77 protein-coding genes and 1 pseudogene are annotated in these 85,489 nt (G+C 58.7%); 35 read left to right on the top strand and 43 right to left on the bottom strand.

Annotation, left to right across the window (positions count from 1 at the left end; all coding sequences use genetic code 11):
* Positions 1 to 312: 312 nt before the first annotated feature.
* Together CE491_RS09220 and CE491_RS09215 are read left to right on the top strand one after the other, a co-directional pair.
* Positions 313 to 537, top strand: a complete 225-nt coding sequence (locus tag CE491_RS09220; protein WP_110948045.1) for a hypothetical protein — start codon at positions 313 to 315, stop codon at positions 535 to 537.
* 360 nt (positions 538 to 897) lie between these two features.
* Positions 898 to 1,533 (top strand): DcrB/PsbP domain-containing protein, encoded by a 636-nt coding sequence (locus tag CE491_RS09215; protein ID WP_110948044.1) that lies wholly within the window; start codon positions 898 to 900, stop codon positions 1,531 to 1,533.
* A gap of 305 nt (positions 1,534 to 1,838) precedes the next feature.
* Here CE491_RS09215 and CE491_RS09210 read toward each other — a convergent pair whose 3' ends face one another.
* On the bottom strand, positions 1,839 to 2,474 hold the full coding sequence (locus tag CE491_RS09210; protein WP_110948043.1) for a LysE family translocator: 636 nt from the start codon (positions 2,472 to 2,474) through the stop codon (positions 1,839 to 1,841).
* A gap of 275 nt (positions 2,475 to 2,749) precedes the next feature.
* Between CE491_RS09210 and CE491_RS09205 the strand changes: the two genes are divergently transcribed.
* Positions 2,750 to 3,829, top strand: coding sequence for a diguanylate cyclase (locus CE491_RS09205; RefSeq protein WP_110948042.1), 1,080 nt, complete (start codon positions 2,750 to 2,752; stop codon positions 3,827 to 3,829).
* Positions 3,830 to 4,309: 480 nt separating this feature from the next.
* Here CE491_RS09205 and CE491_RS09200 read toward each other — a convergent pair whose 3' ends face one another.
* The 4 genes from CE491_RS09200 to CE491_RS09185 form a co-directional block, all read right to left on the bottom strand.
* On the bottom strand, positions 4,310 to 5,029 hold the full coding sequence (locus CE491_RS09200; RefSeq protein WP_110948041.1) for a hypothetical protein: 720 nt from the start codon (positions 5,027 to 5,029) through the stop codon (positions 4,310 to 4,312).
* Positions 5,030 to 5,570: 541 nt separating this feature from the next.
* Complete coding sequence (locus tag CE491_RS09195) at positions 5,571 to 5,978, bottom strand: helix-turn-helix domain-containing protein (RefSeq protein ID WP_407681337.1); 408 nt, start codon at positions 5,976 to 5,978, stop codon at positions 5,571 to 5,573.
* 365 nt (positions 5,979 to 6,343) lie between these two features.
* On the bottom strand, positions 6,344 to 7,663 hold the full coding sequence (locus tag CE491_RS09190; RefSeq protein WP_110948040.1) for an MFS transporter: 1,320 nt from the start codon (positions 7,661 to 7,663) through the stop codon (positions 6,344 to 6,346).
* 110 nt (positions 7,664 to 7,773) lie between these two features.
* Positions 7,774 to 8,544: a helix-turn-helix transcriptional regulator gene (locus CE491_RS09185; protein ID WP_110948039.1), complete on the bottom strand. Its 771-nt coding sequence runs from the start codon at positions 8,542 to 8,544 to the stop codon at positions 7,774 to 7,776.
* 594 nt (positions 8,545 to 9,138) lie between these two features.
* On the opposite strand from CE491_RS09185, the gene CE491_RS09180 reads away from it, so the two are divergent.
* On the top strand, positions 9,139 to 11,307 hold the full coding sequence (locus CE491_RS09180; protein WP_110948038.1) for a methyl-accepting chemotaxis protein: 2,169 nt from the start codon (positions 9,139 to 9,141) through the stop codon (positions 11,305 to 11,307).
* Positions 11,308 to 11,425: 118 nt separating this feature from the next.
* On the opposite strand, the gene CE491_RS09175 is transcribed toward CE491_RS09180, so the two are convergent.
* A complete protein-coding gene (locus CE491_RS09175) occupies positions 11,426 to 13,597 on the bottom strand; it encodes a TonB-dependent siderophore receptor (RefSeq protein ID WP_110948037.1) in 2,172 nt (723 codons plus the stop codon).
* Positions 13,598 to 13,770: 173 nt separating this feature from the next.
* Here CE491_RS09175 and CE491_RS09170 point away from each other — a divergent pair, with 173 nt between their 5' ends.
* The gene (locus tag CE491_RS09170) at positions 13,771 to 14,409 is read left to right on the top strand and encodes a LysE family translocator (protein ID WP_110948036.1); all 639 of its coding nucleotides are present in this window, start codon (positions 13,771 to 13,773) and stop codon (positions 14,407 to 14,409) included.
* Positions 14,410 to 15,002: 593 nt separating this feature from the next.
* Here the strand turns inward: CE491_RS09170 and CE491_RS09165 are convergent.
* Entirely contained in the window at positions 15,003 to 15,929 is a 927-nt protein-coding gene (locus CE491_RS09165) for a LysR substrate-binding domain-containing protein (protein WP_110948035.1), read from the bottom strand.
* Positions 15,930 to 16,044: 115 nt separating this feature from the next.
* On the opposite strand from CE491_RS09165, the gene CE491_RS09160 reads away from it, so the two are divergent.
* The gene (locus CE491_RS09160) at positions 16,045 to 16,503 is read left to right on the top strand and encodes a PACE efflux transporter (protein WP_110948034.1); all 459 of its coding nucleotides are present in this window, start codon (positions 16,045 to 16,047) and stop codon (positions 16,501 to 16,503) included.
* A 132-nt stretch (positions 16,504 to 16,635) separates the two neighbouring features.
* Here the strand turns inward: CE491_RS09160 and CE491_RS09155 are convergent, their stop codons facing one another.
* Both CE491_RS09155 and CE491_RS09150 read right to left on the bottom strand, forming a co-directional pair.
* Positions 16,636 to 17,781, bottom strand: coding sequence for a PQQ-dependent sugar dehydrogenase (locus CE491_RS09155; RefSeq protein WP_110948052.1), 1,146 nt, complete (start codon positions 17,779 to 17,781; stop codon positions 16,636 to 16,638).
* A gap of 112 nt (positions 17,782 to 17,893) precedes the next feature.
* A complete protein-coding gene (locus CE491_RS09150) occupies positions 17,894 to 18,235 on the bottom strand; it encodes a hypothetical protein (RefSeq protein ID WP_110948033.1) in 342 nt (113 codons plus the stop codon).
* 388 nt (positions 18,236 to 18,623) lie between these two features.
* Here CE491_RS09150 and CE491_RS09145 point away from each other — a divergent pair, with 388 nt between their 5' ends.
* From CE491_RS09145 to CE491_RS31225, 5 genes and pseudogenes are all read left to right on the top strand, one after another.
* On the top strand, positions 18,624 to 19,460 hold the full coding sequence (locus CE491_RS09145; RefSeq protein WP_110948032.1) for an AraC family transcriptional regulator: 837 nt from the start codon (positions 18,624 to 18,626) through the stop codon (positions 19,458 to 19,460).
* A gap of 53 nt (positions 19,461 to 19,513) precedes the next feature.
* The gene (locus CE491_RS09140; protein WP_110948031.1) at positions 19,514 to 20,116 is read left to right on the top strand and encodes a LysE family translocator; all 603 of its coding nucleotides are present in this window, start codon (positions 19,514 to 19,516) and stop codon (positions 20,114 to 20,116) included.
* A gap of 38 nt (positions 20,117 to 20,154) precedes the next feature.
* Positions 20,155 to 21,156: a diaminopimelate epimerase gene (locus CE491_RS09135; RefSeq protein WP_110948030.1), complete on the top strand. Its 1,002-nt coding sequence runs from the start codon at positions 20,155 to 20,157 to the stop codon at positions 21,154 to 21,156.
* Between the two features lie 351 nt (positions 21,157 to 21,507).
* Positions 21,508 to 22,392: pseudogene (locus CE491_RS31230) on the top strand (PAS domain-containing protein); the annotation flags it as partial.
* Entirely contained in the window at positions 22,393 to 22,926 is a 534-nt protein-coding gene (locus tag CE491_RS31225; protein WP_267894476.1) for a methyl-accepting chemotaxis protein, read from the top strand.
* Positions 22,927 to 23,047: 121 nt separating this feature from the next.
* Here the strand turns inward: CE491_RS31225 and CE491_RS09125 are convergent, their stop codons facing one another.
* From CE491_RS09125 to CE491_RS09100, 6 genes are all read right to left on the bottom strand, one after another.
* On the bottom strand, positions 23,048 to 23,485 hold the full coding sequence (locus CE491_RS09125; RefSeq protein ID WP_110948028.1) for a nucleoside deaminase: 438 nt from the start codon (positions 23,483 to 23,485) through the stop codon (positions 23,048 to 23,050).
* A gap of 67 nt (positions 23,486 to 23,552) precedes the next feature.
* Positions 23,553 to 24,077, bottom strand: coding sequence for a hypothetical protein (locus CE491_RS09120; protein WP_199885037.1), 525 nt, complete (start codon positions 24,075 to 24,077; stop codon positions 23,553 to 23,555).
* A gap of 303 nt (positions 24,078 to 24,380) precedes the next feature.
* Entirely contained in the window at positions 24,381 to 25,394 is a 1,014-nt protein-coding gene (locus CE491_RS09115) for an ABC transporter substrate-binding protein (RefSeq protein ID WP_110948026.1), read from the bottom strand.
* 67 nt (positions 25,395 to 25,461) lie between these two features.
* Entirely contained in the window at positions 25,462 to 25,971 is a 510-nt protein-coding gene (locus CE491_RS09110; protein WP_110948025.1) for a sigma-70 family RNA polymerase sigma factor, read from the bottom strand.
* 214 nt (positions 25,972 to 26,185) lie between these two features.
* The gene (locus CE491_RS09105) at positions 26,186 to 26,965 is read right to left on the bottom strand and encodes a phosphate/phosphite/phosphonate ABC transporter substrate-binding protein (RefSeq protein WP_110948024.1); all 780 of its coding nucleotides are present in this window, start codon (positions 26,963 to 26,965) and stop codon (positions 26,186 to 26,188) included.
* 15 nt (positions 26,966 to 26,980) lie between these two features.
* Positions 26,981 to 27,922: a fatty acid desaturase gene (locus tag CE491_RS09100; protein ID WP_110948023.1), complete on the bottom strand. Its 942-nt coding sequence runs from the start codon at positions 27,920 to 27,922 to the stop codon at positions 26,981 to 26,983.
* 156 nt (positions 27,923 to 28,078) lie between these two features.
* Between CE491_RS09100 and CE491_RS09095 the strand changes: the two genes are divergently transcribed.
* A complete protein-coding gene (locus CE491_RS09095) occupies positions 28,079 to 28,909 on the top strand; it encodes a class I SAM-dependent methyltransferase (protein WP_110948022.1) in 831 nt (276 codons plus the stop codon).
* Between the two features lie 123 nt (positions 28,910 to 29,032).
* On the opposite strand, the gene def is transcribed toward CE491_RS09095, so the two are convergent.
* The 3 genes from def to CE491_RS09080 form a co-directional block, all read right to left on the bottom strand.
* Entirely contained in the window at positions 29,033 to 29,572 is a 540-nt protein-coding gene (gene def, locus CE491_RS09090; RefSeq protein ID WP_110948021.1) for a peptide deformylase, read from the bottom strand.
* Between the two features lie 60 nt (positions 29,573 to 29,632).
* Positions 29,633 to 30,643: a YihY/virulence factor BrkB family protein gene (locus CE491_RS09085; protein ID WP_110948020.1), complete on the bottom strand. Its 1,011-nt coding sequence runs from the start codon at positions 30,641 to 30,643 to the stop codon at positions 29,633 to 29,635.
* A gap of 256 nt (positions 30,644 to 30,899) precedes the next feature.
* Positions 30,900 to 31,091 carry a CsbD family protein gene (locus tag CE491_RS09080; RefSeq protein WP_110948019.1) on the bottom strand — a complete coding sequence of 64 codons (192 nt, stop codon included), beginning with the start codon at positions 31,089 to 31,091 and terminating at the stop codon, positions 30,900 to 30,902.
* Positions 31,092 to 31,343: 252 nt separating this feature from the next.
* On the opposite strand from CE491_RS09080, the gene CE491_RS09075 reads away from it, so the two are divergent.
* The gene (locus tag CE491_RS09075) at positions 31,344 to 31,724 is read left to right on the top strand and encodes a hypothetical protein (RefSeq protein ID WP_110948018.1); all 381 of its coding nucleotides are present in this window, start codon (positions 31,344 to 31,346) and stop codon (positions 31,722 to 31,724) included.
* Positions 31,725 to 31,897: 173 nt separating this feature from the next.
* On the opposite strand, the gene CE491_RS09070 is transcribed toward CE491_RS09075, so the two are convergent.
* Entirely contained in the window at positions 31,898 to 32,734 is an 837-nt protein-coding gene (locus CE491_RS09070) for a CvfB family protein (RefSeq protein WP_110948017.1), read from the bottom strand.
* Here CE491_RS09070 and CE491_RS09065 point away from each other — a divergent pair.
* The 5 genes from CE491_RS09065 to CE491_RS09045 all read left to right on the top strand — a co-directional run bounded on the left by CE491_RS09065 (position 32,733) and on the right by CE491_RS09045 (position 35,848).
* The gene (locus CE491_RS09065) at positions 32,733 to 32,978 is read left to right on the top strand and encodes a hypothetical protein (protein ID WP_110948016.1); all 246 of its coding nucleotides are present in this window, start codon (positions 32,733 to 32,735) and stop codon (positions 32,976 to 32,978) included. The two genes, CE491_RS09070 and CE491_RS09065, sit on opposite strands and share 2 nt — an antisense overlap.
* A gap of 156 nt (positions 32,979 to 33,134) precedes the next feature.
* Entirely contained in the window at positions 33,135 to 33,314 is a 180-nt protein-coding gene (locus tag CE491_RS09060) for a hypothetical protein (protein WP_110948015.1), read from the top strand.
* Between the two features lie 198 nt (positions 33,315 to 33,512).
* Complete coding sequence (locus tag CE491_RS09055; protein WP_110948014.1) at positions 33,513 to 33,998, top strand: hypothetical protein; 486 nt, start codon at positions 33,513 to 33,515, stop codon at positions 33,996 to 33,998.
* A gap of 161 nt (positions 33,999 to 34,159) precedes the next feature.
* Entirely contained in the window at positions 34,160 to 34,912 is a 753-nt protein-coding gene (locus CE491_RS09050) for a TorF family putative porin (RefSeq protein WP_110948013.1), read from the top strand.
* Between the two features lie 63 nt (positions 34,913 to 34,975).
* Positions 34,976 to 35,848 carry a DUF6279 family lipoprotein gene (locus CE491_RS09045; RefSeq protein ID WP_110948012.1) on the top strand — a complete coding sequence of 291 codons (873 nt, stop codon included), beginning with the start codon at positions 34,976 to 34,978 and terminating at the stop codon, positions 35,846 to 35,848.
* Between the two features lie 138 nt (positions 35,849 to 35,986).
* On the opposite strand, the gene CE491_RS09040 is transcribed toward CE491_RS09045, so the two are convergent.
* Complete coding sequence (locus CE491_RS09040) at positions 35,987 to 36,394, bottom strand: transcriptional regulator (RefSeq protein ID WP_110948011.1); 408 nt, start codon at positions 36,392 to 36,394, stop codon at positions 35,987 to 35,989.
* 193 nt (positions 36,395 to 36,587) lie between these two features.
* On the opposite strand from CE491_RS09040, the gene CE491_RS09035 reads away from it, so the two are divergent.
* On the top strand, positions 36,588 to 36,863 hold the full coding sequence (locus tag CE491_RS09035) for a hypothetical protein (RefSeq protein WP_110948010.1): 276 nt from the start codon (positions 36,588 to 36,590) through the stop codon (positions 36,861 to 36,863).
* A gap of 103 nt (positions 36,864 to 36,966) precedes the next feature.
* On the opposite strand, the gene CE491_RS09030 is transcribed toward CE491_RS09035, so the two are convergent.
* The 9 genes from CE491_RS09030 to CE491_RS08990 form a co-directional block, all read right to left on the bottom strand.
* Entirely contained in the window at positions 36,967 to 38,310 is a 1,344-nt protein-coding gene (locus CE491_RS09030; RefSeq protein WP_110948051.1) for a DEAD/DEAH box helicase, read from the bottom strand.
* A 391-nt stretch (positions 38,311 to 38,701) separates the two neighbouring features.
* Complete coding sequence (gene cptA, locus CE491_RS09025) at positions 38,702 to 40,450, bottom strand: phosphoethanolamine transferase CptA (RefSeq protein WP_110948009.1); 1,749 nt, start codon at positions 40,448 to 40,450, stop codon at positions 38,702 to 38,704.
* 105 nt (positions 40,451 to 40,555) lie between these two features.
* A complete protein-coding gene (locus CE491_RS09020) occupies positions 40,556 to 41,314 on the bottom strand; it encodes a nucleoside/nucleotide kinase family protein (protein ID WP_234407556.1) in 759 nt (252 codons plus the stop codon).
* A 16-nt stretch (positions 41,315 to 41,330) separates the two neighbouring features.
* Positions 41,331 to 42,089, bottom strand: a complete 759-nt coding sequence (locus CE491_RS30700; RefSeq protein ID WP_234407555.1) for a nucleoside/nucleotide kinase family protein — start codon at positions 42,087 to 42,089, stop codon at positions 41,331 to 41,333.
* Between the two features lie 91 nt (positions 42,090 to 42,180).
* On the bottom strand, positions 42,181 to 43,905 hold the full coding sequence (locus tag CE491_RS09010; protein ID WP_110948007.1) for an ABC transporter ATP-binding protein: 1,725 nt from the start codon (positions 43,903 to 43,905) through the stop codon (positions 42,181 to 42,183).
* Positions 43,906 to 43,984: 79 nt separating this feature from the next.
* Positions 43,985 to 45,178 carry a serine palmitoyltransferase gene (spt, locus tag CE491_RS09005; RefSeq protein ID WP_110948006.1) on the bottom strand — a complete coding sequence of 398 codons (1,194 nt, stop codon included), beginning with the start codon at positions 45,176 to 45,178 and terminating at the stop codon, positions 43,985 to 43,987.
* Complete coding sequence (locus CE491_RS09000) at positions 45,165 to 45,425, bottom strand: acyl carrier protein (protein ID WP_110948005.1); 261 nt, start codon at positions 45,423 to 45,425, stop codon at positions 45,165 to 45,167. The genes spt and CE491_RS09000 overlap by 14 nt, the downstream gene beginning before the upstream one ends.
* 34 nt (positions 45,426 to 45,459) lie before the next feature.
* Positions 45,460 to 46,374 (bottom strand): NAD-dependent epimerase/dehydratase family protein, encoded by a 915-nt coding sequence (locus tag CE491_RS08995; protein ID WP_110948004.1) that lies wholly within the window; start codon positions 46,372 to 46,374, stop codon positions 45,460 to 45,462.
* The gene (locus CE491_RS08990; protein ID WP_234407554.1) at positions 46,371 to 48,107 is read right to left on the bottom strand and encodes a fatty acyl-AMP ligase; all 1,737 of its coding nucleotides are present in this window, start codon (positions 48,105 to 48,107) and stop codon (positions 46,371 to 46,373) included. The genes CE491_RS08995 and CE491_RS08990 overlap by 4 nt, the downstream gene beginning before the upstream one ends.
* 386 nt (positions 48,108 to 48,493) lie before the next feature.
* On the opposite strand from CE491_RS08990, the gene CE491_RS08985 reads away from it, so the two are divergent.
* The 7 genes from CE491_RS08985 (at position 48,494) to CE491_RS08955 (ending at position 55,460) form a co-directional block, all read left to right on the top strand.
* Positions 48,494 to 49,636 (top strand): N-acetyltransferase, encoded by a 1,143-nt coding sequence (locus CE491_RS08985; RefSeq protein ID WP_199885036.1) that lies wholly within the window; start codon positions 48,494 to 48,496, stop codon positions 49,634 to 49,636.
* Complete coding sequence (locus CE491_RS08980) at positions 49,620 to 50,432, top strand: nucleotidyltransferase family protein (RefSeq protein WP_110948002.1); 813 nt, start codon at positions 49,620 to 49,622, stop codon at positions 50,430 to 50,432. The genes CE491_RS08985 and CE491_RS08980 overlap by 17 nt, the downstream gene beginning before the upstream one ends.
* Positions 50,433 to 50,496: 64 nt before the next feature.
* A complete protein-coding gene (lptF, locus tag CE491_RS08975; protein ID WP_110948001.1) occupies positions 50,497 to 51,573 on the top strand; it encodes an LPS export ABC transporter permease LptF in 1,077 nt (358 codons plus the stop codon).
* Positions 51,570 to 52,649 carry an LPS export ABC transporter permease LptG gene (gene lptG / locus CE491_RS08970; RefSeq protein WP_110948000.1) on the top strand — a complete coding sequence of 360 codons (1,080 nt, stop codon included), beginning with the start codon at positions 51,570 to 51,572 and terminating at the stop codon, positions 52,647 to 52,649. Before lptF ends, lptG begins: the two co-directional genes overlap by 4 nt.
* 7 nt (positions 52,650 to 52,656) lie before the next feature.
* The gene (locus CE491_RS08965) at positions 52,657 to 53,691 is read left to right on the top strand and encodes a diacylglycerol/lipid kinase family protein (RefSeq protein WP_234407553.1); all 1,035 of its coding nucleotides are present in this window, start codon (positions 52,657 to 52,659) and stop codon (positions 53,689 to 53,691) included.
* A 171-nt stretch (positions 53,692 to 53,862) separates the two neighbouring features.
* The gene (locus tag CE491_RS08960) at positions 53,863 to 54,669 is read left to right on the top strand and encodes a hypothetical protein (RefSeq protein WP_234407552.1); all 807 of its coding nucleotides are present in this window, start codon (positions 53,863 to 53,865) and stop codon (positions 54,667 to 54,669) included.
* Between the two features lie 32 nt (positions 54,670 to 54,701).
* A complete protein-coding gene (locus CE491_RS08955; protein ID WP_110947998.1) occupies positions 54,702 to 55,460 on the top strand; it encodes an aspartyl/asparaginyl beta-hydroxylase domain-containing protein in 759 nt (252 codons plus the stop codon).
* Between the two features lie 73 nt (positions 55,461 to 55,533).
* Here CE491_RS08955 and CE491_RS08950 read toward each other — a convergent pair whose 3' ends face one another.
* The 3 genes from CE491_RS08950 to CE491_RS08940 form a co-directional block, all read right to left on the bottom strand.
* Positions 55,534 to 56,064 carry a retropepsin-like aspartic endopeptidase gene (locus CE491_RS08950; RefSeq protein WP_110947997.1) on the bottom strand — a complete coding sequence of 177 codons (531 nt, stop codon included), beginning with the start codon at positions 56,062 to 56,064 and terminating at the stop codon, positions 55,534 to 55,536.
* Positions 56,065 to 56,443: 379 nt separating this feature from the next.
* Positions 56,444 to 56,677: a hypothetical protein gene (locus tag CE491_RS08945; RefSeq protein ID WP_110947996.1), complete on the bottom strand. Its 234-nt coding sequence runs from the start codon at positions 56,675 to 56,677 to the stop codon at positions 56,444 to 56,446.
* A 514-nt stretch (positions 56,678 to 57,191) separates the two neighbouring features.
* Positions 57,192 to 57,506 carry a 3-phosphoglycerate kinase gene (locus tag CE491_RS08940; RefSeq protein WP_110947995.1) on the bottom strand — a complete coding sequence of 105 codons (315 nt, stop codon included), beginning with the start codon at positions 57,504 to 57,506 and terminating at the stop codon, positions 57,192 to 57,194.
* Between the two features lie 50 nt (positions 57,507 to 57,556).
* On the opposite strand from CE491_RS08940, the gene CE491_RS08935 reads away from it, so the two are divergent.
* Positions 57,557 to 58,483, top strand: coding sequence for a LysR family transcriptional regulator (locus CE491_RS08935; protein ID WP_110947994.1), 927 nt, complete (start codon positions 57,557 to 57,559; stop codon positions 58,481 to 58,483).
* A gap of 63 nt (positions 58,484 to 58,546) precedes the next feature.
* Here CE491_RS08935 and CE491_RS08930 read toward each other — a convergent pair whose 3' ends face one another.
* On the bottom strand, positions 58,547 to 59,386 hold the full coding sequence (locus tag CE491_RS08930; RefSeq protein ID WP_110947993.1) for an alpha/beta fold hydrolase: 840 nt from the start codon (positions 59,384 to 59,386) through the stop codon (positions 58,547 to 58,549).
* 117 nt (positions 59,387 to 59,503) lie between these two features.
* On the opposite strand from CE491_RS08930, the gene CE491_RS08925 reads away from it, so the two are divergent.
* Entirely contained in the window at positions 59,504 to 60,124 is a 621-nt protein-coding gene (locus tag CE491_RS08925; protein ID WP_234407551.1) for a GntR family transcriptional regulator, read from the top strand.
* A 10-nt stretch (positions 60,125 to 60,134) separates the two neighbouring features.
* Here the strand turns inward: CE491_RS08925 and CE491_RS08920 are convergent, their stop codons facing one another.
* The 5 genes from CE491_RS08920 to CE491_RS08900 all read right to left on the bottom strand — a co-directional run bounded on the left by CE491_RS08920 (position 60,135) and on the right by CE491_RS08900 (position 66,389).
* Entirely contained in the window at positions 60,135 to 61,688 is a 1,554-nt protein-coding gene (locus CE491_RS08920) for an ABC transporter substrate-binding protein (protein ID WP_110947992.1), read from the bottom strand.
* Positions 61,689 to 61,750: 62 nt separating this feature from the next.
* Positions 61,751 to 63,379, bottom strand: coding sequence for a dipeptide ABC transporter ATP-binding protein (locus tag CE491_RS08915; RefSeq protein ID WP_110947991.1), 1,629 nt, complete (start codon positions 63,377 to 63,379; stop codon positions 61,751 to 61,753).
* Entirely contained in the window at positions 63,379 to 64,251 is an 873-nt protein-coding gene (locus CE491_RS08910) for an ABC transporter permease (RefSeq protein ID WP_110947990.1), read from the bottom strand. Before CE491_RS08910 ends, CE491_RS08915 begins: the two co-directional genes overlap by 1 nt.
* Entirely contained in the window at positions 64,248 to 65,189 is a 942-nt protein-coding gene (locus CE491_RS08905; protein WP_110947989.1) for an ABC transporter permease, read from the bottom strand. The genes CE491_RS08910 and CE491_RS08905 overlap by 4 nt, the downstream gene beginning before the upstream one ends.
* Positions 65,190 to 65,255: 66 nt before the next feature.
* Complete coding sequence (locus CE491_RS08900) at positions 65,256 to 66,389, bottom strand: C45 family autoproteolytic acyltransferase/hydolase (protein ID WP_110947988.1); 1,134 nt, start codon at positions 66,387 to 66,389, stop codon at positions 65,256 to 65,258.
* Positions 66,390 to 66,777: 388 nt separating this feature from the next.
* Here CE491_RS08900 and CE491_RS08895 point away from each other — a divergent pair, with 388 nt between their 5' ends.
* Both CE491_RS08895 and CE491_RS08890 read left to right on the top strand, forming a co-directional pair.
* Positions 66,778 to 67,335, top strand: a complete 558-nt coding sequence (locus CE491_RS08895) for a peptidylprolyl isomerase (RefSeq protein WP_110947987.1) — start codon at positions 66,778 to 66,780, stop codon at positions 67,333 to 67,335.
* Positions 67,336 to 67,513: 178 nt separating this feature from the next.
* Positions 67,514 to 69,373: an ABC transporter ATP-binding protein gene (locus CE491_RS08890; RefSeq protein WP_110947986.1), complete on the top strand. Its 1,860-nt coding sequence runs from the start codon at positions 67,514 to 67,516 to the stop codon at positions 69,371 to 69,373.
* A gap of 95 nt (positions 69,374 to 69,468) precedes the next feature.
* Here CE491_RS08890 and CE491_RS08885 read toward each other — a convergent pair whose 3' ends face one another.
* Complete coding sequence (locus tag CE491_RS08885) at positions 69,469 to 70,596, bottom strand: GNAT family N-acetyltransferase (RefSeq protein ID WP_110947985.1); 1,128 nt, start codon at positions 70,594 to 70,596, stop codon at positions 69,469 to 69,471.
* Positions 70,597 to 70,870: 274 nt separating this feature from the next.
* Between CE491_RS08885 and CE491_RS08880 the strand changes: the two genes are divergently transcribed.
* The 3 genes from CE491_RS08880 (at position 70,871) to CE491_RS08870 (ending at position 73,868) form a co-directional block, all read left to right on the top strand.
* Positions 70,871 to 72,151 (top strand): putative porin, encoded by a 1,281-nt coding sequence (locus CE491_RS08880; RefSeq protein ID WP_110947984.1) that lies wholly within the window; start codon positions 70,871 to 70,873, stop codon positions 72,149 to 72,151.
* 436 nt (positions 72,152 to 72,587) lie between these two features.
* Complete coding sequence (locus CE491_RS08875; protein ID WP_110947983.1) at positions 72,588 to 72,998, top strand: GlcG/HbpS family heme-binding protein; 411 nt, start codon at positions 72,588 to 72,590, stop codon at positions 72,996 to 72,998.
* 30 nt (positions 72,999 to 73,028) lie between these two features.
* Positions 73,029 to 73,868, top strand: coding sequence for an SDR family oxidoreductase (locus tag CE491_RS08870; RefSeq protein WP_234407550.1), 840 nt, complete (start codon positions 73,029 to 73,031; stop codon positions 73,866 to 73,868).
* A gap of 176 nt (positions 73,869 to 74,044) precedes the next feature.
* Here the strand turns inward: CE491_RS08870 and CE491_RS08865 are convergent, their stop codons facing one another.
* From CE491_RS08865 to fadD2, 4 genes are all read right to left on the bottom strand, one after another.
* On the bottom strand, positions 74,045 to 75,166 hold the full coding sequence (locus tag CE491_RS08865; protein WP_110947981.1) for a beta-ketoacyl-ACP synthase III: 1,122 nt from the start codon (positions 75,164 to 75,166) through the stop codon (positions 74,045 to 74,047).
* Positions 75,167 to 75,585: 419 nt separating this feature from the next.
* Positions 75,586 to 79,497 (bottom strand): ATP-dependent RNA helicase HrpA, encoded by a 3,912-nt coding sequence (gene hrpA, locus CE491_RS08860; protein ID WP_110947980.1) that lies wholly within the window; start codon positions 79,495 to 79,497, stop codon positions 75,586 to 75,588.
* 287 nt (positions 79,498 to 79,784) lie between these two features.
* Positions 79,785 to 81,482, bottom strand: a complete 1,698-nt coding sequence (gene fadD1 / locus CE491_RS08855; RefSeq protein WP_110947979.1) for a long-chain-fatty-acid--CoA ligase FadD1 — start codon at positions 81,480 to 81,482, stop codon at positions 79,785 to 79,787.
* A gap of 388 nt (positions 81,483 to 81,870) precedes the next feature.
* Entirely contained in the window at positions 81,871 to 83,559 is a 1,689-nt protein-coding gene (gene fadD2 / locus CE491_RS08850; protein ID WP_110947978.1) for a long-chain-fatty-acid--CoA ligase FadD2, read from the bottom strand.
* A gap of 223 nt (positions 83,560 to 83,782) precedes the next feature.
* Here fadD2 and CE491_RS08845 point away from each other — a divergent pair, with 223 nt between their 5' ends.
* Positions 83,783 to 84,730, top strand: a complete 948-nt coding sequence (locus CE491_RS08845; protein WP_110947977.1) for an alpha/beta hydrolase — start codon at positions 83,783 to 83,785, stop codon at positions 84,728 to 84,730.
* 56 nt (positions 84,731 to 84,786) lie between these two features.
* Positions 84,787 to 85,257 (top strand): MaoC family dehydratase, encoded by a 471-nt coding sequence (locus CE491_RS08840; RefSeq protein ID WP_110947976.1) that lies wholly within the window; start codon positions 84,787 to 84,789, stop codon positions 85,255 to 85,257.
* Positions 85,258 to 85,489 lie beyond the last annotated feature (232 nt).

The following is an 85,489-nucleotide window of genomic DNA, read 5'->3' as shown; positions in this document are numbered from 1 at the left end:
TATGCAGCTGTCTCCAGTAGAGTATGAGAAACGCTATTTCCTGAGCTTGGAGAGTGTCTAGAAAATCCGGGGCGATTCACAGTTCCTTACGGGTCTGCTTGCGCTTACCGGCGTACTCGGCGTCGGCGAAGGTCATTTGCTTCATCATCGAAAAGCTCGGCGATTGGTGTTCCGGGATTTTGCCAAATCAGGAAGTCTTTTTCAGAATTTCCCTAAAGAATATTTACTCCGGTTTCATTTGATCCTGGGGCACTGGATTCTTACAGTGGCCTCACCTAATCGAACTTGCACACGCAAGAAGGTTTGTTTCAAATGTTCAAATCCATCGTTATTGCCAGCGCTCTTATTGTTTCTTCCTTGTTGGCGGCGCCTTTTGCAATGGCTGAAGAATCGTCAGCGTTCGTGGCTCGTAATGAAGCCATGCATGCGAACTTCGAGCAGCACGAGGAAGCCCTTGCCGCCAAGGCCAAGGAGCAGGACAAGACTCAGCAAGCCTCGACCTATAACCCTCAAATGGAGAATGCCAAACACACCTGACCCGTACGTTGCTTTAGCGCTGTCGTTCTTTGTTGTGTTCTTGTTGTTGTAACTCTCCGCATCGTTGCTCCCGACGTGGGGCCTCAAAGCTCCAAACTTCAGCCGCTTTCCCTAGCGGCTTTTTTTTGCCTGCGAAAAGTGAAGGCGTATTCAGACTAGTTTGGTATTCGGATAACAACGGCATGCAGTTCAAACAAAGCTCGCTTACGGGAGTGCTGATTTCAGCGACGCCATCGCCGGCAAGCCGGACTGCGACATAGGTGCGTTGCGTCCGAACGCGCTGCATGTGTCTATCTACACACCACGTCGCTCAGGCAAACTGCCAACCCTCTGTAGGAATCAGCTCTAAATGGGGTAGGAATGCGCTTGTTCACTTTGAAAACCGCCTTGATTTGCACTGCGCTGGCCTTTGGGCTGAGCATTACGGGTGCGCACGCTGCAACGGACACCAAGCACCCTGCCAAGTCGTCCAAAACCGCTCACTCCTCCAAATCTTCAAAAGCGGCGCACGCTAAACCCACGGGGCAGAAAGTCTCGATGCTTGGCGGCAAGTTCGTGTTTACCTTGCCCAAGGACTACGTCAAAGGGCCGATGGAGGAGATCGATGACAAAGCCAAGGCCGCTGGCGTCACAGGTTCGCTGTACATGAACAAACCCGCCAAGCGCGTCGTGATCATCACCGAAACACCACTCCCGGACGGCAAGAAAGTCCCATCCAACGACACCGAAACGCTGGATAACATCATTGCCGAAACCCTCGTCCAGCAGCAGTCCAGCTACAAGGATTTCAACAAGCTCGGCGAGAAGAAGATCGTCAGAAAGGGCCTCGGACTGCGCCAACTGGACGTGTCCGGCAGCGTGGATGGCGGCAAGGTGCTGAGCACCACCATCACCGCGGCCTCCGGTACACGCACTGCGATGGTCAACGTGATCTCTCTTGCCAAGGATGCCAAGGCGCATGCGGCGGTGGTGAAGGGCGTGACGGGAAGCAAGTAATGAGTGCTGCTTTTTTGGCTGCGATCGCCGCCCTAAAAGCAGCAGTTATCAAGACTCATCGAAACAACGTCATCACTCCTGCAGTTGCACCTTGACCCCTCCCGAATGTGCGTTGATCGCACTGTACGGCACCACTGACCATTCGGGGCCTTCGCAGGCGCGCATGACGCGGACGAAGTATGGGCCGACCCAGATATGTCTTTCGGTGAAATATCAGGACGGGAAGTCCCAGACCGATTTGTCGGTGCAATCGCAGTCGGCTTCGGTGTAGGTACCTTCACGTCGTCAATTGCACCTTGTAGCATTTACTTTCTGCCCTCCACCGCCATACGCACTGCAAAGCCCAACAACACCGTGCCCATCAACCAGCGCTGGACGTTGGCCCAAGTCGGTTTGGTGGCCAGGAAAACGGCAATCGATCCTGCGGCCATGGCGACCATTGCGTTGACGGTGAGGCTGACGCCGATCTGCACGCTGCCCAGCACCAGCGACTGGCCAAGCACGCTGGCGCCGTTGTGGAGGGTGATGAACTGCGGCAGCAGCGAGAGATAAAGCACCGCAACTTTAGGATTGAACAGGTTGGTCAGCAGGCCCATCAGGAACAATTGACGGTTGCTGTCCTGAGGCAGTTCCTTGATTTGAAACGGCGAGCGGCCGCCCGGTTTGACGGCTTGCCAAGCGAGGTAAAGCAGGTATATGGCACCCGCAATGCGCAGCGTGTCGTAGGCGTATGGTACGGCCATGACCAGCCCGGTGATGCCGAATGCCGCGCAGAGCATGTAGAAGAGGAACCCGATGCCCACGCCGCCGAGGGAGATCAGCCCGGCCTTGCGACCTTGTGAGATAGATCGCGAAATCACGTACATCATGTTCGGCCCAGGGGTCAGAACCATGCCCAGTGAGATAAGGGCAAAGGCGACTAGATTCGAGAGCTCTGGCATCGGAGTTCCTGGCTGGGAATGACGGAAGTGGCCCGCTCGATAGCTATGAAGCGGGGCTGAATCCATTTCAGCCAATTAGCTTCCGCGGCGTCTATAGACAGATTCGGGGAAAAGGGACCGGGACAGATGCGACGCCTGGCGACAGCCGGTGTGGTTTAATGGATCAATAGTGGCAATTGGCTCTTCCCAGCGCCCGACGGGCGAGCGACACTCTACGTCGTTCGTCGTGGCCGATGTTGCAGTCGGGATACTGCGTCATAACCCGGTGAAGAGCTATGAACACCTTACCTCGCAAAGGCCTTTCGTTTGCCAGGCGTATGCATGTGCCGCGCAGCGTCGGGCTGGGTGTCGGCTTTTTTGTTGTAGCTGCCGCTGTATATCCTTCGCACCCGCCTGTGTGGGTATGGGTCGCGATGGTCCTGCACGGCTACGGCTGGCCGCATATCGCCTGGTTAATGGCCAGATCCTCGAAACAACCCTACGCTGCCGAGCGCCGGAATCTGATCTACGACTCGCTGGCCGGGGGATTCTGGGCGGGTGCGATGGGATTCAATCCCTTGCCCACCGTCACGGCCCTGGCGATGATCGCCATGAACAATATCGCCGCAGGCGGCCCACGGCTGTTCGCGCTGGGCAGCCTGGCGCAGGGGGTTGCCGCGTTGGCGGCTTACTGGATCTTTTTGCCGCAACTGTTTCCGGTGCTCACTCAACTGCAGGTTTATGCATGCCTGCCGACGCTGGTGATCTATCCGCTTGCGATCGGCCTGCTGAGCTATCGCGTAGCGTTGCAGCTCTCCCGAAGCAAGAAAGCGCTCGAAAAACTCAGTACCACCGACAGCCTTACCGGCCTGATGAACCACGGTGCCTGGAAAGACCTGCTGGCAACGGAATTCAACAATTGCCGCACGTTCAATCGGCAGAACAGCGCGGCGCTGATTGACATCGATCACTTCAAGACCATCAACGACACGTACGGCCATATCATCGGCGACAACGTGCTCAAGCAACTGAGCGGTATCCTTTCCGCCAGCCTTCGGGAAACCGATCTGGCGGGGCGCTACGGCGGTGACGAATTCTGCGTGATCCTGCCCGATACCACCGTCGCCCAAGCGACCGACATCCTCGAACGCCTGCGCCGTACCGTGCACGCGCACACTCACGCTACTTTCCCCGACCTAAAACTCAGCCTGAGCATCGGCATCGCCGCCTACGGCCCGCACCTCGACGACGCTGGCGCATGGCTGCACGAAGCAGACATGGCGCTTTACGCCGCAAAAAGCACCGGGCGAAACCGAGTGGCCTGGGCGATGCCCGGCTTGAAAGCGTGTGAATCATTGAGTGCGGCGGTTGAGTAAGCTAGCGGCCCATGCGCATGGGGTTTCAAAGAGCGTTAGGATGCCGGATTTTTGCAGGTGTTCGTTGATGATGCCGCGCAGGGTCGTCGGGTGATCCCGGGGAGCGTTGATCTCGGCGGGATTGGATTTCTCGGCGTTTTTGCTTCCTCAGGCGTCGGCCCACTGCCCCGTAATGGGTGCATAGAGAGGTCGTACCCCTCTGCCAAAACACGCTTAATGTAATTTTTCTGCCGCCGTTCGAAATGAGAAAAACGAGCGCCGAGCTCAGCAGCTTCTGAACCCACGTCAGAAAATTTGCACGCCGCCGGGCGAGCCATGCTCGGCGCAGACAGAGTGGGTTCCGGGCCGGCGTCGCTGCGGGCCTGTTCGATCGACATGACGCTGAACAACATCAACGGTCGGGCATAGCCAGCAGACGCGCGGATCGAGGCTGCCGATCTGCGCGGGCGATGGCCGAGGCACAGGCTCGGCGCATCTCGTTCATGACACCGGATCTGCCGGGCGCTGAACCCGCTCGAGCAGATCGACCGGCGACAGCGTTTCCAGCAGCGTCACCACGTCATCGTCGAGGGTCAGGGCGCCGTAGAGTTGTTCCTCCCGATCCAGATGAGCTTGCTGCGCGGCACGGTAACCGTCGGGATAGATGCTTTTCTCGATGGGCAGCAAACGGTCGTAATGTTCCAGTAAACCGCGAAAGACGATGCGCCGTTCCACCACCCCGCGCGTGGTGGCGATCAGCTTGATGAAAAAATTCGCATCGCATTGACGTATCGCCTCGTAAGCGGCGTATCGCTCAACCAGCGTGTAGCCGCCCGATTCGTCGAAGACCACGCAGCACAGCGCTTCGCGACTTCGGCCCTTGAACGGGTTGACCGCCGCGCCTCGGCGATTGCTCTGCGCCAGGGCGTAGGTCACTGCCTGTTCCGCCTCCTGCAGACGTTGGGCCGTCTGGAGTTTTCTGACGCCATCGAGCACTGGCGCCTGCCGGCCCAATTGTTCGATTTCTTCGCCGACCAACGCAAACATGCCGCGCGGGCCGAACCATTGCGTGTGCAACGTATACAGGTGCTCTTTGCTGAAAGCGGCCTGCTCATTCACCAGTTCATGAAAGCGGGTCAGGTCCGGGTGGCCGTCCTGATCGACGAGCATCACTGGCCCTTTCGGCACAGGGTCGCGGTCGCTTGAGTTGCATCCAGTCATTGAGTAGTTCCTTCTTGTTGTTGAATGTTTGGTCTGTGGCCGTTTCGTTGCAATTGGCTCAATCGTCTCTGAGCGCCACCGCTGGGGAGGCTTTCGGCCCGACGCTTGAGGTCATTGAGCAACTGCCGAGGCACCTGTACGTTCACCACACGTCCGTCCAGCTGCGTACTCAGTCGCGACTAAGGCGTGCGCTGCCTGGGACAGGCCGAATTGGGGCCGCTCCCTGACGGTCACGTTGCCAAGGTGAGCCGACGATCGCGGTGCCGCCGCAATAGAAAGTGAAGTCGACAGTATCTATTACGCATACTCGGAGCTGCCCCCGAACATAGTGCTGACTGACACTCCGCGATTCGAACAACGTTGACAAACGATCCTGTGATGTATCGCCCATAACCTTTCCCTGTTAATAGCCCTGCCAGATTTGTTCTTATTGTTCGCCATCGTTTCCTGCACCTGCCAAGGCACGCCCGGAGAGAACTTCCGAACGACCTTTAAACCGAAAGCCACAAAGATAAAGACGTTGCCATTATCCGCCTGTGAATCAACGATACAATCCGTCAGATGTAGGGGGTAATCGCGGTTTTCTCTTGCGCGGCAATGCAACGTGCAATGCCACGAGTTGCGCGCGGTTCTTCACTTCATTCTTCTTCAAGAGCGCTGATACGTGGTCGCGGGCCGTGTAATCACTGATCCCCAGGTGCTGGGCGATATCCTTGTTGGTGTAGCCCAGCAGCACCAGCCTCAGCACTTCCGACTCACGCGGGGTCGTGCGGCTCGCTCGTTTGCGCTTATGCTCTGTTTCCTGCATCGACTTGCAGTGACCTCTGTTGACCGCCTTCCCTGGCATTAAACTACCCATCGGCGATGACAGGTTTTTATTGAGCATAATTTTCAAATTTCTGCACTTTGATACAGCATTCTCATCAAGGTTGATGATTAGTACCCGCAACGGTAATTATTCCTACAAGCTTTGACGATAATTTCCTGACCAAGTTTTACTCATATGGACCGCACATAAAATGGCGCATGCGCAGACAGAATGCTAGTGCATGAATCGGACAGGTCAGTTGTATAGACGGGGACAATAAACGCAGCACTTTATAAATACAATCATTGGTTACAAATGAACTGACCGAGCGTATTAGGGCTGGGTACTGCGTCTTACAGACATGCGCACGACCTGCACTTGAAGAAGCGCAAGTCGCCGACGCTCAGGAAGGAAATGCCTTACGAGATATCAAGACAACGCTTGCTCAAGCAACCCACAGGACAGTGGTCGGTGTCAGGGGCGTGCTGCCAGGACGCCCCCATCATTCAGCGGCCGCAGCGCGCTGGCAGTACGTCGTCGACCTGCATGCCCTTGCGCAGGCCGAAGAACATTGCGGTCAACAGGCCCACAGCGCCCATGATCACGCAATAGCCGACGCACACCCAAGGACTCCACGGCATCAGTGCGATCAGCGCCAGCGGCGTGGTACTCGCCCATAGCGCATAACTGATGTTGTAGGTCAGGGAGATGCCCGACACGCGAATGTTCGCCGGGAATAGCCCGACCATCACCGAAGGCACCACCCCAACGATGCCGCAGGCCAAACCCGCCACCGCATACGCCAGGCCTACCGGCAGCCACTGGATGACCAGACTGGCGTACAACAGGCCGACGCCCAGCGGCAGCAGCAGGCTGTACAGCACCACCCCTCGCCAGGCGCCAATGCGGTCGACCAGCATGCCGGCCAGCACGCAACCGATGTTGAGAAAGACGATGCCAACGCTGCTCAAGGCGAAGGTGTCGCTGGGGGTCATGCCGAACCGCTGTTGCATTACGGTCGGGGTGATCACCACCAACGTCACGACTGCGGAGGTCAGCACGCAGGTCAGCAAGGCGGCTGGCAGCAACGACTGGCGATGTTCCCGCATGACGGCGCGCAGCGGCAACTCGGTCATGCTTTCACGTTGCGCGTGGAGCGCCATGAACACTGGCGTCTCGCTCAACCAGCGACGCAGCCAGACACCGATCACGCCAAATACGCCGCCCAGTAGAAAGGGGATACGCCAGGCAAAGTCGAGAATCTCGGCATGGCTGTAGACCTTGGCCAGCCAGGTCGCGGTCAAGGCGCCAATCAAGTAGCCAAAGGTCAGCCCGGCCTGCAGCACCCCGAGCGTATAGCCGCGATGGCCTTTGGGCGCGTGCTCGGCGACGAACACCCAGGCGCTCGGCACTTCGCCACCCACCGCAGCGCCTTGCAGGATGCGCAGGGCCAGCAGGATCAGCGGTGCCCAGTAGCCGATGTCGGCGTAGGTCGGCATGACGCCAATCAGCAGACACGGCAAGGCCATCATCAGGATGCTGAGGCTGAACACCCGTTTGCGACCGAGTTTGTCGGCGAAGTGGGCCATGAGAATGCCGCCCAGGGGCCGCGCCAGATACCCGGTGACGAAGATTCCGAAGCTCTGCAGCAATCGCAGCCACTCGGGCATTTGCGGCGGGAAGAACAGTTGGCTGAGGGTCAGCGCGAAAAACACGAAGATGATGAAATCGTAAATTTCCAGCGCCCCGCCCAGTGCCGCCAGGCCCAGGGTCTTATAGTCGCCCCGGCTGATCGGTTGTGGACGTGGTCGAAGAATGGCTGTCATGGAAGACCCCATTTGGCAGGTTTAAACGGCAGTTAAGTGCGACAAAGGCGCGCAGGATAACAAAGCTGGCGCAATCAGGGCGCCTGACAGACAACCGGACTTGCGTCACATCACAGGGCATATACGCCGGGGGTCATGCCGAACTGCGCGCTGAACGCATTGATGAAGGTGCTGACACTGTCGTATCCCAGACGCTGGGCCACGCGATTGACGTTGTCGCCGCGGGCCAGCAACTCCAGCGCACGTTTCATTCGCGCGACGATGCGCCATTGCATCAGCGACATGCCGGTTTCTGCACGAAAGTGCCGGGTCAGCCCGCGGCGGGACATGCCTACCCGCCGCGCCCAATCGTCCAGGCTCAGCTTGTTGGCGGGGTCGGCGACGATGGTCAGTGTCATGCCAACCAGATGCGGACTGCTGGGCATCGGCAGGAACAAAGCATTGGCGGGGGAAATCTTCAGTTCGTCGAACAGCACGTCGAGCTGGCGATGCACAGGGGCACTGAGCTCCGCCGCGCCACTGTCCCAAGTGCCGATGCGCTCAAGCAAAGCGCTGGACAGCGGGGTCATGTCGAACACCGTTGGCGTGGTGGGAAACAGCGGACACAGGTCCGGACGCAGGTAGATCATCATCCCCTTGGCGGCTTCATGCACCCGCGCCGCATGGGCCACGCCCGGCGGAATCCAGCCGATGTGGCGGGAGGGAACCACCCAACTGCCAGCGTCCAGTTCAGCCGTGATCACGCCATGCCTGACCGCCCATAACTGCCCTTCGCGGTAACGGTGCAGCACGTCATCGCTGCTCGCCTGCAAGGGCTGCGCATTGATCAGCAGCGCTCGTCCGTCCTGGATACGGCGTTGCAACGGGTACTGTGCTGGCATGGCCCGATTTCCCTGTTGAGTGACCACCCGACGGTAACAAGCCAGAGGGGCACAACGCCAGCGCAAATGTCCAGCCGATTCGAAGCCTCAGGACCTTGCAATCACTAGCGTCAGCAAACGGCGCTGCCCAGGTCGACGGGGAAGATTCAATGCGTTTTTTTGGTGCGATTTCTAACATCAAAAAGGCACGCGATTTTTTGCGTTCTGAAAAGCGACGTCTATGGATATTTCTTGCGCCCTGCTTAACATTTTTTGCACCACAACGCAGCGCCAGAGCAAAAAAGCGCGCCAACGAAATGCATAAAGAGGGTCTTCGGGATCTAATTTAGCCATAGACCCTATCAATCCATTGGTTCCCAAAACGAGCACCTGAACCTGTAGAGGCGCTATTCCGACAAACGGTCGTGGAGGATATACAACAACGCTACGCCCCAGAACAATCGCCACCTTCACACCGGAGAGATTGCTGCCTTAAGAGGTCAGGCGACTGACCAAACGGTCTGAACCGCGATCTATCCAATCGGTCAGCTTTTGCCAATGGCGCAGTCCTTGCCTTGCTGATGGCTCTTTGATGTCCGGCATGAAGGTAATTGCATGACCCTGCGCAGTGATTCAATGCAGCTCTCCCCCGCCGAAAAGCGCTGGTTACCGTGGTTTGGCAAAACCGGAAAATTCGCCATGGCCCGTTCCTGTCGTCTTAACCGGGCCATTTATCCTGTGATCGAACGGACCTTCGAATCCATTGCCGACACCCGTGTGCGTCTGCTGCAGCACTGGGCGCAGGAGTATTGGGATCACTTGGGTGAACTGGCCAGCAGCGTAGAGAAGGAGTTTGCGCACATCAACCCTCGCCAGCTTCAGGAAAAGCGTAAACAGGCGTCAGACTTCTCTGAATTATTCGTGGTCGATGCACACGGCAAGGTGCTCGCCTCGACTTGGGCCGAGCATTGCAATCAGCAAGACCTCAACCCCAGGGCCCTCGCCGAGGGGCTGAAGAAACCTTTTCTGCACGGTCCTTACAGTGACCCGCTGACGTTGAAGATCGGCCCGTCGACCTCGCGCTTTCACGACGAAGTCACGCTGATGTTTTATCAGCCGCTGTTTGCTGAGGGCCTGATCATCGGCTGCCTGTGTGGTCGTGTACCCAACGATGTGCTCGGGGATCTGATTCAGCGTGAAGCCGGCCATGTATATCCCGAATCCGGCGACAACTACTTGTTCATGGTCCGCTCGACCTTCGACCCGACACTGCTTCCGGGCATCGCCCTGTCGCGCTCGCGCTTCGAAGACAACGCCTTCACCCACGGCGAAAACCTCAAGTCCGGGGTAAACACGGCTTGGGGCCCGGTACGCATTCGCCGTCATACCGAGTTGGAACTGCGCTTCATCGACCCGGCGACCCAGGAACTGCACCCCGGCGTACGCGAGACCATTCGCAGCGGCGCCAACTTGTTCGTGACCTATCCGGGCTACTCGGACTACCGGCATATCCCGGTCATCGGCAAGGGCGTGACCCTTCAACTGCCAGGCTCGCCGGATCGCTGGGGCATGATGTGCGAGGCGGATCTTGAAGAGGTCTATCGCCGCCGTTCGCTGAGCTATGGCCTGATGAAGCCCTATCTTGGAACCATGGGCGGTCTGTATGGCTGTAATTATGTGATTCAGCATTACAGCGGGCTCGGTCAACTGGCCAGCGACGGGATTCAGATCCTGAGCATGGCGGCCACCGCCTGGGTGTTCTCCAGGCTGGGCCCGGTGCGTCTGGCCGAGCGCATGAGCGGCATGACCGAAGTCATTCGCACCATTGCCGAGGGTGAAGGCAACCTGCGCCAGCGCCTGGACACCAGCACCATGGTCAACGATGAAACCGGTGATCTGGGACGCTGGATCAATAGCTTCATCGACAACCTCGACGCAGTGGTCGGCCATGTGATTCACGCGTCGCGGACAATGGGCAAGACCAATGAGCTGATGCTCGGCAGCAGTCAGGAAGCAGGCATGACGTCGGCGCAGGTCACCGAGGCGGTGAACCGCATGATGCTGATCGTCGAGGGGCAACTGGGGGAGATCCAGCAGGCGTCCTACACCGCCGAACAGATGAAACTGGCGATGGATGACGTGGTTTCCCGCGCCCGCGAGCAGTTCGAGAATGCCAGGATCGGCACCCAATCGATCCGTGACGTGGTGGAGCGCTCGGCGTCGAGCGTGCAATCGCTGGACGCGAAAATGGCGCAGATCAGCACCATCGTCGGCCTGATCACCAACATCACCAACCAGACCAACCTGCTGGCGCTGAACGCTGCAATCGAGGCGGCGCGCGCCGGTGAACATGGTCGTGGGTTTGCCGTGGTCGCCGATGAAGTGCGCTCGCTGGCGGTGCGCACGGCCAGTGCCGCCGAAGACATCCGGCAAATGGTCGAGGGGCTGCAAGGCGAAACCCAGCAGGCCGTGGCGTTCATGGAAAGCGGCGTGCAGGACGTCGACAATCATCTGCGCACCAGCGTCGATAGCGCCTCGCAAAACGCCCAACTGCATCAGGAAGTCGAGAGCATGATCGGTATCATCGGCAAGCTGAGCGAGCGCAGTCGCGATTACGGACGGACTATCGAGCGCGTGGACGTGGCCTCGGCAGAAATGCAGCAGACCGTCGGCATATTGCAGAGCAGCGCGGAAAACGTGCGGCTCAATGCGAACAAGCTGCAGAAACTGGTGGGGCAGTTCCAGGTAAGCGCGAACGAGCAGAAAGTCGCGCGAGCGGGCTGACGCTACACTTTAACGCAACTTCATTCTCGTGTAGCAGTGCGGTCTGCCGGCGGTGACGATTCCACGGCCGCCACCGCTGGCAAGCCGTGCTGTTACAAAAGATGAGCGTGCATTCTTCTCAAAAACTCACCGTCGCCGACAGCCGCGCTGTCCGTGGCGCGCCGAGGAACAGGTAATCGTCGCCCAGGTATTCGCCGACATCGCGCCAGTAGCGTTTGTCGAACAGGTTGTCGACGGTCAATCGGAACACGGTGTCGTAACCCTCGAGTTTGGTGCTGTAGCGACTGCCGGCGTTGAAGACCGCGTAGTCAGCGACCTTCACCGATCCCTCGCGGTTGGCGTATTTGCTTGAGCTGTATTGCATGCCACCGAGCAACGCGAGCCCCGGAATTGGCAGGCTGTAATCGGCCGACAGGCTAGCGCGCAATTTCGGCACGTTGATCGCCTGATGATCTTCGTAAGCCGCTGTGCCGCTGTCCTCCACCCGCGCCTTGATCGCTGCGACGCTGGCGGCAATCTGCAGTTGCGAGGTCAACCAGCCGTTGGCGCTCAGCTCAAGCCCGGTGTTCTTCTGCTGGCCCTGCTGCACGAACGTGAGGCTGCCATCGTCGTTGGGTCTGGAGTATTGATACGCCTGGCGGGTCTGAAATACGGCGGCCGTGAAGCTCATGCGCCGCCAGTCGTACTTGACCCCGGCCTCGAGCTGGCGCGAGATCGTCGGCGCCAGAATTTCCCCGACGTTGGTGTCGAACACCGACGCCGTGCCGCCCAGCGACAGGCCCTTGCTGTAGCTGGTGTACAGCGAAACGTTATCGACCGGCTTGTAGATCAACGCCGCCTGGGGCAGGAAGATCGAGCGCTGTGTGTGGCGATTATCGCTGCCGTCTTCGTTGTAGGCTTTTTCGTCGAGGCGCACCTGCCGGCCGCCGAGCACGGTTTGCCAATGCTCGTCGAAGCTGATGCGATCGGTGGCGAACAGGCCGTACTGACGACTGTCCAGGCGGCGCTCGGTATGGCCCACGGGCAGATCGGAAGGCGCGAAGGTGTCCGGCGCCCGATTGATGTTGCCCGAACCCACGTATTCGCTGAAATAAGGCCGCGTGTCGACGGTACGGCGCAGCGCGCTGGTGCCGAAGGTCAACTCGTGTTTGAGCCAGCCGGTGTTGAACAGGCCGGTCATCGCGGCCTCGATTTCATCGTTGCGCCGCGTATCGTCGGGGCTGCGGAAGTCGTAGATGTCGTAGCCGCCATCGCTGTTGAAATGACCGGTCACCGGCGTGCTCGAGCAATCGCTCTGGTAATAGCAACCATAGGCGAAGGCGCTGTAGTCATCGATTACCACGCGACTGCGCGAGGCGCTGAGGCTGGCTTTCCAGTCGTCGCTGAAACGGTATTCATAGCGACCGTTCATGTTCAGCGAGTCGATGCCCACTGGGTTGGACCCGCTCTGATAGCCGAGCAACTTGCGCGGCGAGGCGTCATGGGGCAATTCAGTGCCGCCGATCAGCTGATAGCCCGGCACCGAGCGCTGCTCTTTGGTCTGGTACTCGAGGTCCAGTTGCAGGGTCGATTGATCGTTGATGTTCCAGTCGAACGCCAGGGAGGCAAAATCCCGCTGGCCGTCGGCGTGGTCGACATAGGAGCGAATGTCTTCGTGAGCGAAGTTGGCACGCAGGCCGAACTGTTTTTCGCTGCCGAACCAGCCACCGACGTCAGTGGCGATGTAGCGTTCGCCATGCTCATTGGTCGAGACCGTGACCGAGCGCACGTCTTCCGGGCGTTTGGTCTTGTAATTGATCACGCCTGCAGGCTCCGATACACCGCTCTGCAGCCCGGACAAGCCCTTGAGCAACTCGACCTGTTCCTTGTTTTCCAGCGCCACGTTCTGCTCGCCGGTGATGCTGCGACCATTGATGCGATAACTGTTGCCGGCATTCAGGGAAAAACCGCGCACCACGAAGTTTTCGTAGTAACCGACCGGCGCGTAGCTGTCGCCCACCGAGGCGTCGTTGCGCAGCACGTCGCTGAGCAGTTTGGCCTGCTGGTTCTTGAGCATCTGCTCGCTGAACACCGAAATCGACGCGGGGGTATCGCGCAATGGGGTTTCGTTGAAGCTCCCGACCGAGGCGCTTTCGGCCTGGTAGACCGAGGCCCGTTCACCCGACACCTTCACCGCATCCAGCGTAAGTGGCTCGGCTTCCTGTGCGGCCAGCCACGGCGAGGCAAACGCAATACTCAACGGCAACAGGCGGCGTGTGAAGCCTGCTGCGGGTCGGTGTGGGGTGATCATCGAAAATGAAGCTCCAGGGGGGATTTCTTGTCGGCGCATCTTTTACGTTCTGCGCCAATTTTTTACAACCTCGATACATCCTCTATAAACGTATGAAAGCGCTCGAAAGTGAGTCATGCGCTCATCTACACTCGAGCGTTCACGTTGCCAGCTCTTAACCGGGAAAGCCTGTCATGACGCCATCGTTGCTGCTCGCCGTACTCGCCTCAGGCTTTATCTATGCCATTTCACCCGGCCCCGGCGTGCTCGCGGTGTTCGGCATCGGCGCATCGAAGGGGCGTCGTGCCGGGGCGGCCTTTCTCTGCGGGCATCTGCTGGGAGACGTGATTTGGTGCAGCACAGCACTGGCGGCGATCATCGGCGCCAGGGTCATTGGCACCACGGCATTCGACGTGCTGGGCGTCATCAGCGGGCTGTTCCTGTTCTGGCTCGGCTGGCGCGCGATTCGCGCCAAACGCAGCAATGGCGATGAGCCCAAGGCGCCGGGTCGCCATCCTTTCTGGCACGGCATCATGTTCGGTCTGACCAACCCCAAGGCCTATCCCGTGGCAATCGCAACCTTCACCGCGCTGCTGTCCAGCCGTGCCGACATGCTCAACTGGTCGATGCTGCCGCTGCTGATTCTGGTCAGCACCCTGGGCGGGATCGTGGCCTACGGCATCATCGTCGGCGTGGTCGGTGCCCGCCATGTGCGTGCGGTGTACCAACGTCACGAACTGACCATCACACGCCTGTGCGGGGTGATGTTCATCGATTTTGCGATCAATGCGCTGATGCATGCGGTGCCGGGGCTGTTGCCGCGCAGGTCCTGATGTGTGTAACGACTCGATTTCGAGACCGGCGACAACCTGTGGGGGTGCGCTTGCTCACGAAGGCTGACTTTCAGACCATGCACTTAAATGCGCATGTACCGGCCTCGTCGTGAGCAAGCTCACTCCCACAGGTATTCGTGCGTAACCAGAACCGGTGCCTTTTCTCAAAGGCTGACTTTCAGGTCATGTACCTAAATGCGGATGTACCGACCTCTTCGTGAGCAAGCTCACTCCCACAGGTATTCGTGCGTAACCAGAACCAGTGCCTTATCTCAAGGACTGACTTTCAGACCATGCACCTAAATGCGGATGTACCGGCCTCTTCGTGAGCGAGCTCACTCCCACAGGTATTCGTGCGTAACCAGAACCAGCGCCTTATCTCAAAGGCTGACTTTCAGGCCATGTACCTAAATGCGGATGTACCGGCCTCGTCGTGAGCAAGCTCACTCCCACGGGTATTCGTGCGTAACCAGAACCAGTGCCTTATCTCAAAGGCTGACTTTCAGGCCATGCACCTAAATGCGGATGTACCGGCCTCTTCGTGAGCAAGCTCATTTCAACAGGTATTCGTGCAACCAGAACCGATGCCTTCCTCATTCGCGTGCCAACCCGTCATTGCATACGTCAACGCGGCGTTGTGCTGCCACTTCCTCGCCCAGCCATGCCAGAAACGCCTTGACCTGAGCCTGGCGCTCCCTTCCCGGCACGCACACCGCCACATAACACGGGCCGGGCAGGCTGATTTCGGGCCTGTAGGCCACCAGTTCTGCGCGCTGCACGCTGTCCGCCACCAGCACATTGCTCGCCAGCACCAGCCCATGGCCTGCCACGGCCGCACCCAGGGCGTAATGCTCATCGTCGAACTCCCGCATGCGCGCTGTCTCAAGCCAGCCTTCACAACCTGCTGCCTTACACCAGCTTTTCCAATTGATTGGAAACGCACCGGGAATCTGCCAGCGCAGGTCGATCAGTTCGACGCTTGTACTGTCCAGCGACTCCACCAGACCTGGCGCTGCGTAAACGCCGAAACGCTCGTTCATCAGGTCTTGCCGAAACAGACTCGGATCATCGCGACTGACGGTACGAATCGCCAGATCGATGCTGGAATCGCGCAGCAGATCGACCCGTTCGTTGCGCGTGTCGACCCGCACATTGAACTGCGGATATGCCCGATAAAACCCAGCCAACCGAGGAATCAACCAGGTCGCCGCCAAGCCTGGCGTGGTCGACAGGGTCAGCGTCTGTGAAGCAGTTTGCGGGCAGAAACTCTCCAGGCTGTGGCTGATCTCCATCAGCGCGCGATGGGTTTGGCGATACAACCGCTCACCCTCTTGCGTCAGCACCACACCCTGGCCGGAACGCTCGAACAGCATCGCGCCGAGCCAGGCTTCCAGGGTTTTGACCTGATGGGAAATGGCCGCCGGCGTCACTGACAATTCCTCAGCCGCCAACTTGAAACTGCCCAACCGGGCCGCCGCTTCGAAGGTGCGCACCGCGGTGAGCGGAAGATTGGAAAACACGGGCAACTCCCTGCATGAATTGAATTGACGCGGGGACAATTTATCTCATTTTTCAGCGATCAGACGGCCCGGTAGCGTGACCGACATTCGTCCTGCCACCCTCACGGAAATCATCATGCAAGGCACCTCGCAAACCAGCCTTCAAGGCCACAGACGCAAACTGGTTCAAGCCATCCTTTACGAAGTCATCGCCATCGCGGTGCTGTCACCGACCCTTTCGCTGATCTACGACGATGAACTGGCCCACGCGGGCGCGCTGTCGCTGATGCTTTCCGCCAGCGCCCTGGTCTGGAACATGCTCTACAACTACGTATTTGAATACTGGGAGGCGCGGCAGGCGCAGCGCATGCGAACCCTGCGTCGCCGACTGCTGCATTCATTGGGGTTCGAAGGCGGGCTGGTGCTGTTATTGGTGCCGCTGGTGGCGTGGTGGCTGAGCATCTCGTGGTGGGCCGCGCTGGTCACCGATCTGGGATTGTTCGTGTTTTTCTTCTTTTATGCGCTGGTGTTTCAGTGGGCGTTTGATCGGGTGTTCGATGCACCCGTGTCGGCGCGGGAGGGCGTGTCCGGCTGATATCCCGTGCCTCAAAGACAATTGCGGGAGCGCGCTTGCCCGCGAAAACCTCCTGTCAGGTCCAGTTGCGGTAATTGACAGAATGCATTCGCGGGCAAGCGCGCTGCTGTAAAGGGTTTATGCGCCAACGCCCTACTGCGCCAACCCTACTTTCAGCAATTTGCCGTCATCTTCATCCGTCAGCACATACAGGTAACCATCCGGCCCCTGGCGCACATCGCGAATGCGCGAGTTGAGATCGCCGAGCAGGCGCTCTTCATGCACCACCTTGTCGTCCTTGAGTTCCAGACGGATCAGCACCTGCGCTGCCAGCGCGCCGATGAAGATGTTGTGGTCCCACTGCTTGAACTTGTCGGAGTTGTAGAACGCCATGCCGCTGATGGCGGGGGATTTCTTCCAGACGTGGAACGGATTGGTCACGCCTTCGACGATTTCGCCCTTGGATTCGGAGATCGGCTGGCCGTTGTAGTCGATGCCGAACGTGGAAATCGGCCAGCCGTAGTTGGCCCCGCGTTCGATGATGTTGATCTCATCCCCGCCCATCGGGCCGTGTTCGTTGGTCCACAGGGTGCCGGTCCAGGGGTTGAGTGCGGCGCCTTGCTGATTGCGATGGCCATAGCTCCAGATTTCCGGGCGAACGTTTTTCTGCCCGACGAAGGGATTGTCGTTGGGGATCGATCCGTCGGGGTACAGACGCACGATTTTGCCTTGCAGTTTGTCCAGATCCTGTGCGGTGGGCCTGTTGTTGTTTTCGCCCAGAGCGATGAACAGAAAACCGTCGCGGTCGAAGACGATGCGCGAGCCGAAGTGGTTGCCGACCGACAGTTTCGGTTGCTGCTGGAAGATCCGGGTGAAGCCTTCGAGTTTGGTCATGTCCTCCGAGAGCCGCCCACGCCCCGCGGCGGTGCCGCCGGTCTTGCCATCAGCCGCCGCCTCGGCGTAGGTCAGGTAGACCATTCTGTCCTTGGCAAAATCCGGCGACAGCTCGACATCGAGCAGTCCGCCCTGCCCCTGCACCCAGACTTTCGGAACGCCGGAGATCGGCAGCAAGAGTTTGCCGTCACCGTTGATCAGGCGCAGATTGCCGGTGCGCTCGGTCACCAGCATGCCGTGGCCCTCCGGCAAAAACGCCACTGCCCAGGGATGCTGCAGACCGCCCACAACTTCATCCACCGTCAGCGTGCCCTCCTCGCTCTTGTAGGTGGCGGCGGACGCGTGAAGCGAAACGCTGAAAAATGCGCTTGCACAGAAGGTCGCGATCAAGGTCTTGCGGATCATGCTTTTACGCAACATAAGCGATTCCTTTTGCTGGAAAGTTGGCTTCGACAGCTGGCCTGGCGATCTGACCCGAAGAGCTGAATGGGGCTATCGATAAGCGTGTGTTGCCAATTCAATTGCTTCCGCGTTCGTTGCCGCTGGAGGGTCGCGGAGCTGACTGACGTGTAGGGTAGCCGTTGCCGATGCCGCCGTTTTCCAGGGTCGGCGAGCGTTGCGGCGCTGGGTTCAGGTTTGGCCCGCGCGGGGTGGGCGAGATCGATTGCGTGCCTTGGCGGCTATTGGGGTTGGCGCGGCGGATGGCGCCGTTATCGGAATTGTTGTTGCTGCGGTTGGCAGCGCTGGCCGCGGCCAGTTGCTGCGGGGATTGCGCGGCGCTGTCGCCCGCTTGAGCCAGGCTTGTAGTCAACAGGCCGGACAGGGAAAACAGTGCAAGACGTCGCAGAAAGCTGTTCATCATTTACCTCATGGAGATGGGTATGAATGAGTGACGATTCCGGTGTTTGATGGCGACGGAGCGCGTAGGTTCGCGGCGAGGATGGATGAGCAACGCGTAGGACCGTTCACTTTGTTACAAGGATGGTCAAGCGTGCTGCGGCGGAGATCATCACCGCAGATTTCTTGATTGCGGACGAACGACCGAAGGCGCCCGGTCGCCTGCTGCACAAATCTTCCAGACCTTGCGTTAGCCTGTCGATACGCTAAGCAGAGTTCGATAGTGGAATGGCCATAGCACAGCTTGCGCAATGGGGTCCTGAAATCGCTGCTGCCTGCAAGCCGCTACTACGAATAGATGCCTGCAGATATCGATGCGACCCTGCCGCACCCTCACATCAGGAGCCCTCATGCCCGAACGCAACTGGATCGATCTCAAGCAGGACGCTGCGTCCGGCATCGAGACGATGCGCGCACATTTTGAGGGGCATGCGTACGATCCGCATTGGCACGACAGCTATCTGGTGGGCATCACTGAACAGGGTGTGCAGCAATTCAACTGCCGCCGTCAGCGATACAACAGCACGCCGGGCAAGGTGTTCCTGCTCGAGCCCGGTGACATCCACGACGGCCACGCCCCGGAAGCGGGAGGCTTTACCTATCGCACGCTGTATCTGGACCCGCACTGGATGGAGCGTGAATTACGCGCGCAGTTCGAAGAAGCGCCGGACAACGCGCAGCTGAGTTTCGCCGCCACGTTGGCCGATGACACTCGGCTCGCCATCGCCACCGCCAGTGCTTTCGAAGCCATGCACAGCGACGAGATCCGCATCGTGCGCCAGACCGCGCTGGACAATCTGCTCTCGAGCCTGACTAGCCATTTGCACTGGCGCGCACTGATCAATCCCGATCCTCGCCTGCCGCTGGTGGCGCAACGGGCGCGCGACTATCTGCATAGTCACCTGCATCAGGACATCGGTCTCGACGATCTGGCCAGGGTCACCGGTGTCGATCGCTTCCGGTTGAGCCGGGCGTTCAAGGCCGCCTTTGGCTTGGCGCCCCACGCTTACCTGATCCAATTGCGCCTGACCCGCGCCCGTCGCCTGTTGGCCCGCGGCGAACTGCCGGTCAGCGTCGCCGCCGCGTTGGGTTTTGCCGATCAGAGCCATCTGGGCCGGTGGTTTCAACGCGCCTACCGCATGACGCCCGCCGACTACCGCCGGCGTTGCTCAAATCTTCCAGACTGACAGCCCGCGTCCCGCGATGATCGCTGCTTGATCAATCGCTGCCGAGTTGTCCCATGGAAACCTTATTGCCCTTTCTTTTGTTCGCCTTCGTTGCCTCCATCACCCCCGGCCCGACCAACATTCTGGTACTGACCAACAGCTCCCGCCATGGCCTGCTGCGCACCTTGCCGATCGTGCTGGGCGCCTGTGCAGGTGCGGCGTCGCTGGTGCTGATGGTCGGCACTGGCCTGGGCGATGTACTGGCTCGGCACCTGCAAGTGCAGGCGGTGATGGGCTGGGTCGGCATCGCCTGGTTGACCTGGCTGGGGTGGCAGATATTCAGTGCCCCTGCCGAAGCCATGGACGCGGAAAAAACCGCCAGCGGGCCGCGCCTGGGGCTGTGGGGCGCGGCAGGCCTGCAACTGGTCAATCCGAAAACCTGGATGATGGCGCTGGCCGTGGTCAGTGTGTTTGCCGGCACTGACGGCGATCGCATGCTGCGGGTGATGTGGTTGTCGCTGGCGTTCTTTCTGGTGTCGATCCCGTGCATGAGCGCCTGGGCCTGGCTGGGTGTCAGTGCGGCCAGGTTCTGCCGTTCGGCGCAGAGCATGAAGCGGTTCAATCAAGCGATGGCGCTGTTGTTGGTAATCTCGGCGTGGTTGACGTTGGTGGTGTGATTTAATGCCGTTTTCCAACGCCGCCCCCGGACACTGCCATGCCCCCTTTCTACGATGCGCGCGGCAATATCTACGCCGTGATGTCCCCTGACGCCCTGCGTGCGCTGGGTGTGAACGTGCCGCAATCCGCTGCCGATGCTGCGCTCGCTCGTCGCAGCTGGGCCCCTCGAGCGGTCGCCCAGATCTGCGGCTGGCCCGAGGGCGAGCGTCCCGCGGGCAGCAAGCCGCACCGCTCGGATGGTTTGCTGGTGGGCCCTTTTCAGCAAGCGGCGCCGTTCGACGTGCTGATCGTCAACACCGACGGCACCCTGGCCGAACGCAGTGGCAACGGACTGACGATCTTTTCGCAGTCGCTGGCTGACACCGGTCGCACGCCGAAAGACGGGGTCTTTGTGCTGAATGTGCATCACGATCATGAAGATTCGGCCAGCCCCTCGCCCACCGAAGTGCTGCCTGCGGTAATCGACTGTGTTTCAGGATTCTGGCTGGACATCGGCACACCGGGTTTCGGCGCGGTGGCGGTCGGCGCGAAGGGCGCGGGGCTTGGCGAGGCAGTCATCAATGACACTCCGGCCAATCGGGTCGCGCGCCTGGCCGAGTTGCATCCCGACTGGCAGACCAGCGTGTTTGTCAGGGTCGGCAATCCGCACTGCGTCACGCTGGTGGCCGACGCCGCTTCACTACCGGGTTTCGAAGAACTGCACGAAACTCCCCTCAACGAGGCGCTGACTCGCATCGCCTTTGCCGCCGGCGAGTTCGGTGAAGGCGACCCTTGCCCGGCCGGCATCAACCTGCAATGGGCTGCGCGAGTCGCACCGAACAGGATCATGGCACGGGTATTCGAACGCGGCGAGGGGCCCACCGCTTCTTCCGGCACAAGCGCCAGTGCCGTCGCTTCAGCCGCCTGGCTCTGCGGCTGGGTCGAGGCTGGCACAGTGGAAGTGGTCATGCCAGGCGGCACCGCTCCGGTGCGCCTGATCGAGCAAGAGGGCCAGCTCAAGCAGGTCCAGCTATTCGGCCAGGCCCGCCTTCGGCGCTGAGGCGCAGCAGTCTTCGCCGAAGGCAGAGCGGGTCACCCGGGGCGATCTGTGAGATTCCACGCACTCGAATATGAAATTGCCACGATATGGATTGCATCCGTCCTGCCCTTGGCTACGCTCTGAAGTTACGCGTTAAGCAGCCCAGCCGCGGGCTGCATCAGTCATCGAGCATGGACGTCCGGCACCGAATAGGGAGCGCCCCCCCGCTTATCCTGCAAACCTGCAACCGTTGATCGGTTCGATCGTCATCAGACGACCGGCCTACATCTGTTTCAACGCCCTGGACTCTCTCTATCCGGCACCTTTCAGCCACTTTCTATACCGCTCACCGCCCAATGATGTCATACAGCCATGACTCATGCTACGGTTTCTCAGGTCGATTGTCGTTTCAGCCAATCATGGAAAACGGTCACGGTGACCGGTCTCGTATTTATTCGAGGTAGGTGGCAAATGTTCAATTCAGTCCGCAAGGCCGTCGAGGCCGAGTTGCAGATATCCACCGCTGCGCTGTGCCAGTCGAACGCCAAACTGGCGGCGATCGGTCGCTCCATGGCGATAATCGAATTCACGCCGGAAGGCATCATTCTCGACGCCAATGAGAACTTCTGCCTGACCATGGGCTATCAACCTGGGGATTTGGTGGGCAAGCATCACCGGATCTTCTGCGAAAAGACATTCTGCGACAGTGAAGCCTACAGCAAGTTGTGGCGCGACCTGGCCCGTGGCGAACCGCTGTGCGGCACGTTCGTGCGTCTGGACAAATCCGGCCGCGAAATATGGCTGGAAGCGAGTTACATGCCGGTTTATGACACCGAAGGCAGGGTCCAGAGCGTGATCAAGGTCGCTGCCGACATCACTGAACGCGCGCACAAGGACCATGAGAACCAGAGCATGCTCCGCGCCATCAGCCGCTCCATGGCGATGATCGAGTTCTCCCCTGACGGTCGCGTCATCGACGCCAACGAAAATTTTCTCAAGACCATGCATTACTCGCTTGCCGAGGTTGTGGGCCAACACCACAGCATGTTCTGCACCCACGCCGAGGTGGAATCCCCGGCGTACAAGGCGTTCTGGAGCTCGCTCAATCGCGGCGAATATCACTCTCACCGCTTCGAGCGGGTGAACAAGCACGGTCAGACGGTCTATCTGGAAGCCACCTACAACCCGCTGTTCGACGCCAAGGGTAGGCTCTATAAAGTGGTGAAATTCGCCAGCGACATCACCGAGCAAGTCACCGTGCAACGCAATGCCGCCACCACCGCTCATGACACGTCGGTGCGTACCGACGCCTGTGCGCAGAAGGGCTCGGCCGTGGTGCAGCAGACGGTGGAGGTGATCGAGCAGATCTCCCATGACCTCAACGAAGCGGCCCACAGCATCGATGCGGTGAACAAGCAGTCGGAAATCATCGCCACCATCGTCCAGACCATTCGCGGGATTGCCGATCAGACCAACCTGCTGGCTCTCAACGCAGCGATCGAAGCGGCGCGCGCAGGAGAACATGGGCGCGGATTTGCGGTGGTAGCCGATGAGGTCCGGGGCCTGGCGGCGAGGACCAGCCAGGCGACGATCGAGATCGTCGATGTGGTGAGGCAGAACAACGAATTGGCCAAAAGTGCGGTGTCGAGCATGCAATCGAGCCTGAGCCGAACGGGTACCGGGGTAGAACTGGCCAACGAGGCCGGGGAAGTGATTCTGGAGATTCAACAAGGCTCGCGCCATGTGGTGGATGCGATCAGCCAGTTCAATTCGACGTTGCGGCTCGATTGAATTGCTGACCGGTGGCATCTGGCAATGTGATGTGTAGCCGCACGGCTTGCCGGCGCTAGCGCTTCGAGGACGCCACCGCCGGCACGCCATACCGCTGGAAGTTGCGTGCGGCCTAAGAAACCTACTCGCCGATATCCTCATTCCATAGCTCAGGCTTGTCGGCAATGAACTGCTTCATCAGCCCGACACAGGTTGCGTTGTGCACCACGTCCACCTGCACGCCACGGGAGCGCAGAAGTTCTTCTTCGCCCATGAACGTCTGGTTTTCGCCGACGATCACTTTACCAATGCCATACAGCAGGATCGCCCCGCTGCACATCGCGCAGGGCGACAAGGTGGTGTAGAGCGTAGCCTCGCGATAAACCCTGGCAGGTTGACGTCCGGCGTTTTCGAAGGCGTCCATCTCGCCATGCTTGATCGCGCTACCTTCCTGAACTCGGCGGTTATGGCCGCGGCCGATGATCTTGCCGTCGTGGACGATCACCGAGCCGATCGGAATACCGCCCTCCTCCAGCCCCTTTTGCGCCTCGTCGATGGCCGCCTGCATGAATGAGTCCATGTTTATCCCTTCCCCGTCTGAATCAAAAAGAATGCGCCAGGCCTTTTTTCGCAAAAGGCCCGAAAGCTCAAGGCTTGGCTTTTTTCAGCGCGTTGTCCAGCGCGGTCGACACATAAACCTTCAGCAACTCGCTGGAGCGGCCTTTCATGTCCAGGCCGACATCGCGTTGCTTGGCGCGGAATTTATTGGCGATGTCCGGCGGTGGGTCGCCGACGTCGAGGGCCGTCAGCTCTTCGGGTGAGAACGACGCCGCATAGGCGGCAGCGAGGTTTCGATCCCACTCTTGCTGGTACTGCGGCTGCAGATATTGCAATTCGTCCTGCACGATTTCCTGGGCCTTGGTGCGCCCCACCGTTTCGACAATGGTGGCGAAGGTCACAGTGCGCGATGCCACCTGATACCCCAGCCAGCCGAGACCCTCACCCAGATGCCGGTCCTGCACGAAAGCCAGCGCACTGGACGGGGCGGAGTGCAACGGAGTCGTTGCAGGTGCCGATTCCCCCGCCAGCGCAACATTAGGCGCTTGAATCAACAGCCCCAACAGGGCGACCTTACCTAGAATCGTCAAGGCAGTTGATCTGCTATATCCCATGTCCTCTCCCGGCGACTTTTATGTGTGTGATCAACGGTGACGCTGGCAGCCAAGCAATGGTTTGCCAGCCGGCCAGACTCACGTCAACGCGGCGTCAACCCGGCGTTCAGGATTCAGACCGCGGAATCCGGGCAAGGTTGAGGTGCAGTGGGGGTAGCGCGGGAGGGAAGCGGAATAATTCTCACAGGATAAGTACGTCTCACTCTGTAGCAGCGCGGCTAATCCGCGGCAGCGGCTTCAAGACCGCCGCTGCCGGCAAGCCGGGCTGCTACGAGGGATCAGCGGTCAATGTTCGAGCCTGGCTCAAAGACCCGCCGTCACCTTCTTCGCCACCTCGGCTGGCACCCACGGCGTCCAGACTTCGGGATGATTCTTGAGGAATGTTTTGGCAACGGCATCGGGCTCCAGGCGTTTTTCGCTCATCTCACCCAGCGTCTGGTTCAGTTGATCGATCGGCAGGTCGACCTTCTCGAAGAAGCTCACCAGGTCCGGGTACTGCTTATGGAAAGGCTCGGACACACCGATGGCCAGGTGTGCCGCCAGCGAGCTGGAACCGATGGGGTTAGGGTTATTGGCATCGGCAAGCGTTTTCCAGGCCGCTTCGTTGAATGGCGGTTCTTCGAGTTTGATCAGTTTGAAACGACCCAGTAACGGCGTTGGCGACCAGTAGTAGAACAACACCGGCTTGCCGCGACGGATAGACGAAGCCACTTCCGCGTCCAGCGCAGCGCCGGAGCCGGTGCGGAAATTCACATAACTGTCGTTGAGCTTGTAGGCCTTGAGCTTTTGCGTGTTGACGATTTCGGACGTCCAGCCGGTCGGGCTATTGAGGAAGCGACCTTTGTCAGGGGACTCCGGATCCTTGAACACGTCTTTGTATTTGGGCAGGTCGGACACCGACTTCAGGTCCGGCGCCAGCGGCTTGATGCCTTTCTCCGGATCACCCTTGATCACGAATTCCGGTACCCACCAGCCTTCGGTCGCGCCTTTGACGATGTCGCCCAGGCCATAAACCTTGCCCTCGGCTTGCGCCTTGACCCACGCCGGGCTGCGTCCGGCCCACTCTTCACCGATCACTTGAATGTCATTCTTGGCCAGCGCCGCCTCGAGGCTCACCGTGCTGCCCGGCAGTTTGTCGGTCGGATAGCCGTAGCCCTTCTCGACGATGGTGCGCAGGATTTCGGTGATCAGGCTGCCGCTTTCCCAGGTGATGTCACCAAAATGGATCGGCGCGGTCTTTTCCGCGCTGTGGGCAGACTGAGTCAGTACCGCCAGCGCCAGCAGCGAGCCGCCCAGCAGGTGTTTGATCGATGTCATTGTTGTCTCTCGCAGTTGTCGGCTCGGGAATAGATACGGCTCAGTAGGGTTTAGCACAGCACACGCTTCATTCCAGACAAGCGCGCAGGCAACAGGTTTCGGCTTTTTCCATGTAGTCACTGACCGAGCGCGAGGAGATGCCCAGTTGGGTGGCGATTTCGGGATAGGTCAGACCGGCGCTGCGCGACAGCATGAAGGTCGTTTTGACCTTGGGCGGCAGGCGATTGAGACGGTGATCGATGCGGTCCAGGGTCTGCAGGGTGGCGGCAAGGCTTTCCGGGGAGGGCACGTGGGCGTCCTCTTCGAATATCAGCCCGTCCAGATAATCCCGCTCCCGGTCCCGGCGACGCCAGCGCTGGTAGATCAGCCGCTGCGCGATGGTCGTCAGCAACGCTCGGGGCTCGCGAATCGGCACCACATTGGGTGAGGACAGCAGTTGCACAAAGGTTTCCGAGGCAATGTCTTCGGCACTTTCCGGCCCATCCAGATGACGCCGCAGGCGGTCACACAGCCAAGCGTAATGGCGCTGGAAAAGCTCGCTGAGGTATTGGCGATGGGACAGATCGACGCCAGACATAAGAATTCCCTTGGCATGAATTATTGTTCTGCCCGGTGAGTGGGTAGCACCATGCTAACAAGGGTTTTTATGCATTAATAATACTTAAAAGTGATTTTTATAAACCTTTAAAGAATATAGGAAGATTTCGGCATAGGCGCGCGCTTGCTCGCGATTGGGCGTATCAGTCAACAATCACAGCACGGACAACCAGCCATCGCGGGCAAGGGCGCGCCTACAATATTGCTAAACCCAACTCCTGTGCTTGAGCCTGGTAATCCAGCAAAACCTGATAATCCTCCTCGCTCGCTGGCAACACCTCGCCAATGGCGAGCACTTGCGCGACCTCCGGCAACTCCTTCAGGGCCTGATTCATCGCTTGACGAATACGCTCCCCGTCTGCGCCCAATCGCGTGATATACGGCAGACACGGCCCGTTCGCCGTGCGGCCAATCACCTTCAACCCGGCCACCTCATCACCGTGGTCCCGTGCCAGATAATCGAAGGTCACGCTGTCGATCGCCGCCAGATCCCCTCGCCCTTTCTTGAGCGCCGCCAGGCTATTGCGATGCCCGCCGGTCAGCGACACCTGCGCAAAGAAACGTCCGTTCCGCTGCAAAGGCGCCAGCGCATGACGAAACAGGTTCATGCCGGAATTGGAATCCTGAGAGTTGAGCAGGCCGTGGCTGCCACGAAAGTCTTCAAGCTGTTGACGCGGGTCGTCGGCCCGCGCCACCAGCACGCTGCAATGATTGCCGTGCGCGCTGTTGGGCAACTGATAGACCGGACGCCCGACTACCTGCACCTTGCCGCGCAGCAGCGTCATCAGCGGATAGCCGCACGTCTGAGTCAGCAGCAGCCTTGGGGAGAGCCATAGCCGTTCAAGGTCCGGCGGTTGCGCATCCAGACGCTCTGCGCCGAGCAGTTCAAGCACGCGGCCGAGCCATTGCTCCTGGGCCACACGCACTCGCTCGGGGGCGAGGTACATCAGTAATTCAGCCAAACCCTGAGCCATGTGCGAATACCGGACCTAGACGTATGGATGTTGAGGACTGTCGATAGGATTGAAACTGTGACGGCGAAACAGTTCAGCATATCCGGGCAACAGAAAACCACCGCTGCGTGCCAGCCATTGCTCGCGGCGGTCGTGATAGACCTTTGGAATGTGATACCAGGCCAGGCCCGGCAAGTCGTGATGCACCAGATGCAGATTCAGATTGAGAAACAGCCAGCGCCACGGCCATGAAGCCTCGTTGATCACCGTGCGCTGATGGGCATGCTCGGCAGGACGATGCTCGTAGTAGGAGCGCACCATCGAAATCGCCAGGGCCGGCACGCTGACCAGCAGCAGGTAATGCAGGCTCGACAGGGCGCTGCAGCGCTCGATAAAGACGAACATCAGCACCAGGAAAAACCCGTGGGTCACCCACATCGCCCAGGCCTGACGCTCGCCCCGCAGCAGCCGGGCGGATTCCCCGCGGATCAGACCGGCCAGCGCTAAAGGCACACCGAACACCAGTCGCCCCGGCGGCGTTTTGTCGAGCCAGCGCAACAGGCGCATGAGCGGGCCCGTACGCTGCCAGTTCAACTGGCTGAGGTAGCGGCTTTCAGGGTCCAGGCCCGGAACGGTCAGGTCTTCATCGCGATGGTGCTGCAGGTGCGTGTCGCGGTACAGCGTGTACGGATACCACACCGCGAACGGCGCGTAGCCCAGCACCTTGTTCACCCACAGCCAGCGAGTCGGATGGCCGTGCAGCAGTTCGTGCTGCAAGGACATCCACAGCACAGTCAGCGGGATCATCAACGCAGTGGTCGGCCACACGCCCAGCCGCGGGCTGAGCAGCAACAGCGCAAACCACGCGGCATATACGCCGATCAGCAACAGCCACGTCGGCCATTCGGTGCGGCCGATAAAACTCTCGCGCAGACGGACGATGTCTTCACGCTGGGCGCTGTCGAGATAATTGGGCATTGCCGCTCCTGCACTTGGCTGATACCTGTTTGTGCATCGGCGCCGCACAATCTTGTAGATCGATTGGTTATCGCGACCAAACCAAATGTGCCAATCGCCTGCGAAGCCCGCGTGCTAGCCTCGCTCATCACCTCCTGCCGTTGAAACGGGACGCACATGAAACCAACGCTCATCGCTTTCTCTCTCGCCGCGCTTCTCGGCTCGACCGTGGCCATTGCCGCACCCACCGCGCCCACGTCCAACATCAGCCACGAACAATTCGCAACGGTGCTCAGCGGCGACTGGCGCGTGCCGCAGAATGCTGCGCGCGACCAGTATCGTCACCCTGAGCAAACCCTGAAGTTCTTCGGCGTACGTAGCGACCAGACCGTGATTGAAATCACCCCCGGCAACGGCTGGTACAGCGAGTTGCTGGCACCGCTGCTCAAGGACAAAGGGCATTACGTGGCGGCGATCGTCGATCCTTCGGTGAGCGATTACGCGAAAAAATCCGCTGACAACCTCAAACAGAAATACGCCGCCGACCCCGCGCATTACGGGAAGGTGGAAGTGGTCGAATATGCGCCCAAAACGCCGGTGTTTGGCAAGCCGGCATCCGCCGACACAGTTCTGACCTTTCGCAACGCGCACAACTGGGTCGACGCCGGCAACGAAGCAGCGACGTTCAAGGCGTTCTATGACGTACTGAAACCGGGCGGGACCCTGGGTGTAGTCGATCACCGCGCCAAGCCGGGAACCACCGCCAAGGACAACGAAAAAAACGGCTACCTGCCCACCGATTACGTGGTGAAACTGGCCCAGGCTGCGGGTTTCAAACTCGCGGGTGAAAGCGAAGTCAACGCCAACCCCAAGGACACCAAGGACTATCCCGACGGCGTCTGGACCCTACCGCCCGTGTTGATCAAGGGTGAGCAGGACAAGGCGAAATACCTGGCCGTCGGCGAATCGGACCGGATGACGTTACGGTTTATCAAGCCGGGTAAGTGATCCGGTCTTTGCCCTGTAGCTGCAAGACTTGCCGGCGGAGCGGTGTGTCAGCCGCCTGTCGATTCACCGATACACTGCAATCGTCGGCGAGCCGCGCACCTGCATGGAATCTTTCCACGGCTCTCAATCGTCCGCATTCGGGTCCATGTCCGGGAACAGCACTTCGGTGAAGCCGAAGCGGGTGAAGTCCTTGACCCGAGACGGGTACAGGCGCCCGATCAGGTGGTCGCACTCATGCTGCACCACCCGCGCATGGAATCCGCGAGCTACACGCTGGAGGCTATTGCCATCGGGGTCGAAGCCTTCATAGCGGATGTGCTCGTAGCGCTCCACCACCCCACGCAATCCTGGCACCGACAGGCAACCTTCCCAGCCCTCTTCCATCGTGGGTTCGAGCGGCGTGATCAGCGGGTTGAGCAGTATGGTCTGCGGCACGGCTTCGGCATCCGGATAGCGCTCGCTGCGCTCGAAACCGAAAATCACCAATTGCAGATCGACGCCAATCTGTGGCGCGGCAAGGCCCACGCCACCGACGCTGCGCATGGTTTCGAACATGTCGTCGATCAGCGTTTTCAGTTCGCTGGAGCCGAACATCGATTCGGGGACGGGTGGCGCGATGCGCAGCAGACGCTCGTCACCCATTTTCAGGATTTCACGAATCATGGAAGAACCTTTGGCAACGGCGGATGCGCCGCACAGAAGCGCATCCTGACACAGGATTGGTCACGGTTTGTCGATTTTGAGCACCTGGAGCGACTGCTCATAATCGTGGTCATGGTCTTGGTCGTGACGGTGATCACGGCCCAGCCCTGAGACATGCTGCTTTTCATGCGCGGTCTCAGGGTCGGCATCCACGCCGTCGTCGCCAGGGGTTTTCTCGCCCTTGTCCTTGCCTTCTTCCGACATGTGCTCGATCACCGCATTCATCTCCGCTCCCAACAGCAACACCGAAGCGGAAATATAGAAGTACAGGAGCAACACGATGATCGCACCGATACTGCCGTACATGGCATCGTAGTTGGCGAAGGTTTTTACGTAATAGGCAAAACCCAGGGAAGCGAGAATCCAGACCACGACCGCCAGCACCGAGCCAGGCGAGATGAAGCGGAACTCCTGTTTAACGTCGGGCATGACGTAATACATCATCGCCACCGAAACCATCAGCAGCAGGATGATCAGCGGCCAGCGCAGGATGGTCCACAAGGTGACGATGAAGTCTTCCATGCCGATCTGCGCCGCCAGCCAGTTCATGACGACAGGTCCTGTGACCATCAGGGCCGCTGCGGCCAGCAACATACCCGCAAAACCAATGGTGTACAGCACGGACAAGGGAATACGTTTCCACACCGGGCGCTCTTCGACCACGTCGTAAGCGGCGTTCATGGCGCTCATCATCAATCGCACGCCCGCCGAAGCACTCCACAGCGCGATAACGATACCGATCGAGAGCAAGCCGCCTTTGGACTCTTGCAACTGATCGATCACCGGATTGACCTGATCCAGCGCTTGCGGCGGTAACACCAGTTCGGATTGCAGACGCAGCCAACTGAAGAAATCGGGCAAATGCAGAAAGCCGATCAGGGCGATCAGGAACAGCAGGAACGGAAACAGCGAAAACAACATCTGGTAAGCCAGTGCAGAGGCGTACGTCGACATCTCGTCATCGAGAAACTCTTTGACCGTTCTGACCAACACCGTTGTTACACGTAGCCGGCGCAAATCCGGGAATATCATGGCGTCTCCTTTCGCGACGTAGACGTATCTGAAGCACATTTACCTATACGAGCGGGCAAACGCTTTGAAATTCCGTAAGCCCGCATAGCGGGCGGACTTTTTACATCCAGTTAAGCACTTTTGCCATGTTCGATACGTTTCAACGAATCACGATCAGCAAATCCTGGACCGGACACAATAACGGCCATCAATTGATGGCCGCTAGGGATGACTCTTTGGTTCGCTTGAGGTATGTGCACCCGAAGCGCGCGGGCCGTCAGGCCTTATCAACGCCTTTCTTAACGGCGTCTTTGGCATCGCCCACTTTTTTCTGCACGTCGCCTTTGACTTCCTGCGCCTTGCCTTCTGCACGCAGTTTGTCATCGCCGGTAACTTTGCCCACGCCTTGCTTGATATTACCGGCTGCTTCGTTCGCGGTGCCTTTGATCTTATCGCCAGTGCTGCTCATCGTTGTTTCTCCTCGGTAAGAACAGGTGTCATAACCTCGACATAGGGGTTGACCGGCCCCTGTTCACCAGAGTTTCAAATATTTTCCAGGCGGTTTTTTCGCAAACGCAACCGCGCTTTTCATCGCCGGCACCAATTTCGCCTTTATGTTTAGCCTACAACCCCGGAGAATGCGCGGCCGAACCGGGTGGCTATCCTGCTCTGTCAGCGGATACACACTCAGGCTCACGAGATAGAGATCCACAGGAACGTTATGAAACTCGACAAACAGCAGGCCATCGCGCGCCGCAATGAGCAACTGGGCGGCGCCGTGCTGGGCACCAACAACACCCATTTCGCCGTCCTGGACCCCAAGCGCAACATCTGGTGGTTCGACCTTCCGGTAAGCCGCCTTGCGGTCGGCCAGTACGAATGGCTGCACCTGCTGCTGCACACGCCGAGCACCGATGAATTGATTCACCTGAAAGTCACGACCAAATTCCTGCGCGAGCACAAGGAAGGCGTGGTGGTTCGCAACGAAGGCAAACGCAAGTCAACCGTGAGCCTCGAGCTGTCGGCGGACAAGGATTCCTACCTCAAGGACATGCGTCCGAATGGGGCGAATCTGAGTTTTCTGGGGTTTGTGCAGAAGTAGCTGTCAGCGGAGTGTGCAGGTGCTTGCCTGCGATTGGCTGTATCAGTCACCCATTACGGCACAGACGAACAGCCATCGCCGGCAGGCGCGCTCCTGTAAGGCATTCGTCAACCGCTACATCTGACGCAAACGCACGCTGCCTCCTGGTCAATCAGACGCGCGTGCGGTACGCATCAAGCCAGTTCGATACGATCGGCATGAATCACGATCTGGCCCTGCTTGTACAGAGCGCCGATGGCCTTCTTGAAGTTGCCCTTGCTGACCCCGAACAAGTTGCTGATGAGCGCCGGGTCGCTCTTGTCGCTGACCGGCAGCACGCCGTTGTTCTGGCGCAACTTCTCGAGGATCTTGGCATTGAGACTGCTGGCCAGCTGCTCGCCCACCGGTTGCAGACTCAGGCTGATATTGCCGTCGCTGCGCACTTCCTTGATAAAGCCTTTTTCCTGTTTGCCCGAACGCAGGAACTTGAAGACTTCGTTCTTATGAATCAGCCCCCAATGCTTGTTGTTGATGATCGCCTTGAATCCCATCGCGGTTTCTTCGGCAACCAGCAGGTCGACTTGCTGCCCCACTGCATAGTTGGCCGGCACCTTGTCCAGGTAGCGGTCCAGCCGGGTGGTGGCGGTGATGCGGCGAGTGTGCTTGTCGAGATAGACGTGCACCACGCAGTAGTCGCCAGCCTTCAGCGTACGCTTTTCCTCGGAGTAAGGCAGCAGCAAATCCTTGGGCAGCCCCCAATCCAGGAAGATGCCGATGCTGTTGACCTCGACCACTTTCAGACTTGCGAACTCACCGACCTGAACTTTTGGTTTTTCAGTGGTGGCGATTAACTTGTCATCGCTGTCCAGATAAATAAAGACGTTCAACCAGTCTTCATCTTCACTGGGAATATCTTTGGGAATATAACGATTGGGCAGCAATATTTCGCCGTCCTGAGCGCCGTCAAGATATAAACCGAAGTTAGTGTGTTTCACCACTTGCAAACTGTTGTAGCGCCCGACTAAAGCCATGTCCAATTCCCTCATTGCGTGGGCGGCATTCTACCCGAGTTTGCGCGCTCATTGCCGGTCGCGCGTGGAGGCGTGGCGTGGCTTGCGTGCAAGCCTTGAAAATCAGGCTTTTGGCGATGGCAGCCTGCCAGACGCAGGCGACATCAGCGCCATTCGTCAGGTGAACAGGGAGACGCCGAAGGATATTCCTGAAGAAATTACGCCACAATCGGCGCGGGACTTGGCAATTAAAACAGGCATTTAGCCGATATCCGCGCGAAAGGCTTTGCGTCGCAGGGATTAATCGGCCTGCGGTGTCGAATGGATAATTAGCGAACCGCTCGGATGATTGCCAAGCAATTTCCCACGAATTCCGATAAGATGGCCGGCCGTATTAATTTTATATAGGTTAATAGCAGCCATGCGCGTAAAAGCATCCAACTCGAAAGCCAAGCCAGCTCCAGCCGTTGAGACCAGCGATTCGATCAACGTACAAATTGCAGCTTTCCTGAAATCCGGCGGCGAGATCCAGCAGATCGCCAAAGGCGTAAGCGGTCAGACCTTTGGCGCCTCGAAACAGATCTCCCTCGGTAAAAAGTAATTTTTCCCCGCCTCCGCGGTCGACATCCCAGGCGCTTTGATCACAAGGCGCCAGGTCCATCGCTCCCTGACTCATTAAGCCCGCTTCTGCAAACCTCTGCTTTACTGTCTCGACATAGCCGCTCGTCCTGAATGGGCTGCGACACGCGACAGACCGGACGATGCCCTGAATGACCAGACGTCTCTGCGGAAACCCGATATGAACAAATGGATGTTTTTCGGCGCCCTGCTCTGCCTTGGCCTGGGTGGTTGTGCGACGCACGGCTGCGACACCTCGACACCAGGCAGTAGCTGTCGGACCGATTACCTGCTCTATCAGAACGACATGCTGCAAGCCAAATGGATCATCAACGAGCGTCGCCAGGAGAGCTATGAGCTGGCGAGCGCTTTGCTGACCCGCGCCGCACAACATGATCAGACCGGCGAGGCCCAGTTCTACCAAGCCGTGCTGTTGCTGCGTCTGAATACGGAAGGCTCCAGGGTGCACGACCTGCTGCAGGAGTCGGCCGATCACAGATACCCGCTGGCCATCGCTTTGCTCGCGCAATTGTCGGGCCCGGTGGATCAGGAACAGGCCCGGGCATACCGTGCCAAATACGATGAACTTGACGTCGCCCGGAGCGGCTACCCGTCGTTTTCTCAAGCGCTGATTGTCGTCAACAAGTTGATTTCGCAGAACAACTGATCGCGAAGTTCAATTTTTCTGCCATGAATCGACCAGCGGTCGATTCATGACGGCATTCGCCGGTATGCTTGCGAGGCTCTAGCTCGCGGTTCCTATCGAGCCTTTTGGCATTTCGATATGACACCTTCGATCCACTCCTCTGAATCTGAAAGGAGTGAAGCATGCCTAATGCTCGCTGTTTTACACGCTGTTCCGGCGCGCTGCTGATCGGCGCGATGCTCGTGTACCAATCCGCCAGCGCTCAGGTTCTGGAGCGGGAGTTGGGGGACTTCAGTCTCAAGGTCAGCACCACGCCGAGCCGTACCATGGCCCAGGGCCTGGTGACGCCAAGCAGTGGCGATACCAACTTCCACGGCGGGCTGGACCTTACCCATGAGAGCGGTTTCTATTTCGGGCAATGGTCGCCCAGCGCCGGGCTTGCGCCGGACACCTCGCTCGAAGTCGATTCCTACCTGGGCTTCAAGAAGCCGTTCGACAAGACCCTGGGCTATGAGCTGGGGGTTATTCGCTACAGCTACCCCAACACCAATCAGATCGACAGCCATGAGCTGTACGCCGGTTTTCGCATCTTCGACAGCCGCATCGGCACAGCGGTCAGCACCGACGCAGGACGTCAGGACAGCACGTTGTTTCTCGATCTGGGCGGTCTCGGTGGCCTCGTTCCGCTGGGGCTGGACCTGCGCATGCAATACGGCAATCACCAGCTCGAAACACCGTCAGTCATCGACGGCGGCGGCGTGGTCAGCGCCTACAACGACTGGTCGTTCAATATCTCGCGCCCGTGGCTGGGCATGGACATGAACCTGATGTACAGCGGCTCGAGCCTTACCGGTGCCGATTGCAGTGCCTACAGCGGGCACAACACCCAGTGCGAAAGCGCCGTGACGCTGAAGATCGTGCGCTCGTTCTTCTGATCGGCTGAACCGCCTTGACCTGGCTCGCTCTATACCTGGGAGACGAACCGGCAAGGAGCTGTCATGGGTATTGTGTTAAGGACCTGCACTTCACTGTGGCTGAGCCTGATGTTGCTGACAGGTTGCAGCCAGATTGGTCTGACTTACCGGCATCTGGATTTGATCATTCCCTGGTCGCTCGGCGACTATCTGGACATGAACGCCTCGCAGAAGGATTGGCTGGATGAGCGTCTCAAGGAGCATTTGAGCTGGCATTGCACGACGCAGATCCCCAGCTATTTGAGCTGGCTCGATCGGCTGCAGGGCATGGTCGAAACTAATCAGGTCAATGAAACCCAACTCAAGGCGCGCACCGCCGAAGCCCGTCAGGCCATCGCCACCATCTCCCGGGAAATCACCCCCTCCGCGGTCCAGTTGCTACGCCAGCTCGATGATCGGCAAGTGGCGGAGATGCAAGCCGCGTTTGCCAAGGACATGAGCGAGCACGAATCGGATTTCGTCGACCAGCCACTGGATCGGCAGATCAAGGACCGCGCTCAACGCATGGAAAAGCGCCTGAACCCGTGGATCGGCAAACTCAGTCCGACACAGAAAGAGCGTGTGATGCAATGGTCGACATCGCTGGGCGAACAGAACCGTCTATGGATCGACAACCGCGCGCACTGGCAGGCGCTGTTGCTCAGCGCCGTCAAGCAGCGGCAGGCGCCGGAATTCGATCAGAAAATCACGAAGTTGCTACAGGACCGGCAGACCTTCTGGACCCCGGAATATCGCCAGGCGTACGACCATACCGAACAGGCGGCGATTTCGCTGATCACTGACTTGATGGCGCAGAGCTCGCTTGAGCAGCGGCAGAAATTGTTGGAGAAGATCGCGGATGTGCGTCAGGACTTTACGAACTTGAGTTGTCTGAAAGGGGTAAAGAAGGCGCCTTGAAACGCCGTTGAAAGCCAGCCGGGAACACGCGTCTTTGTAAGAGCGCGCTTGCCCGCGAATGCGGCAGATCGGTTGATATGAATGTGTTTGATCAACCGCCTTCGCGGGCGCGCTCCTACCATTCAAATGACACCGGGATCAGATGGCGCCTGGAGCCACCTGCGCCTTGGACGACACCGTATCGAAGGTATTCGGATCCAGCGCATCGGTCTGATCGTCCAGCACCTGACGCGGCGGAGCATTACCAGGAATGCTGCTGTCGATCATCGCCAGCAGGCTCGACCCGCGCGGGGTCAGAATGAAATTCTCGCCATTGCCGCCTTCTTCTTCCGGCCGCGACTCGATGAAGCCGCGTTTGAGCAGCAGCGCTTCCAGATCGGCCGCACTCATTTTCAGCGCATCCAGACTTTCGACGCTTTCTCCGGCCTGTGCTTTGGTCGCCGCATGTTCTTCGGCGTATTTACGTGGGGCGAACGTTTTATCGGCGCCGTTCTGTACTTCGTGTAGCAGACGCTCGATCAGGTCCCAATCATATTTGTTCGACATATTCCTACCTCCAGCAGCGGGGCGAAGTGGGGATTGCAACCCGCGACGTCCGGTCGTCGGGCCTGGTGCTCATCAGGTGTGACCGGCCGCGCCGTTAGCCGTTCAGCCCGCTGGCCCAGTGGTCGAATGCTGAACTTTTGCCGACACCTGCCCCTCCATTTCAACAAGCCCGCAAATGAAAACAGAGGCAACCATGAAAACCCTGATGAGCATCACTGCCGCGCTGACGCTGCTCGCCGCTATGTCCGCCTGGGGTTGCACGCCCGAAGAGGCCGAAGCCAAACGCGAGCAGCTCGCCCAGGAAGTGCAAAAGCTGACGCAGCAGAATCCGGCCAAGGCCAAGGAATTGAATCAGGAGATAAAAGACATGCAGCTGGAAACGGCTGCCAAGGACGTGCCCGACAAATGCCAGTTGATCGATCAGCGTATGAAGGAGATGGATGAGGCGGCGAAGAATGCGCAGGAGTAACCGGATGTAGCTATGTAGGAGCGCGCTGGCCCGCGATTGCATTCTGTCAGTTGCGAAATATTGACCTGACGGACCTCAAGCGCGCTCCTCCAAAGATTGCTGTCTACTCAGAGACTGGAGGCCGAGTAACGCGCTTCTTCAGCGGCGCCAAACCATCCTGGCTCACCAGCGACTCAGCCTTCGGACGGTTCACCGTCTTGCGCTTGGTCGGGCCTTTGGCGGCGGTTTTCTTCTTGTCGACACCCTTGGCGTCGGACTTTTTCTTCTTCACGCCAACCGCCTTGCCCGAGGCCTTGACCTTCTTCGGCCCGGTATAGGTGCCCTTCACTTCCTTGATGGTGCGGCGTTCGAACTTCTGCTTCAGGTAACGCTCGATGCTCGACATCAGGTTCCAGTCGCCGTGGGTGATCAGCGAGATCGCCAAGCCCTCGGCGCCGGCACGGCCAGTGCGACCGATGCGGTGGACGTAATCGTCGCCGGTGCGTGGCATGTCGAAGTTGATGACCATGTCCAGGCCATCAACGTCAAGACCGCGAGCCGCGACATCGGTCGCCACCAGAATTTTCACCCCGCCCTGCTTCAAACGATCGATCGCCAGCTTGCGATCCTTCTGATCCTTCTCGCCATGCAGCACGAACGTCTTGTATTCCAGCGCCACCAGACGGCCATAGATACGGTCGGCCATGGCGCGGGTGTTGGTGAAGATAATGGCTTTCTTGTAGGTTTCGTTGGCCAGCAGCCAATGCAGGACCTGCTCCTTATGCACGTTGTGGTCGGCAGTGATGATCTGCTGACGCGTGCCTTCGGCCAGCTCGCTGACGCTGTTGACCTGCAGGTGCTGCGGGTCTTTCAGCACTTTGCCGATCATCTCGCGCAAGCCCGAACCACCGGTGGTCGCAGAGAACAGCATGGTCTGCTGACGATTGGCGCACTCGTTGGCCAGACGCTCGACGTCTTCGGCAAAGCCCATGTCCAACATGCGGTCGGCTTCGTCGAGCACCAGCAGTTCAACGTGCTTGAGGTCCAGGTTGCCGGCGTTCAGCTGCTCCAGCAGACGACCCGGCGTGCCGATCAGGATATCCGGCACCTTGCGCAGCATGGCGGCTTGAACCTTGAAGTCCTCGCCGCCAGTGATCAGGCCGGCCTTGATGAAAGTGAACTGGGAAAAGCGCTCGACTTCCTTGAGGGTCTGCTGCGCCAGCTCGCGGGTCGGCAGCAGGATCAGCGCACGAATATCGACACGAACCTTGGCCGGGCCGATCAGGCGATTGAGCATCGGGAGTACGAAAGCGGCGGTCTTGCCACTGCCGGTTTGCGCCGTCACCCGCAGATCGCGTCCTTCCAGCGCCAGCGGAATGGCCGCTGTTTGCACAGGCGTAGGCTCGACGAAATTGAGTTCGGCCACGGCTTTGAGCAGGCGTTCGTGCAGGGCGAATTGGGAGAACACGGGTGTTACCTCGGCGGAATACAAAAAAACAGTCGCATAGGTTACCGGTTTAAGCCGCATTCGCCGAGTTTCTTTACCTCAAAGGGCCTATTTTGTTATGGATTTTCCCGCTAGTGCCCTGGGCAACCTGACAATGCTCCAATCGCGCCCGCTTTTTTCTTCAGGACATCTTGCGCTCTTGGACACTTCATCCCTCTGGCTGCGCTTCCAGGAACTATGGGCGACTGCTCGCGGGATGACGCAGCGACCCCCTCTGAAGAATCCTGTTGCTGCAGTCGGCACTCTGCTCATCCTATGCTGGATGCTGCAAACGCTTTTAGAAGAGTGACTGCGCCACAGCAGCGCTGTCTTCTCTACCGTCAGATTCAGTGCCGAGAACCTCTCATCTCTCCTACTGTACGCCTTGTGCAACGACGCTTTGCACGGGTGTGGCAGGAAGCTGACTGAAGTCCCTCAGACTGCCAGGACTGTGCGGATTGCCGATCAACAGAGGTTCAGGCTTATATCCTGCATTAGCGATGCTTCTATTTGGCTCGAACTCATCAAAACGTAACCCTGCCAGATCAGTCCAGGTGTGAATGAAATGCGATGTACTGTAGGGGCGTGCCAGATAGTCTGCTGGCTCAAGGGTCGTCCCCTGTGCTGCTTTCCAGCTGGGTGACTTCCAAACGATGAAGGGCACCGTGTACATCGGCCGGGTGGGCGCTGCCTCATTACGCCCCAACACCTGCGGTGCTACTGGGTCGTATACCGATTCGCCGTGATCGGAAAGGTAGAGCAGGAAACCGTTGGGATCCGTGTCGCTAAAACGCTTGATCAGCGAAGAGACGACATAGTCGTTGTAACGCACCGCGTTGTCGTAGCTGTTATAGACAGCCAGCTGGCCTTCAGTGACATTTGCTGGCACACCAACACGATCCTTGAAGTAATCGTAAGTCGGCGGATAGCGATACTTGTAGCTCATGTGCGTGCCCAACAGGTGAACCACGATCAGTTTGCGTGGCGCGTCGTCCTCCAGCACTTTGGAGAACGGATCGAGCACATCCCCATCGTACTGACTGGTTTCGTTCTGATCGCGGTTATTGTTCAGATATGTCTGCTCATCCGCCTGCTGGGAAAATAGCGTCAGCATCGTGTTGCGCTTGGTCATGGTCTGCTGGTTGGTAATCCAGAACGTCTTGTAACCGGCCTGCTTCATCACGCTGATCAACGTTGGGGTACTCAGGTAGCGATCCGGATGCTCTTCGTCTGCAAATGTCAGCAGTTGCTGGAGCGTCTCGATCGTGTAGGGACGCGGCGCTACGACTTGGTTGAATACCTGCAACTGGCCACGCAGTTGATCCAGATTCGGCGTCGTTGGGCGATCGTAACCGTAGAGACTCATACGCTCCCGGTTCGTTGATTCGCCAATAACCAATACCAGTGTGGAGCGCTGTCCCGCATGGACATCGGTGAGGTTTTTCAGCGGAGGTATTTGCGCCTGGGTCGCCATCATCTTCGACATTTCGGCGAGTTGCTGACGATACTGGTGATAGCCGACCACCATCTGCCAAAGAGCCGCTGCTTCGATGTTTTCTTCGAATTTTGCCGCAGCCAGCTGAATGGTCGCACGCTTGCGGTATTGATTGATCGCATTGAAGGCAACACCCACAGCGATGAACAGAACGCAGCATGTAACAAGCGCCTTGCGGGGCAAATACACCGGCTTGACCCGCGTCCACAACAGCAGGCCGCCCAAGCTGTACGCAACGATCGCTGCCACGATCGACCAGGAAAAATAATGCCCCAGGTACTCGGTCGACTCCTGCATGTTCGAGTCGAACATGATGAAAATCACGCTTTGAGAAAACTCCTGCCCGTAGATCAGGAAATAACCCAGCCCCGTCAATGAGGACGCCCAGAGAACAAGACCGATTACACCCGACAGGATCCTCGCACGGGCCGGAAACAGGATCAGGGGAACCAGCCACAGTAGCGTGACCATCGACGCCTGGATCATCCCCTTCCAGCCTGCAACGCCGGCTCGAATGATGAGAAGCTGTGTGACCCCCGAGAAATACCAAAAAAACAGGTAGGCCCAGCCCAGGTGCGCCCAACCTGTTCGGTTCGGTGTAGCAGGTGGCGAGACTTTAGCTTTCATAACATCCTCGATTAAAACGCTCTGCGTGAGCGCGGCAGACCTTCAGGCACCGAACCCTGTGATGCAACGACGCGGGGTCATTGAGATAAAGCGCGTCTGAACGCTTCAAATATTGTGCTTTGGCGTTTGGGTGAGATCGCTTTGCTGATTGGTGAGCAACTGACGTATCAGTTGGGCGCATATGGCCTGCACACGCTCTAGCGGCTGGCTGGCATCCACGTCGATGATTTTCGCGTTATTGAAACGTAGCGAAGATGTCGCTTGTACCTTCTGTCGCAGCAATGAAAGGTTGTGGTCGGGCTTACGGGAAAATGCCGTTTCAGTGTCGATGTTCAATCGAATGACCAGCGTCGGCAGATGGCTGACCATCTGCTGGTAAAGGGCAAACTCCCGCTTCGCCAGCCATGCCGTAACGCGGCCGGAAGGTGTTGATGCATTGAGACCGGGGCCATCGTAGAACCCCGGCACATCTACCTGGGGATACCTGTCGCAAATGACGACTGAGGCCCCGTTACGTAGAGCTTGCATCTGATTGAAACGACGGACACGCAGCAGCGAGAAGCCGTAGATGATCAACGCCGTGAAGACCCCGGGGATTTTCTCGCCTTTGGTACGAGCCTGCGTCGCCTTGGCCGCCAATCTTCGACTGACGGCGGGCCCAATCAACGGCCAGGCCTGAATTTTCAGCCCTATGGCCCCAGTGCCCAATCCCAGGTATGCATAGGCAGCGCCCTCGCTTGCCCAAGCCGAGCATAAGTGCTCGGCCACTGTGGTTTTTCCAGCGCCGTCGGACCCAATAATGGCCACAAGTGGCGCCAGAGAACGCTTGGCTCTCGCGGACTGAGTGCCGAACAGGGAGCGCACGTTAGCCATCCATCCCCTACCGTTCTGCAAGGCTGCGAGACACTGCGGCCTTGGCTTGCGCAATCACCTCTTCGAGGGGCAACCGGCTATCCAGATCCAGAATCGGCGCTCCCTGGTATTCAAGCTTGGGGACATTGGCGATCTTGAGCGCCAACGATTCGTAGCGATGATCAGGTTTGCGCGCAAAAGCGGTTTCCACATCCACGTTCAACCGAACCACCAGAACCGGGCGGTAGCTGATCATGTAGTCGTAGAGTTTTTTCTCGCGCCAGGCAAGAAAGCGAATCAACCCATTGCGGTGTTTGGCAGCCAGCAGCCCCGGGCCATCGATCTTCATATTGGCGACCGCAATTTGTGGAAAACGATCGGCGATTACCGTGATCCCCTGGCGTCGCAGTTTCATCATCTTCTCGTAGCGACGATAACGGCGTACCGACAACAGGAATATCGCCAGAGCCGCCAATGTGCTCGGGCCTTTTGTCTGTTGCGCGTGCTGCTTATTGCCGCGTGGCGAATTGGCGGCGATCAGGCGACCGATCGACTTGCCTACCAACGGCAACCTCACCAATCTCTCACCGATTTGTTTCGACTGAATGCCCAAATGGCAGCTTTGCACCGCCTGCGATTCACTCAGCCAGTTGAGGATTGCCTCGGACACCGTTGATTTGCCGGAGCCGTCACATCCCACAAAGGCGATCAACGGCCCAAGTTTCTGTCCTCGACTGTCCGAGCGCTGCGGGCGTTCTAGATTCTGGGCTTCAACGGATCGATCCATTCGATGATCCGGCGCAGGTGCTTGCTGATTGGTATAGGTCGAGGACATCGTCGGGCCATCTTGTACGAGTGAGAAGAAACGAGCTGCAGCGTCAGGCTTGCGTATTTGAAACGTCGGTCGCCAGGTAAGTACGGTTTTTCAGTCGCCTGATTTCGCCGTCCCTCAGCTCGATGATTTCGTCAGCAATGTCGATTAGTCCTGGACGATGCGAAACGGCAATGATGGTAATTTCCGGCGCCAGGGCCTTCAGCGACTCACAGATACCTTTCTCGGCTTCCGGGTCCAGCGCGCTGGTCGCTTCATCGAGGATGAGCAGTTGAGGCCGGTGAGCCAGTGCACGCGCGATGACTATTCGTTGCCGCTGACCGCCCGACAGCTTGCCACCCCGCTCGCCCACGACCGACAGCAGGCCGTGGGGGAGTTGCGAGACAAACTCCCATGCACCTGCCTGGCGCAACGCGCGCTCGGCGTCCGCTTCGGTCAAGGCAGGCTCACCCAAGGTGACATTCGCCAGCACGGTGTCATGCAGCAGCAGTGTCTCTTGCGTCACATAACCAATCATGCGACGCCACTTACGGCGATCAAGCTCAGCAAGCGCGACACCATCAATGAGCACTCGCCCTTGTTGAGGGTTCAGCAGTGCACACACCAGGTCGAGGATTGTGGTTTTCCCCGCTCCGGACGGCCCCACGAGCGTCGTCATTGTTCCGACGTCGAAGGCCAGTGAGGTGTTGTTCAGGACTTTGCGCTCACCGTAGGTAAAGGTGACGTTCTGAAACTCGATCCGGTTGCTGAGGGTTGGTTGCACGGTGCCGCCAACGGGCTCGGCTTCGGCCTTGGCTGTCACGACTGCTTCACGCAATGCCCAGAATGCACTCTCCTGAGCTGCCATGCGGTGATAGCGCTGCTGCGCCTTATGCATGAGACCCAGAACTCGCACCACCATGAAGATGAGCACCATGACCGATGACAGCGGCAGCTTCCAGATGACCAGGCCTGCATAAAGACCGGCCGCCGCGAGGATGGCCAGCAAAGGCTCCTGCAGCGCCCGCAGGGTTTCGCGACTGGTAACCTCTTTCTCCATCGCCCCATTAAGTTCTGCGGCCTGATGGCGCAACAACGAATCGGCAATATCCTCCCGAGCCATTGCTTTCAACGGTTTGACTGACCCCAGCGTATCGCTGAGGCTGATCAGTAACTCGCGCATCAGGCTTGTCTGGCCTTTGCCCGCTTTGCGAGACGTTTTGACCAGTCCGCGGAGCGCGAACAGGATTACCACGCCGACGCACAGGCACACCAACGCAGCTTGCCAAGAGACGAACAGCGCAATGACACCATAGGCAATCGCCTGGATGGACAGCGCAACCATGTTGGCGGCATGCTCATAAGCGGTCGATGCTCGGTAGGCTTCGGTCGCTACTGCGTTAGCCAACGCTCCACCCGGTTGACGCAGATAGTATTCCCAGCGACTGCCCAAAGTCGCATTGATCAAATCCACCCGCAGGTCGGTCGCGACATGCGCAACGGTATAGCCGACCTGGCGGTTGGCGAGCAGAATCAGAAGACTGCTGATCGCCATGCCCACGACGATAATGATCAGCAGCGTAATGATCGTGGGTTCCAACCCAGCAGACTGAAGCACGTTACCGACAAGGGCGCCAAACGTAGAGTGCGCGTTGTCGCCCAGCATCACCGACATCAAGGGCAGCATGGTCGTCAGGCTGACACTCTCAACCAGCCCCGCGACAACAAGGCTTAGCAGCATCAGTGCCGTTCGTATTGGATACGAACGACCAAAAGCAAAAATAATTCGCATAACACTCACATTGGATACAAGGTTCTCTGCAACGCAAGGCACGGCCCTGCGCTACAACCGCCGTCTGCGCTCCACACCCTCAGGCCGTAAGCTTCAGCGATGGTCGCAGAGCTGCGAAGGCTTCGATGATCTGATCAATTTGCACGGACGTATGAGCTGCGCTGACACTGCAGCGAACCAGCGTGACGCCCGACGGCGTGGCCGGTGGAAGCACCAGATTGACGTACACACCCTGATCGATCAGCGCTCGCCAAAACTTCACTCCCTGCTCTTTGCTCCCTACCATCACCGGGACAACAGGACTCACACGCGGCCCCATCGAATAGCCCAGCGCCGCCAGGCCGTCATACAACCTTTGTGCGTTACTCCAGAGTTTCTCGCGCAGTTGTGGGCGAGCAGCAATGGTCTTCAACGCTGATCTTACGGATGCCACGACAGAGGGTGATGGTGACGCCGTGAAAATATAGGGACGGCTGGCGTAGCGCAGCACTTCCATCTCACTGCTGCGGCCCGCCGCAAAACCACCGATAGCTGCCAGGCTTTTGCTGAAGGTTCCCAGGATGATATCCACATCATCTTCTACGTCCTGCTCCTCTGCCAGCCCTCGCCCGTTAGCCCCCATGACACCGAACGAGTGCGCCTCGTCGACGAGCAGGAAGCCACCGAGACGGCGTTTTACGTCCACGATTTCCTTTAGCGGAGCAACGTCGCCGAGCATGCTATAGATGCCCTCCACGATGATCAGTGCATCCTTGGCCCGATCGCCCAGACGCAGCATGCGGCGCTCAAGATCTTTGGCATCGTTGTGGTGAAAACGGATGATTTCCGCCCCACCCAAGGTGCATGCATCATAGATACTCGCGTGACAATCGGCGTCGAGCAGCACCACTTCGCGCGGGCCGGCCAGCGTTCCGATAATGCCCAGATTGGCCACGTAACCGGTTGAAAAAACCATGACCGATGGTCGATTGAGGAATGTGGCTAACTCGGATTCAAGCGCCGAATGACTACCATAGCTGCCATTGGCCATGCGGGAACCGGTGGTGCCCGTACCTTCTACCGTCAATGCGTGCCGCGCGGCTTCGATAGCGTCCTCATCGAACGTGAGGCCCAGGTAGTTATTGGTGCCGGCCAGAATTACATCGGTTCCACCAATGCGCCCGCGCGTCGATGAGTATACGACGTCTATCCGAGTGCCAAAGGGACTGGGGTCAAGCGACTGCAGGCTGGAGCGTTCGGCTGCCAGGCGGGAAAACTTGTCATACAGGCCCATTACGTTTCTCCAGGTAGCCAATCAGAGACGCAGCGAGTTGTCTCGGGGTGCGAACGTCCATCAGGATGTTGATCGGAATCGACAGGTCATAATCGTCCTCAAGCTTCATCAACAGGTCCATCATCTTGACCGACTCAAGGCCAAGGTCGTCGACCATGTCGCTATCCGGGCCTACCGTCTCTGCACCCGGAATCATGTCGCGAAGACACACCAGTACATTTTCCAGAATCACATCTTGCGTAAACATATTCAGCCTCGTTAGCGCGCGAATTCGCACACGTTCAAAACAAACCTTCCTGCAGAGCACGCCGCAACTTGATTTGAGGAATCCAACCCGTTGCGACCGTGATCGCAGTGTTGCTGCATGTCCAGTCAGGGTGTGTGAGTTCGTTGACTTTGCTGGTAGTCAGCATGGGAGCCCTGCGCACCATGTAAGAAATCGCGAAATTTGCGCAGGCAATCGTTCTGAGAACAGTCGTGGATATGGCAAGCGATCGAACTGGAGCCGCACGGATATCAGCCGCGATTTTTGCCAGACCTTTCCAGCTGTATCCGCCCAGCGTGCCGTCACTGATCTCGTAGATGGCCGACTTTGTAATCGGCGATCCCAACCAGTGGGCAACTGCCGCTACAAGGTCAAAGACATGCACAAAACTCAGATGCGAATCGCGTGCGCCGAGTCTGACCAAAAGCCCCTTGAGCAACCATGTAAACAGAGGCCGCAATTCACGATCGCCGGGGCCATAGACGGCAGTAGGCCTGAAGATGGTTATCCCCATGGTTCCCGCTACCCGGAGGACTTCCTGCTCGGCATCATGCTTGGATTTTGCGTACCAGGAGAGCTCCGGATGGCGGGCTGCAAGCGACGACATCAACAGAAAGCGCTCGCAGGTGCCGGAATTGCAAGCCGCTTGTGCGACACGACGACTGCCTTGCACATTTGCAATCTGGAAACTACGGGCACTTCGCCCTCGAACCGCCCCCGCGCAGTGAATGACGATGCTCGCCCCTTCAACCAGCCTTGCAAGCGAATCCTCGTCCTCGAGTGTGCCTTTGATCCACAGGATGCCGTTCTCCAGCCCGGATTGAGTCCTGCTAAGTGCGCGCACATGAGCGCCGCGAGCCACGAGCATCCTTGCAATCTGACCGCCGATAAACCCGCTTCCTCCGGTCAGGGCGATCGTTAGCGGCGTCATGCAAGTCCTGCAGCAGCAAAGCTCTCACGCTGCGCTGCGCGAAGACTCATAAAGCGCTTGCGGGCCTCAGCCCTCGCAGGTTTGCCCGACGAGGTTCGTGGGATACTATGCGGCGGTACGAGGTCGATGGTGGGAGATATGCCGAACTCGCTGTGGATCTTTGCGAATAGGGTATGCGACAAGCGCGCTCTCTTCTCTTCGTCGAGGATGCGGTATTGAACCTGGATCACGACCGACGGTTCGGCGTCCTTATCGGTAATGAAAACGATCGCATCCCCCGGCCTGATTTCTGGCTCGGATTCGACGATAAGCTCAATGTCCTGAGGCCAGATGTTGCGTCCCCGGATGATGATGAGATCCTTTTTTCGCCCCGTGACGTAAAGATTTCCATCAAAGAGATATCCAAGATCTCCGGTATCGAGACGCTGTGTTGCCCGCAGCTTTTGAATGGACTCAGGATCTTCGAAATAGCCTGTCATCAGGCTCGGGCCGGAGATCACGATTCTGCCCACCTTGCGCTCCGCCAAGACGTTGTCAGAGTCGTCCACGATCTGCAGTTCGTGCCCTGGCAGTGGGCGGCCACAATTGACAAAAGCGCTGACCGCTGTCGATTTTTCGGTAGCACTGACCGCCCTACCCTCGGTTTCCAGAATATCTCGGTCGATGCGATCAACCTGAGCACCCGTGTCGGCTCGGGCGAAACTCACGGCCAGCGTATTTTCCGCCAGCCCATAACACGGCATGAATGCATCAGCCTTGAAGCCAGCGAGCGCAAAGTGCTCGGCAAACCGATCGAGTGTAGCGATGGAAATCGGCTCCGCGCCCACGCCTGCCACTCGCCAGTTCGAGAGATCCAGGCTGTCGACGTCAGCAGGGCTGCAACGACGGACGCAAAGATCAAAGCCGAAAGGCGGCGCAACCGAAACCGTACCTCTGTTACGACTCAACAAGTTCAGCCACTGCTTAGGGCGCATCGCGAAATCTTGAGTGCGAAGGTAATCGACCGAAATCTGAGTCGCCATGGGCGCCAGCACAAAACCTACGAGGCCCATGTCGTGGTAATACGGCAACCAGGAAATACATCGATCACCGGGACGCAATCTGATCCCATCCAGGCTGATGCCTCGAAGATTGGCCATTACCGAACGCTGAGTGACCATGACGCCGCGCGGAAAACGAGTACTGCCGGAGGTGTATTGCAGGTAGGCAACGTCATCAGGTTGAGCGGCGACGAACGTGGGCTGCCCCAAGGGAAGCGCCTCCAATTCGTCATCCGTGCCTATGAACTTGACAGCGGTTGCATCCAGCGCTTCGCGCGCATATGGCAGCCATTCCTCCTCTCCCAGCACCGCCGACGGAGAGCAGCTTGCCAACAGCCCACGGAGCTTTTCAACGTATGATTGGTGCTGCCCGACGCCGGCAGGAACCGGCAATGGAACAGCGACCAGACCTGCGTACTGGCACGCGAAGAAAAACTCAACGAATGACGGTTTCGTGTCCGCAATCAGCGCAACACGATCACCTTTGGATAGACCTAAAGTCAGCAGTCTTTTCGCAGCGCCCTGGGCCCTCACCTTCAGCTCCCGGTATTCAAGCACTGCAGTAAGCTGACAGCGCCTATCGTAGAAATTCATCCCGGTACGACCCAACGCTGCATAGTCGAGCGCGTCGGTCAAAGAAGGGAAGTCTGCGAGGCGCTGCACCAGCTCGTGAGCAGAGCTGGTTTCGGACAAATATAAAACTGTCATTAAGTTGGACTCTAATCAGGTTCTACGACAACTGGCGCTTGGTGCGCAGACGCTGCTGTATACGCGGAAGGCAAGGTTCGTAGGGACAGCCGGATCAAGGACGCCTGATCATGGTCAGGTATCATTTCGAGCAGAATATTGGCTCACCAACCCAAGCCATATTCAAAAACAGGCTGCCACAGCTTCCGCAAGAGACTACAGCCTTGTAGATCGAGAGTTACTATCAAATTGATCGATACTGCACATTGATGAGGGTGGGTAGACGTAACAAAATATTTCAGCGATAGTCCGGGGTCGTCGCCGGATACCTAGCTCAAATTTGGAAATCAGGCTTCACCGTTCACCATTTTGCCTAGAAGACCTGCAGGCCAATGAATAACACGAACAACCTGATTACCATTGAGGCAGTAGAAAATCGGCAGTTGCTGAACGAATTCATAACCTTTCCCGGGATGCTCTATAAAAACGACCCCTATTGGATCGAACCGCTGCGGGTCGAAAGGCAAGAGCACCTCTCAGACAAGAACCCTGCGTCAGGGCATGTCAAGTGGCAAGCCTGGCTCGCAAGACGTGATGGTGCGGTGATAGGTCGCATCCTCGCCCAGGTAGACGCTCTACATCGGGACTTGCACGGAGCCGACACGGGTCACTTCGGCATGCTCGACGCCATCGACGAGCCTGAAGTCTTTGCCGTGTTGATTGCCACTGCCGAGCACTGGCTTAGGGATCAAGAAGCCAAGCGGATTACGGGGCCTTTCACTCTGAATATCAATCAAGAGAGCGGCCTTTTAATCGACGGGTTTGATACACCGCCGTCCGCGTTCATGAATCACAACCATCCCTATTATGAAAATCACGTGTTGGGTTCGAACTACGAACCTGCGATGGATTTGATCGCTTACTGGATGCGTACCGAAGAGCTCGATTTTCCGGCCCCGCTAAAAAAAATGATGGACAGAGAAAGATCGGTGATCCGGATTCGGCCGATCGATAAGAGTAAGTTTGACGCAGAAATGCAAATCCTGAGGCAGATATTCAACGATGCCTGGGCCAATAACTGGGGATACGTCCCTTTTACCGAGCATGAATTTTCCGAGCTTGGTAAGCAGTTGAAGTTTCTCGTTCCAAGTGACCTTATTTATATTGCTGAAATCAACGACGAACCGTGTGCATTCATCGTAGCCATGCCCAATATTCATGAGGCTATCGCTCCCCTGAAAGGACGATTGCTGCCGTTCGGTTGGCTGCGTTTGATCTGGAAGCTGAAAGTTTCCGGAACACGTACCGCACGCGTGCCATTGATGGGTGTCAGGCAGCAATATCAGTTCAGCCGACAAGGCCCAGTCCTGGCATTACTGCTCATCGAAGCACTGAAAGCCCCTTTTGTCCGGCGCAATATTGAGGCCCTGGAAATGTCCTGGATCCTCGAAACGAACGCCGGAATGCGTGGGATTCTGGAGCGCATAGGTGCTAAAGCCTATAAGCGGTACCGGCTCTATGAAAAGCACATCTGAGCTGGCTCGATTCTCGGCGCTGATCCTTGCAGGTGACAGACATCCGGGGGACCCTGTAGCCGCATTGGGTGAAGCGGGCTGCAAGGCGTTGACCCCCGTACACGGCCTACCGATGCTTTATCGGGTAGTGAGCGCATTACAGGGCTCAAGGCATGTATCGGACATTACGCTGGTCGGCCCAGGCAGCCGGATGCTTGATGGTGACTCGACGATGCGCGACATGATCGCTTGCGGGGCGCTGTCGATGCTTGAGCCTGCGGCGTCACCGAGTCAAAGCGCCTATCGCGGATTGACGCACATTCGAACACGCCCGGTACTCGTAACGACTGCCGATCACGCTCTGCTGCAATCGGAGATTGTCGATTACTTTCTTGAACGCTCCCAGATGAGCGGATGCGACGTGACTGTGGCCTTGACGCCACTTGCCACCGTATTGGCCAAATTCCCGGACAACAGACGGACAGCGATCAAACTCAAAGGCGGGCCTTTCTGCGGCAGCAACCTGTTCGCCTTCATGACGGAGGAAAGCGCAAAGGTCGCCGACTTTTGGAAAGACATCGAGCAGCGTCGTAAAAATCCTAAAAGAACCGTCATGGGCGCGCTGGGTTTTACTTCAACCCTCAGATATCTGCTCGGAACCTTAAGCCTGGATCAGGCCATGCAACGCATGTCACGTGCAGTGGGCGTTCGTGTGGGCGCGGTGATCATGCCGTTTGCCGACGCAGCCGTTGATATCGACACCGTTGACGACTTCATACTTGTCGAGAAAACGCTCCGGCAGCGAGCATCCATTTGAAAACCGCCAGGCTCGCGCATTCATCCAGAACAACGAGCAGTCGCCAGCCTGCGGGAACAACGCAATGGGTCTGATCGAACGTTACATCATTGCCGAGATTCGTCGCCCTGTGACCATCATGGTCAGCATCCTGACCTTCATTTTCGCAAGCTACTCCGCAGAACGTTATTTGACACAGGCCACAAATGGCACGCTCGCGTTGCAGTCCGTGGCGGACATGGTGATGTACAAGGTCATCATTGGTCTCGAAATGTTGGTTCCCGTCGCTCTCTACACATCCGTGGCGATGGCATTGGGCAGGCTTTATCACGACTCGGAAATTACCGCCATTTTCGCCTCGGGGAGCAGCCCTGCACGTCTTTATAAGGCAATTGCCCTGATCTCGCTGCCTGTCGCCATCGCCGTGACGGTACTGTCCGTCTACGGACGCCCCTGGGCGTACACGCAGAGCTACCAACTGGAACAGCAGTCCAAAACCGATCTGGACGTCAGTCACCTTCTTCCCCAACGATTCAACCTGAACCCGGACAACGGTCGGATGATCCTCGCCGAATCCATCAACAAGCAATCAGGTGATCTCAGTGAAACCCTGATCTACGACCCGGCCGAGGGCAAATCCCGAATTTTTCGAGCTCATTCCGCGAAAGTCATCGATGCCAATCCTGCCGCACCGGTGGTTGAACTTACACAAGGCAGCTCATACACCTTGGATCATCAGGACTCCAGGGACGTCGTGAACACCTTCAACAACAAGCTGCTGCTGCAACTGAAGCCCTTGGAGCTGGAGCCTGACAACAAGCGAAAATCCACCTCCACAGCGATGCTGAGTATTTCGGCGCAACCTCAGGATAAGGCTGAACTCCAGTGGCGTGAAACGCGTGGTATCAGCGCAATGCTCCTCGCCCTGCTTGCGGTACCGCTTAGCAGAACCGCGCCGCGCAAAGGGCGCTTTTCGACGCTCCTCCCCGTCGCGCTGGTTTTTGCGGTGATCTTCTATGCCGGCAACATTTGCAGAACACTGGTCGGCAACGCCGTTATTCCTCTTACTCCAGGCGTGTGGCTGATTCCGCTGGTCATGAGCGTTGCATTACTGGCGTTTCTGATCAGAGACCTGTCACTTTTGCGTCGGCGTCTCAAATGAGAAGGATCAGTTTCTACCTGATACGCAATGTGCTGGTCGGATTCGCTGCAGCTGCGTTGTTGCTGCTGCCGCTGTTCACCACATTCGATCTCATCGCGGAGCTCGATGACGTGACCTCCGGAGGCTATCGATGGACTCAGGCTGTCGAAGTCGTCGTGATGACGCTGCCCCGCCGCGCTGTGGATCTGGGGCCTTTCATCGCCCTGCTAGGAGGTATCACCGGGCTCGGGCAACTGGCGTTGACTCAAGAGCTGACGGCAATGCGTGCGGCGGGGGTCTCCATTTTGCGCATTGCCATCACGACCATGGCGGCGGGCCTGATCGTAGTGGTCGCGCTGGGCGCCATCGACGAGTGGGTTGCGTCACCGCTTCAGCAACGCAGCGTGCAGATCCGCAACGCAGCGCTGGCCATTTCTGGCGAAGCCGCCAAACCGACCGGAAGCATCTGGGCGCGTCGCGGCAATGAAGTTGCACGAATAGGCGCGATGGGACGCCACAACACCCCGCTCAACGTGGAAATCTTCCGGCTCACCTCTGACCTGCGCCTGTCCTCCTATATTTTTGCGGACAGCGCAGAAGTGCGGCCCGACGGCTCGTGGTTGCTCAACCACCCGCGGATCAAGGAGTGGGGCCAGGACGAGGAGACGGTGCGCGAACAGGATCAGATGGTGTGGGACGCGGTGTTCTCTGACCGTCGCCTGAGAGATCTGTCGCTGCCCACCGACAGTTTTTCTGTCCAGCAACTGCATCACTACATCCTCTTTCTCAATGGATCCGACCAGCCCACTGGCGAGTACGAAATGGCCATGTGGCAGAAACTGGGGAGGCCCATCCTGACCCTGGCCATGATTCTCTTCGCGGTGCCCTTCACGTTCGTCCAGCAACGCTCCCCGGGGCTGGGCGGCCGCCTGGCCATCGGCGCTGTCGTGGGACTTCTGATCTATGTAACCAATCAGATCGTGGCCAATCTTGGCCTGTTGCTCAACGGCAACGTGATGCTCACGACGCTGGCTCCCTCGCTTGTGCTCCTGGCTGTCGCCTTGTGGCTGGTCTACCGATTCGATCGAGCGGCGTGACACTGACATGGCCATTGCTCTTTCCAACCCCCAAGCCATTGCTCCGAATTCTTTGCAGGCCGTCGTAACGATGATTGATGATCAAGCCGCTTCCGCGCAGAGAATTGGCGTAGTGCTCAATCCCAAGGGCGGATACGTGCGTCGCCATCTGACGAAATTCAGACACCTCGTCGCCCAGCTTTCCGATGCCTGCATTGTTGAAGCCTCAACACCGGCGCAAATCAGCGCAGCGATCGTGTCCTTCGCACTCGAACCGAAGGATCTGCTGGTCGTGGTCGGAGGCGATGGCAGTCTGCAGGCGGCCTTGACGGCGCTGATCCAGTTGCAGCCGACCACCTGGCCAAATGTCCTCATTGTCCCGGCAGGCACCACCAACATGAGCGCGCGTGATCTGGGCGTGCGGCAACGTCCACTGAAGGTGCTCCAGGCGCTGCATGACTGGCGTCGCGGTGCGCGGTCGGCCCCCGCATCGAGATTGCGCAGCGCGCTTCAGGTATCGGACCCAGGCTCGCTGCAGTCTCAATGCGGTCTGTTTTTCGGAGCCGGCGCAGTGGTCGAAGGTGTCCGGTACTTTCACAGCCACGTCCGTGGCACAGGCGTGCGTGGCGCTCTGGGGCCCTCGCTTGCATTCGGCAGGATGCTGGTGTCGCTGTTCTGGAAACGAAGTCTGCCTTTCGCGTCTGCGACTACCGCCAGACTGAACCTTCCCCAGCACACGCTGAACGCCAGATGGATGGTCATTCTCGCGACCACCCTGGACACGCTGCTACTCAGAAGCACGCCCTACTGGGGCACCGAAAAAGCGCCGATCCATTTCACTGCGATCAGCGACCGGGCGCCCAAGCTGGTGCGATCCCTGTTTTATGTGTTGCGCGGCAAAACCGCTCCGGCCATCACCCAGGATCAGGCTTACGTCAGCCATAACCTGAACAAAACCACCATCGAAGGGTTGACCGAGTACCTGCTGGACGGCGAGATTTTCTCCACGCAAGGGCCGCTTGAGTTATCGGCGACCGCCTCCATTCGTTTTGTGATTTTTTAAGAGAGGCCGCATGTGAACCAGGCCTGCCCCACTTCAACATCCAGCGTGCTGATTGACCTTGTGTCAAAGGAATGCGCGCGCCCCGTTGCTGATCCATTGAAGGCATTGACCGATGAGTTGCTCTCGCGATTTGGTGAAGCCGTCAGCGCCATTCTTTTATATGGGTCGTGTTTGCGCAGCAGTAATTTTTCAGAAGGTCTGGTCGACCTTTATGTGTTGGTGGACAGCTACGCCAACGTTCGGACAAGCAAGTTCAAGGAGCTGATGGACGCCTGGCTGCCCCCTACCGTTTTCTCGATCAACGTGTTCGCCCCGGACGGTTTGCCTGTTCGGGCCAAATGCGCGCTGATTACGCTATCGGACTTCGAAAGGGGCACTTCATCGTGGTTCCACGGTTATCTGTGGGGACGGTTCTCGCAACCTTCCCGGCTCGTCTTTTCTCGCGATGAAACCATCAGCGCCCGCGTGCATATGGCCCTGGCCAACGCCGTCGTGAAAATGATGTCCGAAGCCTTGACCGACCACCAGGACGTACTCGAAAGCGCCGCCGTGTGGGAGCGCGCACTGACGCTGACTTATCGCACCGAGCTGCGCCCGGAGCGCGCCAGTCGGCCGGCGGAGATCGTCCGGCACGATGTCAGCTACTACGCGAGTATCACCCGCGCCGCAGTGCAGTCTGTGCCAAGGCTATCTCCTGTCGAGGGGCAGGATGACCGATACGCCCAATCGCCCGCAGATGCGCGGGCAAGATCGCATGCCGTTCGGTGGCAACGCAGAAGGATTGCCGGTCGAGTACTCAACGTGTTGCGACTGATCAAGTCGTTTTACACCTTCGAGAACGGCCTGGATTACGTCATCTGGAAGCTCGAACGCCACCTTGGCGAACCTGTGGTCGTCAGTGCGCGCCTGCGTCGTTATCCACTCATCTTCTGTTGGCCGCTGTTATGGCGGTTATTGAAAAACCGTCAGCTTCGCTAAGTATTTCAAACACCTTGCCGTCAGGATCAGACATGCAAACAGAGCCGTCAAAAGCCCCACAAAAAAAAGGCAAACGTAAACATCGTCCCAGCGTTGCAGTCGGCTTGTGGATCATCAAAAAGCTTGAGCGGTTCATTCGCCGGCACTCCACGGTTGGCAACACTCCGTTTTTCGATCCGACACTGTTCGAATGGGCGCAGATGCTGGAGTCCAAGTGGCCTGTGATTGTCGACGAGTTGAATGCCGTACTGAAAAACCATGACGGCATTCCTAACTTTCAGGACATTTCCAAAGACCAGGTCAACCTGACGCAAGATGACCGGTGGAAGACCTTTTTCCTGCACGGATATGGTTACAGGATGGATGGCAACTGCGCCAAATGCCCGCAGACCGCACAAATTGTCGAGTCTATCCCCGGCATGTTTACGGCGTTCTTTTCCATCTTGAGTCCCGGCAAGCACATACCGCCGCATCGCGGCCCATACAACGGTTTGCTGCGTGCCCATCTGGGTTTGATCATCCCGGAACCGAAAGCCAATTGCCGTATTCAGGTGGGGGACGAGATCCGTCATTGGGAGCCGGGTAACCTGATGGTGTTTGATGACACCTATCGCCATCAGGTCTGGAACGACACCGACGGCGTGCGTGTTGTGCTGTTCCTGGACGTCCACCGCCCCCTCGACCGGGTGGGCAATGCACTCAATAAATGCGTGCTCAAACTGATCCAGTGGTCGCCCTTCATTCAAGATGCCCGGAAGAACCACAAAGCCTGGGAGAAAGGCCTTCATTGACCATGAGGAACGCGGCTCGCCGAGTATTCGCAACCCTCTGCCGGTACAAGCAAAGGGAGAAGACAACGAAACGTCAGCTCGCCGGCTTCGCGGCTGGACTGCTGCAGTCCGGCTTGACCGTATTGGTACGCGAAGCATCCACGGCGGCGATGTGCTGCAATGAGCTTCTGCCCAAGGTTACGTTGTAACCTTTTTTGCCTGGGGGTTTGAGGCTGAACTCCTCCTGGTAGATCTGGTTACCCAGACACAAGCTCATCTTGACCACTTGGCGGTGACTACTGCCAATCGCTCCCTTGGCTTTTTCGGTGCGCACAATCTTTTGTTCAAAAGGAACGTCGACCAAAGAGCCAGTAAGACCCTTGGGTATTTGCAAAGCGAACCGCACCCACTTTTCCTCCCCCTTGTCGAAAGGCACTATATTCGCCGCCGCCAGACTGGAATTTTCGGAGCCCGTATCAAGTGCCACTTTTACCGAAGTATGATCGGGTAAAAGCGAGCCCTCTTCTTCCCATCCGAGTATTTGATTGAGCGATGCGGAATAACAGAGAGGGGGCAATAACAGCGAAAAAGCAACACCAACTATTACTTTGCCGAATCGTTTCATAAGCTATGTCCCGGAGCGTGTACAGGTAAACTCACCTATGCCATAAGGCCACGGTTTCCGAGAAATTTCAAATTAAAAAGCTACCTCACCTCCACCAATTTCTTGCGGTTTCGGGATCATAAAAACCTTATACAGACTTGCAAATCAGAGCCCGTTTCTGGAGGAACTTTTGCGCCCCTTCGAGGGCTACGCTGAATCGCCCCGATTTTTCCAGTCACACTGCAAGCTTGCTGCGTAACGCTGTTCAAACCTTGCTGGCAACAGTGGTTTGTGGTGGCGTTTGATGTCCGAATCGTCAAGAGCTGGTCCGGCATGCAGCAGGCCCGCGGTCTGCGAATCAAACGTACCCTTTCAAATCAGGCTGAACTTCGCCCTTTATTCAGTAACGCTGATAGCTCGAACCGAACTCTTTGCGGTTGTCGGCGACGATTACCGCGCCGGAGGCCTTTCCGTCAAAGGGCTTCACTGCTTCTTTGCTGGCCACTTTGCTATCCCGGACGATTGCGCTGGCGGCATCTAGGAGCGCGCGCTGATGAACTTTTTCAGGGCTGGCAACAGCAAAACCTGCTGCCAGCATGGAAAGTGCAAAGCCGAATGCGATGGATTTTTTCATGGTCTGAATCTCCTGTAAGTGTTTGGCAAGTTGAGTTTGAGTGGGTGGGTAAGTCGTTTCGTTGGGCCAATCTATTCGGTTGGCTCGTTCATGAAAAACCACGCGTGGAGATATCAAACATCAATTGCAATGATGTCGGAGGCGCAAGCGTCCGGTTCAACTATTTCGGGGAATCGGCGGTGGTTTTCACGCTTTCACATCCGCTTGGCTCAGCCGACCCCGGGGCAATAAAAAACCCGATGACCCGGCGCTATCAGGCGGGTCTATCGGGCGACGCACTCAGGAGCATTTCAAGTGCCAAAGGAGTTTCGATGAACGAGAGGATGATCGCTTGCAGGCATTAACTGGTGATTAAGCCCCCCCATGCAGCCAGCGAGCCTGTGCGGCTGAATTCGGGGGCTGGAGGCTGCAGGTGGCTGTCTCGATGAAAAAGCGCATAAAACTGCTACTAAACATCTAATAAATTGTTTCTTCGAAGGAAGCGCACTAGGCTCTCGCGCCGGAAGGCTACGGATCATTGCGGATCGCAGCTCAGCTTGATCCGCAATTTGACGATTTCCCGGCTGAATTTGACGGCTATGTTGCTGCTGGTTTTCGGCGCAATCTGCACCCGGCGTGTGCGCGGCGCTTCAGGGCCGTTGCTGAACACTGCGGTGCACTTGGCTGGCACGTCGCCGTAGTTGTTCACGGTGATATTGCCGATGTCGTAAGCGGTGTCGTGGCTGTTGTAGTCGATTTGCACGCCGTTGATGTGTTTTTCCACATCGATGGGGTAGGCAAAGGCGCTCAGGGGCAACATCGTCAGCAGCACACAACAGAATCTTTTCATGCGGCAGTCTCCACTCAGGGGGTGCCAGCTTAGGACAATAGGAGCGACAGATGAAAGCGCCCCGCGTGACCCTTGATCAATGGCGCACTCTGCAGGCCGTGGTCGATCATGGTGGTTTTGCCCAGGCCGCCGAAGCGCTGCACCGCTCGCAGTCTTCGGTGAGCTATACCGTGGCCCGGATGCAGGACCAGCTTGGCGTGCCGCTGCTGCGCATCGATGGCCGCAAAGCCGTGCTGACCGAAGCGGGCGAGGTACTGTTACGCCGTTCGCGGCAATTGGTGAAGAATGCCAGCCAGCTGGAGGACCTTGCCCATCACATGGAACAAGGCTGGGAGGCCGAGGTGCGTCTGGTGGTCGATGCCGCGTATCCGAATGCCCGGCTGGTCCGCGCGCTCACGGCGTTCATGCCGCAGAGCCGCGGCTGTCGTGTGCGCTTGCGCGAAGAAGTGTTGTCCGGCGTCGAGGAGGTCCTGCTGGAGGGCGTGGCAGACCTGGCCATCAGCGGCTTCAACATTCCGGGCTATCTGGGCACCGAGATGAGCAACGTGGAGTTCGTCGCCGTTGCCCATCCCGAACACGCGCTGCATCAGATGCACCGCGAGTTGACCTTCCAGGATCTGGAAAGCCAGCTGCAGGTGGTGATCCGCGACTCCGGTCGCAACCAGCCCCGTGATGTCGGCTGGCTGGGCGCGGAACAGCGCTGGACCGTGGGCAGTTTGGCGACCGCAGCCAAATTCGTCAGCAGCGGCCTGGGCTTCGCCTGGTTGCCACGGCACATGATCGAGCGCGAGATGAAAGAGGGGGTGCTCAAGATATTACCGCTGGACAAGGGTGGCAGCCGCAATCCGACGTTCTATCTTTACGCGAGCAAGGACAAACCGCTGGGACCTGCGACGCAGATTCTCATCGAGTTGGTCCAGACCTTCGACACTGCGCCACTGGATGCGCCGTTCGTAGCGCCGAAGCAAGGGGGCTGACCCTGCAATCAGTGCTGCTGCAGCATCGCGGCCGACCGCACCGCGAGCGCTCCAGCAGCAGCTTCAGCGAGGCAATTGCAACAGGAAGTCCTGGACGTAGGGCACCACCGACATACCGGCGTGAGCGGTGTTGGGCACTATGTCCTGCTGCACGCGAATGTCGTGGCGTTGCAGATTGAGCGCAAGTGTCGTATTGCGTTCAACACGCGTGCGGCCTGAGTCGTTGATACCTTCTTTGTACTGCACCGAATCCGGCGAATAGTGGATTTCCCACGTTTCCAGATCCGCTGCCCCCACCAGCAATTGCACGTCCACCTGGCGCAACGCCTCCAGGTCCAGACGTTTGCCGAAGATGGCTTCAATCCCGCCAGTGCCGACCCACCACTCACGGCTCTCGTCGATCAATGTCACGGAGCCCGGTGCGCCAATGGACACAGAGCGCAAACGCTCGGGGTGCAGATAATAGAAGCGGTTGGCAAAGTGGCCGCCGCCTGAATAGCCAAACAGCGAGAACCTGTCGAACGCGGTGCCAAGCGTCTGGGCGACTTCATCGACCATCGCCAGCAGAACCTCGTCATACCGAATATCACCCTCTTTCAGATATTTGAAACCGTGCGGGTTGCCGTCACCCAACGGGCCGACCGGAAACAACGGGGCAAGGATGATGTAACGGTTAAAGCGTCCGAACTCGGCAAACGCATCGCGGTATTCGACCATCGTCCGCCCGGTGCCGTGCACCGCGACCAACAACTGGTGATCGTCCGGCGACTCGTCAAAACTTTGCGGCACGTACAGGCAGTACGCAAAACGCGGGTCCTTGCGGCAGGAAAAAATGGTGGTGCTGCCGCGGTAGTACATCTTGCGATGACGTGCTTGCGGAGAGTCTTCAGGGTTGGCCAACATCGTTAAACCTCGTTGATATTTGTGCCATTATTGGCAACCGTTGTAAGCGAGAAGCGGGGTTCGCCGACGTTTCTCGCTGTCTGTCATTACGCCCTGTTCGGGCTTTGTGGATTTCTCTTGAAGAAAAACGTTACTGATCGCAGCCAGTTGGTGCTCTTGATGTCCAAGGACATCAACGCCGGCCTTCTTCCGGCCGGCAGCTGGCTCAAGCAGATCGACCTGGAGGCCCGCTACGGGTGTACGCGACTCGAGGTGCGTCGTGCGCTGGATCAGCTGGTACTCAAACGAATGGTCGAACACATTCCAAACCGGGGGTATTACGTTCATACCCCGGACCTGGCGCAGGTGTCGGACGCGCGGGAAATCCGTGTCGCCCTCGAATGCGCAGCGGTCAACCAGATGGTGGTCAGCGAAGAGCAACTGCTGCTCATTGACAGCGCCGCACAACGCTTTCACACGCTGCTTCAAGAAGGCACGCTGCTGGAGTGTTACAACGCCAACCTGGATTTTCATCGCGCCCTCTATAACCTATGCACCAACCGCCTGCTGATCGAGTTCATCGAAGAAATGCGCAGCCGTCCCCCCACTTCGCCTGGCGGGACCTGGCGCACGCATTTGCGCGCCCAGCAGTCGAGCCGCGAGCATTTCCAGATGCTCGATGCCCTACGCGACCAAGACATGGAGCGCCTCAAACTGCTGATCGCCGCGCACATCCGCCAGGTGCCGCTGGTCGACTGAAACGACGCACTCAGGGCTTGATGCTGACGCCCCACAGGCGCGGCTTCTGACCGATCCATGAGTTGTAACCTTCGACTTTCTGATTCAACGCCATGATGTCCAGGCCGTTGTACATGACGATCATCGGTACTTGATCGATGAAGCGTTTGTGCAACTGGTCGAAGATCGCCTGCCGCTTGGCCACATCGCCCTCTCTCAATGCCTGCCCCAGCAATTCCGTGGCTTGTGGGTCATCCCAGGCCTTGCGCGGTTCTTTGTCTTTATTGCCGGTCACCTGTTCGAAACTGAGGGCCGGATCGAAGCGCGCTGAATAGGTAAACGACATGGCCTGATAGCGACCGCTCTGATAACGCTCAAGCTGAGTGCCCCATTCCATCACTTCGACATTCACATTCATGCCCACTGCCTGCAGCATCGCTTGGGCGATGATGGCCAGGTCGTAACTGGGCACCATCGAACGGCGATTGGCGACGATGGTCAGAGGCTGGCCGTTGTAACCTGCCTGCCTCAACAGCTCGGTGGCCTTGGCCGGGTCGTATTTGAAACCGGCTTTTTCCGCGGCGCTGTAGTAATTGGAGGCCACGCTGATGATCGAGTTGTTGGCAACGCCGAAGCCGTTGCTGGTGGTCGCCACTAACTGATCGATATCAATGGCTGCGGCGATCGCCTGACGAATGCGCGGGTCTTTGAGCAAGGGGTCGCGAGTCTGGAACATCAGCACGTTCATGGTCGCGCTCGGCGCCGTGGAGACTTTCAGGTTGGCGTGAGCCTTGACCTCCGGCAGATCGGTTTCAGTGACCTCGGCCATGTCCAGATCGCCAGAGAACAACGCTGCCTTGACGGTCGCCTGATCGGGAATGATCACGAAACGCACTTCGTCGACCAGCGCCTGCTTGCCACCCACATAACCGTCACGCGCGCCGGGCAGCGACTGGTACTTGTCGAACCGGTTCAGGCTGATGTATTGCCCGCGTTTCCACTCGCCCATCTGGTAGGGGCCGGTGCCGATGGGTTGGACGAACTCCCCCTGCGCATTGACCGAGGCCTTTTGCAGCACCGCCGTGCCGCCGCAGTCGGTACGCGCCAGCGTGGCGAGAAACATCCCGCTGGGTTTGTCCAGTTGCATCACCACGGTTTGCGGATCAGGCGCGGTGACCGAGGTCACTTTGCTCAGGCCGCTGCCATCGAACTCCGGCAGACAACGCCACTGGGTTTTCGGGTCCATGTCACGGTTCCAGCTCCACAGCACATCGGCCGAAGTCAACGGCTCGCCGTTGTGGAAGGTAACGCCTTGACGCAAGGTGAAGGTGTAGGTCAGGCCATCAGCGGAGACATCGACCTTTTGCGCCAGCAATGGCTTGACCTCGCCCTTTTCGCCATAGGCCATCAGCCCCTCGACCATGTGTAGCAGCACCTCGTCGGTGCGGTCGTCGCGGTTGACGCCTGGGTCGAGGCTACGAATGTCCGAGTTCAATGCCAGGCGTAGCGTTTGCGCCTGCGCGGCACCAGCGCCTACCAAGGCGATGAGCCCGAGCGCCAGCGCGTTTTTCAAAGAGCTTTTCATCAGCGATTCCTTGTTCAAGACAAAACGTTCGGGCCTTCCGATTGAAACGGCAGTCCAACACTTCACATGCCATTGCCGCGCAGTCGATAACTGCCGTCGGCCAGCCGCTGCAGCGGATTGGCGGCAGCGAGCAGCCGCCGGGTGAATGCATGCTGCGGACGGTCGAAAACATCCTCGGTCGTGCCGACCTCCACCAGCCGGCCTTGCTGCATCACCGCCACCCGATGGGCAATGCGCTCCACCGCGGCCAGGTCATGGGAGATGAACAGGCAGGCAAAGCCGTACTGCTTTTGCAGCCGTTCGAATAATTCGAGAATCTGTTTCTGGATCGTCATGTCGAGCGCGGAAATGGGCTCGTCGGCGATCACCAAACGAGGTTTGCGAATCAACGCCCGACCGATCGCCACGCGCTGTCGCTGACCACCGGACAACTGGTGGGCAAAGCGATTGGCGAACTGCTCGCCCAGGCCGACATCTTCAAGAGTCACCCTCACCCGCTCGGCGCGATCTGCTGCTGTGAGGCCCGATACATGGCGCAATGGCTCAACGAGGATGTCGGCGATTCTGGCGCGAGGATCGAGTGACGACACCGGGTCCTGGAAAATCATCTGGCATTGCAGGCGATGCTCGCGGTTGACGCCTTCGAGGATGTCCACGCCGTCGAAGAGAATTTCACCCGACACCGGCCTGATCAAGCCGACAACGGACCGGCCCAGGGTGGTCTTGCCCGAACCGCTGCCGCCCACTAGCGCGACAGTTTCTCCTGCGCCGATCTGCAGATTGATCCCGTCCACGGCGCGCTTGGCGGTGCCACGGGTCAGGAAACCATGGCGGCCGGGGTGGTCGATGATGACGTTGCGCATCTCCACCAGCGGCGAGGCCGATGGCGGCGCGGTCAACTGCCCACGAGTTGGCAGCGCGTCGAGCAACTGCCGGGTGTAGTCTGCCTTGGGGCCGAGCAGGATCTGCTGTGTCGGCCCGGCTTCGACTGCCTTGCCTTGACGCATGACCACCACCTTGTGGGCGTGTCGAACCACCAGCGAAAGGTCGTGGCTGATGAACAATACGGCGGTGCCCACCTCCTTGGTCAGTTCCAGCATCAGCGCGATGACGTCTGCCTGTGCCAGCGTGTCCAGGGCCGTGGTCGGTTCATCGGCGATCAACAATGCCGGTCGCAGCAGCATCACCGAGGCGAGCATGATGCGTTGGCGCATGCCACCGGAAAACTCGTGGGGGAAGGCTTTCAAACAGCGCTCAGGGTCGTCGATGCCGATCCGCCGCAGCATCTCCAGCGAGCGTGCACGAATGGTCTTGTCGTCCAGGTCGGTGTGCAAGCGCATGCCCTCGGCCATTTGCCTGCCGATGGTCAGGGTGGGGTTCAGTGACACCATCGGCTCCTGGAACACCATGCCGATCCGGGCCCCTCGTACCCGGCGCAGGCCGTGGTAATCGAGGGCACACAGATCATCGTCGCCGAACATCAGGCTACCGGACGAGACACGCATCGGCGGTGGCAGCAGGCCGATAACGGCGCGGGCTGCCATGGTCTTGCCGCTGCCGGATTCACCCACCAGCGCGACGATCTCACCGGGGGCCATGTCGAAGCTCAAGTGATCGACGGCGAGCGGGCCTTCATCGCCCACCTGAATACACAGATTGCTGACGCGAAGCAGTGGCTTGACGGTATTCATTAGCGGCTCATCCGTGGGTCGAGACGATCGCGCAGCGCGTCGCCGAATAGATTGATGCCGACCAGCGCGATGGCAATCATCAGGCCAGGAAAGAATCCCAGCCACGGCGCCGTGACCAGATGCGGACGGCTGGAGGCGAGCATGTTGCCCCACGTCGCGGCGGGCGGCGGTACGCCAAGCCCGAGGAAACTCAATGCGCTCTCGGACAGAATCGCCCAGCCGAACATGCTGGTGGCCAATACGATCAGCGGCGCCACGCAGTTGGGCGCGATGTGCCGCCACATGGTGTACATCTCGGAATTGCCAATCACCCGCGATGCCTCGATGAACTCACGTTCGCGCAACGACAAGACAGTGCTGCGCACTACCCGCACCACGGTAGGCACATAGGCGATGCCCAGTGCCAGCACGATGCCGTACTGGCTGGCGCCGACGATCGCCAGCAAGCCCAGCGCCAGCAACATCCCGGGAAATGCCAGCAACGCATCGTTGACCATCATCAGCAAGCGGTCGACCCAACCACGTAGATAGCCAGCAAGCAAGCCAAACAGTGTCCCGACGGTAATCGCCAGCAACACCGTCAGCAGACTGATCCACAAACTGGTGCGGGCGCCGATCATGATGCGGCTGAGCACGTCGCGGCCGAACTCGTCGGTGCCCAGCCAGTGCGACCACGAGGGCGCCAGAAACCGATGGCCGAGGTCCAGGCGCAGCGGATCGTAGGGCGTCCAGACAATGCCGCCGACGGCCAGCAGCAGCAGGACCAACAGCAGCGTGCCGCCGATCAGCGCGTTGAACGAAGGCAGGTTTCGCTGCCGTAGACGTGCCGGCGCGGGGATCGAGGCGGGCGCGGCGTCCCTGAGCGTCTTCATATTTTCACCCGAGGATCAAACAGCGGATACATCAAATCCACGAGCAGATTGACCAGCACGTAGACGAAGGTGATGAGCAGCAGACTGCCCTGAAGCACGGGGTAATCACGGGCGTAGATGGAATCGACCATCAGCCGGCCGATGCCGGGAATGGTGAACACCGTTTCAATCACCGCGATGCCTCCGAGCAGATTGCCGAGGATCAGGCCGATCAGCGTCCAGGTCGGTGCAAAGGCGTTACGCAGGGCATGACCCCACAGTACCGAGCGTTCGCTGAGCCCCTTGGCTCGGGCGTGGGCGATGTAATCCAGACGCAGGACCTCGATAGTGCTGGCGCGGGCCATCCGAATGATCACGCCGCTCTCATGCAACACTAGGGTCGCGATCGGCAGCACCACATACGCCAGGGCTTTGCCGAAGTCTTCCTTGAACGACACGTAGCCCACTACCGGGAACCAGCCCAACTCCAGACCGAACACATACAGCAGCAGCAACCCCATCCAGAAGCCCGGCACCGACAGCAGCAACGTCGCCGAGGTGACCAGGCCCAGATCAAGAAACGAATCCTGCTTCCACGCCGCGAGCATGCCCAGCGGCACCGCAATCAGCGCCGCCAGCAGTACAGCGCTGAGGACGATGGTCGCGCTCACGCTGAAGCGCTCCAGGATCAAGGGCAGTACCGCCTGCCCGCTGGTGATCGAGACGCCGAGGTCGCCACTGAGAACTGCCTTGAGCCAGATCAGATACTGCACCGCCAGCGGCTGATCCAGCCCCAGCGATTGGCGCAGGGCCGCCAAGCGAGTCGGGTCGGCCATATCGCCCAGCATCAACAGTGCAGGATCGCCAGGGATCAGGCGAATCATCGCGAATACCGCGATGGAGATCAGCAATAGCGTCGGCACCGCCATGGCCAGGCGCTGGAGGATCAAACGGAGCATGTATTTCCCTCGGTTGTGAAGCCGGTGACATGAGTGTCGGCATTACGGCAGGCAATCAGTCAGTGCTCACCACACGGCGTAGCGAGCGTAATCGGTCTCCATCTCAAGTCGGTACTGCGCGAACTGGCGGTTGATCGCCGGCAGCGGCGCAATTTCCATGAACCCGGATGCGGGGCGCATCAGGATCATCGCCACGGTAGCCGACAGATTGTCCTCGCCGCTGGAACTGGGACGTGGCGGACGACATACCGCGAACGGTGTGCCAAAGTCATCGAAGAATGCCGCTTTGACATGCTCCAGCGTCAGGCTGCCGTGATGCTTTTTCAGCAACTTTTCGACGCGAATGTCGCGGTAAAAACTTTCCGGCGCGCCACCGATGCCGGTGTTTTTCAGCTTTATCTGGGCCACCTGGCTGCGCCAATGGTTGGCGTGCACCACCAGGTCGTCGACCGCGTACAGCGGGAACACTTCATCCGGCGCGCATTCGTAGTTGATCGCAAAACCGCCCGCGTGGCTGAGCATCATGTTGTTGGAGCCCGACTTGGCGGTGACCGCCACGGTCTTCATTGCCAGCGCGAAATGATTGGCCTCCAGCGCCTTGCGTCGAATCAACGGCAACGGCACGCCAAGCGATTGATAGTCGCGGTCGGATTCAAGGTTGTTGCCGGTGATGGCGGTGCCAATGGAATTCAGCCCCACGCGTGCCAGGCCGCCCGCCTCGGTGAACGTCAGCAGGTCGGGGCCGTCGTCGCGACGAATGCGTAGCACTATGCCGGTCTCGGCGCATTCCGCGCGCCAGTCCCAATTCTGGCCGTGCAACAACTCGTTCTCCAGCGTGGCTTCGGGCAAGACAATAGCGCCCGTGCAGCCGTCAAGCTCGGGAGTGTCGCGTTGATTACGACGACCCAGATGGATGATCTCGGTCCGTGCGTTAATCAGGATGATCGCTTCGAAGTCATGACCCGAGCCTTGGGCGATGCCGCGCATTTCTTCGAGATAAAGCGGCTCGAATGCCTCGATTTGTGGCTTGAACTGATTCACCAGGCGTTTGATGCCCACCCAGTCGTAGCCCATGTCCAGCAATTGCCTGCCATAGATTTCGATGCTTCGGGCAATGATCTGCGGGCAGGCACGCCCGTATTGCACGCCTCGTTCGAACGGCGAACCACTGATTTCAAAACACGGAAATAAACCGCTCATGCCACCCCCCTTGCCATTGTTTCGGAAGATGACAGCAAGGACCGGACCAACCGCCGAAATCTCAGCTAATATTGGCGCCAATTTGAGTTTTTAATCTTTGATCCACCGGCCACTGAGTCAATTTGGTGCAAATAGTCGATTGATTCGCGCTCAAATTGAGCAGATTGGTAACAGCCCGCGAGGTGCAGATAAAGGTTGGGCGCACCCATTACGCGGTATCGGCGAAAGATGAGGGCTCGCAGCTGGCGCTCGGTGACCCGCAGCGGCTCGAGCGCATGTATATCGTCTGCCGCAGCCGCAAGCACGACGCCCTGTCAAAATCCGCGTAAACGTGCTTCCCTTGTCGCCTGTTTTTGCAGTCGAAATCACTTTTCAGGACCTCCACCTCATGCTGAAAAAAATTGCCCTTTCTGCCGCCGCCATGCTGTTCGCTTCCAACCTGATGGCCGCGCCTGCGCCTCACGTTGTGTTGGAAACCACCAACGGCACTATCGAAATCGAGCTGAACCAGGACAAGGCGCCAATCAGCACCGCAAACTTTCTCAAGTACGTGGACAGTAACTTCTACACCAACACCATCTTCCATCGCGTGATCCCGGGCTTCATGGTTCAGGGCGGCGGTTTCACGACGCAGATGATGCAGAAGCCCACCAACGATCCGATCAAGAACGAAGCGGACAACGGCCTGCATAACGTGCGTGGGACCATTGCCATGGCACGCACTTCCGACGTCAACTCGGCCACCAGCCAGTTCTTCATCAACGTCAAGGACAACGAAATGCTGGACCACGGCGTTCGTGACTTCGGTTACGCCGTGTTCGGCAAAGTGGTCAAGGGCATGGACGTGGTCGATATCATCGTCAACTCTCAGACGACCACCAAGCAAGGCATGCAAAACGTGCCGATTGACCCGATTCTGATCAAATCGGTCAAGCGCGTGAACTGAGCTCAACAGGTGCACCAAAGCCGGGTTTCTGCCCGGCTTTTTGCGTTTCTGGAACCCAGATCGCTCGAAAAGCGTGAGCAATCGGCTGTTCCTGTGGTCTGATCCGGGGACGCATCCAAAAGCCCGTCCTAAAGTCCTGCACAAAGGAGAGCCCGCTCAAGCGTGGGCGTCATAGCCAATGCTCTATCGTCGTTTCGAAAAGCTGATTGATATCTTCCGTGACGCTCCCACCGCCGCCCCGCCGAACCAGGTCATGTCGTTCTACGTGTATTACCTCAGGCAGGTCTGGCCGAGCTTCCTGGCCCTGTTGGTGGTCGGCCTGATCGGCGCATTGATCGAGGTGTCGTTGTTCAGCTACCTGAGCCGCATCATCGACATGGCACAGGGTACGCCAAACCCGAATTTCTTCAGCGAGCATGCCTTCGAGCTGGTCTGGATGATCATCGTGGCTCTGGTCCTGCGACCGATTTTCGTCCTCCTGCATGATCTGCTGGTGCACCAGACCATCAGTCCCGGCATGACCAGCATGATCAACTGGCAGAACCACAGTTACGTGCTCAAGCAGAGCGTGAACTTCTTCCAGAACGATTTCGCCGGGCGCATCGCCCAGCGCATCGTGCAGACCGGCAACGCGCTGCGCGATTCGGCCGTGCAGTCGGTGGATGCCTTGTGGCATGTGTTGATCTACTCGATCAGCGCCCTGGTGCTGTTCGCCGAGGCCGACTGGCGGCTGATGATTCCGCTGATCAGCTGGATCATCGTGTTCACCATCGCGCTCTTCTGGTTCGTGCCACGGGTCAAGGCGCGTTCGGTGGTGTCTTCCGATGCGCGCTCGAAGCTGATGGGGCGCATCGTCGACGGCTACACCAACATCACTACCCTCAAGCTGTTCGCCCACACCAATTCCGAGCAGCAATACGCTCGCGAGGCGATCAGCGAACAGACCGAGAAGACTCAACTCGCTGGTCGCGTGATCACCGAAATGGACACGGTGATCACTACCCTCAACGGCCTTCTGATCGTCTGCACCACCGGCCTTGCGCTCTGGCTGTGGACGCAGTCGTTGATCTCGGTGGGAGCGATTGCCCTGGCCACCGGTCTGGCTATTCGTATCGTCAACATGTCCGGCTGGATCATGTGGGTGGTCAACGGCATCTTCGAAAACATCGGCATGGTGCAGGACGGCCTGCAGAGCATTTCCCAGCCGGTGGGCGTCACCGACCGCGAGGCCGCGCCGAAGCTTGCCGTAAGCAAAGGCGAGGTGAAATTCGAGAACCTGCAGTTCCAGTACGGCAAGGGCAAGGGCGTGATTCATGGCCTGACCCTGGACATCAAGCCGGGCGAGAAGATTGGTCTGATCGGGCCGTCGGGTGCGGGTAAATCGACGTTGGTGAACCTGCTGCTGCGTCTGTACGACGTGCAAGGCGGGCGCATCACCATCGACGATCAGGACATCGCTCACGTCGCTCAGGAAAGCCTGCGTTCGCACATCGGCATGATCACTCAGGACACGTCGCTGCTGCACCGCTCCATTCGGGACAACCTGCTCTATGGCAAGCCCAACGCCACCGATGCCGAGCTGTGGGAAGCCATGCGCAAGGCCCGCGCCGACGAGTTCATCCCGCTGCTGTCGGACTCCGAGGGCCGCACCGGGCTGGATGCGCATGTCGGTGAGCGCGGCGTGAAACTGTCCGGCGGTCAACGCCAGCGGATCGCGATCACCCGCGTGCTGCTCAAGGACGCCCCGATCCTGATCATGGACGAGGCGACCTCAGCGCTGGACTCTGAAGTCGAGGCAGCGATTCAGGAAAGTCTGGAAACGCTGATGCAAGACAAGACGGTCATCGCCATCGCCCACCGCCTTTCGACCATCGCGCGGATGGATCGACTGGTCGTGCTGGAAAACGGCTACATTGCCGAGAGCGGTACCCATGCCGAGCTGCTGGCCCATAAAGGGCTGTATGCAAGGCTGTGGGCTCATCAGACGGGTGGGTTTGTGGGAGTCGATGAATTCCCCCTGGCACCACAGTCGCTATAGGCCCCTGCTTGCTGGCAAAAGCGTCAGGTCAGAGACGTCAATATCGCCTGACCCACCGCATTCGCCAGCAAGCTAGCTCCTACACTGGATGGGCGTTATCCGACCTGCCGGTACGGTAACGCCCCCCGCGCTTCCTCGGCGTAGGCCAGAATCCCTACCCTCTCCTGCTCCAGAAACCCCGCCACGGCCTCACGTAATCCGGGGTGGGTCAGGTAATGCCAGGAATGGGTGATCACCGGTTCGAAGCCCCGAATCAGCTTGTGCTCACCCTGGGCGCCGGCATCGAATCGCTTGAAGCCCCGCGCAATCGCGTAGTCCATGCCCTGATAGAAACACGTCTCAAAATGCAGTCGGTCGAACTCGGCCAGGCATCCCCAGTACCGACCATAAAAACTGTCGCCACCGATCAGACTGAACGCCATCGCCACAGGCCGGGCCCCCTGCCTGGCCAACACCACGCGAATCGCCTCGGGCATGCGCTCGGCCAACAGGCTGAAAAATTCCCGTGTCAGGTACGGCGCCTGACCACGTATTTCATAGGTATTGGAATAACAGGCGTAGACAAAATCCCAGTGCGCCTGACTTAACTCATGACCTTCCAGCCACTCGAATTCGAACCCCTGCGCCGCGACCTGCTCGCGCTCCTTGCGCATCTGCTTGCGCTTGCGTGAACTCAGGGCGTCGAGGAAATCCTGAAAGTCGCGATAACCGCGATTCTGCCAGTGGTACTGACAGCCAATGCGCTGTAGCCAGCCCGCCTGCTCGGCGAGCAACGCGTCAGTGGCAGCATCGGTGAAGTTAACGTGAACGCTGGACAGCTCCTCGGCTTCGGCATAACCCGGCAGGCAGGCAATCAGCGCTCGGCCATCTTCAGGCGTTTTCGCCAGCAATCGCGGCCCGCTCACCGGACTGAAGGGCACTGCCACCAGCAGCTTGGGGTAGTAGGCAATACCGGCACGTCGACAGGCATCGGCCCAGCCGTGGTCGAACACGTACTCGCCGTAGGAATGCCATTTGCGATAGCTCGGCAGCGCGGCGATGAGTTTGTCGTTCCCATAGTGCAACAGATGCTCGGCACGCCAGCCGGAGCGCGGCCCCAGACTGCCACTGTCTTCCAGCGAACTGAGAAAGGCATGGCGCAGAAAAGGCGAGTCGCCGGGTATCAGCGCGTCCCACTCTGCGGGTGCCAGCTCCGACAGGTTATCCAAACGATGTAACGACATCACTACCCCCACTTCCAGGCTCGCAAGCGTGGCGAGTATCGCCCATTCACAGCAACTTCACATGGCCTGTGTGCAGCAAACGCTCTAGCTCGCGACTTTCACTGACACAAACCGTCATGCAGATGCCATCACTTAGCCACCATTTCGTCATAAACGGCCGTAATACTTGCGCCTGTTTTGGAGCCCTCGGTTCTCAAAACGCCGATTTCTTTTCCGTCCACTCACCGTCGTCCCTGGATGGCTTCGTCATCCCTTCTCATCTATGGAGATTGATATGCGTCTTGCTTCCACCAAAACTGCGGCAGCCCTGTGTGGCGGTCTGTTGCTGGCCATGAGCGTTCCGGCCAGCGCCGCAGTCGACGCGAAACTGCTCGACATGCTCAAGGCCAACGGCTCGATTTCGCCCGCCCAGTACGCCGAACTGCAAACCGAGCTGGCCAAAGATCAGCAGGTTCAGCAACAGGCCCAAAAAGCGACAGCCGATCAGATCGCGGCTGCTCAAACCAAGTCGGCGGACCTGTCGGCATTCGAACAAAAAGTGGCATGGGCCGCCAAGACCCAATTCAAGGGCGACGTTCGCGTTCGTCAGGAAACCATCAAGATCGATGGTCAGAACAACAGCCAGGACAAGGACCGTCAACGCATTCGTGCGCGCCTGGGCGCCTACACCGAGATCAACCCGCAAGTCAGCACCGGTATCCGTATCGCCACCGGTGGCAGCAACGATGCCCGCTCGACCAACCAGGACCTGGACGGCTATTTCGTCAAGAAAGACCTGTGGCTGGACATGGGTTATATCGATTACCACCCCACTGCCCTGCCTAACCTGCACATCATCGGTGGCAAGATGGCTCAGCCCTGGGTGAGCATGGGTGACATCATCTGGGACAGCGACATCAACCCGGAAGGTCTGGCAGCCACCTACAGCCTGCCGATCAGCAAAGGTTTCGAGCTGTTTGGTAGCGCGGGTAACTACACCCTCAAGGACAACATCGACGGCGACGGTACGCAGTTCAAGAACGACCTGCGTCTGAACGCGGCTCAGTTGGGCGCCAGGTTCACGCCGATCGACGCGCTCAAGATCACCGCTGGCGGCAGCATCTACCAGTACCAGAACGACAAGGATTCGGCAGCGCTGGCGGTCAACGGCAACGACACCAACCGCTTCCGCCTGCTCGAAGGCTTCGGCCAGGTGGACTTCAACGGCCTGGCCTTGCCGCTGGCCGTGTACGGTCAGTACGTAACCAACAACGCCACTGACAGCGACGAAGACACAGGCTGGCTGGCCGGTGTGAAAACCAAGGTGTTCGGCTTCGGTCTGGACTACAACTACCGCGACGTGCGACGTAATGCAGTGGTTGGGGCGTTCACCGACTCCGACTTCGCCAACGGCACCACCGGTTCGCGTGGCCACAAGCTGGGCGTTTCTTACGACATCGACAAGAACTTCTCGATCGGCGCCACCTACTTCCGGACCAAGGCCGACTTTGCCGTGGCCTCTCAGCGTGATGCGGATGCCAACACGCTGCAGCTGGACGTGCTGGCCAAGTTCTAAGGGAGGCGAAGCTGCGAGTGTGATGCAGCGAGCTTCAAGTTGAAAGCTTCGAATCCTGAGTCCTCCCTCGGGATTTGAAGTGACTTCCCCCACCCCAGCGACGCCCTGTCTTACCCCCTCATCCACTCCTACAGGTCTCCAGCAGGCTGGTCTCTCGGCTTGGGTCCTTGCGCGTCACTGTCGCCATCGCACTACCTCACGCATGGCGGTCTGATCGAACTGCTCACTTGAGCCGCCATGAGCGCTCCATACCAGGGTTCACCGAGCGGATTCACGCGCAGCCTCACCGAAAGATGTAGCGCCAGGGCTCGGCAGCCGGGCTGCGGTAAAAGGTCGCGCGGTAAGAAAAAACAGAACACGTGCGCTTTTCCAGGGTCACCTAATAGGCAGACATTGATTCAGCTGAATCAGAACCGCGCTACAGAGGAGAACCTGAATGCTGACTATCGCCTCAATCTCACTTTCCGATGCCAAGCGCATCATCAATGCAGCCGAGGCCAAAGCAACGCAGATAGGCTCGCCCAGCAACGTGGCAGTCGTCGACGCTGGCGGCAACCTGGTGGCCCATGTGCGCATGGACGGCGCCCAACTGGCAAGTATTTCCCATTCGATCAATAAGGCGTTCACCAGCCTTGCCTGCAAGACAGCGACCAAGGACCTGGCCGCAGATGCGCAACCAGGCGCGCCGCTTTATGGCATAGCCAACTCGGTGGACGGCCGGATCATCACTTTCGCCGGCGGCATTCCCCTCAAAAGCGGCGAATCGTTCGTCGGCGCCGTGGGCGTCAGCGGCGGGACGGCGGACCAGGATCAAGCGGTGGCCGAAGCAGCGGTCGCAGCGCTTTAACCCCTCTCACTACCTATACAGGAAATGATCATGACTATTCTCGTAACAGGCGCAGGCACAGGATTCGGCTACGAAGTAGCCCTCAGGCTGGCGGCGAAAGGACTGGATGTCATCGCCGGCGTGGAAATCGTGGCACAGGTGCATTCACTGGAACAGGAAGCCAAGCGTCGTGGTGTCCAGCTTCGCATCGAAAAGCTGGACGTTACCCATGAGGGCGACCGTCGCAAGGCTGCCGAGTGGGATGTGGATGTGCTGCTGAACAACGCCGGCATCTCAGAAGGCGGTGCGACGGTTGATATTCCTGCGGAAAACCTTCGCCGCCAGTATGAAGTCAATGTTGTCGGCCCCTTGATGCTGACTCAGTTGATCGCCAAGAAGATGGTGCTGAAGAAAAAAGGCAAGATTGTTTTCATGTCTTCGGTGGCAGGTCTGACGACAGACCCGTTCGCTGGCGCCTATGCTTCATCCAAGCATGCAATTGAAGCCATCGCCGAAGCGATGAATCAGGAACTCAAAGAGTTCGGTGTTGACGTCGCCACGGTCAACCCGGGTCCTTTCCTCACAGGCTTCAATGATCGAATGTTCGAGACATGGAAAACCTGGCAGGACGATCCTTCCCGGCGTCTGTTCGATTACAGCAAACTCGCTTTTCCCCATGAGCAATACGATCCGGAGCCGGTTTTCGAAACCACCATCGGTGTGATCACCGGCGAAATTGACAGCTACCGAAATGTCGAACCCAAGGAAATCATTGCCCAACAACGTCAGCAGATGGACTCTGCCTGGACGCGTAAAAGCAATGAGGGTCTTGGAAAACGTACGGAGCTGGTGCAGAAGGCGTACGATATCGAGCCGGGCACGCCTGTCTGATCTACAGCTCAGGCCCGTCGCTGCGACACTGGGATGAACGAAGCTGACGTAGCGATCGACCCGCCCGGACGGAGATACGCCCGACGGATTTATATAATGGCCGGCCTCCTTTGTGAGGCTGGCCATTTGGTTTGCGTTGTGCGCCAAGCACCGCTGGCGCTGGCGCTGGCGTCAGATCACTTCTTGCGCAAAATTACGCTACCGATCGAATACCCCGCCCCGAACGAGCTGAGTACCCCCAGTGCGCCTTTTGGCAGGTCATCCTGATACTTGTGCAAAGCGATCACCGAGCCTGCGGAGCTTGTGTTGGCATAGCTGTCGAGAATCACAGGGGCTTCCTCGACGGAGGCGTCTCGGCCCAGGAGTTTCTTCACGATCAAGTGGTTCATGCTCAGGTTGGCCTGATGCAGCCAGAAACGTCGCACATCCCTGACGTTCAGGCTGCTCTCGTCCAGATGCGCCGCGACCAACTCGGCGACCATGGGGCAGACATCGCGGAATACCTTGCGGCCTTCCTGAACGAACAGCTTGTCCGCCTTGCCCTCGCCTTCGTCGGCGGTGCGATTGAGGAAGCCGAAGTTGTTGCGGATGTTGTTGGAGAAAGTGGTCAGCAACTTGGTGCTGACGATCTCGAATTGATGTTCGGACGTCGCCAGATCGGCACGCTCAACCACCACCGCGGTCGCCGCATCGCCGAAGATGAAGTGGCTGTCGCGGTCACGGAAGTTGAGGTGCGCGGTGCAGATTTCCGGGCTGATCACCAGAAGCGCGCGGGCCTGGCCGAGCTTGACGCTGTTGCAAGCGGTCTGGATGCCGAAGGTGGCCGACGAGCAGGCGACGTTCATGTCGAAACCGAAACCCTGTACTCCTAGCGCCGACTGGATTTCGATGGAAATTGCAGGATACGCACGTTGCAGGTTGGAGCATGCGACGATGACGCCATCGATGTCGGCAGCGCTCTTGCCCGCGCGCTGCAGGGCTTGTTCAGCTGCGGCGACGCCCATTTGGCAGAGGATCGACCATTCGTCGTTGGAGCGCTCAGGCAGGCGAGGCTTCATGCGCCGGGGATCGAGAATGCCGTCCTTGTCCATGACGAAGCGACTTTTGATGCCGCTCGCTTTCTCGATGAAGGCTGCATTGGACTCGGTCAACGCCTGAATCTGGCCAGCCTCGATGGCAGCAGCATTTTCAGCGTTGAATTGCGCGACGTAGGTGTTGAAAGAATGCACCAGTTCATCGTTTGAAATGCTGTTGGGCGGGGTGTAGAGCCCTGTGCCACTGATGACGACGTCGTACACGGTCGTTCCTCTCTTCTAAAGGCAGCTTGTTGATGGCGGCAGACAAAACGCCTGCTCAAGCATGGTGCTGGCTGTTTCTGGAACGACAGTACCAATGCAACGATAAAGTCCCCCATATTCGGGAGAGGGTATTTGTGACGCTTCGAGCGTTTTAGCCGCGAAGTTTGCCATAACGGCCGGAATTTGGCGCTATCAATGGACTGAGTGGCCGTACTTCGCTCTCGCCGAGCACACAACCCCCTGTGGAGTGGGCTTGCTCACGACGCGGCGGCGGGAGTAATACATCTTCAGCATCTGAAAAGTCAGCCTTCGTAAGCAAGCTCACTCCCACAGTTGGTCCAATGTTGAATCAAGTGTTACCTCACTGAGTGGACCGACGCATTCGCCAGTAAGCCGGCTCCTCCCCGCGCGTGATGGGGTTACCCCTCCACCTGACTCCACTGCTTACTCAAACGCTTATCGGAAATCGGCACCTTGGTCCCCAACTGTTGGCCGAACAGCGACACGCGGTATTCCTCCAGCCACCAGCGATACACCACCAGTTCCGGGTCACGCTTGCCTTCCTGAGCATGTTTGTCAGCGCGGGTCTGGTATTGCGCCCAAAGATTGCCGAGCTCGATGCTCCAGACGCGATCTTTCTGCACCTGACTGCCCAGCTTCTCAAGACGCATTTCGATGGCCTTCAGATAACGCGGCAGCTCCTTGAGCCACACAGCCGGGGTTTCGCGGACGAAGCCTGGATAGACAAGCTTGCCCAGCTGCGCCTTGATGTCATTGAGCGCCACGGCCTGGGCCAGGTCGATCTTGCCCTTGAAGCGCTTTTGCAGGCCGTGCCAGAGCTTGAGGATTTCCAGCGTCAGCTTCGCCAGCCGTTCCGCCTGTTCGGTCAGCGCGCCACGTTTGCGTTCGGCCAACGACATCAGCCCGGCGCCATCGCGTGGCAACGTGGCTTCGCCGTCCAGAATGCACGCATCCAGGCTCGCCAGCAGAATGTCTTCGATCAGCCCATCGACCCGGCCCATGTCGCGGTACAGCAATGCCAGCTCGGTCTGGCCTGGCAGTTTGCTGCGCAGGAACTTCGCAGGTTCGGCCAGTTGCTGCAGCAGCAGGCGCTGCAAGGCGCGGCGATGCTGATACTCGGCCTCGGTCTGGGTCGAGAAACGGCCTTCCTTGACGGTTCCGCCCTCTTCCACCAGCGCCGGATACACCGTCATCGACAGCCCGGCGATCTTCTGCTGAGTCTTTTCTGCAACCCTGGAGAAACCTTTGGCCTCCACCGGAGGCTGACCTTTCGACGATTGCGGCACTGCCAACGCAGCCTGTCCGGCTTCAGCGAAACGTGCGGTCAGCTCATCCAGATCGCGGCCTTCACCGAGGAATTTGCCATTGGCGTCGACCACTTCGAGATTCATCTTCAGATGGCTTTCCAGCTGCTGCGCAGCCTCGGCCCAGGCCTCGTCGGTGACTCGGGCGCCGGTCATGCGCAGCAGCTCACGGCCTAATGCCTGAGGCAGCGAACCCTCGGCAAACACCATGCGCTGCAAGGCGGCCTTGACGAAATCCGGCACTGGCACGAAGTTCTTGCGCAGGGCTTTGGGCAGGTTGCGAACCAGCGCTATGCACTTGGTCTCCAGCAGGCCCGGCACCAGCCATTCCAGACGCTCGGCAGGCAGCGACGGCAGCAAAGGCGCCGGCACACGCAGGGTAACGCCATCGCGAGGATGGTTAGGCTCGAAGTGATAGGTCAGCGGCAGGGTCAGTTCGCCCAGACGCAGGGTGTCCGGGTACTGATTGGCCGTCACCTCGCTGGCTTCACGGGCGAGCACATCTTCTTCGCGCATGATCAGCAGCTGCGGATTTTTCTGGCTTTCCATCCGATACCAGGCGTCGAACGTCGCGGTCTGGTGGATCTCGGCGGGCAGGCGTTCGTCGTAGAAGCGGAACAGGGTTTCTTCGTCCGCCAGAATATCGCGGCGACGGGCCTTGGCTTCCAGTTCGTCGAGCTGTTCCAGCAGCCTGGTGTTGGCACTCAGGCATTTGGCGCGGGACTGAATCTCGCCACGCACCAGAGCTTCCCGAATGAAGAACTCACGGGAGACCACCGGATCAATCGGCCCGAAATGCACCGGACGGCGCCCGACCACGATCAGGCCGAACAAGGTGATCTGCTCGAACGCAACGACCTGACCGCGCTTCTTCTCCCAGTGGGGTTCGAAGTGGTTTTTCTTGACCAGATGCCCCGCCAGCGGCTCGATCCAGTCCGGCTCGATCTTGGCGACCATGCGCGCGTAAAGCTTGGTGGTTTCCACCAGTTCGGCGGCCATGATCCACTGCGGACGTTTTCTGCCCAGCCCCGAAGATGGGTGCACCCAGAAACGTCGTTGACGCGCGCCAAGGTAATCGCCTTCTTCGGTCTTCTGCCCGATTTGGCTCAACAAACCCGAGAGCACTGCTTTGTGGAATTTCGGGTAATCGGCAGGATCCTTGTTGACCGTCAGTTGCAAGTCACGGCAGATCAGGCTCAGCTGCCGATGGGAATCGCGCCACTCGCGCAGACGCAGGTAATTGAGGAAATTGCGCCGACACCAGTTGCGCAGCGGGCTGGCGGTCAGCGCCTGGCGTTGCTCCTCGAAACCGCGCCACAGATTGACCAGCCCGGCGAAATCCGAATCCTGGTCCTTCCATTGGGCATGCGCCTGATCGGCGGCCTGCTGACGCTCCGGCGGACGCTCGCGCGGGTCTTGAATCGACATGGCGCTGGCGACGATCAGCACTTCCTGCAGGCTGCCCTGTTTCGCGGCCTCCAGCAGCATACGACCCATGCGCGGGTCCACCGGCAAGCGCGCCAGTTGGCGACCCAGCGGGGTCAACTGGTTTTCGCGGTTGACCGCCGACAGCTCCTGCAGCAGGTTGAAACCGTCGCTGATCGCCTTGCCATCCGGCGGCTCGATGAACGGGAAATCGGTGATCTCGCCCAGGCGCAAGTGCAGCATCTGCAGGATGACCGCTGCCAGGTTGGTACGCAGGATTTCCGGATCGGTGAATTCAGGGCGGGAAAGGAAATCCTCCTCGCTGTACAGACGCACGCACAGCCCCGGCTCGACCCGACCGCAACGGCCCTTGCGCTGGTTGGCGCTGGCCTGGGAAATCGCTTCGATGGGCAGGCGCTGAACCTTGGCGCGGTAGCTGTAACGGCTGATCCGCGCGGTACCGGTGTCGATCACGTAACGAATGCCCGGAACGGTCAGCGAGGTTTCGGCAACGTTAGTCGCCAGTACCACGCGACGCCCTGGGTGGGACTGGAAAATCCGTTGTTGTTCGGCAGGCGACAGGCGCGCGTACAGCGGCAGGATCTCCGTGTGCCTGAGTTGAGCCTTGCGCAGCATTTCCGCCGCGTCGCGAATCTCGCGCTCGCCGGGCAGGAACACCAGCACGTCACCGGGGGATTTGCGTTCGCGGCGCTCCAGATCGGCGAGTTCATCGAGGGTGGCGAGGATCGCCTGATCGACGGTCAGGTCGTCCTCAACGCTGTTGCCCTCCTCGTCCTGCTCGGAGGTCAGCGGGCGATACCAGGTGTCGACCGGGAAAGTGCGTCCCGAAACTTCGATGATCGGCGCCTTGTCGAAATGCTCGGAGAAGCGCTCCAGGTCGATGGTTGCCGACGTGATGATGACTTTAAGATCCGGACGGCGCGGCAATAGGGTTTTCAGGTAGCCGAGCAGGAAGTCGATGTTCAGGCTACGCTCGTGGGCTTCGTCGACGATGATCGTGTCATAGCGCTCCAGGAAGCGGTCGTGCTGGGTTTCGGCCAGCAGGATACCGTCGGTCATCAGCTTGATCAGCGTGTTCTGGTCGCTCTGATCTTCGAAACGCACCTGGTAGCCGACCAGCGCGCCGAGCGGCGTGCCGATTTCTTCGGCGACGCGGCTGGCGACACTGCGCGCAGCAATCCGCCGCGGTTGGGTGTGGCCGATCAGACCGTGCTGGCCGCGGCCGATTTCCAGGCAGATCTTCGGCAGCTGCGTGGTCTTGCCCGAGCCGGTTTCGCCCGCGATGATCAGCACCTGATGCTTGAGCAGTGCGTCCTTGATCTCATCGCGCTTGGCGGCGATCGGCAAGTTTTCGTCGTAGCGAATGGTCGGCATGCTTTGTTTGCGACCTGTGACCAGCGCGCACGAGGCCTGAACACGCTCGACCCACTGCGTCAGCTTCGCCTCGTCGGGCTTCTTGCGCAGTTCGTGCAACTGGCGACGCAGGCGATGACGATCACTGATCATCGCGTGGTCGAGGTTCTTGAACAGTTGGTCGATGGAGGGCGATTCGTCGGTCATCAGGGCGCGAAGTCTTTTCTATCTGAATGCAGGGCGCGGATTGTCGCAGATTTGGCGGGGGTCATGCATATCTGCGGATATATGTGAAACCTGCAGGAGCCGGCTCGCGAATCCCGAGTAGGCTTCATGTCCGCTGTAGGAGTGCGATTGCCCGCGATGGCGTCGGCAAATCCAACATTTGTGGTACAGCCATATCGTGATCGCGGCAAGCGCGCTCCCACAGGGGGGCGCCGGACGTGAAAAACAACAAACCCCGCACTATGGCGGGATTTGTCCGGGCTGAACGGTCAGGCCGGCTTTTTCAGCGCCAGCTTTTTCAACTCTTCATCACGCAATTCGCGACGCAGGATCTTGCCAACGTTGGTGGTCGGCAGGGCGTCGCGGAACTCTACACTGCGCGGCACTTTGTAGGCGGTCACGTTGGCGCGCATGTGCTCCATGACCTGATCCTTGGTCAGGGTCACGCCCGGTTTGACCACCACGAAAAGCTTGATCGCCTCACCCGACTTCTCGTCCGGCACCCCGATGGCCGCGCATTGCAGCACGCCCGGCAGGGTCGCCAGCACATCTTCCAGCTCATTGGGATAGACGTTGAAGCCGGACACCAGAATCATGTCCTTCTTGCGATCGACAATGCGCATGTAGCCATCGGGCTGGATCACCGCGATGTCGCCGGTCTTCAGCCAGCCTTCGGCGTCGAGCATTTCATCGGTGGCTTCCTGACGCTGCCAGTAACCCTTCATCACCTGCGGACCCTTGACGCACAGCTCGCCCACCTCGCCGAACGGTAGTTCTTCGCCGGCATCGTTGATGGTCTTGCACAGGGTCGATGGCACCGGAATGCCGATGGTGCCCATCTGAATCTTCTGGATCGGGTTGACGGTCGCCACTGGGCTGGTTTCGGTCATGCCGTAGCCTTCGCAGATCGAACAGCCGGTCACTTCCTTCCATCGCTCGGCGGCGGCCTGTTGCAGGGCCATGCCGCCTGAGAGAGTCACTTTGAGCGAGGAGAAATCCAGGTTGCGGAAGTCGGCGTTATTGCACAGCGCCACGAATAGCGTGTTCAGCCCGACGAAACCGCTGAACTTCCACTTCGACAGTTCCTTGACCATCGCCGACAGGTCGCGCGGGTTGCTGATCAGGATGTTGTGGTTGCCGATCAGCATCATCGACATGCAATGAAAGGTGAACGCATAGATGTGGTACAGCGGCAGCGGCGTGATCAGGATCTCACAGCCTTCATTGAGGTTGGAGCCCATCAGCGCCTTGCACTGCAGCATGTTGGCGATCAGGTTGCGGTGGGTCAGCATCGCGCCCTTGGCCACGCCTGTGGTGCCGCCGGTGTACTGCAGGACCGCCACGTCTTCACCGTTGGGTGCTGCATCGTTGACCGGCAGACCGTGCCCCTTGGCCAGCACGTCATTGAACTTGATGGCCTTGGGCAGATGGAACGGCGGGACCATTTTCTTCACGTACTTGATGACGCTGTTGACCAGCAGGCGCTTGAGTGGCGGCAACAGGTCGGCGACTTCAGTGACGATGACATGCTTGACGCCTGTCTTGGGCACGACCTTCTCGGCCAGGTGCGCCATGTTCGCCAGGCACACCAGTGCCTTGGCACCGGAGTCGTTGAATTGGTGTTCCATTTCCCGCGCGGTGTACAGCGGGTTGGTATTGACCACGATCAGCCCGGCGCGGATGGCGCCGAATACCGCGACCGGGTACTGCAGCACGTTGGGCAGTTGCACGGCGATGCGATCGCCCGGCTGCAGGTCGGTGTGCTGCTGCAGATACGCAGCGAACGCCCCGGACAACGCGTACATCTCACCATAAGTGAGTGTCTTGCCCAGGTTGCTGAATGCAGGTTTGTTGGCGAAACGCTCGCAGGACTGTTTCAATACCGCCTGAACGTTTGGATACTCGTCCGGATCGATATCGGCAGCGATACCAGACGGATATTTATCCTTCCAGAAGTTTTCGATCATGGAAGCCGACTCCTCAGCGACAGCGTTTCTACACACCGCTCGATGCGATGATTTCTTGTGTTTGGAATGTTTGTAGCCACAGCTTTTTGCTTATCGACAGAACAAAAAGCGGGCCGAGCGTAGCAGCTTTGCCAGAGGCCGACCAGAGGCAAAAGCGGCCTCTACAGTCATGAACGTGACTCTTGAATTATCTACAGTCACATTTAGAGCAATAAACCTAAATGTCGAAATCACAGCTTCATTTCACATGCGCGCTTGCCCGTGAAGCAGAGGTTCGCTCACGACGGAGTGGCTAAACTGACGCATCGCCGGGCGCGTTCCTACAAGCATACGTACTTCCAAAAAAAACGGCGTGCCTGACACGCCGTTTCTATATATAGCAGCCGCCTCAGGCGGTATCGCGAAGCGCTCGCCGGAGAATCTTGCCTACAGGCGTCATGGGCAGCGACTCACGCAGCACGATGTATTTGGGGAGCTTGTAGCCGGTGAAGTTCTCTTTGCAGTAAGCCTTCAATTCCTCAGTCGTCAGCCCCGAATCACGCGGCACCACGAACAGCTTCACCGCCTCCCCGGAGCGTTCGTCCGGCACACCGATGACCGCGCAGTTGGCGACTTTGGGATGACGCGACACTACGTCTTCGATCTCGTTGGGGTAGACGTTGAAACCCGAGACGATGATCAGATCCTTCTTGCGATCAACGATGCGGATAAAACCGTCCGGGTCGATCACCGCGATATCGCCGGTCTTCAGCCAGCCTTCGCTGTCCAGCACTTCAGCGGTGGCGTCGGGCTTGTGCCAGTAGCCGAGCATGATCTGCGGCCCCTTGAGACACAGTTCGCCACGCTCGCCGACCGGCAATTCGGCGCCGTCGTCGCTGATCACCTTGGCCGTGGTGCCCGGCACTGGCATGCCGACGGTGCCCGGTTTCGACTTGTCACCGTAGGGGTTTGCGGTGGCCACGGGTGAGGTTTCGGTCAGGCCGTAACCCTCGACGATCGGGCAGCCGGTCAGTTGCAGCCAGCGCTCGGCGGTGGCTTTCACCAATGCCGTGCCGCCCGAATTGGTGAGGCGCAGGCTGGAGAAATCCAGACGCTTGAAATCCGGGTGATCCATCAGCGCGACGAACAGCGTGTTGAGGCCAAGCATCGCCGAGAACTTCCACTTCTTCAGTTCCTTGATGAAGCCGCCGATGTCCCGCGGGTTGGTGATCAGCACGTTGTGGTTACCGCTGACCATCATGCACATGCAGTTACAGGTAAACGCGTAAATGTGATACATCGGCAACGGCGCAACCATGATCTCGCTGCCCTGCCTGAAGATCGGCAACCCGTCCGGGCCGTGCTGCAACATGCAGGCGTAGACCTGCTGCATGTTCGCCACCAGATTGCCATGGGTGAGCATCGCGCCCTTGGGCGAGCCAGTGGTGCCACCGGTGTATTGCAGGACGGCGATGTCGTCCAGATCCAACTGCACCCGCCGCAGGTGATCGCCCCGCCCCAGCTTAAGCACGCTCTTGAACGAGACGGCCTGGGGCAGATGGTACTCGGGGACCATCTTCTTGAGCTTGTCGACCACGGTGTTGATCACCCACCCCTTGGCCGGAGACTGCAAGTCGCCCATCTTCACTTCGATCAGGTACTGGATCTCGGTGTCCGGCAGCACTTGCTCGACGTTCTTGCCGAAGACGTTCAGGTACACCAGCGCGCGGGCGCCGGAGTCCTTGAACTGGTGACGCATTTCGCGAGCGGTATAGAGGGGGTTGGTGTTGACCACGATCAGCCCGGCGCGCATCGCGCCGAAGACAGCGATGGGGTACTGGATCAGGTTGGGCATCTGCACGGCGATGCGGTCGCCGGGTTTGAGTTCGGTCTGCTGCTGCAGATAACCGGCAAAGGCCGCCGAGTGCCGCTCAAGCTCGGCATAGGTCAGCGTCACGCCCATGTTGCTGTAGGCTGGGCGATCCGCGTACTTCTTGCAGCTGCGCTCGAACACCTCGATCACTGATTCGTACGCGTGCAGATCCACCTCAGAGAGAACGCCCGCCGGGCGCTTGTCATTCCAGAATTCAGGTCGCATGTTGTTTTTATCCTCTTACCTGAGAGTGCTGCCCCGCGGTCTTGCACGGGTGATTGCCGGACGTTAGCAGCTAACCCGGAGAAGGCAAATAGGCCGCCGGGCGTCATCAATGACGTGAATCTCGCGGGTGATCAGCCCGTCATCCCGCAGCGGCTATACACTGCTGAAAAGCACTCGCCACAGCGCTTTTCACGACAATTTCTTACAAGGCCAGGGAAATGCCATGAAACAAAATGCTTATTGGCTGGACACCGCCGATCACGTTCGCCTGTTCGTCAACGCCTGGTTGCCCGATGCCGAACCAGTGAAGGCTGTGGTGATGGTGTCTCATGGCATGGCTGAGCACAGCGGCCGCTATGAGCGTCTTGGCGCGGCGCTGACTGAGGCGGGTTTTGCCCTGTACGCTCATGACCAGCGCGGTCACGGCCAGACCGCCACCCACGGCGTGCTCGGCCATTACGCCGATCAGCAAGGCTGGAGCAAGGTAGTGGGTGATCTAGCCAGCCTCAGCGCGTCGATTGCGCAACGTCATCCTGGCGCGCCGTTGTTTCTGTTGGGCCACAGCATGGGCAGTTACATCGCCCAAGCGTATCTGCTGCACCACAGCGCCAACCTGCAGGGCGCCGTGCTCAGTGGCTCGAATTTCCAGCCGGTTTCGCTCTATCGCACCGCCGCCGTCGTGGCGCGCATGGAGCGTTGGCGTCAAGGGCCGACCGGGCGCAGCGCGGTGATCGAGTTCCTGTCGTTCGGCTCTTTCAACAATAAATTCAAGCCGGTGCGTACGCCTTTTGACTGGTTGAGCCGTGATCCGCAGGAAGTCGACAAGTACGTGCAAGACCCGCTGTGCGGCTTTCGCTGCACCAATCAGTTCTGGCTGGACATGCTCGGCGGCCTGCAGCAAATCAGCAAAACGTCCAACCTTTCGCAGATCGATAAAAACCTGCCGCTGCTGATCATTGGCGGCGAATGTGATCCGGTGAGCGAGGGCAAGCGTCTCAAGGATCTTGCTGACGCGCTGACGGGCACGGATCATCCGCTCGTCACACTGAAGATTTATCCGCAGGCGCGGCATGAAATTCTCAACGAGACCAACCGCGAGGAGGTCACCCGTGATCTACTCGCCTGGCTCAAAGAAGCGCTTGCCGAGCCAAGTCGTCGGCGCAGCGATTAATCAATCAGGATTCACTTCTTTATTCACTTTTCATTTTCATGTCACAGGACCGCAGCATGACTCAAGTTACCAATACGCCTTACGAAGCCCTAGAAGTCGGCCAGACCGCCAGCTACAGCAAGACCGTGGAAGAACGGCATATCCAGCTGTTCGCCGAGATGTCGGGCGATCGTAATCCGGTGCATCTGGATGCGGAGTTCGCCGCCAAAAGCATGTTCAAGGATCGTATCGCCCACGGGATGTTCAGCGGTGCGTTGATCAGTGCGGCAGTGGCCTGCGAGTTGCCTGGGCCGGGGACGATTTATCTGGGTCAGCAGATGAGTTTTCAGAAGCCAGTGAAGATTGGCGACACCTTGACGGTGCGTTTGGAGATTCTCGAAAAACTGCCGAAGTTTCGGGTGAGGATTGCGACGCGGGTGTTCAATCAGAACGATGAGTTGGTGGTTGATGGTGAGGCAGAGATTCTTGCGCCGCGTAAGGAGCAGACGGTGAGTCTGACGGAATTGCCGCCTATCACTGTTGGTTGATGCCATTGTGTTTTGGTATTGACGCGGGGCTGTGTGGGTATATCCGTTATTTCGGGTGACGCGGGCTATGGTTCGTCCTAACGTCCGAATTGTTAACGGCAAGCGATTTGAAGGTTAATGCAATCGCTGCAGGAGACGTCGGCGGTTACGACGAGGGTGTCAGAAATTTTGTGTTCGGGCATAACATGAGCAAGAGGTGCATGTATGCCAACCAAAAAGAAACCTGCGTTAC

The sequence above is a fragment of the Pseudomonas bohemica genome (assembly GCF_002934685.1).
In the GTDB taxonomy this organism is placed as follows: domain Bacteria; phylum Pseudomonadota; class Gammaproteobacteria; order Pseudomonadales; family Pseudomonadaceae; genus Aquipseudomonas; species Aquipseudomonas bohemica.
This window is presented reverse-complemented; position numbering and strand designations above follow the sequence as displayed.

What these genes read in the sequence shown, in the direction of transcription:
- CE491_RS09055 (WP_110948014.1), top strand. Translation starts at nt 33,513, where the DNA reads ATGAACAAATGGATGTTTTTCGGCGCCCTGCTCTGCCTTGGCCTGGGT.
- CE491_RS09210 (WP_110948043.1), bottom strand. Translation starts at nt 2,474, where the DNA reads ATGCCAGAGCTCTCGAATCTAGTCGCCTTTGCCCTTATCTCACTGGGC.
- CE491_RS09140 (WP_110948031.1), top strand. Translation starts at nt 19,514, where the DNA reads ATGGAAACCTTATTGCCCTTTCTTTTGTTCGCCTTCGTTGCCTCCATC.
- CE491_RS09085 (WP_110948020.1), bottom strand. Translation starts at nt 30,643, where the DNA reads ATGATATTCCCGGATTTGCGCCGGCTACGTGTAACAACGGTGTTGGTC.
- CE491_RS08935 (WP_110947994.1), top strand. Translation starts at nt 57,557, where the DNA reads ATGAAAGCGCCCCGCGTGACCCTTGATCAATGGCGCACTCTGCAGGCC.
- CE491_RS08895 (WP_110947987.1), top strand. Translation starts at nt 66,778, where the DNA reads ATGCTGAAAAAAATTGCCCTTTCTGCCGCCGCCATGCTGTTCGCTTCC.
- CE491_RS08845 (WP_110947977.1), top strand. Translation starts at nt 83,783, where the DNA reads ATGAAACAAAATGCTTATTGGCTGGACACCGCCGATCACGTTCGCCTG.
- CE491_RS09220 (WP_110948045.1), top strand. Translation starts at nt 313, where the DNA reads ATGTTCAAATCCATCGTTATTGCCAGCGCTCTTATTGTTTCTTCCTTG.
- CE491_RS09215 (WP_110948044.1), top strand. Translation starts at nt 898, where the DNA reads ATGCGCTTGTTCACTTTGAAAACCGCCTTGATTTGCACTGCGCTGGCC.
- CE491_RS09035 (WP_110948010.1), top strand. Translation starts at nt 36,588, where the DNA reads ATGAAAACCCTGATGAGCATCACTGCCGCGCTGACGCTGCTCGCCGCT.
- CE491_RS09000 (WP_110948005.1), bottom strand. Translation starts at nt 45,425, where the DNA reads ATGTTTACGCAAGATGTGATTCTGGAAAATGTACTGGTGTGTCTTCGC.
- CE491_RS09070 (WP_110948017.1), bottom strand. Translation starts at nt 32,734, where the DNA reads ATGGCTTTAGTCGGGCGCTACAACAGTTTGCAAGTGGTGAAACACACT.
- def (WP_110948021.1), bottom strand. Translation starts at nt 29,572, where the DNA reads ATGATTCGTGAAATCCTGAAAATGGGTGACGAGCGTCTGCTGCGCATC.
- CE491_RS09180 (WP_110948038.1), top strand. Translation starts at nt 9,139, where the DNA reads ATGACCCTGCGCAGTGATTCAATGCAGCTCTCCCCCGCCGAAAAGCGC.
- CE491_RS30700 (WP_234407555.1), bottom strand. Translation starts at nt 42,089, where the DNA reads ATGGATCGATCCGTTGAAGCCCAGAATCTAGAACGCCCGCAGCGCTCG.
- CE491_RS09135 (WP_110948030.1), top strand. Translation starts at nt 20,155, where the DNA reads ATGCCCCCTTTCTACGATGCGCGCGGCAATATCTACGCCGTGATGTCC.
- CE491_RS09110 (WP_110948025.1), bottom strand. Translation starts at nt 25,971, where the DNA reads ATGTCTGGCGTCGATCTGTCCCATCGCCAATACCTCAGCGAGCTTTTC.
- CE491_RS08995 (WP_110948004.1), bottom strand. Translation starts at nt 46,374, where the DNA reads ATGACGCCGCTAACGATCGCCCTGACCGGAGGAAGCGGGTTTATCGGC.
- CE491_RS08955 (WP_110947998.1), top strand. Translation starts at nt 54,702, where the DNA reads ATGCAAACAGAGCCGTCAAAAGCCCCACAAAAAAAAGGCAAACGTAAA.
- CE491_RS09080 (WP_110948019.1), bottom strand. Translation starts at nt 31,091, where the DNA reads ATGAGCAGCACTGGCGATAAGATCAAAGGCACCGCGAACGAAGCAGCC.
- CE491_RS09190 (WP_110948040.1), bottom strand. Translation starts at nt 7,663, where the DNA reads ATGACAGCCATTCTTCGACCACGTCCACAACCGATCAGCCGGGGCGAC.
- CE491_RS09200 (WP_110948041.1), bottom strand. Translation starts at nt 5,029, where the DNA reads ATGACTGGATGCAACTCAAGCGACCGCGACCCTGTGCCGAAAGGGCCA.
- CE491_RS08875 (WP_110947983.1), top strand. Translation starts at nt 72,588, where the DNA reads ATGCTGACTATCGCCTCAATCTCACTTTCCGATGCCAAGCGCATCATC.
- fadD2 (WP_110947978.1), bottom strand. Translation starts at nt 83,559, where the DNA reads ATGCGACCTGAATTCTGGAATGACAAGCGCCCGGCGGGCGTTCTCTCT.
- fadD1 (WP_110947979.1), bottom strand. Translation starts at nt 81,482, where the DNA reads ATGATCGAAAACTTCTGGAAGGATAAATATCCGTCTGGTATCGCTGCC.
- CE491_RS08965 (WP_234407553.1), top strand. Translation starts at nt 52,657, where the DNA reads ATGGCCATTGCTCTTTCCAACCCCCAAGCCATTGCTCCGAATTCTTTG.
- CE491_RS08985 (WP_199885036.1), top strand. Translation starts at nt 48,494, where the DNA reads ATGAATAACACGAACAACCTGATTACCATTGAGGCAGTAGAAAATCGG.
- CE491_RS09120 (WP_199885037.1), bottom strand. Translation starts at nt 24,077, where the DNA reads ATGGGATATAGCAGATCAACTGCCTTGACGATTCTAGGTAAGGTCGCC.
- CE491_RS08920 (WP_110947992.1), bottom strand. Translation starts at nt 61,688, where the DNA reads ATGAAAAGCTCTTTGAAAAACGCGCTGGCGCTCGGGCTCATCGCCTTG.
- CE491_RS09060 (WP_110948015.1), top strand. Translation starts at nt 33,135, where the DNA reads ATGCGCGTAAAAGCATCCAACTCGAAAGCCAAGCCAGCTCCAGCCGTT.
- CE491_RS09050 (WP_110948013.1), top strand. Translation starts at nt 34,160, where the DNA reads ATGCCTAATGCTCGCTGTTTTACACGCTGTTCCGGCGCGCTGCTGATC.
- CE491_RS08840 (WP_110947976.1), top strand. Translation starts at nt 84,787, where the DNA reads ATGACTCAAGTTACCAATACGCCTTACGAAGCCCTAGAAGTCGGCCAG.
- CE491_RS08870 (WP_234407550.1), top strand. Translation starts at nt 73,029, where the DNA reads ATGACTATTCTCGTAACAGGCGCAGGCACAGGATTCGGCTACGAAGTA.
- CE491_RS08980 (WP_110948002.1), top strand. Translation starts at nt 49,620, where the DNA reads ATGAAAAGCACATCTGAGCTGGCTCGATTCTCGGCGCTGATCCTTGCA.
- lptG (WP_110948000.1), top strand. Translation starts at nt 51,570, where the DNA reads ATGAGAAGGATCAGTTTCTACCTGATACGCAATGTGCTGGTCGGATTC.
- spt (WP_110948006.1), bottom strand. Translation starts at nt 45,178, where the DNA reads ATGGGCCTGTATGACAAGTTTTCCCGCCTGGCAGCCGAACGCTCCAGC.
- CE491_RS08945 (WP_110947996.1), bottom strand. Translation starts at nt 56,677, where the DNA reads ATGAAAAAATCCATCGCATTCGGCTTTGCACTTTCCATGCTGGCAGCA.
- CE491_RS09100 (WP_110948023.1), bottom strand. Translation starts at nt 27,922, where the DNA reads ATGCCCAATTATCTCGACAGCGCCCAGCGTGAAGACATCGTCCGTCTG.
- CE491_RS08890 (WP_110947986.1), top strand. Translation starts at nt 67,514, where the DNA reads ATGCTCTATCGTCGTTTCGAAAAGCTGATTGATATCTTCCGTGACGCT.
- CE491_RS09105 (WP_110948024.1), bottom strand. Translation starts at nt 26,965, where the DNA reads ATGGCTCAGGGTTTGGCTGAATTACTGATGTACCTCGCCCCCGAGCGA.
- CE491_RS09075 (WP_110948018.1), top strand. Translation starts at nt 31,344, where the DNA reads ATGAAACTCGACAAACAGCAGGCCATCGCGCGCCGCAATGAGCAACTG.
- CE491_RS08930 (WP_110947993.1), bottom strand. Translation starts at nt 59,386, where the DNA reads ATGTTGGCCAACCCTGAAGACTCTCCGCAAGCACGTCATCGCAAGATG.
- CE491_RS09205 (WP_110948042.1), top strand. Translation starts at nt 2,750, where the DNA reads ATGAACACCTTACCTCGCAAAGGCCTTTCGTTTGCCAGGCGTATGCAT.
- CE491_RS09040 (WP_110948011.1), bottom strand. Translation starts at nt 36,394, where the DNA reads ATGTCGAACAAATATGATTGGGACCTGATCGAGCGTCTGCTACACGAA.
- CE491_RS08950 (WP_110947997.1), bottom strand. Translation starts at nt 56,064, where the DNA reads ATGAAACGATTCGGCAAAGTAATAGTTGGTGTTGCTTTTTCGCTGTTA.
- CE491_RS09155 (WP_110948052.1), bottom strand. Translation starts at nt 17,781, where the DNA reads ATGATCCGCAAGACCTTGATCGCGACCTTCTGTGCAAGCGCATTTTTC.
- lptF (WP_110948001.1), top strand. Translation starts at nt 50,497, where the DNA reads ATGGGTCTGATCGAACGTTACATCATTGCCGAGATTCGTCGCCCTGTG.
- CE491_RS09095 (WP_110948022.1), top strand. Translation starts at nt 28,079, where the DNA reads ATGAAACCAACGCTCATCGCTTTCTCTCTCGCCGCGCTTCTCGGCTCG.
- CE491_RS09125 (WP_110948028.1), bottom strand. Translation starts at nt 23,485, where the DNA reads ATGGACTCATTCATGCAGGCGGCCATCGACGAGGCGCAAAAGGGGCTG.
- CE491_RS09065 (WP_110948016.1), top strand. Translation starts at nt 32,733, where the DNA reads ATGTCCAATTCCCTCATTGCGTGGGCGGCATTCTACCCGAGTTTGCGC.
- CE491_RS08880 (WP_110947984.1), top strand. Translation starts at nt 70,871, where the DNA reads ATGCGTCTTGCTTCCACCAAAACTGCGGCAGCCCTGTGTGGCGGTCTG.
- CE491_RS08905 (WP_110947989.1), bottom strand. Translation starts at nt 65,189, where the DNA reads ATGCTCCGTTTGATCCTCCAGCGCCTGGCCATGGCGGTGCCGACGCTA.
- CE491_RS09175 (WP_110948037.1), bottom strand. Translation starts at nt 13,597, where the DNA reads ATGATCACCCCACACCGACCCGCAGCAGGCTTCACACGCCGCCTGTTG.
- CE491_RS08915 (WP_110947991.1), bottom strand. Translation starts at nt 63,379, where the DNA reads ATGAATACCGTCAAGCCACTGCTTCGCGTCAGCAATCTGTGTATTCAG.
- CE491_RS09150 (WP_110948033.1), bottom strand. Translation starts at nt 18,235, where the DNA reads ATGAACAGCTTTCTGCGACGTCTTGCACTGTTTTCCCTGTCCGGCCTG.
- CE491_RS08940 (WP_110947995.1), bottom strand. Translation starts at nt 57,506, where the DNA reads ATGAAAAGATTCTGTTGTGTGCTGCTGACGATGTTGCCCCTGAGCGCC.
- CE491_RS09145 (WP_110948032.1), top strand. Translation starts at nt 18,624, where the DNA reads ATGCCCGAACGCAACTGGATCGATCTCAAGCAGGACGCTGCGTCCGGC.
- CE491_RS08885 (WP_110947985.1), bottom strand. Translation starts at nt 70,596, where the DNA reads ATGTCGTTACATCGTTTGGATAACCTGTCGGAGCTGGCACCCGCAGAG.
- hrpA (WP_110947980.1), bottom strand. Translation starts at nt 79,497, where the DNA reads ATGACCGACGAATCGCCCTCCATCGACCAACTGTTCAAGAACCTCGAC.
- CE491_RS09010 (WP_110948007.1), bottom strand. Translation starts at nt 43,905, where the DNA reads ATGCGAATTATTTTTGCTTTTGGTCGTTCGTATCCAATACGAACGGCA.
- CE491_RS09045 (WP_110948012.1), top strand. Translation starts at nt 34,976, where the DNA reads ATGGGTATTGTGTTAAGGACCTGCACTTCACTGTGGCTGAGCCTGATG.
- cptA (WP_110948009.1), bottom strand. Translation starts at nt 40,450, where the DNA reads ATGAAAGCTAAAGTCTCGCCACCTGCTACACCGAACCGAACAGGTTGG.
- CE491_RS09185 (WP_110948039.1), bottom strand. Translation starts at nt 8,544, where the DNA reads ATGCCAGCACAGTACCCGTTGCAACGCCGTATCCAGGACGGACGAGCG.
- CE491_RS09170 (WP_110948036.1), top strand. Translation starts at nt 13,771, where the DNA reads ATGACGCCATCGTTGCTGCTCGCCGTACTCGCCTCAGGCTTTATCTAT.
- CE491_RS09115 (WP_110948026.1), bottom strand. Translation starts at nt 25,394, where the DNA reads ATGACATCGATCAAACACCTGCTGGGCGGCTCGCTGCTGGCGCTGGCG.
- CE491_RS08900 (WP_110947988.1), bottom strand. Translation starts at nt 66,389, where the DNA reads ATGAGCGGTTTATTTCCGTGTTTTGAAATCAGTGGTTCGCCGTTCGAA.
- CE491_RS08910 (WP_110947990.1), bottom strand. Translation starts at nt 64,251, where the DNA reads ATGAAGACGCTCAGGGACGCCGCGCCCGCCTCGATCCCCGCGCCGGCA.
- CE491_RS09160 (WP_110948034.1), top strand. Translation starts at nt 16,045, where the DNA reads ATGCAAGGCACCTCGCAAACCAGCCTTCAAGGCCACAGACGCAAACTG.